The organism is Paenibacillus sp. 2KB_22 (assembly GCF_052115745.1).
Lineage (GTDB): Bacteria > Bacillota > Bacilli > Paenibacillales > Paenibacillaceae > Paenibacillus.
Window position 1 is genome coordinate 288,357 of record NZ_JBFRHG010000001.1, and the last position, 115,343, is coordinate 403,699.

Below are 115,343 nucleotides of genomic sequence, written 5' to 3' on the forward strand. Positions count from 1 at the left end.
ATATACCTTGTCTGTAACATGCTCGTTCATTTCATTCAGGCAATGTTCCAATTCCTGTTTCGCTGCCGGATCACTCATCCACTCACTGAGCAGACTGAATTTGTGGAAAGTGATTTCTTCCTTACCAAAGTCACAATGCAGACGTTCCGTAATTCGGAGATCTTTGGACGAGCTGCCAAGTGAAATTTGGAAAAATCCGGTCTCTGCCACCCAACGATTATACTTGGTGTTGTAGTATGAAAAGTCTCTCTCTTCCAGTTCAAAAGTAATCATGCGTTGTTCACCCGGCTCCAGTTCAACTTTAGTGAAAGCTTTTAATTCTTTCTCTGGACGGGTCCATGTGCACTCTTCATCGTGAACATACAGTTGAACAACTTCTTTCCCCTTGCGCTTACCGGTATTTTTCAATTGGAAAGACACAGTCACACCGGTAAGGGTCTGAGCCACTTCCAGATCCGTATACAAAAACGATGTGTAAGACAATCCGTGTCCAAACGGGAATTGAGGTACCAGTTCTTTCTGGTCATAATATCGATAACCTACGAAAAGGCCTTCGCGATAATACAGCTTGCCGTTCTCTCCGCGAATTCGCATATGTGAGGGGTTGTCCGACAGTTTGACAGGGAAGGTCTCAGACAACTTGCCCGATGGATTCGTCTGTCCGAATAATACATCTGCAATCACTTTACCCATGCCTTGACCCGACAACCATGAATGAATCACACCAGGAACATGTTGTACCCATGGACGCATCGCCAGTGCGGAGCCGCTGCTCGTCACAACAATGCACTTGGGCTGAACCGCCGCTACCGCGAGAATCAATTTTACCTGATGCTCGGGTAGATCAATGCCTTGCAAATCATGCATCTCCGATTCGGCATATTCCGGTTGGCCCACAAACAATACAGCAACATCGGAATTCATGGCTAATGAGACGCTTTCCTTAATTAGCTCATCATTGATAGAGTCATCCTCCGGGTACCCTTCTGCATATTTCATGGTCATGGCATCACCAGCCAGATTCTTTATCTCGTCCCATGGAATATCGACTTTTGTAGGTGTTACCTTCGCGCTGCCCGCTCCCTGAATTCTTGGTTTTTTGGCAAATCGTCCGATCACGGCAATCGACGAAATGGACTCCTTCCCTAGGGGAAGAATCGCGTTCTCATTTTTCAGAAGCACGATACTCTCGGCCGCCGCTTTACGTGCAAGTGCATGATAGTCCGAATCTGGAGATGATTCCAAATCTTTTTTCCCCGTTACCCGCTCAACCAGTTTCAAAATACGACCCACGCTTTGATCCAACTGTTCTTCGGACAGGCTTCCGTTCTGAACCGCTTCAATGATTGCTTTGGCATTGTAATGAGCGGGACCTGGCATCTCCAGATCAAGCCCGGCCTTCAGACCACGTATGCGATCATTGACAGCTGTCCAGTCGGATAGAACAACACCTTCATAACCCCACTCTTCTCTCAAAATGTCATGCAGCAAATGTTCGTTCTCACTCGTATAGGTTCCATTCAATAAATTATAGGAACACATGACCGTCCATGGGTCGGATTTCTTAATAATCCGTTCAAAGGCGCTCAGATAAATTTCGCGAAGCGTCCGCTCGTCGATTTCCGAACTGGTCACCATTTTCTCGAATTCCTGGTTGTTGCCTGCAAAGTGTTTGACAGAAGCGCCCACTCCTTCGCTTTGGATCCCGTTTATAAACGCTGCACCAAGTTCCCCCGTCAAGTATGGGTCTTCCGAATAGTATTCGAAGTTTCTTCCGCCAAGCGGCGTTCTTTTCATATTTACACCAGGTCCAAGCAGCAGCTCGACGTCCATCGTTTTCGATTCACGTCCCAGTGCCACACCGACTTCATGCAACAATTCCGTATTCCACGAAGAACCGATGGCTGAACCCGTAGGGTAACAGGTTGCAGGTACATTTTCCGTTGTAATACCCATTTCTTCATCACTGTTCGTTTTACGGATGCCGTTTGTCCCATCATACATATGAACTGGCGGAATGTTTAACCGCTCGATTCCTTTCGTCATCCACATATTCAATCCTGCGCAGAGTGAAGCTTTCTCTGCCAGAGTCAATGCCGACAATAATTCATTGATTGATTTATCCATATTACTCACCCTTCTGATATTAATTTTCTTCCTGTTCTTTCTTCAGTTCCTGTGCATCATACAGTTTGAAAAACGGAAACCAGACAATAAATACAATTACCAGGACAACCGCCAGCAAGATGAGCCCATTGAATCCAGACATAATGTAGGTGGACAGGCCGATCGGTGTATACCATAGCTGGAAGATCTGGCTTGGAATTCGTACCCAACCCCAGTCGAGAGCCAAGTACACAATGACCGGTGTGATAAGTGAGTTAATCCACATCGGCACCATGAGTAATGGATTAAAGGCAATCGGTGCTCCGTACACGACGGGTTCATTGATGTTGAACAAGGACGGGATAATAGTTGCCTTGCCGACAGATTTCAGCTTTTTCGAACGTGCCATCAGGAACCAAACAACTAACGGCAAGGTCGCTCCCATTCCTCCAATACCCAACCATCCGGAGAAAAAGGTTTCAAACGTGTTGATATTGACGGGATCTTGTCCCGCTGCGACAAGAGCTGCATTTTCTTCGATTGCAGGTATCCAGATCGCGTACCAGATCGGTGTCATAACCCACGGGCTTACGCCAAAGGAATACAGTACTACGCCGATAAAGTTGAACAATAAAAATCCGGTTAAACTTTGTCCTACGGCATTGATCGGCTCAAAAACGTTCACGATCAGCCCAAAAATATCAAAATGAAGCTGATATACAAGCACCCATCCTGTTGTTAATACCAGGGCGATCGGGACGAGAAAATCGAACCAATCCATAATGAATTCGGGAAGTGAAGACCCCTTTTTGAAGAACGAAAATTTGTTGCACAAGATCATGACAAGAGCGACGAATACACCTACCAGGAGTGCTGTAATCATCCCCGAAGGTCCGAATCGTTCAAGAATGAACTGAATGGTACCGTCTTCGTTTAGAGTTGGGTTAAGCAGCATGACGAACAGAGATATCCCCGTCATTCCCGCAAGCAACTTGATTTTGTGTCGTTCTCTTTTTTCCATCACGACATAAGGTGTCAAAAAAGCAATAAACAACCCCAGCAAACCAAAACTGAATGTCGTGATGGGTGTCAGGTCCGGCATTCCCGGAATGAAATCCTGCAAAATCGAAATTAATGTAATAATTGAACCGATGAAAATCATCGGAATGGCGACCATGATGGCTTCTTGAATCGAAGAAACCCAAATATTGTTCGTAAACGCCTCCAATCTTGGCGCAAACGAATCAGTCATCCATTTCATGAAACGCTTCATCCTAAACTCCCCCTGTCTTCCTCTATGCTGCTACAACCATAGTATATCGATTTATGTTAACGCTTTCTTGTTGGAACTTGCCGCATCATGGATCGTTTTTTGCCCAATCGATCGCTACAGTTCTAGCTTGCCAGCCTGAACAAGAAATAAACAACAAAAAACATCCCTTCAATACTGAAAGGATGTCTTAAAAGCACTTTTTTCTAATATTGTCTGTCCAAAATGAGTAACATCACGCCATGAGGAGGGAGCACCAATTCCTTGCGCCAACATTCATCCCTTATCATCTCTGTCTCCATCACCGGGCCGCTCCTCCCGTTTAAAAAGAAGATTTCTTCTTCCGTCAAGGAATAGGGCGATCCCATGCGGATCCACTCATCAAATACCGATCCATGCTCCCGGTCCAATTGATAACTGGTGCATTTATAAAGTCCCTCGAGATTGCTCAGGGTAAGTTCATAAGCTTTGCTGCCTTTTTCCTCAAATACGTCATAGCGGGTTGAGCTGGATAATTCCGACCAATCTCCACTTGCAAACAGCCGGTCTACATGCACATAGTTATAGAACAAAAACTGCATGCTTCCATCCCTTTTTCGGGTTGCGACATACCCGTCTCCCTTGACGAGCAGCTCATCCCCAAGCTTTTGCATAAGTTCAAATGCATAATAGCTGGGTTTCTTCAGCCCATCGCGGTTCATCAGGCCAAAACCTCCGTAGAAAGGAGAAGAGGGAACGATACTTTCTTCGAATACATCGGTAAAGGACCAGAAAGCCATCGCTTTCACGTCACCGAGCGTGTTCATGGTGTGGTAAATGACAAATGGAGCCATGAACATGGTATCGTGCAGCAAGTTTCGATCATACAGCGAAAAGTTCCACTCGGTGACATGAAGTTCAACATGAGCGTACGATGACGCATTCATTTTTTGATGCATAAGCTCAATACTCTCTTTATAAAAAGCAGGATGCATGATTTGGGTTAAACGATCATCTTCAACTTTGAGCTTGGGATACTCCGAATAGATGTGGAATGAAAAAAAGTCGAGAGCCACTTCCCGCTTGCTGCAATAAGACAAAAATTCCTCAGCCCAGGTATCGTTCCAGAGAGATCCGTAACCCATAGCTGGACCCCCTACCTTCAGTTCCGGCAAAATCGATTTGATGGCATGAACGGTCGATTCGTAAAACGCAAAGTATTCTTCCTTGCTTCCTGCCCAACAAACACCAGCCAGGTCGGGCTCGTTCCATACTTCGAAATACCACCGTCTCACTTCATCCGCCCCATAACGATTTAAACAATGGCGAACAAATTCGCCAACAAGCGCCTGCCACTTGGCAGGGGAGGATGGCGGGCTGATATTGCCCCTCCACCAAAACAGCGTTTCTTTGGATCTCGCCAGCTGGCTCGGCATAAAGCTTAATTCCACAAATGGCCGAACGCCCTGATCCAGCAGGAAATCATACAACTTGTCCACATAAGACCAGTTATAGAGGGGCATGCCCTGCTCGTTCTCGCTGTACACCATCATCTCGTCATTGAAGATGCCGTGAAACCGAATATTTTGAAAAGGTATTTTCCCTTTCAGCGCGGAGAACTGTTTTCGCCAATCTTCACGCAAACCCTCAATGGCTCTCCCTGCCGTCATGGTCATATTCCAGTGCTTTTCATAGACAGACGATGTCTGATCCGCACGAATTTCAATGCTAGTTTGGTCTGACAGATGTGTAGACGGTACAGGAAGCGTGTCATGATCGGCGTCTACCTTAGCATCCAGATATCGATACAGTGAGCCTATCGCATTCAACGTTTCCATCTCGTAATAATCTCCGCTTGAAGATTCCTGATACGTTTTGGGCTTGCGATTCACATTCAACTGATGGGGTTCCGGAGTACGCGAAGCTTCCCGATAGGAACCGGGCGTGCAGCCGTACTTTTCCTTGAAGTATTTGTTAAACAGCTTCACATTCGCAAATCCGCAATCCAGTGCGATCTCCGAAATATTTTTATCGTTTGCTGCCAGCTGAGCCTGAGCCTTCTCCAAACGAATGAGCGTCAAATACTTTTGGAAAGGTATCCCGATTTTGTCGGTAAAGAAGTGGGAGAAATAATGCAAACTTAAATGTTCGGAATCGGCCATATCCTGCAGCGTAATCTTCTCATTGTAGTGTAAATCAATACATGTGAGGACCCTGTTCAGTCTTTTATAGTCATAATCCCTGCTGCCGTTTTCCAATGCGGAATTTGTTCCACTGGAAAAATACCTCTGCAGGCAGCCGCATAACATCTGTAATCTGCCCATAGTGAAATTTTGATAACCCGGTGTTTTTTTGTTGATCTCCCATACCATCTGCGCAAGATATTGTTTAATGCTATGCAGCCAGGAAGCGTCCTGCTCCACATTTAAGGCAGAGTTACAGGAGATAAACGCATTATTGTTCATCAACTCAGGACCGAATTGCAGTGTCAATAACACGTTGTCCTGATTGGTTCGTTCGATCTTGTGGACTGACATACTGTTAACCACGATCACATCATCTTCATGCAGTGTATATTGCTGCTGATCCAGATACATGATGATTGAACCATGAAGAACATATACAACTTCCACTTCCTTATGCCAATGGAAATCAATATGCTTCACCGAGTTCACGAAGAGTTTCATAGGCAGATCGTCCTGATGTTGAATAAACTCGTATAGATAGCGAATTGTCCGCACCTTCCTTCATACCGCTTATTATAGGCACAGCATTTTGAAGATATCAACAAGCTGGGCAGTGCGGCTTCCGTTACATCAAGAGTGACAAGCTTTGTTTTTTGCAGAAAAAAGACAAACTATACTGGTGAGCGTAACTTTGTGCTGATAACACACGATGAACTGCTATACGTCCGCCTTGATTTACCTTCGAACTGAAGTTGAATTTGTTCAAGTTTGAGTATGTATCTCTCTCTGCATTTACCATTTCCCTTCAAAAATAACAAAAAAGCCGATCCATTAAGTTCAATGGATCGGCTCTTCTTTATAAATGTTCAAGCTACCTATTCAACCAGATGCCCTGCTATCTTACCAACCGCGGTTGGACATGCGCTCTTCTGGAGCCAACTTAGAAATTTCGATCCCTTTCATAGGGGCACCCAAGTTTTTGGATACTTCGGCAATCAGTTTGTAATCCGTGTAATGTGTTGTAGCTTCAACGATGGCACGAGCGAATTTCTCAGGGTTATCTGATTTGAAAATACCTGATCCTACAAACACACCATCTGCTCCAAGGTGCATCATTAGTGCTGCATCCGCCGGAGTAGCTACACCGCCTGCTGCAAAGTTAACGACAGGAAGTTTGCCATTTTCATGGATTTCGCGGAGTAACTCATAAGCTACACCCAGGTTTTTGGCTTCAGCATACAGCTCGTCCTTGGACATGTTTTGCACTTTGCGAAGCTGGCTGTTAATTAGGCGCATATGACGAACTGCCTCTACAATGTTGCCCGTTCCTGGCTCGCCTTTTGTACGAATCATTGATGCTCCCTCGCCAATACGGCGAAGAGCCTCTCCCAAATCTTTGGCTCCACATACAAATGGTACAGTGAACTCATGTTTATCAATATGGAACACTTCGTCTGCAGGCGTGAGAACTTCACTTTCATCGAGATAGTCCACACCCAGCGATTCAAGCACTTTGGCTTCTATGTAATGACCGATACGTGCTTTGGCCATAACTGGAATAGACACAACTTTCATAACTTCTTCAACGATCGTTGGATCTGCCATACGAGCTACACCGCCGGCTGCGCGAATATCAGAAGGTACCCGCTCAAGAGCCATAACTGCTGTTGCACCTGCCGCCTCAGCGATTTTAGCTTGCTCAGCGTTCATAACGTCCATGATGACGCCACCTTTTTGCATCTCAGCCATTCCTCTTTTTACACGATCTGTACCTGTTTGCATAATTGTAGTCCTCCTATTAACTTTTGGGTGATTTTCAATAAAGGCATCGCTCTAAACTATGATTTAGTATAGAATGAGAATGGTCATATAAAAAGATCCAATAATTTTGATTTTTATTGTACCACTTCAATTATAACTCTGGAGGGCATATGCAATTTCATGTAGCTTACAGTTCATACTTAAACCGAAAATATACCAAGATGAAGGCTCTTTATCATGCGATTCGTGATGCTATTCATGAAGGCAATCTAATATATGGTGAGAAGTTACCCTCGACCAGAGAGTTAGCTGCGACGTATCACATTTCCCGGGGAACCGTGAATCAAGTGTATGATACGTTGACTGCGCAAGGTTACATTCTTTCAGAGCATGGAAGAGGAACCTTTGTCGCGTATCAGTTGGATTTGAACAATGATGCGTCCACCGAGAAAACGTGTACCCATCACTTATCAGCCTGGGGGAATCGTATTCAGCAGTTGGGACAGCAGACGATTCAAAGAAATGCACACACCAATAGTTCCAGTATGGAGAGCGACGAAGTGATCGACTTTAGCAAATACCAACCTGATTTCTCCAAGTTTCCTTACGATGAATGGAATAATCGATTGTATGCAGAGATAAGGCAGCGTGAGCATCACTTAGAAACAACCTCAGCTATGGTGAGTTCAACAGGTGAGCCGAGATTGAGAGAAGCCATCGCTGCCTATCTTCGGAGAATGCGGGGAATTCAAGTCGATCCGGATCATATTGCCGTGACTGCAGGATCCATGCAAGCCATAGCTCTACTCACTCAATTACTTGCAGATCCGGGGGATTATGTAGTGACAGAGAGTCCTTGTTATGTGGGGATATCTCAAGCTATTTGGGCTGCAGGTGCAAAGTTGATTGAAGCCAATCTTGATGGTCAGGGAGTTGTACCCCAAGACTGGGAAGCTCGCATGTTGTTTGTCACGCCGTCACGACAATTTCCTACTGGCGAAATGCTCAGCCTTGAGCGCAGACAAACCTTGCTGGACTGGGCACATCGACATGATGCCATGATTGTCGAAGATGATTATGATAGTGAATTCCGATATCGGGGAATGCATGTTGAACCGCTAAAAACACTTGATAAAGCAGGTCGTGTTATCTACCTTGGCAGCTTCACAAAAACCTTACCTTTAGAAGTACGACTTGGGTATGTGGTTCTTCCCCCTACCTTGGCAGACACCTTTAGAAAGGCGCAGGCATTATACGAGCCAAGACCTGTCAACCTGATCGAACAACGGGCATTAGCTGCATTTATGACAAGCGGTCAATATGAGCGGCATCTGCGCAGGATGAATCGTCTGTACAGTCGTAAATTCCATCTCTTACTCAAACTGTTGAACCAGCAGCTCTCTACGTGGTTTGATTGGGTAGAGAATGAAGCAGGTCTGCACGTGTTTGGCTGGTGGCGAGGTAGTGTGACCACTTATGAGGCCTTTCGGGCATCGGCTAGGTTACAAGGTGTGGTATACTCAGAAGTCAACAGTTCAACATCTGATGGTACGAAGTATGGGATCTATTTATCTTTTGCACATTTGTCAGATGAACAATTACAGGAAGGCGTATCCAGATTAAAAAATGCCGTGATCACTCCATTGTGAAGTACATCGTCTCCAAAATGCAGTACAAGAAGATCATCATTCGGAAGAGGGGCGATCGTTATGAATTGGTTAAATGAACTCTATAAAGTAAATCAACGGGAACCGCAAAAGGAAATCGAAAGTTCTTTGGTTAACGCGATCTTCCGAATATATGACCGGTTCCCCCGAATCGGCCTTAGAGAGCGGATCGGACAGCAAGAAATGTCTCTCGATATCGCCGATGCTTATATCCATGGACATCATGCCATGATTGAAGCTGGTGTCGGAATCGGTAAGTCTTTTGCGTACCTGATACCAAGTCTGCTCACGAATCAAATGTCTCAGAAACCTGTCATTATAGCTACATCCTCCATTCAGCTTTCGGAACAGATACATAAAGATTTAAGGATCATTGGCAGTCGGTTGGGATTCTCAACGGTTCGTTCCGTTGTGGGGAAAGGCATGGGTCAGTATGCTTGCCGAAGCAGGGCAGCGGAATGGATCAGGTCTGATGATCCCAACGCCTCCGTGTCTCCTCTTGCCCAGAGCATATTAGATTATGAGATTGATGAGCGAGCTGATATTAAAGCTGGAGTAAGTGATGCCGAATGGTCCCACGTTTCCGTGAATGATTGCAAATTTGAACGTTGCCAGCATAAAAATGCATGTTTGTTTTATGATATGAGAGCAAAATTGAATGCAAAAGCTCACGAGATTGATTTTATTATCGTGAACCAGGATCTGCTCATACGGGATTTGATGAAGAAAAAAGAAGGAACGAAGAGCATCATCTCGGAACAGCCTGCTCTGATCGTCATTGATGAAGCGCATAATCTGGAAGCAAAAGTTCGAGACGCCAGAACTCTGGAGTTCACTTACCGGGGAATCTGCCGCGTTCTGGATACCACGGTGCAGCTACTCACGAAGCAGTCCGGGGATAAGGGGCTCTTTTCACAATCCAATTTTATTAAAAAATGTGCCCAGCATATATTCAAACAGGTAAATGTGGATCTGCTCCACCATGCCAAGCAGGATAACGACCGAATCAAAGTGTCGGAGATCAAAGGAATAGCGTTGAACCAAGCGTTGAGTAATCTGAAAGATTTCAGTCTACGCCTTTCCATTTTGACCTCCCGCCACGAGCGGGAAATAGATGATGCTTTTGAAGCCATCAACGGGCTCATTACACTCATCCATGTCTTGGCTGAAACAGAAGACAACTATCTCTTATGGGCGAGCAGTCCCCTAGGTGTAGCCACGATCAGCATCTGTCCCAAAGATATAAGCCAATTTCTGAAATACGCTTTATTTAATGACAAGGTGCCTGTAATCCTAACGTCGGCGACGTTGTGCCAAGGCGGAGATACACTGGAGGAACAATACTCATATTTGACACATTCCCTCGGTTACAGAGGGGAGTTCATGGATCGCAAATCCTCCCCTTTTGACTACACCAATCATGCCATGATGTACATCTCGAACAACGTTCCATATTACCACCATGACCAGCGTGCAAACTATATTGAAGCAGCTTATAAGGAATTGATTCAACTCTGTAATTTAACTCAGGGAAGAACGATCGTCCTTTTTTCGGCAAAAGAAGACATGAAGTACATTCACAAGAAATTGATTTCAAGGGGTAATGAAAATACATGGGCAGTCCATGTTCAAAAAGAGGGATCTTCCCAAGATAGTGTCATCGCCGAATTCAGAAAAAGCAAAGGAGTACTCCTGGGTACCGGTGTATTCTGGGAAGGTGTGAATATCGAGGGCTCTGACCTGTCACAGGTCATTATTTTCCGTCTGCCCTTCCCAGTTCCTTCAGACCCTGTTTATGAATATAAGGCATCCGTAACGGAGAATCCATTTATGGATGTGTTTGTACCGGATATGCTTCTCCGATTACGTCAAGGAACGGGACGTTTAATACGTAGTGAAACTGACCTTGGTATACTCAGCATACTTGATTCTCGTCTCAGCGCAGCGGCAAAAAAGAGTTACCGGGAACAAGTGTTGGAGACCTTGCCGTTCAAAAAAGTGACGGAGGATTTTGAGGTATTGGAGAAGTTTGTCCAAAATAAAGGGATACGACATGCGGATTAGAAGTGGTACAACCAAATGATACAAAACAGCTCAAAACACATGAGAAGGCCCTTCCGCTCATAAAGCGGAGGGCTAATTTCATGCTGTAAGATATATGCTAGAATATAATTCATAGATTTGAATTCCAAAGGAGGCATTACCATGGTTGAAAGACCAACTACAGAGGAGTATGCAGCTTATTATGAAGGGTACATCCAGCTTGTTCCTGATGGCAACATCATCGAAAGGCTGGAGCAGCAGGCCAACATCGTACAAAATTTGCTCTCTTCATTAACAGAGGAGCAAGCCAATTATCGTTATGCCGAAGGTAAATGGAGCGTGAAAGAGGTCATGGGCCACCTTTTGGATAACGAACGCATTATGAGCAGCCGATTGCTTCGTATCGCCAGAGGCGACAAAACGAATCATCCCGGTTACGATCAGGACGTGCTTATGCAGAGCGCCCCCTTCAATGCATATACCATGGCTGATTTGAATGAAGAATATGCCGTCACACGCCGCTCTACCATTCTGATGCTTCGTCGCCTCACACCGGAAGCTTGGCTCTGTAGAGGAATCGTCAATGATAATCCTGCTTCAGCTCGATCGATAGCATATGTTATGGCTGGACATGAGCTCCACCATTTATCCGTACTTCACGATCGCTATTCAATCGATTTGAAATTATAAAATTCATGCAAAAAGACTTTGAACCTACATTTTCGTAGGATCAAAGTCTTTTCTCATCAGTCGTTTTATCGTTCAAATTATCGTTCAAAATGAATCAGATGTGCTTCCTCTCGCAAAGATAACGTGGCATAATCCTTTAGAATGGGAATGTCCCCATTGAACTCAATGGGCAGTACCACATAGCTGGACTGAAAGTAGTCCGATCCGTTCCAGCGATCCGCAAAGTACAGGTACTCCTGCTCGGATCGCTTCAGTACAAACGCTGGCTGGGTTCGATACGTTGTTTCATCCCCAAAATCGCTGAGCATTCCCCATGGACCATCCATCGTATCAGCTATCGCGTACTTCCCTTGATTGGGTTCCCAACCGGTGCAAAATGAACTCAGCATATAATACTTTCCGTTCCGCTTGAATACGGCTGGCGCCTCCCGATACTCCCCCTGCCACAACGTTCCGACAAGACGTTCCACATTAAGATAATCTTCCTGTAGTCGATAGATATGAAGGTCCGCATTGTCTCTTGCAGCCGAAATAAAATATGCCGTCCCGTCATCGTCCTGAAAGAGTGTGCAGTCACGCGACATATACCCATAGGGATTAAAGCTGCCATGATAAACAAAATGGCTATCCGGATAATCCGAGGTGGCGATGGCGCATGCAGCATCGTTATAATTATCACCATTTTCATAGTGAACCCAAAGTACGAACTTCTTGGTCACCGCGTTGAACAGCACTTTAGGCCGTTCGAGATTTACCTTCCCTCCTTTGTCACTCATTAATCTCAGATTCGTCCGAACTCGAATGGATGCCACTGGAGTAGAGATCGTAATGATATGGTTCCTAAACTCCCAGTTGAATAGATCCTTGGAACGATAACAACTCACATATATATCGTCTCTTCGATCTTCGCCATACCAGTAATAATAATCGTCATGGAATAACATATGTCCACCATGGGCGTGGATCGGCTGACCGCTTGAATCATTCCAGATGCCACCATTGGTTAATTGATTAGTCACACTGTTACCTCTCTTCTCTTCTTTTGAGAACATCGTTAATTGGTGCCCGATCCAAATACCTTCACTTCCCACAGCCTTGGGGTGTACCAGTTGTTAGGGTTGTTATGGAGCGTCGCATTTAACATATTAATCCGTACGTACCTGGCGGTAGTGTTCGATAGAGCATCTGAGGTGAAGCCATAAGATGTATTATTGGTTCGATCCAACGCCACGGTCCAGTTTACATTATCCACGCTGGTCTCTATTTTATATTTGTAAAATCCTTCAGAGCCTTTTTGCATCCACCAAGAGATCTGCACATTACTCAATTGTTGAACGGAGCCAAGATCGACCTTCCACCAATGTGGCCAGGAACTGCCTGTGCCCACCCATTCAGTTTGATAGTTACCATCATTAGCATAACTTGCCGGGTTCGTTCCGGTAGCTGTTTGCGCTGTTGCCGGTTTACCTTGCGACAGCAGTTTTCCATTTTGGACTGGAACTATAGAATCATCGCTTGTGTTGTACAGGACTTGATCAAAATAATCATAAAATGCATAACCATCGGAGAACCACACGGGAAGCAATCGTTCCTCTGTTGTTCCATTTTGCGTACCTGCCCAGCCGAACATCCAGCGATACGCAACCATAACGACGTTGTCACCCGTGTTTGGCTTCACCCGCATAACGGAACCCGACTGCGCCGAGAAGGTTGACGTGTTACCAATCGTCCGTAATTCAGACCAATCTCCGTCTATGCTTGTTGCTGATGAATACAAAGGTATACTCGGGTACCAACCTGCCGCTTGGGAAGAGAACAAATAATAAATGCCATCTTTTTTTATCATTTTGGGCAGTTCCCTATGTTGATTTTGATAAATAACTGAAACTTGATGATCTACATCCAACCAATCGGAGGTTAACTTATATAAGATGGTGTCCGAATTATTATTGGCCGTAGAGATCAGATACGCCGAATCATCATCATCTTTGAAAATGGAGATATCCCGGGATTGCTTCCCTTCCGGCCGAAAGCTTTTGTGAAATGTAAAGTCTTCTCCAGGCGTGGCCGAAGCCACCGATACTCTGGCAAGCGTGTAGTCTGTACTGTTTTCATAGTGAGCCCAAAAAACAAATTTGTTCGTAGGCGCATGGTACAGGATGTTAATCCCTTCAAATTTAGAATTCGCCAGATCGGGATGATCCGTGTAGGAAAGGACCACTTTGTCGTTACCGTATGTGATGTCATCCGTTGACGTCTGTTGAATCATTTCGCCAAAACCGCCTGATGACTTTTGTACAAAGTTAAACCTATAGTAGGTATCCCCCACTTTAAGTTCATTCGGGAGCATCAGAGTGGATTGCGTTGTGTTATCAAAAGTTGTGAGGTTTTCTGGAAGACTGTAAGGGGTGTATTCTGGCGAGATCGCAGAGGTTAACAAGGAAGTCCCGCCATATGCCTTCACTTGATATTTGTACGTTTTACCCAAGTTGAGCTCGTAATCATCTGTCGTTATACCTGTTAAGGTCTGTATTAGCGTATATGGCGCATTGTTCTCGGATCTGTACAACTCGTATGCAGTCGCCCCCGATACAGGTGCCCAATGGATTTTGGCATTGGATACGTCGGATTCATTCTTCAATACAAACAGTGTTGCAGCAATCTTGGTCTCTTCACCAGCAGCAGCTTGAACGCTTTGAGCTGAGGAGGATAAATGAACTGTTAACAACATCAATGCAATAACAATAGCCATCCACGATTTACCTTTGATCATGTTTCATCATCTCCTTTGTTTAGGAAACCAACCTCCCTGTTGCCGGAAGGCTGGTCCAGGTGAAACTTGACTTTATTTCAAATTCATCAATGTCATGACATCTGTCTCGCTGGCTTGGTTGTACCAATCGTTAACTTCTTCTATAACCGTGTCTCCGCCTTTTTCGTGCCACTGTGTAACAAAGGTATCAAATGCCTCAAGCGGTTCATTGCCATATATAATTTTGGTGAAAGTCTCTTGTTCCATGGTGGTCAACTGTTCCCATACATTTTGCATCGTTGGTGTTGGTGGACCATTAAACGCATTGGGCAGCAAAACATCCTTGTTCTCATATGAAATTCGGTATCCGTCTTGGGTCGTTTGGTCCTTTGAAGCGCTTTGAATGAGGACACCTGTGTCGGCTTTAACTCCATTCGCCAGATCATAGTACGATTGGCCGGGACCATCAACACTCGGTGTATTTTTGGTGAATGCCATTTTCCCAACGCCTTGTATAGCCTCTAATGGCTTATTAAATTTCGTTGGATCAAAAGTCACTTCGTCGTTGACGATATCGTAATCGTATCCCTGAGCATAGCCGTATTTGAAATCTCCCGTGCTGAACGCTGCGTCGTACATTTTATCGTAGTACAGGAAGAAGGCTTCCATGTTCTGAAAATCCTTGTTAAACATGAACACACCATCGTTCAATTGGGCCGACTGATAGGTCTTATCACCGTTGACGCCTTGAATGGTCGGATAAGCACTAATTTTTGCACCCTCAACATTTTTCTCCACGTCCTTCACACTGTCGTACAGCCAAGGACGACCAATGATGATGCCGGCTTTCCCCTCCGTAAAATCGGACAGTGCGTCCCAAGCCCCTTGCGTGGCCAATTCTTTGTTCAAGTACCCTTTTGCATACCAGTCGCGTAACTTGGCAAGTGCCTCTTTGTTGCCAGCAGCCACAGATCCATAGGTGAGTTTGCCGTTATCGTTATGCCATTGCCTTGGAAGATTTTTACCCGTGTATGTGCTGAAAATCATGACCGGATCGCTGACCCAGCCCGTGTTGTAGGAATCTTTACCCGAAAATGTAAAGCCATATGTGTCTTTCTTGCCGTTCCCATCCGGGTCCTCATTGCTGAACGCCGCGATGACTTGCTCAAACTCCTCAATCGTTGTTGGCGCTTTCAAATTCAATTGGTCCAACCAGTCCTGACGGATCAACATGACTTCGCCTTCCGTCAGATTAGGCGCGATGGCCATCCCGTACACTTTGCCGTCCCTAACCACTGGATTGAAGGTGGTCGGGTATTGTTTGTATATTTCTTTAATCCGTTCAGGCATGTAAGTGGAGATGTCTTCCGTAATCTCCTTGACCTGCCCCGACTCGATCAGATCATTGACCAGCATGGTATCATAGACGGGCAGAACGTCTGGCAGTTTTTCCGAACCCGTCAACGCCAGCCGCAGCTTGGTATTATACTGGGAAGCATCCCCTCCCAGCAGGGTGGTTTGGATCTTGATGCCCAGATTTTGTTCACCCCAACGGGTCAAGACATTGTCATTCAAGGTCTCCCCATTGATATACTTTCCAGCATTTTCATCCTGTTGTTTGGCGATGGTGATCGTAAATGACGGATCATATTTTCCGTCTTTGAGTACCGATGCCGGTGCGGTCTCGGAAACACTCTCCCCTTGGCTACAGCCAGCCACAAGCATGGCCGAGAGCATAACCATACTCACCATTTTCCACAAATCATTTCTATTCTTCATGGATTCATGTCCCCTTTACTCTAACTCAATTTGTTTTCTATATAAGTTTAAATTGAATATTTACACTGGCACTCCGATGACAGAACAACCTTCCGATCGCTGTTATTCCCAGAATTTTTTGATTTACTTTTACAAAGGTAAAATTCTGGTAATAAAGGCGAACGCTCCGCTTCTTCAGGTTCTTTCTGTCCTCTACGTTCTCGTGTAAATGTTTAGTTGAATATATAGTGATCCATTTTCGTCATCCTAACTATTCTTTGACGGCTCCCAGTACGATTCCCTTCACGAAATAACGCTGCAAAAAAGGATAAACCAAAATGATCGGGAGCGTGCTGACAAAAATCTGAGCTGCCTTGATACTTTGCTCCGACATGGCTGCCACCTCGGACTGGCTCATCGCCATGTTCTGCATGTTGCTCTGCACGACAACGGTCTGTAGGAACGAAGCCAGCGGATACTTGCTCGCATCCGACATGTACAAAATCCCGTCAAACCAGGAGTTCCAGTGCCCCACCATAATGAACAAGGATACGGTCGCTATGCCAGGAAGGGATAATGGTAAATATATTTTGCTGAGGATGACGAAGAAGGACGCTCCATCAATGAAGGCTGCTTCTTCCAAGGCTTTCGGAATCGTTTTGAAAAAATTGACGAGAAGAATCAGGTTATAAGCACCGAAAGCACCCGGTAACACAAGCGCCCATATCGTATCCTTTAATCCGAGGGCTGTGATCAATATGTAAGAAGGTATCAATCCCCCCGAGAAGAGCATGGTAAAGATAAAAAACCACATGAGCACGTTGCGTCCTCGGAATTCCTTCGACAGGGCATATCCTGCACAGGTAAGGATAAACATGCTGATGCTCGTACCCAACACGGTTCGAGTAATGGATGTCAGCATGGCACCATTGAAATTGGAGTTGTTGAACGTTTTTACATAGGCATCCACGTTGAATCCGACTGGCCAAAATGACACCATATTCCCGCTAATGGCCGCTTTGCTGCTGAGCGATTGTGCCAATAGATGAAGCAGTGGTAGAAAACACGCCAGACCAGCCAGTATCATGAACGCGTAATTAAAATATGAGAATACTCTATAGCCTGTCGTCTTATGGTACATGATCCCTCTCCCTCCTTGTTAGAATATTTTGTAATTGGCATATTTATAGGCCAGCCTGTAGGAGACAACGATCAAAATTAAGCTGATTCCCGATTTGAATAGTCCGACAGCGGTCCCGAACCCGTATTGCCCGTTTAACAAGGATGAACGGTAGACATAGGTATCAATGATATCTCCTGTACTGTAGACAAGCGGGTTGTACAGATTGAATACTTGATCAAAGCCTGCGTCCAGAATATTGCCTAGACTCAGCGTAGAAATGACGATGATCATGGGCAACATGCTTGGCAAAGTGACGTATCGAATTTGCTGCCGGCGTGTGGCCCCGTCAATCTCTGCCGCTTCGTAATAAGAAGGATTGATCCCGGCAATGGTAGCCAGATAAACAATCATGCCGAAGCCAAAGCTCTTCCACACGTCGCTGATTACAACCGTGAATCGAAACAGATCAGGATCACCCAAGAAGTAAATGGGATCGTTTCCGAAAATTCGGGTCAAGATGTGATTGATTCCTCCGTCTAATCCGAGAATGTCGATCATCAATCCTGCCACAGTAACCCAGGACAAGAAATGCGGCAGATACACTAGTGTCTGTACACTTTTCTTAATGCCCATATTTCGGATCTCGCTCAGCAGAATGGCCATGACGATCGGAACGATAATGCCAACAATAATTTTGGAAACGGCGATAATTAGCGTATTCACGATCGCTTGTGTGGCTTCTTTGTACTGAAAAATTCGTTCGAAATTATCTAATCCGATCCACCGGGAACCTCCGATGCCAAGCCATGGTTTGTAGTCCTGAAATGCCATGAGCAAACCTACCATCGGGCCATAAGAAAAGATGCAGACAAACACAAAAGCGGGAATACACAGTACGTACAAAGGCCAGCTTTTCTTAAGTTCCTTTTTTAATGAAGATCGCTGGGGAATTTTTGCTTTTGTTTTTTTGAGGGATCTGGCGGGCACAGTTTCGTTAATGTTGCATACCTCCTCTATGATGGCTTTTTCGAAAGCGATCCTTGAAGATAAGCTTAACAAAAGCGCTTTCATTCCAAAATGCCAAAATTTCAAGATCATCACCCCGACCTGAAGCAATTTAAAACCGCTTTCATATATCGCCGATGCTGCCCTTCCGCTTTTCAAAGGTTTGGCTTATATTAAGGTTAATCCGATCTGGAGTTTGAACTGCTACGTTTGGTGATATGAAAGGAACCACATATGATCAGAAAAATGTATATGAAACGATTCATCTATTTCTTTGTTTTTTTTCTGTTGCTAACGTTGAGTTTGTTTTTCGTAATGAATCGATTGAGTTCCAAGACACTGGAAGAAAATCTGATTGGCGCTTCCAAAAACCAGCTTGATTATGTGAAAGGCATTCTTGACGGAGTTATGTACGAGGCAAATATGTATGGGGTTCAGTATGCAGCTGACAGTGATGTCCGGTTTTATCAGAGGCATGTTATCGAGCTGAGCAATTACGATTCCCAAATGAAGAAAAACGATATCGTTGATCGCTTGCGACAAACGCTTCTATCCAGTCGCTCCATCGAGTCCATTGGCATCTACTGGAAGTCTGAAGAAACGTTTCTGTCCACGAACAATACGCCGGAGGCAAGGCTTCCATTTAAGGAGGTTCATGGGCGGGGATGGCAAATCATCGGCAATAGCTTGTATTACTTTGCCCTCTATCCTTACATCCAAAAATCTGGACAAAATGAACCGACTCAGTACGTCGTTGGTGTAAAGCTGAATACCGATTATTTGAAAAATCTGCTGAAAAAGGCTGTAAACAATGACAGCTCGAACGCTCTATTTCTGTTTAACGCTGATCAGTTATGGAGTGAAAAAGAAGTCGATAATGAACTTTTGAAAGCGGTTACCGATATGGTTTCTCCACAGCCGGAGGTCACTTTAAAATATGATTATCACACCAATTCGGACGATTACTATGTTCTTTCCCGATATATTGAATCAATCGACGCCTACCTGATTACATATACACAGACGAATGATTTCCTGCAGCCGCTTGACCGCAATCGCAGAGTTTTCTTTGCCAGTATTTTAGCTGTTTTTACGCTTGGTTTGGTTGTGATCTTTACGTTTTACCGGAACTATTACCGTAATATCCGTTTGCTGGAGAGAAAGTTTTCACAGGTCGAACAAGGCAATCATAACACGCGTATTACCGAAAATACGGATAGAGAGTTTTACAGCCTGTTTAGAAGTTTTAATCATATGGTTACCGAGATCCAGGATCTGTTCGTATCCCTGAAGACCGAAACGGAACTCAGACGAAGTGCGGAACTTCAACAACTCCAGGCTCAGATCAATCCTCATTTTTTGTACAACAGTTTGTTTTTCATCATGTCGGTGGCCCAGTTTTCACCTGATTCGGTCATGCGCATGAGCAAACATCTAGCTGAATATTATCGTTATCTAACCAAGTTGGATCGGCATGAAGTCACGCTAGAAAGCGAGCTTCAGTTTGCGGAACATTTCCTGATTATTATGGCGCTCAGTAAAAAAATGGAGTACAGCATTAATCTTCCGCCAGAGCTGGCCTCCCTTTCCCTCATGCCGCTGATTATCCAGCCCGTGGTTGAAAATGCGATTCAACATGGAATTGAAGCACAACAAGGTGCCCATCGGGTGACGATTGATGTCAAACAGACAGAGGCTGCGATAACAATCAAGGTCTCCGATGATGGGAAAGGTCTTTCGCTGGATGATATCCGCAGCCTGGAGGCTCGGCTCGAGAGTGATACCCCGCCTGAAGGAATTAAAGGCGTAGGGCTCTGGAATGTAAATCAACGTCTGAAAAATACGTACGGCGAACTCAGCGGGTTACATTTTACCACCAATGATTGGGGTGGCTTGTCCGTCCTACTGTTCATTCGTATTCCCGAGGTGAAAGGAGAAATCTAATGCGTTTATTAATTGTGGATGACGGACATTATGTCGTGGAGTACATGAAGCACTTGCTCGATTGGAACACCTTCGGTATAGATCAGATCGAGACGATGACCAATTCGATTGAAGCAAGGGACATACTGACTCTAAACCACATCGATATTCTGATTACTGACATCCGAATGCCTGAAGTCTCTGGTATTGATCTGCTTCAACATATCCACCAACATGGCTTGTCAACCAAAGTGATCTTCCTCTCCGGTTACTCCGAGTTTGAATATGCACAACAAGGGATTCGCCTGGGTGCACTCGACTACCTGCTCAAACCTGTCGACAAAGATGATGTGGAGAAAGCCATGTCCAAGGCCATCACGCATATTACAAAGACACGGCCCGCTCAATCTATCGCATGGGAGAACTTCAATGGATTGGAGTTTCTGCTATCGCTGCTTGGTCATAACGAGACATTAAGTAAGGAGTATGAGGCTTATACAAAATTATTAGCGGGACGCCATTTTTTCTTTCTCAAGCTGAAGGGTTTCACACAAGAACATGAAAGCCTTATAAAATATGCTGTCGGAGACAAATTGGATCGTTTCGTATGGGCTGCTGGAACCCGACTGATTGCTTTTATTCCGGAAGAAGCTGCTGGAGAACTGACTATCAAACTGGAGCGATCGGTCGTCTCTCCTCCATTTTTGTTGACTGATCGAAATATGACCCGACAGATATTCTACAGGTTCTTCCTGAATGAGGATGTAAACTCAGAAGACTTCACTGGCATATTCAGCCATTCCCCATCATGCGGTGATTGGGAGTCAGCCGGAAATATCATTAAAAAATATGATCATATCCGTCTCCGAAAGCAAAAAATAATCTATCTCATGGAGACCATTCGATATGTATATCTGACGGATAAGGATCGTGATACCTCTGAGACCGTGGATTGGATATTTAACCACTTACAGCATCCTGATGAACTATCGTCAACTCTCATGGATCGGGTCAGTCGAATCCGAAACAACAAACAGATGTCCATTCAAACCATCATCGACAAAGTGCAAACGTATATCGAAGACCATCTGTCACATGGACTTAGCCTGGATGAACTGGGCAAAGTTGCACATCTCCATCCGGTCTACTTTTCCAAACTGTTTAAACAGGAGACGGGCGAAAATGTGTCAAACTACATTTCCAGGAAGAGGCTGGAGAAAGCTTCTCAACTGCTTCAAGATTCGGAACTCCGTGTCCACGATATCGCGCAAATGGTCGGTTACAAAAAAAATCAATATTTTATCCAGTTGTTCAAAGTGGAATACGGAGTTACGCCCTACCAGTACCGCAGAAATATGATCCATCAATGACTTTGGTTGAATAGGTTATTTAACTGATATGTTCAATACAGTACCGAAAAAGCCCAACATCCTACTCTTGTGATTACAGAGTGAGTTGGGCCTTTTTAGTACCTTTTAACCTTGAGTTAGGTCGAACATCTTATCAAAGCAATATGAATCTCTGTCATAGCCGTTATGTTCATAAAAAGCATGGGCATCGGTTCGCTTCATTCCACTACATAAAATAATACTTGATATTCCTCGTTCTTTGGCATAATTTTCAGTTTGTCTTAGTAGTTTTGTACCGATTCCCCTGTTTTGAACAGTTCTTTTAACAGCAAGACCTTGAATATGTAGATAACCTATTGGGACTCCTACAGATAGTGACTGTACCATAGTTACAAAACCGACGACATCATTATCTATTAGTGCGACAAATGTTTTGTAATTCCCGGCCTTATTCATATCTTCCATAGTCACTCGAAAGTTTGCAATATTAACATTGCTCATTCCAAGCACATCGTCCCATAAAAAAACAACTTCAGCATAATCATCAGATATAATTTCTCGTATTTTAATATTCATGCTAAACCCCCTCAAGATAAATTAATCGGACAATCTCCCCTATAACTATTGGTGATAAGGTTCTAGTCGCGGTCTGTAACGGCAAGTTATAAGGCCATCCTTTGTGGGGATGACCTATATTATAATCTTAATTTTTCCGTTGTCTTCTTCGTTAACCTCTGCATTTCGCTCATATAAAAGCGTTACTTTTTCTTCACGGGTATCCAGATCTCACCTGAAACATTCCCATGTCGTGCCATTCCATAATACATTTCGAAAGTAGGGCCCTCAACCTGTTCGTATTCAGATGTTGGAAACCACTCAGAATAGATTCGTTGCCATAATTTTTGCATATCACACTGCGGCTCTGGGAAAACCGCCCACGTTAATGGTGGGACAGTAAGTTTTGTGAATCTCTCCGGAATTTCAAGCCCCTTAGGTACATGATAACAGATCATGTATTTAAAAGATTCTTTCGTGTGATCATAAAGGGCGGCATGTAACATGGTATCACCAAAACGTCCCAGTAAGTCATTCATATGATCAACGCTGCCATCATCATCACATTTTATACGGAATTGAGGTACTTCAGCGAACGCTGTTTTCTGGTCTGCATTTATAATTCCATATACTCCAAACATCTCAAAAGAATCTCTTTGCTCAATACGGTAATTCATTTCGACATCCCCTTTTATTGAAATATGAAAGGACATTCGAGGATAGGCTTTTAGCGAAACGCCTGTATCGCGAGCAGATGTAGGCATAATACCATGAAGATTCTTAAAGGCCCGTGCAAACGCCTCTGGCGATTCATATCCATATTTCATAGCTACATCAATAACCTTTGTGCTTGTTGTCTGCAATTCAAATGCCGCCAATGTCAACCGTCGACGTCGAATGTACTCCGATAACGATACGCCAGTAATAAATGGAAACATTCTTTGAAAATGATAGGTAGAGCAAAAGGCTCGCTGTGCTATCTCATCAAATGAAATAGTGTCCGCTAGATTTGTTTCGATATATTCCATGGCGCCATTCATCCTATCCAACCAATCCATCGTACTCCCTCCCTTCAAGGTAATTTTATGGGAAATAAATAATGAATACCTTGCAATTTCTGCACGAAAAAGTCAGTTGAAAGCTTGCTCTTGTGGATTTCACCTAAAAAGATATCGTTATAACTTTGTACTGATTCACTTATTCTCTATGAGTGGTCCTTCTTAGAAACAAAACTTTAGTTTATTTATTAGCCACAATTGTAAATTCCCATGGTATATTCTCATTTTCCCAACCACGGTGCTCATCAAATTTCTTTATATTAAAGCCAGTAGTAATAACGGAATTTATTATTTCGCTAAGGGTATACAGCCTAATCGAAACATCTGGGAAGTCCTGTTGTTCATCTTGATCGAAATAATGTTTATATGCTACATCGCCATTATGTAATTCTTCGTCAAAGTAGTTTGCTTGGATTGAGTATTCGATTGGAGAATTAGAGGAAACGAGACATCTTCTTAAAGGATGAAAGTCACTCAGAACCATTACACCATCATCCTTAAGTAACGAGAACAGTAGCGACATGAATTTTTCAATGTCATTGAAATAGTGTAAAATTCCGCCTTCCAAATATAACATGTCAAAATGACCACCATACTTTTCTATATCTATATCATAAATATCAGTAACCACATATTGAATAGACACATTGGCGGCATCTGCCAGTTCTAGAGCATATTTTTTATTTTCCTCGGATATATCGAATACGGTTACATCTGCCCCTAACAATGCTATTGGGATTGCTTTTCTTCCGTTTGAACCACAAAGGTTAGCAATCCTTTTCCCGGCAATCTGTTCAAAATACGGCTTATGTTTTTTAAGCTGTGCAAGGGGATTAGCTAATATTTGTTGTGCTTTTTCCTTAGGAGAACCATCTCGTCTATTCCAAAATTCATATGCCCGATGTTCCCAAGCTGCCTTATTTTTAGTACTTTGTTCATTCATACGTAGTCAAATCTCCCTTCTATTATCCTGTTCAGAAACCTACCGAATTCCTTAGAATAAGAATATTCTCTTGAAGGAACGCATGATTTTTTTCAAGTCCTCTGTTTTTACACCAAACAACTGCGCTGAAAGCATCGTACATATCGTAAAATGGCAGTACTCTTTCCAGAGCCACCATAGGTCGAATCGATTGATAACCTTTAATGAACGGTATCTTTGTTCTCGGATTGACTTTCCAGATATATCGATTAACCTTTGTGAAATCTATTTCCGAGGAACCACTACGAGCACTCTCAAAATCAATAATGCCAGTAACTTCGTTACCATTCACCAATATATTACCTGGTCTAAAATCCATGTGAACAATGCATGGTCCGTCAGGATGCGGTAACGCAGAGAAAACTCCATCAAAGTGATGAACACATCTCTCATACAATTCTGAGTCAAGAATTTCTTGACAGGGCTCTTTCCACTTTTCAAAATTACTTCTAATATGTAATCTCCAATCATTTTGGTCAAGGAACTTAAAACCATCGGTTACATGATAACCATACCCAGGGGTTTTAACCTCATGGAGCATAGCATGATACACGCCAATCTGATAAGAAAGTTTCTCATCAATCTCTCCTGTACAAGGCATACCTTCAATTGCTGAAAGGAGCAATGCTCCAGTTGCACTTTCATCCCCATACCAAATGTCCAATACCTTTGGAACAGGTATTACACCCTTTAATTGTTCGAGGATCTGAAATTCACGGAATAGTTTATCCTTACTAAATGGGATTTTCACAAATACGTTTTCTCCACTGACAAGAGTAAGTTTGTATACATCAGAACTAAATGACTCTGGAACATCTTCAAAATGTAAGACATTTAACTTTAGTTTTTCTATAACTTTGAGAATGGTATTCATATATCGCCTCCTGTTTTGGAGAATACATGGATCAAGGCAGATTATTCTTATTCATCATTATTGTTCTTTTCGTTTGAAAAACATCTTGCCAAGCATAAGTCCCATAGCAGATGAAATGATCAGATATCCAAAGAACAAGAAAAGTAAATAAACACCATGAAGATCTGCGGGAATCTGTTTTACACCTTCAAACCAAACAAAACGAAAAGGATAAAAAATGACTACCCAAATGATCAGCAAAAAAAGAAGAAAATTAATTATTTTTAGCACAATAACGATCCTTTCAAGTCTGAGTGGAAAAAATTGAATGTACATGCTTCATTTTTCATTTCGCATTACCTTACCACTGCCCGCACTATAATAGTTAGCTTATGTATTGGAGTTGCTATGTTGAATCTATAAAAACTACTAAATCTTAATAGGAAACATAGGGACATTTCTTATTCTTCAGTGAGTATAACAAATAAAGGTAATATAAGCACTCAAAATTACCAGCAGGAATCGCTAAGGCATAAAGAAGCCTTTTCTTCTATCAGAACGGGCTTCTTTAGCGTTTCGCGATGACAATTTGTATGCTTACTGGACACTGGGTGCATTTTCATCCGTAGTTAAATTCGTTCTTTTCTTCTTTCTTGGCTGCCCATTCCAGGACAGATATGTCCAAATCCGGAGAACATACTCGACTGGCCCATGGCTAAATTTCTTAAGATATAGCGGACTGAGACACAATTGAACGCCGTAGACAACAAGCGCAATCATAGATCCGATAAACACGCCAGCACTTCCAAACAGTCCCAGGCCATATCCATAGAAAATTGTCGTACAGATTACGCTCTGCATCAGGTAATTCGTCAGTGAGAGACGTCCGACCGCCTCAAACCTGCCCATTAGGCTTGAACGACGTCTTCCCGCATACAACATTGCAAATGCGTATATGTATCCAAGTGAAAGTAACGCTCCTCCCAGTGTTCCCCCGATACCGATGCCCGGCCAACCTTCTGCACCGAATTGTGGCGCCAATACGCCGTATGCTTTGAGTATCAAGCCAATTGGAATCAATAACGAGGCACGGCGAAGATAGATACGTCGCATCGCCCGGGGATCGCTAAACGTCCCCATTCTGGCAGCATGCATGCCGAGCAGGAACATCGGTATCGTCATGAGTGGGGCTAACACCAGAGCTAAAAGGGCGTATGACACCTCCAACTCCCCACCGAATGGATCGCCATTATTGCTAAAATCTCTGATTTCCTGGTATGTGCCGCTACCGTATACATCCTGACTTTGAATGATGTAGTTCTCCATATGAATGGACTCAGCAGCCAGGGGGTTCATCGGATTGGATGCCGGGAGACCAAGTATCCCCGCTCCGATGAGTAGCAGTGACGCCCAAATAAGCAGCGTCTTGGGCTTCCGATTAAGGAACATGAGCAGGAAGAAACCGAGTACGCCATAAAACGTCAGGATATCCCCTTCCCACAGATAGATAATGTGCAGTAGTCCGATTCCAAACAGTAGGAGAAAACGGCGTGCCAGATGACACTTTGGTCGTAAATCTCGTGATTTTAAGCTTTCCGATAGCTTAATCATTCCGAAGCCAAACATAAATGCAAAAATCGGCATAAAACTTCCCACCACAGTAATCATCAGGAACGAAAGGAAAGCCTGGTCTGCTCCCCCGATTCCGAATAGTTGGGGTTTACTCTGGCCATATATTCCGTATTGGAAAGCCAGCATATTCGCCAGCACAATGCCGGCCAGACTGAATCCGCGCAGTCCATCAATGAATTGAACGCGCTGTTTGGATGTGCTCAATCAATCACCTCTGTCTATATCATAAAGATCAGATCCTAAATATACGTTAAATCCTTCCATAATTTCAACATAAATTAATAAGCAAACGTATATATTACGATCTGTTATAACGTACCAATAAAACAAAAAAAGTCGCTAAAATTTAGCGACTTCAGTTTGCACAAATTTATTGAGTAACAATAATTGGACCATTTTTAGTAAGAATAATCGTATGTTCAATTTGAGCTACATGGCTGTTTTTAGTAGCAAAGGTCCAGCCGTCTCCGGTCTGGAATACTTCTTCTTCTGAAGTTGAGACAAATGGCTCGAATGCAATAACCATGCCTTCTTTTAACAATTCATCATCCGATGGATCATTATAATTGTAGATGTGGTCAGGTGCTTCGTGTATTGCACGTCCAACACCATGTCCTGTAAGGTTTTTAATAACCGTTAATCCATGCTGTCTGGCCGTTTGGAATACCGCTTTCCCGATACCACTTTTTTTGGAGCCCGGTTTTGCTTTCTTAAGTCCTGCTTCGAATGCCAGTTTAACAACGTCGCATATTTTCGTTAACACTTCTTCACCTTCGCCTACGACAAACGAGATTCCCGTATCTGCAAAATAGCTGTTCTTGGAGCCAGACACATCAATATTCACGATGTCCCCTTCTTGAATAACCCGCTCTCCCGGAATACCATGTGCCACTTCTTCATTAACACTAATACAAGTAAATCCCGGGAAATTATATTCACTTTTTGGAGCAGACACTGCGCCAGCTTTCTCAAAAAGCTCTCCTGCCAAATCATCAAGTTCTTTAGTTGTTACGCCTGGGATGGTTTTTTGAACCAATTCATCTCTTATAGAGCCGACGATTTTGCCAATTTCCTTCAAACCATTAAAATCTTCTTCTGTTCTTGCGATCATTTTTTCTACCTCACTATCTTTATCATCAATTGATTAATCATATCCAAAGCTGCAAAGCTTCGCAACTTTTTTATCGACATTGGGCTGTAGTTGCTCACTTATCGGTTTCCCTGAACTTGTTGATTATGTCTGTCAGAACTTGAGTATCGCCACGGTTAGCGGCATCCAAATGTCATGATTCATCATTGTCACATAAATTCAGTTTTATAAGAGTGACTAGTCGGTGGAGTTCATCCAAACAGAAAAAAACGAAGGTAAATGCCTTCGTTTTTTCTATTATGCTTATTTGGAAAGTGACTGCGAAAAAAGCCTCCAGTGATCCTAAACGCCCTCTTTAAAAACGGAGCCATACGCTCATCTCACCAGCCTGGCGATTCCCCCACAAATAATATGGAATGGCCTTGAAACGTACAGCCTTTCTCTGCTTAATATAAGAACGGTACGGCATCCCATCTAGCCATGTATTGCTATCGTCAGTCACGAGACCGTCACCTTCTACAATGACACAACCACCTAGTAGATCTGGATCAGTATACTCGGTTAATTGTGGCCCCGCAGCCAACGCGATTGAAGTGAGCGGTGCTCCATTGTCTGCTTCTTCGATGCAATAAACGAGTGGGCCGCGTTGAATGGCTACTTTGCCAGCATCTGCCCGAATGGATGGGTGTGCAGCAATTAACTTTGACTCAATCGGAAGTAGCCACTCTACTGTATTTCCATCTGACCAACTGCGCTTTATTTTTGCGTACCCATTCTCAACATGAAAGTCTTTCCATTCACCATTTATTTTCAACACTGGCTGTTCCTCCTGGAACCAATTCGGTATACGCAGCGCAAGTTCAAACTCGACAGGTTCTCCTTTCTGAGGAAGCTGAACCGAGAATTCAACATGACCGTTCCAAGGCAGCTCAGAGCGTTGATGTAATGTTATTGTGGTGTCGGCAAGTTGGAAGGAAGCTTTGCTTCCGATATACAAATGAGTATAGATCGTTCTCTCATCTTCTGATAAATCGTATATATAATCATCTAACGAACTTATTAACCTTGCAACATTGGGAGGACAACAGGAGCAACCGAATCATTTTTGTCGGACGGGTTTGACGTGATGTTTCTCCGGATTATTCCGACTTGCTTCTGGCCATACCTCCAGTGGATTGACATAGAAGAAATGTTTCCCATCCTTAGACATGCTACCGAGAACATTGTTGTACAGCGCTCGCTCCATAACATCCGCATATTCACTCTTCGCTTCCAATTGAAGCATGCGGCGCGCCCAGAAAATCAAGCCAATGGAAGCGCAGGTCTCTGCGTATACGGAATCATTCGGAAGATCGTAGTCAAACGTAAAAGCTTCCCCGAGATGTGTCGAACCAATGCCGCCGGTAATGTACATTTGTTTGCCTGTTGTATTCGACCAGAGTCGTTCACAGGCCTCCCTCAGCCCGTCGTCACCTGTTAGTCTCGCAAGATCAGCCATCGCTGTGTACATGTAAACTGCCCGAACAGAGTGTCCAACCGCTACTTTTTGCTCACGAACAGGAAGATGAGATTGATACGTTTCCAGATTAGGCGTTCCATGGGACCAGATGTTTGTCCGGTTACCACGTTCCCACTCCTCGATAAAATAATTCGGCTGTGTGCCACGTTCATCTATGAAGAACCGACTAAGATTCAGATAACGCTCTTCACCTGTAATGGTATGCAGTTTGACCAATGCTAACTCAATTTCCTGATGCCCGCAGTAAGCTCTTATCTGTCCAGGCTTGGGTCCGAACATACGATCAATCAGATCAGCGAATCGGCAAGAGATGTCCAGTAATTTACGCTTGCCTGTCGCCTGATAATACGCAACTGCGGCTTCAATTAGATGACCTGCACAATATAGCTCATGCGCTTCGTAAAGATTGGTCCATTGTTTCCGAGGTTCCTGAATTGTGAAATAGGTATTCAGATAACCATTGTCATGTTGAGCTTGAGCGATCAATTCAATCGAATCATCGGCGATCTGCTCCAACCTCGGATCGGGGTGATGACGGAGCGAATAAGCAACGGCTTCCAACCACTTGTAGAGATCACTATCCTGAAATACCCATCCGCCAAACTCTCCTTGCTCCAAACCAGCAGCAATACGGAAATTTCGAATGGCATGACTAGGTTCAGCATCCTCCACCCTGTCGTTCAGAGCTTCCCATTGATAGGGAATGACTGTTTCTCGTACAAGATCGGAATATGTATTCCAGAATTGGTCTTGAATTACGATTTGCTTTTGTCCCATTATACACACCTCAAAATTATAAAATTTGACTCTTTATAAAGTCGAGTATATGCTTTTTCTTAAATTGAGAGTAGTAATGGAATGAGCTTTTTTCTATACCAAATGACACTAAAAAATGAGGTTAATTCATTGAATGAAGAATTCATTGTTGCGTTACAAACCCCGCCTCTTCCCTATTATTGGGAATCTGGTCGTTCAACGTTCCGTGTAGGTGACCGTCATCCTAATCGAAGAAATTTCGGCCTGTTTGATGTGCTGCTCGTGGTAGATGGAGAACTACATATCGGTGAGAACGGGACGGAATGGACACTTGCTACAGGTGATGCACTAGTATTACTGCCGGAAGGTGAGCATTACTCGTTCAGGCCCTGCGAACAGGAAGCAACGTTTTACTGGGTTCATTTTGAGCATGTGGACTGGCATCAAGGTCCCTTAATAGAAGAATCGGAAGCAGCCATTCTGTTATCGCCATTCGATAAGCCAAAGTCAATACGAATACCTAAGAAAACCACATTGCTAAACCCCCAGCTCGCATTTGATATGATGCAACAGCTTTTGGAACTGCCGGTAGGGGAGTCCTTTTGGGAGAAGCAGCAACTGCTCTTCAGTTTACTGGCTGTACTCGAAAATGGCATCTCTGACATGGCCAAAACGCCTGCTTCACGACTTGCCGAGAAAGTAGCTGTTTTCATACAGCAACACTATCAGGAAGAGATCACCAATGAAAAACTCTCGTCGGCATTACACTTCCACCCTAGCTACATTGTTCGCTGTATGAAAATGAAATTCGGTGTCACACCTGTTCATTACTTATTACAATTCAGGATGGAGCGTGCCAAGCAGCTGCTAGTTTCGACGGAGTGGTCAATAGATCGTATAGCTGCTGAAGTGGGTTTTAAATATTCCCCTTACTTTTCTACCTGCTTCAAGCGAATTGTTGGAGTACCTCCCCTCCAGTTTCGCAGGAAATATCTTAACTAGCTGTTCATGGAGACGCTTATTGCCCACTAAGCAACCCTTCGGCTACTCTTTGTATGGTTTAATGAGAAATCCAAATTAAATAATACAAAAGAAACCAATGAGAGAAGAGAAGTCTCCCATTGGTTCTTTGTGCATTAATTCCTCTAAGTTACTCTACCTTCTCCAAAAGTCCGATAATAAGTGTGATCGCCTCCGCCCGAGTAGCTGTCTGTGTCGGTGCAAAACGATTGCCGCCCACACCGCCTACCAGTCCGGCTTCTACAGCAGAAGCTACATACGAAACTGCCCATGCCGGAACATCCTTGGCATCTTTGAAGTTTAGTTTCGCATTAGAATCCGTAGCGATTCCGCCTGCACGTACGATCATGGCGACCATCTCTGATCGGTTTAGTGTTTTACCTGGTCCGAAAGAACCATTGGCGTAACCATTGACAATGCCCAAGGATGCAGCTGCTGCAATATAAGGTTTGGACCAAGATGGTATCTTGTTTTCATCCGTATATTGAACATTGTTGTTTACGTTATTCAGATTTAATGCGCGACCCAGCATTGTGATGAATTCGGCACGTGTAACCTTCTGATTCGGACGGAATGTATTATCGCCATAACCATTTACGAATCCAGCTGCAAGTGCCTTATCAATGGCAGATTTGGCCCAGTGCCCAGTCGTATCTTTCATTGCTGGTGGTGTATTTTCACTATTACTATTATGGTTTGATCCTGTCCCTGTCCCATTTCCGGGATTGTTTCCGTTGCCAGTACCGTCGTTGTCGGGACGGTTATCGGTTGCCGTACCTCCAGCATTTCCTGAGGAGTTATTCCCGCTGCTTGACCCATTACCTGGACCGGGGTTCGATGTGCCTGGATTAGATGTACCCGGATCTGGAATCGTAGTCTCTGTTTTCTTCATAATGCCAAACTGATCGATGATGAACGGAGTGGCCCCATTCACATTCTGATCAATTTCATACGTTATCGCTGTCAGTTTGCTACCATCTATTGTAATACCCACAAAGTTTTGAACCTGACTACGTTTTGGACGGCGGTTGTCACTTGGGTCCGGGCCATATTGTGCCGCATGATTTTCTTCCGCGCGCTCAAAAAGACTGTAGTAGGCCTCTCCAAGACTTGTGCTTTGATTTTTGTAATATACTTTTGGACCTGCTGTTGCCGGAATCAGATAGATCGTGCCATCAGGATTCACAGAGTACTCCATCTTCTGTCCATTTAGCATTTCCGTGATCATTGCTGGTTGACGTGAGTTCCCCTTCTGATCAATCGGTTTAGTACGTGCATAGATATGGTCATGCCCCTGAAGAACAAAATCAATGTCGAGTTCCGCCATGATCGGAGCAATCTTGGAGCGCACTCCATTCACTCCCATAATGTCAGAGTCTGTTGCATGATTAGATGTTGTGTATGGGCCTTTGTGAATATTGACGATGATCCATTCTGCTCCCTTTTTCTTGGCAGCCTGAACATCTTCCTTCAGCCACTTGACTTGCTCTAGAGAAAAGTTATCATACTCCGTTGAATCCTCATTGGAATTCAGTACAACAAAATGCGCATTGCTATAGTCGTACGAATAATAAGCTCCAGTTTCTGTTGCAGAATTCACCGGAGGCTGTACATTAAAATGATCAATAAAAGCATAGTTTTCGTCCTCATGATTCCCGGAGGAAGGCACAATGGTTGTATTTAACAGGCTTTGCTGTGAGTGTCCGAGCAGCCAGTTCCATTGTTCTTCTTTGACACCTTTATCAACAATATCACCGTTATGCACTACGAACTGAGCATCGGGTACTGTAGCCAGCGCTTTGGCCAACGTCTCGGAAGAAAGAATAGCCTCATCTTCTTCTTTCGCTTGCGTATCCGCCAGATCAATGAAGGTGAATTTGCCTTTTGTCGGTGCAGTACGGAACGTACCTGTAGCACTCCATACTTGCTTGGAAGCATCGCCTACACGGAAGAAATAGTTCGTATTTGCTTTCAAATCTGTCGCTTCTGCTTTGTGCATCAGCTCGGTTGCAGCATTGGCAGGCTGAGCAGAACGTCCTTCAAACCATTTGGCTTGTGTGAAATCAGGTGTTGCTGATGTTTTCTCCACGACTTGAAGGTCACTTTGCACTAGTTTATCCGATGTATACCATGTAAAACCTTTGCTCTTGGTCGGATCTCCATGGAACGTTACCGTTATTTTGTTGATCTGTTCTGGATCGGGAACCGTATTCGTTTCTTTGAGAATTCCGAATTGATCTACAATGAACGGCACTCCGTTATTGGTATGTTGGTCAACCTCATACGTTACAGCAGTAAGTTTGTCGCCATCGATTGTGAATGAAACAAAATTCTGAACCTGGCCTCTGGCTGCGCTTGTAGTATCACCATACTGCCTTGCATGATTCTCTTCAGCACGCTCGAACAAGCTGAAATATGCTTCACCTAGTTCTGGTTTTTGGTTCTTAAAATATACTTTTGCCCCTGCGGTAGCTGGAATCATATAGATCGTTCCATCAGGCTTCACTGCGTATTCGATACGCTGTCCGTTCAGAGTCTCAATAATTTTGGACACGTCTTCAGCCGTGCCATCGCTTTTTATGGGCTTTGTCCGTGCATAGATATGGTCATGTCCTTGAAGAACCAAATCGATACCCAGTTCATTCATCAACGGAGCAATTTTATTTCTTACACCGTTTGCACCGATAATGTCGCTGTCTGTGGCGTGATTGGATGTCGTATACGGCCCTTTATGAATGTTGACGATGATCCACTCTGCTCCGGCAGCTTTTGCCTCTTCCACATCCTGCTTCATCCATGCCACTTGCTCGTTGGAGAAGTTCGCGTATTCCGTGGAATTTTCGTTGGAGTTCAGTACGATAAAATGAGTTTTGCTGTAATCATAAGAATAGTAAGCACCTGTTACTGTTGCAGCATTGTCTGGTTGCTTCAGATTAAAGTGCTCGTAGAACGCATAATTCTTGTTCTCATGATTACCCGCGGATGGTGCAATGGTCGTGTTCATCAGACTGGATTGGGAGTGACCAAGCAACCAGTTCCATTCCTGCTCTGACGTTCCATTTTCTACAACATCCCCATTATGAACAACAAACGCAGCATCTGGAACCTGGGTCAACGCTTTGGAGAGCGTAGAGCCAGATAGAATAGCCTCATCCTCTTCCTTGGCTTGGGTATCCGTCAGGTCAATAAACGTAAAGGCTCCGTTAGTGGGAGCTGTTTTGAATGTGCCAACCTCACTCCAAACGCCCAGATCTTGATCTCCAACGCGAAAATAATAGGAGGTATCCGGAATCAGATCTGTTGCTTCCGCCTTATGCACCATCTCTCCCGGAGAGTTGGAAGCCACGGACGAGCGTCCGTTGAAGCTTTGGGCCTGATTGAAGTCAACAGCCGTTCCTTGGTTCGGCACCACTTGAACAGTACTATGTGTGGACGCAAGAGGTGTATACCAAGTGAAGCCTTTACTCGTTGTTGCATCACCATAGAAGGTAACTGTTACTTTACTGATATCCAGTGAAGGCGCTTCCGTCAACGCTTTAAGTTCCATATCAAAATACAAATCTGAGCTGCTGTCGCTTTGTTGATGAACTTCGACCGCAATTTCGTTGTTGCCATCGTGCAGGTAGGCTTTTAGCGGTTCGGTCAGATCTATGTCCTCATACATTACAGGCAAATCCTGACTTGATGTTGCTTTGGTCGAGTACTGAATGTCACCCTCAGGCATGCCAAAGCGACGTACTTCCACACCGTTTACATAGATAACTGCCCCATCATCAATCCCGAATGTACCGAGAATTTGTCCATAGCCATCAATTTCATCCTTATTAACGGTTAGGTTTGTTCTTAAATAGGTCGTGCGGGATTTTAACTTTTTATCTTCACCATAGCTCACTTCCGTTTTGAGAGGCCCGAAATAGGAAGTGCTTATACCGTTACCGTTATCCTTGTAGCCAAACGGGGCGGGTCCAAATTCCCATGATGAATCATCGTATGAAGTACGCCATTGCGATTCCAGATTCTGCCCTTGATCGAAGTATCTCCAATTGGCATTGCGTTCTAACAGAATGTCAGGGTCAGATAACGATGCGGCTTGAGCGGAATTTACTCCCCCAATACCCGCGAACCATCCGAATATCAAAGAAAGCGATAACAGGATGGGTAACATCTTTTTGTAGAAGTGACTGATCATAATTCTCTCCCTTGTCTGTTTAATAGATTGGCTTATGTAATTCCAAACAGAACTAGCATAACAAGACGAGGTCAAGGGTCCATTACCTGAATGTAAAACTTATGTAAAAAATTACATTTTACTAAGTTCATATAAGATTTAGTTGTTACAATTAGAGAGACATAATCAATCTATTTGTTTAGAACAATAATATATATTTCAAGGGTAATAAGCTTAACTGATCGAATTGGATTCTTACATAAAATAGATGAGTTGGGTAACACTACAAACAAATTCTCCAGTTTGGAGTGAAGCCTGTGAGGACATCCGCATCAACAATCAGTACCTCTGAAGTAATAATTGTAGTTATTAACTCAATCCTTGGTGCAGGAATACTAACGCTTCCTCGTACGATTAGCAAGGCGGTAAAAACACCAGATGTATGGATCTCCGTCATTCTGGCTGGCCTGGTCGTAACCATAATCAGCCTGCTTCTTGTAACTTTATGTCGTCGATTTCCCGGTAAAACCGTGTTCGAGTTTATTCCTGAGATCACAGGAAAATGGATTTCTTATCTATTAGGACTTTTAATTATCGTATATTTTATTGTTCTATGTTCATTCGAAGTCAGAGTGATGGCTGAAATTACAAGTATGTACATCCTTGAGCGTACCCCTAGTTGGGTCACCATTATGGTCAGTTTGTGGATTGGTATTTACATGCTAACGGGTGGTCTTAAGGTCATCATCCGTGTCTTTTCAATCGTTCTGCCCGTTACGCTGGTGTTGCTCGCGCTGGTGTTCCTTTTAAGTACTAAAATGTTTGATATCAATAATCTCAGACCCGTCCTGGGTGAGGGGATCATGCCTGTATTAAAGGGACTTAAGCCTTCATGTCTCTCTTACTCCGGATATGAAGTTTTGCTCATCGTCACAGCTTACATGACAGACGTAAAGTCAAGTAATAAGACTCCTATTTTCAGCATACTTATATGTACGATTATATATATGGTAACCATTGTGACAGTCGTGGGAAATTTATCATTATCGGGTGTTGAGACGCGGATGTGGCCAACGTTTGATATGGTTCGAAGTTTTGAAATTGAAGGATTTTTATTTGAGCGTTATGAATCGCTTTTCATCGTATTTTGGCTGATGCAAATTTTCGCAACCTATGCCTTTAAGCACTATTTTGCATCCATTGGTATTCGAGATTTGTTTCGTCTCAAAAATATTACCGGAATACAATTTGCGATGTTACCAGTGCTTTATTTGATTGCTTACTTGCCTAAAAACCTGGAGGAAACGTTAGCATTGGGTGATTTCCTCGGCAATATGTCCATTTTTTTATTTGGCTTGTTACCACTTCTGCTGCTGATTCTTAGCTTTGTTCGTAAAAAAGGCGGGAAGCAAGCTGCTAGTGGAGACCTTAAGGTTGGTTGAATGTTGAGTTGTTGCTCAGGAGCACCTTTCCGCTCTTCTGGCTCCAGTAGCATAATGCATTGCGTAATTAGTACAACAAAGCAAAAAAAGCCGCTAAAATAGCGACTTTCAATGGAAGCATATTTTTCATCATTTACATGCAGATAGCAATAGACTGATATCTATTATTTATTGAAAGTAACTTTCTCTGAACTGCCATCAAAAAAGATTGAAGTGTCCCTTGGCTTCGATTCCGCGATTTTACGACCGCCTCTGAAGGAATAAAGCACGCCAGCTTGTTTGCGAACGGCCTCGTATTCGTTCTCAGCTTCAAGTACGATGAAGTTAGCAGGTTTGCCTTCTTCAATACCGTATACATCCTCGATGTGTAATGTTCTTGCGCTGTTTTCGGTAATGAGGTCAATCGAATTCACGATTTGGTCGTAACCAAGTAACTGCGACGCATGAATCCCCATGTGCAGCACTTGCAGCATGTTGCCTGTACCCAGCGGATACCACGGATCGAAAATATCATCGTGACCAAAGCACACATTCAGACCCGCTTCCTGCAACTCTTTGACCCGAGTCAGTCCTCTTCTTTTTGGATACGTGTCGAAACGTCCCTGCAGGTGAATGTTGACTAGCGGATTGGAGACAAAATTCAAATCAGCCATCTTAAGCAGACGGAATAATTTGTACGTATAAGCGTCATTATACGACCCCATTGCTGTTGTGTGGCTTGCCGTTGTGCGTGAGCCCAGTCCACGTTCGTAGGCTTCCTTGGCAACGACTTCTACGAAACGAGATTGCTCGTCATCGATCTCATCGCAATGGATATCAATGAGCCGATCGTATTTTTCGGCCAGATCAAACGCAACTTTCATGGAATCAACGCCATATTCCCGGGTGAATTCGAAGTGTGGAATGCCACCGACCACGTCAACGCCCATTTTCAGTGACTCTTCCAGCAATTCTGCACCGTTGGGATAAGAGTGAATGCCTTCCTGTGGGAAAGCAACAAGCTGAATGTCCATATATGGAGCCATTTCTTCTTTGACTTCAAGCATCGCTTTAACTGCGATCAAGCTTGGATCGGTAACGTCCACATGAGTCCGTACATGTTGGATGCCCTGTGCCAATTGCCACTTTAATGCCGTTTTGGAACGTGTTTTGACATCCTCATGTGTCAAGAAAGCCTTGCGCTCTGACCAGCGCTGGATACCTTCGAACAGTGTTCCGCTGAGATTCCATTCCGGTTCACCTGCTGTGAGAGTTGTATCGAGATGAATATGAGGTTCAATGAATGGTGGCAGGACCAGCGATCCGTTGACATCGAGGATCTCTTCATTGTCGGTCACTTCCTGCGACTGTGTGATTCGTTCAAACTTCCCGTCTTTCACAACAATATTCCATAGTCCTTCTTTACCCCGCAATTTTGCGTTCTGTATAATCATTTGTTTTCCCCATTTCTTTGGATTCTTTGGCAGGAACAATTAACATCAAGACGATATAGGCTACTGCTGTACCAAGTAGTGCGTTCAGTGGTGTTACACCAGGAGCCAGTTGGGCGAATGCCACGCCGATGGCCCAGGCCACCATCGCTACCCAGTTTACATTTTTGAACGACATGTCAGCAAATGGCTTATAGTTTCTACGTTTCACAATGAAGTAATCTGCAATAATAATAGCTCCGATGGATGGTATCGCCGCGCCAAGTACGTTCAGGAAACTGACGAAGTTGTTGTACATCCACATGGCGAATACGGTACCGACGATGCCATTAACAACGACGAAGAATTTCTTTGAAATTTTGGTGATGTTGGCAAAACCAAGACCTGAAGCGTACAGTGCATTATCGTTGGTCGTCCAGATATTCAAGCCCAGAACGATGATCGCCGGGATGATCAATCCTTGCAGGAACATGACCTCCGAGATATCAGCCAGGTTATAGGCCATTGCGCCAACTGCTCCGAACAGAAACATAAGTGAGTTACCCAGGAAGAAAGCAATAACTGTTGCGGTAACTGCCTGTTTGGATGTCCGGGAGAACCGGGCAAAATCGGGTGTCAGTGTTCCGCCACTGATGAATGATCCGATACAGATCGTTAATGCGGCCGCCGCAGTAAGTGACTGTGTCGGCGTGTATTCAAGCAACCCCTGCAGACCTCCCAGCGTACCTGCACCTTCGAACATGGAGTATCCACCGAGAATGGCAATTGCAGGAACGGCGATATAACCGAGAATGACGAGTGACTTCATACCGAAGATGGCGGATGCCGTCATGGCAAGTCCAAACACGATGATCAACAGATACACGTTCCAATCCATGGCTTTGGCGACCGGAATTGCGAACATGGCTACGCCGACTCCGAACCATCCGACCTGTGTGAAGCCTAGCAGGAACGAAGGCAGATACGACCCTTTCGCACCAAATGCATATTTGGCAAGCAAATGTGTGGACAGGCCCGTTTTGGCAGCGATATGTGCCAGTGCCCCTGTATAGATACCGAGCACCAGATTACCTGCAAGCACGATGCCAATGAACTCCATGAACGTCAAGCTGACGCCCAACGTGCCTCCTGCCAGCATGCTTGCTGAGAAAAATGTAAAACCGAGCATGACGGATAACGTCTTCCAAAAATTGTTTCTTTGTCCTTTCGGCACCGCTTGCCATGAAAACTCTTGATCTTGTTTGCTCATCAGAATACCCCCAACGTAAAGTGTATCTGATACCAAAAAAAGCAGAAAAAAGAGGCTACTCGTCAAGTTATACACTGACAAGTAGCCTCTTTTTGCATCATAACCCGCGCGAAGACACAGAGCATCCCATGACGGGATATGCCCTGATTCTCGCGTGATTATGAAATCCGCTGCCCTTGCCAGCCTCTCTGGACTGAATTAAAGGTACCAGTATTCAATTACATCCTATTATTTTGGAAAAACCTGCAGTTGTCAATGTCATTATTATCCAACGTTTATTAATCCCTTATACAGCAAGCTGTTTTTTTGTAGCAATCACCTCTCAGCTTTCGCCCCACTGAATCCGTATAACAACTCATCATTCATGGCATACCTTGGATCCATATCAATTACGCTCCAGTTCACAGTTTGGTTATAAAATCCTGAAAGTCCGACTCTGTTTGCCAATACAACAAACAGGGATGTCCCACAAGTCATAAATATGACGGAGGACACCCCTAATCAATGTGATTTTGTTGTAATGAATCTGACACACGCTATTCGCTTTCATTGGCCTTGTTCCGATATCTACCGAATCACAGAGACGTTATTCTCTTGATAGTGTAAACATATGAATTTATTTTTGTGTACTTAACAGTTCTTCAAAAGCTTTTATATTCGTGTCAAAATCAGGAACGGTTTGTGTTTCTTCAGCAGATTTAACCAGTTTTACAACTAAATCATTATAAGGTGTCGCAATTCCGGTACCTTCTGCCTTGCTTGAAACCACCCCGTTAATATAATCAATCTCTGTTTTGCGGTTCTTCTCCAGATCTTGAAGCATGCTTGCTTTAAGCAGTCTGGAGGGTTCCATCACGTAACGTAATGTTTTCACCCGTTCAGGGATATCTTCTTCGCTATTCAGTTCGAGTGAGGCGATATCAAATCCATTCATTTTAACCAATGTGACCCCATTGGCGCGAGCAACTTTAATCGTCTCGTCCGCAATATGAGCTGCACTCACAATGCCAGCTTCATGATCGATGATGTCCCCATATTCCCCATTCAATGCAGCGGACAAACCACTGAATGCATTGTTGATCAGCAATTTGGACCATTTGGTTCCAACCAGGTTATCGGAAATATGTGTTCCACCTACAAGGTCCAACACCGATTTCACGCGTTGAATTCGTTCGGTGATCTCACCATTCAATTCACCAATCTGAAAAGCATACTGCTTAAATTGAGTGTACTCTGTTGTGAGACTTGATACACCTGGTTTAATAAACGTAGCGCCAAACTCAACGGAGCCTGCAATGACGCGTTTTTCACCAACAATGGACGCGACTTTTTCTTCCGGAATCCCGTTCTGCAAGGAACACACCATACTGTCTTCTTTCAAGAATGGAAGTAATTCCTGAAGAATCGAATCGTTATAGAGTTGTTTGGTCAAAAGTAAAACGAGGTCATATTGTCCTGATTTCTGATCAGGCGTAATTGCTTTTACATTTGCCTGAAACTCCGTAGTACCCGTCACTTTAGCACCCGTTTGATTTAAAGCTTCTACATGTTCCTGATATGCATCAATTAACTCAACGTTCATTCCGCCATCCGCAAGGTATGCGCCTACGATGGTTCCCAAAGATCCTGCTCCTACAATTGCAATTCTCATTTTATATGTCCTCCTTATTTCTCTTCTAGGTAGTTGTATACAGGTTGTGCAGCGTTCAAAGTTAAGTTGGTAAGGATATGAGAAGCGGACACAACTTCCAACACAGGCAGGTCTGCCAGAGGTGCCAATGCGTGTTCGAACAGTTGGAGCCGGGCAGGTCCTGTCCAGGCCTCTTTCACTTCGATGTCCGTAATCTGAGTTCGGATCAGATCACATATTCTTAAATTTCCGGTATAGTCCGTAGCAATCTTAATCATAAAATTAGGTCGGCATATTTCGCGTTTGGCGAGCTCCTTCTCCATCTCCACATGTTTATATCCCATGGTTGCCGTGGCTACACGCAGCGTTCCATAATCAAGTGTGCCGACAAGTGTATCTGAATCGGTATACAACTTGGGCGCACCCAGCTTTTTCGGATAGGCGGTGAGTTCCCGACCACTTGCAATCGCGGGGAAATTGTCTACATACATCGAATGCACATAATCGCCTTCCTCCCCATTGAATTGCACAGGGATAACTTGTCCAGCTTCCGTATAGGCACCCAGTCCAGATACATCCGGCATCCACATCACTTCGAATTTAACCAAAGGTTCAGTAATTTCCAAAGGCTCTGGCACGGCTGCCCGCAACGCTTTTGCATCGGTTCGGTAAATAATGTTCAAGTATTCACGATTCACGAATTTGTACGGTGGCATTGGGTATGCCGGAGCCGTTAGGGGTGTATTCAGATTTTTAGCTATGTTATTCACATCGATTTTCATCAAAGACACCTACCTTATAAATTTAGTTAAGTTTTTGCAATTTCAAATTTGATCTATATCTTATAAAAAAATTCTACATCAATATTTAAATTTAATATAATACATAATAAGTACTATATATATTTATCAAAATAAATAAGGAGTGTGATTCATTCAATGGAATTACTTCAGCTCAAATACTTTCAGACCGTTGCCTACACTGAACACATCTCCAAGGCAGCTGCTCAATTGAATATTGCTCAACCTTCCTTAAGCTTGACGATTAAACGACTTGAAGATGAACTGGGTACGCCTTTATTTCACAGGAGAGGACGAAATATTCAATTAAATGCCTCAGGTGAAATTCTATTGAAGCACGTGAACCGAATTTTTATTGAAATTGAAAATGCAGAGATGGAGATTACAGCGGAGGAACAGCAAATATCCAATACGATCAGGATCTCGATTACGAATACACGATTCCTCACGGGTCTCATTAGTGACTATATCAACGCTTTTCCTGATACCAAGCTCCATCAAGGCATAGCGACGCGTGCTGAGATTATTACAGGTTTGAAGAAAGGTGAGTTGAATCTGGGCATTACGGGACATCCGATTCAGGATGAGGAGATCGAGAGTGTTGTGCTTGTCGAGGAGGATATTGTTCTGGTTGTGCCAACAAATCATCCATACGTCGGAGAGACAAGTATCTCATTAAGTGTTGTTGCAAATGAGCCCTTTATTTCCCTTGCAGATAATAAGGAGTACAGCCGGTTTACAACGATGCTCTGTGAAAAAGCAGGCTTCTCCCCCAACCTTGCATTTGAAGTCGATTCTCATACCCTGCTCGAAATTATCAAACTTAATCAGGGTGTTGCATTACTTCCTATCTCCGTATGTAGAACGCTTGGGTTAAGTTATGTAAAAATTGCTGATGAATCAGCGATCTATCCAATCAGCCTCTCCTGGGTCAAACAAAAATGGTTATCTGTTTCTGTTGGAGAATTTCGTGATTTTATTACTTCGTACTATGAAGACCATGCTGGCTTGTTCAAAGTGGAATAGAAAATCTTCTTAAATTACAAATGACAAATGTTAAAAACAAAGACCACGTTAATCCTTTTGAAGGAACGACGTGGTCTTCTATCGATATCTGTTCCTAGCTGTACTGTAGTCTATCCTTGTACCAAACGTCCGGAATCATCTGACGTTCCAGTTCCAACAATTCATTAATGATCTGGTCCGCGTCACGGATGGAACTTACGAGCGGGTCAGTGAGCATCGCTCTTCTCAACTTCTCGTAGCTCTGTTCCAGCACAGCTTCAACCGTAAGCTCATGCGTATCCAGTACAAGTTCTTGCATCCCTCTGATCCCACGCGGCATCTCGCCTACATGGAGTGGTTTCGCGCCATCCATATCTACATCGCATAGTAGTTCCAGGAAGGAATCTGCATTCATATTGGTTACAGCACCTTGATTGAGTGTATTGATAAAGAACTTCTTGCCCAAGTTCCCCACCATATTTTCAATGATATCGGTCGCATGATCCGGGCCAAATGTGTTCATATAGTCTGCAATCGGTATAGTACCTGCAAGAAAGTCATCCACCTGCTGCCACATCTCATCATGCCGCTGATACCTGTCCTCTGTCTCCCAGATTGATAACGGAGGAATCGTGTCCTTTGTCTTGCCAAGACCTTGCCAATATCGAACGTATTCCTTCGTATGCGCCGTGCAAGTGGGAATGATTCCGAAAATATCATACAGTTCGTAGGTAATGGCATCGTTAAAAAGAGCTTTGGCCCCCCGATCACCGCCGTTGTTCTCCTCACCTGCCATCTTGCGCATGGCTTCTGCGATCGTGGGCATCACATTTTTTCCTTCATACTCGGCTTTGAGCAGCCAAGTGAAATGATTGACTCCAGCGATGCGGAAATCGAATTTTTGGTCAATCTCTTCGGTGAACTGACTGTTGTCTTCAATGATGCCAGCTCTTACGGCGTAATAAGCTTTTTTATGCGGCATATGATGACTATCGCACAGCGCAAACGACTTAAGCTTCGGTGCATAGCGATGTAATGCGATGCCATGAACGGTTGACGGGTTAATATAGTTGATCACCCAGGCCTCCGGACACAGTTCCTCGATGTCCTTGGCACATTCCATAATCACCGGCAGTTCCCGCATCGCGCGAAAGATCCCGCCCGGCCCAATGGTATCACCGGAACACATGCGAATCCCATACTTTAGAGAGACTTGGCAGTCGATACCACGATATTTCACCGATTGCTCCGCAAAGCTGAGTACAACGAAGTCGGCTCCTGGAAGTACCTCTCTACGGTCGACCGATCCCTCAATCTTTAAGGATACGTTGTTCTCCCTCGCGACCATCTCCGCCAGAGTTACCATTTTTGAGAGCCGCTCCTCGTCTGTATCGACCAGTGCCAGCGTTCCCTGATTCAAATAAGGGGAGTGAACCATCTGCCAGATGGATTGACGACCGAAAAAAAGGCTTCCTGCCCCAATAACGACTACTTTTGGATGCTGTGTGCTTGCAACATTCATTAATTAGCCCTCCTTGTAACGATATAAGTTCATTATAGGTGAGTGGGCGGGAATCGGAATGTGTGATAGTTTTCAAAAGATGTCATATCGTACGATCGTTAACAAGGACTAATTCCTTTGGTATGATAGGGAAAAATGAAGGATGTCATAAAGTAGAGAGGAATCGGCTGAATTCGATGCATGCAGGAACTGTAAATATGAGTATAATCGACGAGCTCTCGGAGTATATCACGCTTCGCATGAGCTCTTATCTGGAACAGACGCATGACAGTCATTGGATTGAACGCAAGTCACATTCTGATTACGATCTGTGGTTCATTACAGCAGGATCTGTCAAGATTACCATCGATGGAATCGAACATATGGCGGCCCCGGGTGACGTCGTGTTTTTTTATCCGGATATGCCCTACACTGCTTCCACGACCGGAGAGCTTTGCCGATTCATATACATGCACTTTGATTTCAGCATCGCTGAGCAAAAACGGATTCTCGGCGAGTTTCAACTTCCTGGCATCGTACCTGGTAACCTGATTCAAGAGGAATCAACGCTGTTCACCTCGTCCTATCGAAGGTTCAAGCAGAGTAGCGGCGCTTCCGGAAGTCCACTTTACATGAAAGCCGCTCTACTTCTCGTCATCGCCAAAATTTTCGAATTACATGGGCAAGGCTCCTATCAAGGTGAATTCTTGAAAGACCGAAAACCGAGGAAAATTGAAGCAAGCCTGGAGGTTCTGCAGAACGTATTCCCATACGTGGATGCGAATCTGCATCGTGCCATCCGAGTGAATGAACTTGCTGTTATTGCTGGCGTATCTGAGAAATATTTTATTTCTTTGTTCAAAAAAATTCTCGGTATCACACCGGGGCAGTACATCAATCAAATCAAAATGAATCGGGCCAGAGACTATCTGTACGAGAAAAAATATACGATTCAGCAAATTGCCGGATTTCTGGGCTATCCCGACCCCTTCACGTTCTCCAAAGCATTCAAAAAATTCTACAATGTGCCTCCTTCCAAATTCGAATAGTAATCGTAGACCAACAAAAGAGGCAACCGGTCTAAGCCGGCTGCCTCTTCACTTGGTAAATGATTGGATATTCAGGGTTAGTTTACGTATAGGTCCCTTCAGCGTTCCTCATATTCAAAGGGAGCCTCTGTGGAATATATCTCATGGAAGAATCCTTTGTAGGGTATATCTTCTTCCAAACATTTAATCAGATATAACAGAACCTCGTCATCCTCTTCCGGCTCCTCCCCTTCGCGCTGCGTCACCTCAAAATGATCCACAATATTCTCCAGAAGGTTGACTTGAATAAAGAAAGGCAGCTTCTCCAGCATCGCATCAGAAACCTGGGTTTCTGATCTGTATCCGGCGAGCACGGTTTGGAAATAATCATCCATGAACTGTTTACGTTTGTCCGCTTCAGGTTCGAATTGAACCCAACCGACTCCGTTGATCCACATACCTGCGAGGTCAAACATGTACCAGCCATAACAGGAATTGTCGAAATCATATACCGTGATTTGTCCCGTATCAAAATCGATCGAATAATTCCCGTCATTATAATCGAAATGGATCATGCCAAATGTCTCCTGGCTCGACCCCAATTCTTTTACCGCTTGGAGAAGTTCCGCCATTCTGCTCCTGAGCAGAGAGAATGATTTAGGGACCAACCTCTCGATATACTCCGTGTTATATTTGTCCAAAAAATGATGCCTGCCATGAACAGGTTCATAGCTTTTGGATAGCTGATGCATTTTCCCCAGAACTTTTCCGCTATTATAGTAGTATTCCGTAAGTGGGACCCCTTCACGATACTGATAATAGTTCTCTACCAGCAACTTCCCCTTCGCCTTGTTAAACAGGCATACAAAGAACGTATGCTCACCATAAGTGATCTCTTCCAGCAGGTGGCCATTCTTGGAACTCACTACATTCGAAACGCTGGCTCCATGATCAAATAAATACCGGACATACTCCAGTTCAGCAATGTAATCTTCCCGCTTTCGGTCATGCAAAAAAGACACCCGTAGAATTAGCGATTCACGCCCCTCTTGCTCGCAAGTGTAAACGACATTACGTCCACCCTCATGGGGCGGAATAAGCTGAATGTTGTAATCCTCCAGATGAAACAGCTCGGATACCCGCGCCAGTACATGGGTATTGCTAATGTTAACAGCTTCGTTAAAATTAATAATAATCTCCTCCAGTAAACATTGTTTGGACGGTTTCCCGCACTGCAATGTCCACAAAAGGAATCTCTGTAATGCAAATATCCTTCTGTGAACCTAAAGCACAATCACCTTGTTAGACATTGAATCCACTCCTTTTGTTTGAATATCGCAATTCTACATAATTATTCCTAATTTTACTAGTGCAAAATAAAGACCGCCCATATGGGCGGCGTGTAAGAATTTTTATGATTACAGGGTTTCTCCGTTTGTTTCAATAACTTGTTTGTACCAGTAGAAAGAATCCTTGCGTGTTCTTTCCAATGAACCGTGTCCTGCATTGTCCTGATCCACGTAAATAAATCCGTAACGTTTACCCATCTCTGAGGTTGAACAGCTAATGATATCTATAGGTCCCCAGCTCGTGAATCCCATCAATTCTACACCGTCAGCGACAGCTTCTTTCATCTGCTCAATGTGGCTACGCAAGTAATTGATGCGATAAGGGTCATGCACTGTTCCATCCTCTTTCAGTGTGTCGGTAGCACCCAACCCGTTCTCAACGATGAAGAGCGGCATCCGGTAACGATCATACAATCGGTTCAGCGCGACGCGAAGACCAATTGGATCGATAGGCCATCCCCATTCGGTAGCTTTCAGATGAGGGTTTTTGATCTGACTTACCAGCATACCCGAGTTGCTGTTGTCATTCGGGTCATATTTTCCGATATACGTCATGTAATAACTGAAAGCAATAAAGTCCACGGTATTTTCCCGAATAATGGCATCGTCGTCAGGAGCTTTAACCAGTTCAATCCCGTTTTCCTCAAAATATCTTTGCATGTAGGATGGGTATTCGCCTCGTGCCTGAACCTCTGGGTAGAACAGGTTCATCTGATCTTCCTTCATCGTCTGCAATACATCTTCCGGTTTGCTAGAAGCAGCATACGTTTCCAGACGACAGATCATGCAGCCAATCTGAGCATTTGGCATCTTCTCTTTACCACTTTTGACAGCCAGTGAGCTTGCTACAAATTGATGGTGAGTTGCCTGATAGGCTACCTGCTCCGGTGTCCCCTTAATTTTATCTTCCAGAATGCCGCCACCAGTATACAGACTTGTAAGCATCATATTCATTTCATTAAATGTAATCCAGTATTTTACTTTATCTTTGTAACGGTCAAACAGCGTGTTGGCAAATTTCAGATACAGATCGATCATCTCGCGGCTTTCCCAGCCGTTGTATTTACGGGTTAATTCTACGGGCATTTCGTAGTGTGAGATCGTTACGAGCGGTTCAATCCCGTATTTCAGCAGCTCGTCCAGTACGTTGTCATAGAATGCCAGACCAGCTTCATTAGGAACTTCCTCCTCTCCTGTCGGGAAGATACGTGTCCACGCGATGGAAAGTCGGAATACCTTGAATCCCATCTCTGCAAACAATGCGATGTCTTCTTGATAGCGATGATAGAAATCCACGCCATTCCGTTTGGGGAAATAAACGTCGGTGTTACCACTTAGATATTGTTCCAGTTGAACGGAATCCACGTCAAAAGTGAAATCTTTGCCGTTGCGTTCTTCATGAGGAATATAAGGTGCCATGTCTGAAGTAGATAGACCTTTGCCGTCCGCGTCAAATGCACCTTCGAGCTGATTGGCCGCGGTAGCTCCGCCCCATAAGAATCCTTCAGGAAATGAGTGTTTAATTGTTTTTGTCATGTTGTTTCTCTCCTTTTTTGTATGTGATATTCATGAAGCTGTTAGCGAACAGTGAGGAGAAGCAATTCATTCATTGGAATCACCCCCTTCACTTGAACCGGAACCACGTCAAGGTAATCCGGCGTATTGGTTACGATGACCGGTGTGAGCAGATTAACCCCAGCATCCCGAATGCCATCCATGTCGAACGACAATAGCAGATCACCCTTCTTTACCTCTTGTCCGGCAGTAACCTTCACGTCAAAAAATTTCCCTTTGAGCGATACACTGTTCATTCCAACGTGAATAAGAATTTCAATCCCATTTGTTGATGTTAACATTACGGCATGTTTGCTTTTGGCAACCAGGGTGACGATCCCGTCAAATGGGGCTGTTACGCGTCCTTCCTGCGGAAGAATGGCAATACCTTTCCCGGTCAGCTCCTCAGCAAAAGTTTTGTCCGGTAGTGCTGAGAGGGGCACGACTTCGCCAGTGAGCGGGCTGAATACTTCGCCTTTCTTCTCTTCAATGGAATGCACGGTTACAGCGCTTACCTCGTCATCCGTCAAAACAGTTGTTGTGGCTTGTTGCGGTTGGGATGGATGCTGGGAGGAACCGGATACCGCAGTATGCTGTGTATTCGGCTCATCCCACTTGAGCAACAACGTCAGTATGAAGGAAACAGTAAAGCTGATGCCGATGCCAATTAGGGCGTACCAGAAGTTAGCCATGCCTCCCTCCGGGCCGATGTATAACGGGAGGGCCAGCAGTCCCGGAACGGCAAAGCCAAAGCACTTCAGACCGACTGCAGTAATAAAACCGCCACCAGCTGCCCCACCGATTAGTGAAGCATAGAATGGTTTTTTCAACTTCAGTGTTACCCCGTACAGTGCTGGCTCCGTGATGCCGAGCAAGGCGGATATGCCACTGGATAAGGCTATGGATTTCATGGACTTGTCTTTCGTTTTGAGAAACACGGCTGCAACGGCACCCGCCTGACTCATATTGGTCACAAGGTTGATCGGCAGCAAAAGCACGTCATATCCGAGTTTGCTCAAGTTCTGCAAGGTACCCGGGAAGAACGCGTAGTGCATGCCTGTCATGACGATCAATGGCATTAATCCGCCAAGAACAATACCGGTTAATGGGCCTGAATGAGCAAAAAGCCAGGATGTGCCCATTTCCAGATAGATGCCGATGTAATTCCCGAGTGGCCCAATGGCAATGAGCAGAATTGGAACCGTGATGACCAATACAATCATCGAGGTGAATATCACCTTGACCGGGCCAGGAATGAATCGGTCTACCCAGCGATGGATGTAACTCAGAAGCCACACACCCAGAATGATTGGAATGACGGACTGCGTATAATTCACAATCGAGACGGGCAGTGATAGAAAACGTATCGGCTCCAGCTGATTTTCCAGATATGCATTCAAAATGGTTGGATACAACAACGTACCTGCAAGGGTCAGAGCAATGTATTCATTGACTTTGAACTTGCGAGCAGACGAGACAGCAAGCAGAAAAGGTAAAAAATAAAAGGCTGCATTCGCTACAGATGACAGAATCTGATACTCTCCACTTGTCTCCTGGATCACTCCGAGTGTAACAAGCAAAGCCAGAATACCCTTCAGCATACCGGTGCCTATGATGGCAGGCAGGATGGGAGTAAAGATACCTGAGATTGTATCCAGTACAGCATTAATGCCTTTGAAACGCGGACCACCTGCCTCAGGCTGCGATTTGCCCTCCTGTTTCAGCTGATCATCAATTTCTTCATACACTGCCGCGACCTTATTTCCGATGACGACTTGAAACTGATCACTCTGAAACTGGGCACCGAGCACACCGTCCAGCGCTCTGATCTGTTCGAGCTGAACGTTATTCTCCTCACGAACATTGAAGCGAAGACGTGTGATGCAATGCCAGGCTTGCGTTATGTTCCCTTGCCCTCCTGTTAAGTGAATGATTTTTTTCGACAACTCCCGATGATTCATGCTGCTTCCTCCTTTTTTGGGCGAAAAAAAACCAAATGTCAAACCGGCCCGCCGCAGGTAGCGGAGTCGGAAACATTTGGTGGTGCCTGATCGAATCAGTAACACTCCATATTCATAATCATGTGGTATAACTTAAGCTGGTTGTATTGAGATCACCCCGTGTCGGAACGAGATGTTACTCTCTCGATGTGAATCATGAGGTATACCATCTCATCGGGAGTAATCGCGAATCCGCGCTGCTGCTCCATCGCTTTTTTTATCTTAAGTGCACATTGGAAGCTGGACGGGTATCGTTCCGACAATACATCATACAGAAACTGCTGATCTTTGAAAGAGAGCACTTCCCTGTTCAATTGTCGAACGATGAAGTATCTGAGATGGGTAACGAATCGGGAAAAATCAGTGGTTTCCTGATCCAGTGCCATTCCAAAATGATCTGTCATGATACCCAGAATGTCATTAATCATTTGGGTTATTTTGATCGTTTGATTCATGCTGCCGGAATCAAACTGCGAATTCACAAAATGAAGAGCGATGGAGCTTGCCTCTGCCGATGGCAAACATACCTCAAAAGCTTCATTAATTCGTTCGACGGCGTATTCTCCGATACGATATTCCTCAGGATACAGGTGACGGATATCCCAGTGAAGCGGATTCTGCATGTCCACACCGCTTTTGTAACGATCCAGCGCAAAATGGATGTGATCAGCCAGGGTGAGCAGGATGGAATCGTTCAACTTTTTACCGATTTGGGACTGACCTTCTTCAATGATTTGATCGGTAACGTTGATGACTTGCAGCGGTATATCATTAAAAAATTGCTCCACTCGCTGGTATTTGTCATTCAAACCAATTCGAAAAGTTTTTTGAATTTGTTCCCTTGCAATAGGTTGCCCTTTTACTTTTTTGAAGCCAACCCCGGTCCCGATCACAATGACTTCGCAGCCTTCGGCATCTTCTGCCAGAGCGATGTTGTTGTTTAACGATTTTTTGAACCTCATGATGTTCTCACCCCCAATATGCAAAAAGCACCACCATGGTCCAGAGCACAAGTCAAACAAACTTGTGAAATCCAGACTGTGGTGGTGCCTGATCGAATCAGTGACACTCCTTATTTAGCTGTATCTTATACCACCCATGTAATCGTTGTCAATACCAATACTATGGAATTCACATGCATTTCGTCTATGTGTGCGTTGTCTTATTAAATTGACATAAAAGAAGGGATTTTATACATCAATAGGCGTAGATTCCCTTGCATCCTCGTAATAGTACCGAATTAAAATGTCCTGATCGTAGTTGCCAAATCCGTTGCCAAACAGGGTAAGTCCACCACGCCCGGGCACCCCTTCTTCCGGCCTTAATCCAAACGTCCAGTAGGTCGATGAATCGAGTTGCAGATCATGGATACGCACATCCGAGATACGCTGGCCATCCATAAACGTCCCTTCTCCGTTAATGCGCAGCACCTTCAGCACACCATACTGGTTAACGTCCAATTTCCACCACAGCGGTGTATGCTTGCCTTTCCGATCCCCAAAGTCCCCGGGGCTTGTCCATGTTCCCAGGTGTTTTCCATTAAGGGAGAAACGGATGTCGGAGGGCCAGTTTTCATTAACTTGAGGTGCTTCCGAACTGAGTTCGAGTGAAATCTCAATCTCCTGGAGATGCTGTTCTGTATTCAGATAATTAGGGACTTTATATTCCAAAAATCCGCGTGCGAACCAGAGTATACCCGCATTAACCCGATCTGGGTCCATAAAGCAGGCCGGTGTATCATATTGCCCAATCATCTGCGTTGTTGTTGCAATGCCACAGGTGGGCCAGGCTTCGTAATCCGTGTAATGACCAACTGGAATAGAGACTTCATGGTAAGGAGCATCAACGGGTGCAGGTGAGAGATTGATCGTCATAAATTCTTGCAGAATAAAGCAGTATTTATACGTTCCACCATTCTCCCGCTTCATGCGGCTGCCTACAATCCCGGCCTTTTGCAGCTTGCTCACATGGGTACTCACGATGGCCTTGCTCAGATACAACTCTTTGGCGAGCGCATTAATGTGCATTTCCCTGTTTTGCAATAATAAGCGAACGATATTTAGACGGGCCTCGCTTGCGAGGGCCTCGTAAATGATCAAGGACGAGGCATCCGTACCAAGCATCATGAACTTCACTTCCCTATCTCTTTAGATTTCTATATATTATCGATTTAGGATTCGTTATTTAGCGAACCCTGTAAAATAAACTTGCTCATTATAATAGCATTATGATACACATTAGATAACAAATCAATGAGTTGATTTTGCTTTTATGCGAACTGAACGTGAAATAAAGTCTCTTACTCACCTAAAATTAATAATATGGAGGTTTTCCCATTGCTTACATCCAAAATGCTTATCGATAAAGACTTTCAAATTGCTGAAGTAGATCCGCGTGTCTATGGTTCATTTATAGAACATCTGGGACGGGCCGTATATGGCGGTATTTATGATCCAGGTCATCCTACTGCGGATGCTCAAGGTTTCCGACAGGACGCCATTGAAGCGATCAAAGCGCTGAACGTCCCCATCGTTCGTTACCCAGGTGGTAATTTCGTATCCGGTTACAACTGGGAAGACGGTGTGGGCCCGGTAACCGAACGCAAACGCAGACTTGAACTCGCTTGGTGGACGATTGAAACGAATGCGGTAGGTACGAATGAATTTGCAGATTGGGCCAAACTGGTTGGAACCGAAGTGATGATGGCTGTAAATCTGGGTACTCGCGGCATTGATGCGGCCAGAAACCTGATTGAATACTGCAACCACCCATCCGGCACATACTGGAGTGATCTGCGTATCTCTCACGGTTACAAGGACCCGCATAAATTCAAAACCTGGTGTCTTGGCAACGAAATGGACGGCCCTTGGCAGATTGGTGCAATGACTGCATACGAATATGGCCGTATTGCCAATGAGACCGCCAAAGCGATGAAATGGGTAGACCCGGATATTGAGCTTGTGGCCTGCGGCAGTTCCAGCCGTGACATGAAGACATTTGCAGATTGGGAAGCAACTGTACTCGATCTCACCTATGAAAATGTAGACTACTTGTCCCTGCATCAGTATTACAATAACAACAAAGACAACACATATGACTTCCTGGCGACATCGCTGGATTTGGATCAATTTATTGATAGTGTGGCTTCGATCTGTGATTTTGTACAAGCCAAAAAACGCAGCAAAAAGAAATTGATGCTGTCCTTGGATGAATGGAATGTCTGGAAATCCATTGGCACAAGCCGTATGGAAGAACGCTGGCAGATTGCTCCTCCTGAATTTGAAGATATATACACGCATGAAGATGCACTAGCCGTGGGTTGTTACCTGATTACCATTCTCAAGCACGCCGACCGTGTAAAAATGGCTTGCCTTGCTCAGTTGATTAACACCATTGCACCAATCATGACGGAAAATAACGGAGCAATCTGGTTCCAGACGACGTATTTCCCGTTCATGCATGCATCCAACTTTGGTCGTGGTACAGTGTTGAGATCCATCACAACTTCACCTAAATATGATTCCAAAGACTTTACAGATGTACCTTATCTCGAAGCGATCAGTGTGCATGATGAAGAGAATGGCACGATCACGATCTTCGCGGTGAACAGACATCTGGATGAGCAACTGGAACTGAATGTGGATCTGCGTTCCTTCGGAGAAACCACATTTGTGGAGCATATCGTATTGGAGAACAATGACTTAAAAGCCACCAATACCAAAGAAAACCCACGTAACGTCCTTCCTCACAACGGCGGGCACACAACCGTAGATCAAGGTAAAGTGCAAGCTGTACTGAACAAAGCGTCGTGGAACGTCATTCGTCTTAAAACCAAACAGGCTTAATCAGAGCGGAATAACGTTTGATCCTCTTCTGCAAGATCAGCATTGTTTTTCGCCCCGCGTGCAGCTCCCTGCGCGCGGGGCGTCTTGCTGTATTTTAGGACACAACTTTGACAGTTCGCATATGTAACTAGTTTTACACACCCCGTACAGAGAAATTGTATGGGTGTATTTGTGTATTTAGGTGTATTTGTATTCTCTTCGTTTCTTTCTCGTATGCAGCATAAGCAAATAAGCCACCCTCCGCTTCAAATACGGAGAGCAGCTTGCAGTGAAGCATCGAATGGATAATATATGGGGCACATCACCCAGCACAGGAATAGTGCTTCGTTAATAAGTACAACGAAGGTCATGTTTTATTTTACCGCATTGTTGTTTACGGTGTTATCCCTCTTGGACTTCCGCTTCAGCTTCAGCCTGAGCTGCTTGGCTTGCTGGAGTCATCAGCCCTTGAACTGCCCCCATAAATGGCTGAATCTGCTTAATCATGCCATACCCCATTTTGACTACAGGTGTAAACCGCTGGATCATGCCAAACAACCGCATACCACCGCCTAACATACCTCCAATCGAGCCTGCACCACCAAGTCCGCCAAAGCCACCACCTAACAATGAACCTAACATAGGCATGAAAGATGATACCTGAGCTTGCCGGGACGTTGAACGAGACATCGAACGGGATCGTACCTGCGACTTACGAGTGCTGTTCGTCCGTTTACGGTTTCGTGAGGATACTGTTTTTCTTGTAGCCTCTGCTTTAGCTTTGGTTTTGCGAGTACTGCCTTCAGATGAGGGTGCTGTGACTGCGGCCTGAGTTAGCTTTCCGCCCCCGGTAATCACTACGCCTGCGTGGTTGACACCAGAGATGTAGCCAACGTACGTTTCGCCATTATGAAGAGTCACGTAGACTGGACGATCTTTGAGCCGTTTTGCCTTGACGTGTATTTCATTGGTCTTAACCATGGAATTCACCTCACTTGACTTGATCTACTTTAGTCTACGCAATGGGTGGACGACTTGCCTGTGCGAATAACACATCCGTGTGCCGAAGCAGGAAGATTCTATTATGGATAAATGTGCTACTACAGATTTCTTGTTTTTTCCTCAGATCTGCTCAATATACATCTCATTCAACATATAACCGATACGATATGTGTGATCTGCCAATTCAGATTTCACATATGATGCAATGTCACTCTTTTCGATATTGTACATGACCTCCATTTCTTTAGAAAAAAGAAGGTGTCCCTCATTAATTTTCTGCTGCAACGAGGGTATCTGTTTTGGTTTCAGATCAACACCCAACACCTGCTGAAGTGCTTGCACATATGTTTCAAGAGAACGTGCTCCGACAATTTTCATCCCTTGGTTCTCTTCATTTACAATGATAATGGATGGGAAACCTCTAACTCCCAAACTAGCAACACGCTCAAAGTCTTCCTCTAATAAATCTTGTGCAGATTGCTGTGCAGCCGCCTCAACCACTTCTTTTCCATTCAAACCCAGTTGATTGACGATATCCGTCAGCACATCATCTTCTCCAATATTTTGATTAAATGCAAACACGGCTTCACGCGCACGTCTTAAAAATTCATGCTCTTTACCAGGGTGTGTACTCTGAATGACCTTAAATACGCGAGATGGCGGATAGGAAGAAAGTATTGGATTATCGTGCCATAAGGAACCATCGATGGGCATACGTGAATGTTCACCCACTTCCCTCCAATGCCCTGCAACGTCCGAAGGCTTCTGAATTCCGTTAGCGCCATCCGAGAAACCATTCCAGTTAGCCAGTAGCCCACCCATTTTGATTTGCAACGTAAAATAATGACCGTATTCCTCAACCAACCGATGAAGCACCGGCTCTAGCGCCCAGCAGTGAGAGCAAATCGGATCTGTTGCGTAATAAATGGTTACCCTTTTCTCAACGTGATTCAGATTAATTTCTTGCATAGCCTCTTCTTCGCTCACACCACATATGCCTGTTTCCAGATCACACATCATAGATTCATTACTCACATTTATCCCGCCTTTATCTTTATGAATTGATTTCATTGTGTTAGTTTAATTATATTGTCTACAATCTTTTGAACAAGTACGATTCTTTTTCTGACTTAGTATCAAAAAGTATACTATTGGAGGGTATCAAGTGAAATACGAGTTTAATTTCGATCAGTTATGTCCAGCGACTTATGCATTTCAGGTCATTGGAGGCAAGTGGAATCTTCCGATCCTGGCGATCCTCAGTGAAAATGACTGTATGCGTTACAATGAATTAAAAAGAAGATTGCCTGGTATTACCGGAACGATGCTAACGAATTGTTTGAAGGATTTGATTCATTCCGGCATCGTGCATCGGGAGCAATATAACGAGGTACCACCGAGAGTGGAATATTCGCTCACCGAATCGGGCAAGGAATTGGTTCCTTTAATTGAATCCATGGTCATGTGGGGTCAGAAACATATGACACCAGGTGTGAAAGAACAAGATATATAACACCTCGCCTTGGCTGGCCTAGCCTTATGTAACCTCTTGGTCTAGATGGTCATATTTGAATCGATCAGTACACTTTGCTTAACGGCAAAAAAGGCTATTTCACTGGACCATCACGTCCTTTGAATAGCCTTTCCTTATGTAAATACAAGACTGCCGCTTGTTTATGAATCACTTCATATTCATTCTCGGCTTCAATGTGTTAGACACAACTAACCTTACAGTTCCTCATCTTCCTCATTTCCTAAATACATAACCGTTGGTTCTCCCCCAACCAATCTAAGAATCTGCTTTCGTAATTTTGAAGGAAATAAAGGTAGTTCGTTTATATTTTTAATTTCAAGCCATTTATATTCCACTTGATTTTCGTCACTCGGCAGAATAGAACTATCTTGGTCCATCAAACCTATGTACTCGCACAAAAAAACAAAATCTACACGATGAAGAGCTTCACCGTATACACCTTCAATAACGAATTCCAATGATAACGGTTCTACCTCTACTCCGATTTCTTCACCGACTTCACGCTTCACAGCATCGGTCAATGTCTCACCTGCATTCTGGCTCCCGCCCGGCAGGATATAGATCACTTCATCATGATCATCCTGCTTCATTGCAAGCATCCTTCCATCTTTGATGATCAATGCTTTTGCAGAATTTCGAATCTTTCTTTCCATTTTTAATCCCCCATATATGTCTGTATCAAGTTGTTAAAGGTTGATTCTATTTAACTTTACGATCTCCATGAAGAGTATTTTAACATATACATCTAAACAAATTCTGAACAATCATTTCAACTCACTCTTAGCGACTTGGATGAAAGCAGCGATGGATGGAGAAATCCATTTTTCTCGATGCCAGAGCATTTGCGCAGAAAAAGATACATCTGATAAATCCCACGGCAGAGCAACCACTTCCCCATCGCTCAACTCTTTCTTCAAAGCCATTTCAGGTAATAAAGCGATCCCTAGACCAGCCACAACACATTGTTTAATGGCTTCTACACTATGAAACTCCAGCTCTGTCAGAACATCTGCACCTTTCTTCGTTATGGATTGATCAAAATAAGTGCGATACGAACAGTTCTTTTCGGTCAGCAAAAAATGCTGTTTGTGGAAGTCATCAATGACCAACGCGGAACGCGATGCTAACATATGATCGGGAGAAACCACCATTTGAAAGGTCTCATCCTTTAAAAACTCTGAATGAAGGTCTTTGGAATCCATAGGCTCATCCAATACAAAAACGACATCGGCATACCCTTCTCTCAGACTCGATTTAAGCTCTTGCCCAGACAAGGGCCGAAACAATAACCGCACACCAGGATAATCCGCTCGGAAGCGTTTGAACAAGGCTGGAAGAAGATATGCACACAGCACTTCATCTGCTCCGATCACAACCGTCCCCGCCAATTCTCCGTGCTGACTGGATATGCACTTTGCTTCCTCTACATCGTTTAAGATTTTAGTGGCGTACGGCAAGAATTGTTGCCCAGCATCGGTTAATACAACCTTTTTACCTAATCGATCCAACAATTTCACGCCCAACTCTTCTTCCAGAGATTTGATTTGCATGGTTATGGTAGACGGGACATAACTCAATAATTCAGCAGTTTGACTAAAGCTGCAAGTCGATGCAAGTGTCCAAAAGGTTTTTAACTGGCGTATTTCCATGAATCAGGCACCTCCTTTGTTCAAAATAAATGAATGTTATATTCAATAACGTTTCGTTGAATTGATGATAGACGTATTGTAGAGTGAAATCAAGTTATTACTACTTTTATAAGGAGAATCAATCTATGAACGATTATGAAACATATAACCTTGGAGATACATTACTTCAATCGGGACAACAGCTCCCTCAAGCCTTTATCGCTTACAAGACCTATGGAAACCTAAATTCGGCAAAAGACAATGTTATTGTCGTCCCAACATGGTTTGCTGGACTTCACACTGATAATGAATGGTTAATCGGAGCGGACAGGGCGCTTGACCCCAGTCGGTATTTTATCATTGTGCCTAATATGTTAGGTAACGGATTATCGTCCTCTCCCAGCAATACTCCTGCCCCATTTGATAGAGAGAACTTTCCTCTCATCTCCATGTACGACAACGTGCGTGCCCAACATCAACTTATCACTCAAAAATTTGGTATCTCCAATATCAAACTTGTTGTGGGCTGGTCTTTGGGTGCTATGCAGGTTTTTCAATGGGGAACGAGTTATCCCGATATGGTCGAACGGATCGCCCCATTTGGCGGGACAGCAAAAAGTAGACCCCATACACAGTTGGTATTCGAAGCAATGATCGCGGCGTTACAGGCAGATTCCAATTTTAAAAATGGCCAATATGAGCGCCCTCCGGTTGCTGGTCTCGCTGCAATGGGGAGAGTTTATGCTCCATGGGGTTTTTCGCAGGCGTACTATTTGGAGAAATTGTATCAATCCGAAGGTTACGATTCTTTGAAATCTTATGTAGAAGATTACTGGGACAAGGTGTTTCTATCCTTTGATGCTAACGACTTAATCACCATGCTTCGTACAGGAATATATGGAGACATTAGTGATAATCCCGTAGATGACGGCAACTTCGAACAGGCTTTAAGCAAGATCACTGCTCCTGCACTCGTTATGCCAGGGTCCAGTGACTTGTTTTTCACTCCAGAAGACAGTGCGTATGATGTTCAACATATGCCGAATGCTGTTTTTCAGCCCATCAAGTCCAAGTGGGGACACTGCTTCGGGATTGGAGCTAACGAAGTGGATTCACTCGTTATCGATCGTCATCTAAAGCAATTTTTGGAGACATGAGTAAAAAAAGAAGGCGTATAAAGTAAAAAAAGTGCACAAAGCTTATTAAGCTTTTCTTCGCTACGACTCAAAAGTAAAAAAACGTATGGGTCCTGGTCAATAACCTTTATATCCCCTTTCCCCTTTCTCGTTTAGAATATTTTCAAGAAAGCGTTATTGAAATAGGACTGATAAGGGGGAAAAGAAATGAACAAGAAAACGAAAGCTTTACTCTTGTCTGTGTGCATGTCAACCTTATTACTCGCTGCCTGTAGCAGTGGAAGCGGTGCCGAGAAAGATCCAACTATGGACCCGGATTCCAACGAGGCTGGAACGACAACCATTCACACCGTAACATCAGAATACTCTTCTGCCAAATATCCAAAGGGCGAAGATATCACTAACAATGTGTGGATTAAGCGATACAAAGAGAAGTTCAATATCGATGTGAAAACAGACTGGGTCAGCGATGAATACGATACCAAATTGAATTTGGCTATTGCATCAAACGATCTTCCTGACGTATTCAGAGTTAATCCATCACAACTGAGACAGTTGGTCGAAGCAGATATGGTCATGGACCTCTCCGAAGTATTTGATCAACACGCTTCGGATCGACTCAAAGGTTATATGGAAGCCGATGCAGACAGTTACGAGTCCGGAAAAAAGGATGGTAAGCTGTATGGCATACCGCAGATGCACTGGGGATTAATTGAACAACCAGACTTCATCTGGATTCGGAACGACTGGAAAGAAGAATTAGGGCTCCAGGACCCGAAATCTGTGGAAGACATCAAGAATATCGCACTGAAATTCATGGAAAAGCATGGCGGTTATGGCATAGCAGTAGACCAATCGTTGGATTACCTCAACCTGCTCGCTATCGCATGGAATGCTCATCCGGATATGTGGATGGAGGATAACAGTGGACAACTCGTGTATGGCTCCGTGCAGCCTGAGATGAAGAATGCACTGGCTGAGTGGTCAGAATGGTACAAGCGAGGCATCATTGATCCGGAATTTGCAATCAAAGACTTCAACGCGATGAACGCGGACATTGTCGCCGGCAAAGTGGGAATTCAACCTTATTACCAATGGTGGGGTTATAATCCAGGTGTCGATACGGTATCCAACTTGGGTAAAGACGCTATCTTCTATCCTTATATCATTCCTACCGTCGATGGGAAGGAAGCCAAACAATCCATCTTTTTCGCCAACAACAATTATATTGTCATGAAGAAGGGATTCAAGAACCCCGAGAAAGTGATCCAGATTTTGAACGACTATGCTTATATCGTGGATGAAGGCAATGGCAAGGAATCTACAGAAACGCTATCTGCCCTACTGGATAACGATATTGCCCATGTTGTCGGTGCATTCCGTGTACTGAATCCGAATTCGGATTACGAGCAATTTGAGGCGGTGTCGGCTGCCCTTGAATCCAAGGATACCAGTGGACTTACGACTTCGGGTATGTGGCAGAAATATAATAACAGTGTTGAATTCATGGAGAACGCAACCCCAGGAGCAGTCGGTGATTATTTGCAACAAGGTGCTCCCAAAAATGCGTATGGACTTGCCAAAAAAGTACTCGACAGCGAAAACTATACGAAGACAGCCTTATGGGGTGTTACACCAGAGATTCTGTCAAGCTATGGAACAACCTTGGATGATATCCTGACGGAGGGCTTCACCAAGATCATTATGGGTAGCGAAAGTATCGATTATTTCGATGTGATTGTCCAGAATTGGCGTGCAGCCGGAGGCGATGATGCAACCCAGGCAGTCAATGAGGCATACGGGGCAAAATAATCTCGTTCATAAAGAGGGGATGAGGGTGATCTCACCCCTCTATTTGGTAGCGATTACATTTCCCGCACGATGAACGGAGGAATATGAATGTTGAGAAAATGGAAGCAGCAGAGTCCTTACCATCTCATGTTGATCCCAAGCCTGGTCTTGGTCTTCATCTTTAGTTACATTCCTTTCTACGGACTTATTATCGCGTTTCAGAAATACAATCCGGGACTCGGCTTCAACTCGCCATGGGTGGGATGGGATAATTTTACGCACGTATTTAATCAGCCGAACTTCGTAAGAACCATCTGGAATACACTGTACATGTCTGTCTTCAAGATTATCGGTGGGATAATCGTGCCCGTTATTTTCGCATTACTCCTTAACGAGGTACTGCACAGTGGAATCAAACGTACATTTCAAACACTTGTCTACATTCCGAACTTCCTCTCTTGGGTCATTATGGCCGGCATCATGCTGGATATCCTTAGCTCCGACGGCATTATCAATACGTTTTTAAGTATATTCGGGATTGCACCGATCTCCTTTCTTGGCACACCCTCTATATTTCCCTGGACGATGATTGTGAGTGACATATGGAAAGGCTTCGGGTTTGGCACGGTTGTTTATTTGGCAGCCCTGACCAGTATTGATCCAGGACTCTACGAGGCCGCAGTAATTGACGGCGCCAAACGCTGGAAGCAAACCATCTATATTACTTTGCCTCTCCTCATGCCAACGATCGTCTTAATGACTGTACTGTCGCTAGGAAATGTACTGAATGCAGGCTTTGACCAGATCTATAATCTCTACTCCCCTGTTGTCTATCAGACTGGTGATATTATTGATACCTATGTATATCGGTTGGGAATTCAACAGGCACAGTATTCGATTGGTACCGCTGTCGGGTTATTCAAATCCATCATTTCCAGTATTCTCGTTGCTGTCTCGTACATTCTGGCTTACAGAGTGGCTGGTTATCGTATCTTCTAAGAAGGGGGAACTCACATTATGATCCATGATAAAAGTATGAGCAGACGTATATTTCTTATCTTAAACTACACTATATTGCTTCTAATTTCTCTCCTATGTATCCTGCCGTTTATCAACCTGCTGGCTGTTTCATTCAGCAGCAGCTCGGCTGTATCTGCGGGGAGTGTTACGTTCTGGCCTGTGGAATTTACGACAAAAGCCTATGAATTTGCATTAACGGGAGGATCATTTTTCTCCTCTCTCTGGGTGGCCATCCAGCGAACCGTTATCGGAACGTTGGTGAATCTGGTTCTGATCGTACTCACGGCTTATCCCCTCTCCAAATCCAAACAAAAATTAATGGGACGTAATATCTATATGGGATTTTTCATCGTAACCATGTTATTCAGTGGAGGATTAATTCCAACCTATCTCGTGGTCGTCAAAATGGGACTAATTGATTCCATATGGTCTCTGATCCTGCCCGGGGCTCTCCCCGTATTCAGTATGATTATCCTCATGAATTTCATTAGGGGTTTGCCCGAGGAGATTGAAGAATCAGCCATTATCGATGGTGCTGGTCCAGTTCAGGTATTGCTTCGGATTCTGCTCCCACTTCTTAAGCCCGCTCTCGCAACAGTTGGTTTGTTCAGTATCGTTGCCCACTGGAATTCGTGGTTCGATGGCATTATCTATATGAACAATCCAGCCAATTATCCATTACAAAGCTACCTGCAGACCCTTCTGCAAAGTTTTGAGCAAATTATGCTGAAATCCGGCTCGGATTATACGCAGCTGTTATCCATGATGAACGCCAGAACGGGACGCGCAGCTCAAATGTTTTTGGGTGCCATTCCGATTTTACTCGTGTATCCGTTTTTACAGAAATATTTCACCAAAGGTTTGGTGCTAGGTAGCGTCAAGGGGTAAACCAAAGGGCTTGCAGTTCATCTGCAAGCCCTTTGGTTCTATCTAAACTTATGTTTATGATCGCTGTACCGCATTATGAGATGCATAATTGAAAGTATGAATGACTATTTGGCTTCTATGATGGCAGGCAACAGAATGGAGAACTTGGTACCTTCACCTACTTTACTCTCCACCTGTATTCCATAAGGTTTCCCAAAATGAAGTTGAATTCGCCGCTGCACATTATGCAATCCAATCCCATTTGTTCCCGTACCTGCACCGGACTTTTCTTCCATGAGGTTCTGCATCGTATGATGATCCATACCAACGCCATTATCGCAGATTTCAATGACAACTTCATCCATCCGCAGTTGAATCCGAATGGTGATGATTCCGTCTTCCTCTAGCTCGGCCAGGCCATGAAAAATTGCATTCTCCACAATGGGCTGCAGGATCATTTTGGGCATCCGATAATCCAACACTCTATCCTCAATTTCATATCTCATCTGAATACAATCATAGTACCTGACATTCTGGATCGTTACATAATTTGCTATATTATCGAGTTCCTCATGAATCGTTACGAGGGTTCCATCGGATTTTGTGGCATAGCGGAGCATCGAGATTAGGGCATCAGTCATATCCACGATTTTGTCAGCTTGTTGCATCGAGGCGATCCATTTCACCGACCCAAGGGTGTTATATAGAAAATGAGGCTTGATCTGGTCATGGAGCGCACGCATCTCGGCCTTGGCTTTTTCTATCTCTTCCTGCTGCATCCGTTCGACCAACCGCTTCAACTCGTGAGACATTCTGTTAAATCGAATGGATAAATGTCCTATCTCGTCTCTTGAGCCAATAGGTTCGACTTGTTCAAACTGTCCTTTCTCAACTAGAGCGATATTCCGTAGCAGTTTTTTAATGGGAGTTGTGATCACGTGAGATAGAAAGATCGATATGACGGCAGCAAAAAGAACAATGACTATGGCGAGCGTCACCAGATTACGTCCCAATATTTTGCCATCAGCAGTCAACTCATCCAAAGGCATATATAAGTAAGTTGTCCATTTTTGCTGACTGAGGGGACTGGTCACCACGACATTGAGTGATTCAGGTGGACGAACGTTGTCCCGGAACAATGTCCCGATTAATCGTTCGTTCACGTTATATACGATCTTGTCATCCTCATCAACGATCATGAATCTGGAGCGTAGCCCTTCCTGCAAGTTTCGATTGACAATTTCGATGAATTTGATATCAATGCTGACAACGATTACACCAAGCAGCTCTCCACTAGACACATCATGAATTTTGCGAGCGTGCGACACTGCCAGTATTTTATTCTCCAATTGCTCGTCGATTCGTGTTGTGAGAGTAATGGTTCGATCATCATCATGCATGAACTTTTTAAACCATAATTCGTTCGCTACTTTGAAGTTCGGATCAATGGGTTGATGTGGGCTGACAAAAAGGTCCTGTCCCCCGTTCATATTGTAGAGGTAGATGGAGAACACACGATCTTTCATCATAATATAATTCATCAGAATATTGTATGCGGCAATCTCATGTTGTTCATCACCCTCTCGCAGGAAATCCTGGATCGGAAAACTCCCTTCATGAGTCGCAGACAGATTGTCACTAAGGCCATTGCTGGCTAGCAACGTGATTTTCTCAATCTCCTTGAGGAATTCGTCAATGCGAATATTCGTTTGTTTGGCCAGATCGTTTAATAACGTTGTATAATTCTGTGCCAATAAACGCTCTGAGGAGTAATACGAATTGATTGTCATCACCAACACGGGAAGGATAATGACGGTCATGCAGATCACCATAATTTTGTACTTAATTTGGAAGGGCTGGACATGCTTCATATGCTGCACCTCTATTCACCGATTACATTCATCCCTGCTGTAATTCGCGATATTCCTCAGGAGTGACCCCTACCGATTTTTTGAAAATCTTACTGAAGTACGTGTAATTATGATAGCCCACCTTTTCTGCGATTTCATACACTCTCATTCCTCTGCTCAATAGATACGCCTTGGCATGTTCAATCCGAACTCGGGTCAAGTACGTGATAAAGTTCTCTCCTCGTTCCTGTTTGAACACGCGGCTGAGATACGACGGATTCACACTGATTTGGCTAGCGATACTTTGCAAGGAGATATCTTCCGCATAATACTTATCGATCAATTCAGTGGCGAGATCGGTGTAGGAGCTTTCCTGTTTGATTTGGGAATCGGTTTGGAAGTAATACGCAATATGAGCAAGCATATCTTGGTGGATATCCTCCCAATACTCCCCCTTTAGAACAATTTCATATGGCGATTTCTCTGTTAAAGAAGGTGCACCTCTTTCCGTAGCTCGGGATAGATGGGAGTGTATCGTTTCCATTACCATGATATATTGCTTGCGAATGCTATTCTCATCCGCTCGTAGTTGCTCCAGATTGGATCGGATTCCTTCAAGGAATTCCTCCGCTTTTTTATTGTCCTTGCTTACCCACAACTTCAACAAATCTCGTTCTTGTTGCGGGCTTAAAGCTCCCTTAACTTCATGTCGATCTGGAGATTGAAGCATATGCTCGTAATACAATACCTGGTTGCTACCTGTGAAGAAACCTTCTTGTAGAGCTATTTCCGCCTCTTGGCAGGCCTTTTTGATGTGAAGGAAGTCGGGAACCATTGTACTTACCCCAGCCGTGAGCGAAAGATTCATAAAATCCTTAATGGAAGACAGCAATTTATTACATAGTTTATTTAAGTCTGCGTGTACCGTTTGGCTCTCAGGAAGTACATTGACGATCACCCAATATTCAGAAGAACTTTCAACAAAAATCTCCTTCTCCCACTTCGATGGAATGATCTCTTCCATAATATTAAGAATCGAAAATCGGAGCAGCTTTTCCCCCTTCTCGACATATTTCCGCTTTGCATCCTCGTAATAGTTCACGATGAATTTGATGACGACGAGCTGGTCCGAATGTATACGAAAATGCAGTTCTTCTGCTTTGGAGACGATATCCTCCCCACTGATGAATCCGCTTACAACATCTTGGAAGAAACTATCCTTTAGATATCTTAGGCTCTTGGAATAATCCTGTGCTATAGAGGGTGTGTTGGTTGGGTGAACATGTTCACTTTGCAGTTTCTGTCCAACAGTGCTCAGGAGTTCAATAAGGGAGGATTCGGTGATCTCGCTTTTAATCAAATAATCTGAAGCACCAAGTTTTAGCGCCTCTTTCACATAATGAAATTCGTCAAAATTACTCAGGATGACATACTTACAGGTTTTCAGTACGCAGGAGGCCTCTTGTATAAGCTGCAACCCATCCATAATCGGCATCTTGATATCTGTAATAATCAGATCAGGCATCACTTCAAGCGCAAGGCTCAATGCCTCTTTTCCATTTCCCGCTTCACCAACAACATAGAAATTGTACTCTTCCCAATTCAGCATGGAACGAATTCCAACCCGCATGAGCAATTCATCATCTACGATCATCAGTTTATACATGCGTATCCCCCAACATGAACCATTTTTAGATATTTTACCATTAAACGAAAAATTGCGAAGGAGTCTCGCGAACCTTCTTGGATTGTAGAAATCATAAATATCACTTTTACAGAACGTATGTTCCTGTTATAATCAGATTAACGTATTTTGTGCAGTATATAATCTCTACCTGGAAAGGATACATATCATGAATTTATACAAATTTGAATTAACGGTGAATGGATATCTGTTACGCGTTCATTTTAGTGCATCAGAAGAAAGTGGACTGAAATGGTGCAAACGAATTGCTTCTGAATTCCAGAGCAACGTTGCTAATTTGGAGGTTAAAGTTGATATACATAAAAAGCAAAAACAAAAGCATGCACGGGAATATCACGGTAAACCGTATCTATATGATCGAACTTTGAGGAAAAAGCCACTTGCGAAGAAAAATAAGGCGTCTGAATCATCTGCTGTTATGTAAAGGTGTTTATAAGACGTTCTTAAAACAAAAAAAGCCGCAATCTATTTATGCGACTTTTTTAAGGGATATACTATTTTATAGTTCTCCAGTTTCTCTAGGTTTCCTTTCTCAGTGCCTCTACAATACTCGTTTGGTTTAATCGATACATCGGCCAAGCTGTAGCAACGAGTGTTGTTGCTATGGCACCTCCACTAGCAAGAACAATACTGGACCATGGAATGGCCCAACCTACGTCGACAGAACCTTTGAAGAGATAATGTATCCCATAGCTCAGTACTGTTCCGAGTATACTACCGTATACTGCAGCGTACACGCCGTATAAAACACCTTCTAATAAGATCATTTTCCCAACATTACGCTGTGTCATGCCGATCGCTTTGAGCACCGCAAATTCTTTGGTTCGTAGAATGAGATTGGTGCTGACGGTGTTCAGTATATTCAGGAACGCAATCAGGACAATGACACCAATAAATCCATATAAAAAGATCTTGGCGGTTGTCGCGTCGTTTTTAGCTTGGGCGAGTTGCTGCACCTTATCTGTGTAGCTGTAACCTGCATCTTTTTGGGGCAGGGATTTGAGATAGTCCGTGATCGGTTTGTTGGAAATATCGGTCTTGGCAAGAATAAAGATTCTGGAGTACGTATCGTTACCTGTAACCTTCTCTACGACTTCGGGCGTAGTGATGAATTCAAGCACTGCACTCTCATTATAGTTGCTCGACAACAAGCCTTGATCAACAATTCCAGTTACCGTCAGTGTTGTGTAACTACGACCCTTCTCGTCCGAGTCCAAGCTGCGTACTTGGATGTGATCCCCAACCTTGAATTGGGTTTGATCCATAACGATCTGTCTGCCATCCTCTTTTGTCATTCTTAATTTCTGATTGACGATAACGCCATTTTCCCGGTTCATCTTCTCTTTGTCGATCTTACCAGCCGTTAGTTTGGATTTCAAAGCATCGAGTCCGTTATCTCCGTAGGATTCGAGGTAATTATTGTCTGTCCGGTACCCCTCTCCCTCTTCAACAGAGTACATTCCCGGACGGAGTTCATTATACTTGGGATTCACTTTTTCTTTCGGAAACATAGCCATCACTTGATGATTGTAATACGGATAAGCATGTTCTACTGCCTCAAGCTTATCAATGTCAGAATATACGGAATCATCGATCCGTTTGGAAGGTCCTTCATAGATTACCGAGTAGGAGTAATCGATACCTGATTGCGATGTCTGCCCAAGCAAACCAGCTAGTCCACTAAAGACGATATATAAAATCATGCTGACCACTATAGAAAAAGCGGTGATGCGGAAGCGCTTTTTGTTCCTCCTGATGTTTCGACTAGCAAACTGCCCTTCGATACCTAACAGTTTTCCCAGCAGCTTTGATTTCCGGACAGATGTTACGTTCTCGACATTCAGGCTACCCGAGCTATGAACCGCCTCAAGTGGAGATACCTTCGCTGCCAGTCTCGCAGGTCCGATAGCCGACAGATAAACAGTCAATAATCCCAGTACCCCCGCTATGATCAGGATTGGAAGGGAAATGACCATTTGCATATCATTCAGAAATCCCAACGCCAAAAAGCTGATGTTGTAAAACAGAAGTTTCATAAAAACAGTTCCCATTAATAATCCAATAGGAATGGCAATTAGACTAAGTATTGTAGCCTCTTTGAGAACTAATTTACGTATTTGTGATGGGGTAGCACCAATGCACCGCAGCATTCCAAATTGTGAGGTCCGCTCCAGAACAGAAATATGAAACGTATTATAGATCACTGCACTCGTACAACCCATAATAATAATGATGATTGCTGCGAATGCATATAACAAACTATGGTTTACACCTTCATAGGTGCTTTTGCCATACAACTTAAGCAGTTCATTATTATACTCAATACGAATATTTTTATATTGAATATCCTTATCCAATGCTACGGCAGAGCCTTGATCCACTTGGTCTAGCTTCAATGAAGATATTATCGCTTCCGCCTTCGCCTGAATCTGATTCATCGATTTCATTTTGACATAAATAAAATAATTTTTACCCGTATCGATGTTTACATTATCTTCATACGTGATGGCTGGTACGATGAAGCTGGAAGACCACGAAGCGTTACTACCTGTCTTCATAAATCCCACAACGGTGAATTCTCTCTCTTTTTGCGGACGAAAGCCTTCATCCAGATCCCAGCCAAAATCACCCAGACCATGGACAGGTTTGATCTCCCCCGTTGATGCGACCGTTCGTTCTCCCAGACTCAGAGTAATTGAATCTCCAAGCTTTGGTTTGGTCGCAAAACGATCCAGGCTCCAGGTCGAAAGAATAATTTCATGCGAATTTTGGGGCAGCCTGCCCGAATCCAGCTGAACCTGAAGCATGTTCATCGCATCCGCATCATAACCTTTGAGATTCAAATAACGATAAGGTGCTGCAAACGGATTTTCTTGTTTTTCTTTCTCACTCGTTTTGCTGATGACCGAATAACCTTCTCTGCTAATGATCCCAGCACTCTCTACGGATGCATTATTGACGACTTTTGAGACTGCTTCTCCAGGTAATCCGTTAAAAGAAACATGGTAATCCCCGTACTCTTGAACGGTTTGCCGAACCACCTTGTCTCTGAAGCTAAGGCCTATGGTTCCTATGGCTGTAAGTAGAGTCACAGACAAAATAATGCCAACGATCGTTAGTATTGATCTTTTTTTCTGCCCTAGCAAATATTTTTGGGTAAGACTGGTATACCTATTCACGATCTTTCACCCCTATTTGCTGCAAGAGTGTACCATCTTTTATATTTACAACACGGTCCGCTCTCTGGGCCACATTTAAATCATGTGTGATCATAATCAAGGTTTGATTGTATTTTCTGACGGAGAAGGTAAGCAGATCCACAATCTCTTTACTGTTCTTGCTATCCAGATTGCCGGTTGGTTCATCTGCCAGAATAATCGATGGTTTATTGATCAATGCGCGTCCAATTGCAGTTCGCTGCTGTTGCCCGCCTGATAATTGGGACGGAAGGTGCTGCCTTCGATCGCTGAGTCCCAGCACGCTCAATAATTCCTCAAGATAACCCTCGTCCACATGTTTATTCTCAAGCAGCATAGGCAATTTAATATTTTCTTCAGCAGTTAACACCGGGATCAGATTGTACGATTGAAAAATAAAACCGATTTTGCGTCTTCTGAACACAGCCAATTCATTTTCACTTTGAGAATACAGGTCTATACCGTCAATAATGACTTGGCCACTTGACGGTTGATCCACTCCCCCGAGCAGATGCAGCAATGAGCTTTTGCCAGATCCGCTGGCGCCCACGATCGCAACGAATTCTCCTTGATTGACGGACAGATTAACATCTCTCAATGCTTCCACCCTAGACTCAGCACTTCCGTATATTTTACATAAATGTTCGGTCTTCAAAATTTCCACCCTGTTGTACCTCCAGTTGTATGATTAACATTGCTTGATTGTTATTATAGGTGTGGAAGCTTACGTTGAAGTGAAGAAGAAGCTTACATTTTCGTAAGCTTCTTCTTCAGTCTACTCTTTTTTGAAAAACGAAATTCTGAATGTCGTTCCTTCTTGAGGCACACTCTCCACCGTAATGATGCCGTTTTGTTCCTCAATGATTGATTTCGTCAAAGCCAGACCTATCCCTATACTGTTGGGCTTGTTATGATTCTTGCCTTTATAAAATCGCTTGAAAATGTGAGGTATATCATCGGGATGAATACCTTCGCCGTTGTCCTGAATAATGATTGTATCAAACAGTGCGTTTTCCTCCAAATGGATTTGAACCTCCCCCTCTGCTGGGGTGTGTTCCAGTGCATTTTTTATCAAATTCATGACAGCTTCCTTAAGCCATTCTTCATCTGCTTGCACAAACGCATTCTCACTTCCGAGAATGGTTATGTTTTGCCGCTTCTGGTCAGCTACCGTCCGGAGTGAATAGACAACGCTCTCTACCATCTGTCTAAGCTCGATCCTTTCTTTTCGAAATCCAATTGCTCCCGCTTCGACTCGTGCCAGCTTGAGCAGGCTGATGATGAGCCATTCCATTCGATCAAGCTGCTGGCGACTTCGTTCCAGAAACGTCATTCTCATTTCTTCTTTCATCCCGGGATCATTCAGCAGATTTTCATTGAACACAATCAGAGAAGCCAGGGGTGTTTTGAGCTGGTGGGAAATGTCGGATAACAGATTGCGCAGGAAGGTTTTTTCCTGCCGGAGTAACTCCAGGCTGTTGGTTAATCTCCCAGCCATTGCATTGAAGCTCCGGCCAAGCGAGCCGAAGTCTCCATCCTCTGTCTCAGGCAGTTTTTTATCGAATTGCTGTTCCACAACCTGCTCCGCCGCATGAGAAATGGTTCTGATTTTCACAAAAAATTTACGATACTCCCACAAAAGCAATACCATGAGTGGGATCAGGAACAACAATACTTGAACCGCTGTTTTCAAGGGTAATGCTCGTCCTGAAAGAGCCGGCTGCTCTTCTAAAGGCATGCCCTCCTGATAACCGTATTGTGCAAGGATACGTTGCCCCTCAGCGATTTCATCGGTCTGGGCTCCTTGGGTAACAAAGTGAATCACCTCATTCTCCAACTGGGGATCTTTCATCAACAGATGTCCGATCAGGGCGCTATTTTGATTCACGATGGTTGTATTGATGCTATCAACTTGATGCTGCATGTATAAAAACATCATAAACGACAAAAGAACTTGCAGAGCAAGTACTTTAATGACGAGAGATTTCCACTCTGGATTTCGCAGGACTTCGATCATGTTCATTTCCCTGTAACTTCCACGTTCCATTTATATCCGATCCCCCGAACGGTTACGATATACTGCGGTGCTGCAGGAATATCTTCGACTTTCTCTCTTAATCTGCGGATATGGACAGAGAGCGTATTATCATCAATGAAGTCACCCGAGAGATCCCAGAGATGATTCAGAATTGAACTTCTGCTGCATATCTGCTTCGGATGAGAGATCAACATCAATAGTAGTCGATATTCCAGTGCCGTCAGTGTAATTTCACTATTGTTTTTGAGTACAGTTCCTTCTAAAATACGCACCTGGATGTTATCGGATATCCATAAGCTTACTTCTTGTTTTCCCTTGTTGTTACGTCGTAATACGGCTTTAATTCGTGAAATAAGTTCTTTGGTTCGAACAGGCTTGGTTACATAGTCGTCTGCTCCGAGATCAAGCCCTGCGATCACGTTCGCTTCCTCATCCAAAGCCGTCAAAAAGATAATGGGCACTTGCGACGTTACCCGAATCTCACGGCATAGTTGATATCCCGATCCATCAGGCAAAGTGACATCCAACAAAATCAGATCGATCGACTTTGCCTGCAGTGCCTGTCTAGCTTCTTCCAAGCTACCCGCCACCACGACCTCATATCCTTCATTGGACAGTGTATACTGCATACCAAACACCAGATTTTCATCATCTTCGACGAGTAATAAGCGATTCATCGTACACCTCAGCTCATGCTATTTTGAATTTGCTTTTATTTCATTTTGATTATGGAGTTCCTGCGTCATTATACATCATTTGAGCCCATACACGTGAATGTTTGCCCACTTAATGATTATTTTCAATAGATAGACAAACAGACTAAAGAACGGTTCACTGATAATAACAGATAACATCAGTGACCATTCTTTAGCCTGTGTTGAAATACTTCTGACACCACGATCAGGACTGATCTTAGATTCTTACGCCCCGACGTCTCCAATCATTTGTCGTTCAATTTGTTTCATCTCATAAAAGTATCCTTTTTGCTCCATCAACTCGGAGAAAGAGCCCAATTCCACAATCTTACCTTGGTCCATGACCACAATCCGATCCATCTCTTCCAGTCCCGTCAGCCGATGGCAGATCAGGAGAAAAGTATCTTCGGCAGCTTGTGCAAGAAGATGCTGGAGCACATGTTTCTCTGTGACGTAATCCAGCGAAGAAGTTGGTTCGTCCAGCAGCCATAACCGTCCTTTGCGCAGCATGGCTCGTGCAAGAGCCAGCCGCTGTTTCTCGCCATCCGACAGGTTCTCTCCTTTTTCATATACCATGTCGGTCAATGATTTATTCGGCAGTTGCACTTTATCCAGCACATCCGACAATTGTTCATCCGAATGTTCTTCTCCGCTCAGAAGAAGGTTGTCCCGGATGGTTCCCCGGAAGAAATGGCTTTGCTGCAACACAACATTCGCGTTTTGCCAAATGCTCTCTTCATTTAATTCCTGAATGGGAACATCGTTTAACCAAATATCGCCAGACGTTGGTATACGCAGCTTGAGTAACAAATCGATAATCGTTGACTTGCCTGACCCGCTCGGCCCGACAATCGCTGTTTTGGAGCCTGCTGCAAGTTGCAGGGAGAGCTCCCTCAGCGCGGGTCTCCATTCCCCTTCATATTGGAAGTTAACACCGGATAGTTCAATAGAAACCGCCTGATCGGCTGACACTTCACCGCTTGGCTGTACAGGTAACACATCGGAGGTTGGCACCGTTTCCGCCAGTCGCTGAGCGGCGTGTTCGCTGTCCTGCTTATATAGAGGTAATATAGCCATTGCCGCAGCTTCTTCGAACACGGTCTGCGTGGCCAGGATCAGCATGGCGAGAAATACACTGGCAAACGCTCCATTCACAATTAAAAAGGCGCTCAGTGCCAGCACTCCCCATGTAACAAGATACGTCACAAAAACGTGCATAGATTGCCCGCACAGCAGGTGCGAAGCGGCTTGCTTCTGTTCCGTTGCCAATGCAGCGGAAGCTTGCTGAAGCTGTTGCTCACGCTGTTCCAATTGGCCGTAGACTTTCAAATCCCTGAAACCATACAATACTTCGGTTACTTCCGTGGACAGCAAAGCTCGTTGCTGGCGGACACGTCCGTGTATTTTTCGCTGTCCCAACAAGACAAGGCCTGGTACAACAAATGCCGTAATCAGCATGCCAAGTACTAACAAACACGCAATCCAGATTGAAAAGGCCGAAGTGAACAGCATGGTTGCCAAGAACACCATAACAACAATGATGGGTGGATATGCGACCCGTAAAAAGTAATTTTGCAAGCTTTCCACATCGCCCACGATCCGCGCAAGCAGATCCCCGCTTCGGTTTTTGTTCAGTATACCGGGCGTTACCGGGATCAGTTTGGCAAAAAAGGACGTCCGCAAACGGCTCAGCATGGAGAATGTTGCCCTGTGCGAATACAAGCGTTCTCCGTAGCGGCTTGCCGCTCGAAGGAAACCAAGCAGTTTCACCATGGAAGTGAGTACAATTAAGGTGTACAGAGGTGGCGCAAATACCGTTTGCGATATCATATACCCACTCGCGGAAAAGAGAGCTACACCTGCTATGCCGGCGATAAATCCGCCCAATATCGAAAGTAAGATATCTTTGCGCTCCTGAATCATCGCTTTTGACAAAATCGTCAGCTCGCTCATGCTAACCCTCCTTTCCGTTGTACATCTACCATCTCCGCATATTGAGGCAGGCGCGCCAGAAGCGCTTCATGATGTCCTGAATCCACCAACACCCCATTGTCCATAAACAAAATGTTGTCTGCATGTTGAATCGTATATAAACGGTGTGCCACCGTAATCATCGTTGCCGTTTTGGCTAATAACACAATAGATTGTTGCAGTACCCGCTCGGTGTGAAGATCCAGTCCAACTGTGGGTTCGTCGAACAAAATAACGGCTGGTCGCTTCAGAAAAGCTCGTGCCAAGGCAAGTCGCTGCTTTTCCCCACCAGATAGCCCCCGACCACCTTCACCAACAAATGTATCCAGTCCCTGCTCCAATTGTGCAACAACACCAGCAAGCCCTGCTTCCTCTGCCGCCTGCTCAATTTCAGCCCTGGATACGTTCCGACCCGCGCCAATCGCGATATTTTCGGCAAATGTACCTGCAAAAATATACGGATGCTGTGTAATGTAGCTAACACGCTCGAACCATGCAGCCTCATCATGTTGCAAAAGCTGGCTTCCGTTAACCAGAACCGCTCCCGAATCTGGTTTCAGCAAACCGGCAATGAGATGCAGCAGCGTGGTTTTACCTGATCCACTTTTGCCTACAATAGCAATCTGTTCTCCCGGTCCAATCGAGATTGGTCCTGTCTCAAGTCCAAAGGAATCAGGTGTGTACTGGAACCGGACATCCTTCAGTTCAATGGTTGGTGGCATTGTTATCAACTCGGCGCGAGTTGTACGTAACTTGTCCTGCTGAACCATTAGATCGTTTGTATCACCGATAGGTGTACCCTTTTCGACTTTCTCATCTACGGTTGGTAAACTTGCGCCACTTGTCTCCGCAAGCATCTGTTCCACCTTGCGAATCGCCCCCATACTGGTTCGCCCGCTGTGAAAAGCCGTTCCTGTATTCTTCAATAGACTGTAAAACTCAGGGACAAGCAGCAACACAAGAAAGGCCGTGTGGAAGGACATCGATTTGAAAACCAGTAACTGAATAGCCAGTTCAAGCGCGACAATACCAATGCTTAACATCACGATTGATTCCAGCATAAACGTATTTGTAAATGCAATTTTCAAAATGCCCATGGTAGCATCACGATACCCCAGACTGCTGCGTTCAATTTCCTGTTGCTGACGTTTAGCCCGTCCGAATATTTTTAACGTAACCAGCCCTTGAAGCGAATCCAGAAATGTTCCGGAAAACTCAGCCAGTTGCGCGTATTTTTCTTCTGATTTGTTCTTCGTCTGGAGCCCAACCAAGATCATGAACAGCGGGATAAACGGTGCCGTAAACAGCATAATCCAGCCTGTATTGGCGTGCTGCGTAAACGTAACGACGAGAATCAGAATCGGGATCATCGCAGCTTCCATCATACGCGGCATGTACTGACTAAAATAACTGTCGGCCTCATCCACAGCATCCAAAGCAACACTTACCTTTCCTCCCGTCTGTCCACGAAGGGTTGAAGGCATGGAAGCGCGGGTCAGGTTCTGCAACACAGATGCTCGCATATTCGTCTTGGCGCGTGCTGCTATATGCAAGCCCACTTTCCCATTACCATACGACAACAGTGAGCGTACAGCCATAACAACCAGTAATAGGCCGAGCAACAGCATCACTGATGAGAAGGAAGCTTTATCTACAAAGATTCGCTGGACTGCTTCAGCCACCAAGGTGGCCTGGCTTACAATAGCTACACCAAGGGCCAGAGAAATGATCGCAAGGAGCAGCCTGTTTGTTCGTTGTAAAGACATTTGCTGCGCGATCAGATTGGATTTGACTTTTCTCTTCACCGAAAGCTCCTCCTTTATTTTTTCCCTTTCACATAATCCGCATCAAACAGGAACAGTTTGAAGACCAGAATAAGAGAAGGAATTAACAGGCATAGCCCACCGATAAACACAACCACTAACGCAAAGCCCATAGCTGGCGGTGTTGCACTGCTCTGAATCGTGATGTATGGATCAAGAATATAAGGATACTGCCCAATGCCATAAGCGAAAAAGGCTGTGAAAAATTGCAGCATGATGAAAATAAAAGCTAATCCGTAACGGCGTCCGTTATATAACAGCCACATGGCAATCATGAAAAATGCAACGGATAGCGCCAGCAGCCACCATAAATCCATCATGTTTTGAAAATGACGCTCATTGTGTTGACCCAAATAGATAAATGCAGTCAGCGCGAGAATAATGGTCGGTGTGCTCCAGAACAAAGCATAGTTCCGCATCAGCTTCAATGCCGAATGATCCTCTGCCCGAGAAGCGTAAAATGTGAGAAATGACCCGCTAATGAACAATACCGACACGATGGCTAGACCAACGATGCTCCACGATAATGGATTCGTAAACAGCGCCCAGTAATCCAGAGAAACGGTATCCCCCTGCTTCAAAATAAAGCCACCTTCAGACAATGTCAGTGCCACAGACAACGATGCTGGAATAAGCAAACCTGTAGCTCCGTATAAAAACAGATATACGATGTTATTTTTGGAACCATAATTCTCAAAGGCGTAGAATGAACCACGAATGGCAAGCAAAATGACGGCAATACTTCCCGGAACAAGCAGCGCGGAGCCATAATAGTAAGCGGTATCCGGGAAAAATCCAACGATGCCAATATAGAAAAAGACAAAAAATACATTGGTGATCTCCCAGACCGGTGATAGATAACGGGAGATCAGACGATTAATCAGGTGATCCTGCTTCGTCAGGCGTGCATAAAAGGCGAAGAAACCTGCTCCAAAATCAATGGAAGCTACAATAAGATAGCCATACAAGAACAGCCAGAGTACGGATATACCAATTAATTCATAACTCATCAGGCCTGCCCCCCTTTCGTGGCTGATTGATCATGCTTCTCTTTCAACCATTTCTCCATCTCAAGCTCAGCAGGATTATTATTGAACAGACGTCTCAATACGAGAACACAGATGACGCCGAGCACGATGTATAGAAGCAAGAACACGAAAAATAAAATTCTTACACTTGGTGAAGAAGTAGCGGCCTCTTCCACTCGCATATAACCTCGGATGATCCATGGCTGCCGCCCGATCTCTGCATAGAACCAGCCCATCTCAACAGCCAGAAAAGCGAGCGGTGCACTGAGTGCAACCATACGAAGCATCCACTTGTTAAACTGATTACGTTTCTTCCAAAACACAAACACGAAGTACAAACTTGATATATCGAGTAGAGCAAAACCTATTCCAGCCATTAGATCAAACAAATAATGCACAAGTAATGGTGGATGTTCATCTGGTGGAAATTCGTTCAGCCCGGTTACCTCGGCGTTAAAGTCTCCAAAAGCAAGGAAGCTGAGCACTTTGGGCAAATGAAGTGCGCCTATAATTTCATGTTCAGCATTCAGCCATCCTAATAAAATCAAATCCGCTCCGCTTTCTGTCTCGAAATGCCACTCGGCAGCTGCGAGCTTCTCCGGCTGATGCTCAGCCAAAAACTTGGCAGATACATCTCCAGCTAAGGAATTTAATAAACTGAAGACCAGCACAACCGCCATCATGAGGTTCAAGCCTTTTTTGTGATAGGCCGACACCCCTTTTCTCAGCATCGCAAAGGCTGCTATTCCTGCTAACAAAGCAGCTCCTGTGAGATAAGCCGAGCTTAATACATGAAATACTTTGGAGAACGTGGCCGTATTCAGCATCGCTTGTACAGGATTCACTGCCAAGAATTGACCTGCTTCCATGACAAAACCTTCAGGCTGGTTCATGAATCCATTTACTGTCGTGATAAAAACAGCAGACATGCCTGCCCCGGCGACAATCGGAATGGTCAGCAACCAGTGGATATACGGATTTTTGAACCGATCCCACGTATAGAGGTAAATACCCAAGAAGATCGCTTCAAAAAAGAACGCGAATACTTCCATAAATAGTGGCAGTGCAATAACATTACCGGCCAATTTCATAAAATTCGGCCACACCAAGGCCAATTGCAGCGATATCGCTGTACCTGTCACCACACCAACTGCCACAGATATGACAAATCCTCTGGACCACCTCTTTGCCATAAGTATGTAATGGTGATCTTTCTTCCGAATGCCGATGAACTCTGCAATAGCAATCATCAAAGGTACACCGACACCAAGCGTTGCAAAAATAACGTGGAATCCGAGTGTCAAACCAGTCACCAGTCTGCTCCATAACACCGTATCAATAGCCATTCTTTATGTTGCCTCCTTTCAAACTCTGTTGATTTTTAGTGATAAACTCTTGCTTATGATCAGGTCTGCTACTCACTGGTTGCATTTAATATCAGTTTAGGACGTTCCTGTAGTTCGTGTGTTTAGGATAAGAGAAAAATTTCACAAAGTACGATACAACGATATCTTGCCACATGTACTTTGCGATTACTCCTGTTGATACCTGATATTAAATGCATAGAAAATGCTATGCGAGACCTATTAATCAAAATTATTATATCTTCATTTTTACCTAATTCAATCAAAGTCACGTCTTCTACCCTAAACGTTCAAGAAAGGATCAACTCTTTCTGACAACTTGGTGAAAAACAAAAAATACACCCAATGGAGCTATTGATTCATTGGGTGTAAACGTGGTATTGCAAGGTGGATTCACTATTTTATTTACTTGCTTACTTGCTCTGGAATCACCGCACCTGCCTCGCGACGTACGCTCATGATGATCAGTGATGCAGCTAATAGCGTAAGGATGATTCCAAGCATCTGAAATCCTGTCACATTGAATGTATCTCCCATAACAATACCAATCAATAACGATGATATGATGGTCCCCAGGTAGCGTGATGTATTAAAAATACCCGATGAAACACCTATCATTTCTTTGGGTGTGCTTTTGAACAGAGCTGCTTGCATGCCAACCGCGTTTAGACCGTTACTTATGCCAAATAAAGCTAAGGCAACAATGACAACAAAGATTGGAGAAGTTTCATTCATGAAAACGATGAATACAGAGCCAATGGTCATTAACCAAGCTGATACGATTAAAGCTGGCCGTGATCCCGATCTGTCAATCCAGCGCCCTGCGATCGGAGCAATAATGACTGAACATAACCCCAAAGCCAGCATGCTCATTCCTGTATGAACTTCGTTGAGATGACGTACCTGCTTCAAATACGTAGGAACTCCAAAAAAAAGTGCGTAAAACAGGATGTTTACCAGCATGTATTGCACATTCACCCAAGTCATCTCGGGATATATTGCAAACGTTCGCAGAGGGATGAATGGCTTGGCTGCTTTTAATTCATGCCGGATGAACATGACAAGTGTAATTAACCCGATCCCTCCTGTCAGCAGATGCCATGTAGAAATATTTTCTGTGGAATTTACTGACAGTAATCCGATGAGCAGAGTCACCAAAGCTACCGTAAACATCAGGATACCCGGTGCGTCAATTAACGCAAGCCATTGCCGAATGGCCATGTGCCCAGAGATAGACGGAGATTGCTTGTCCTTCGGGATTGTTTTCCAGGCGAACCAAAAGCTTGCCAAGACAAACGGAATATTAACGAAGAATATGCTGTGCCAGTCCCACCAATGAATCAAAACTCCACCAATAAAAGGTCCAATTGCAGCCGCTCCAGAAAGGAATATCGCCAAGGTGGACAAGGCGGAGGCTTGTTTTTCAGTCACGTTAATTCTGACAATCGCCATTCCGACGGCTACCATCATGCTTGTGCCAATCGATTGAACGATCCGGAATACGATGAGCCACGAAAAACTGGGAGACCATGGAGCTAGCATGGACGATACAAAAACAATAACAAGACCCATGAGGAAGATCTTCCTGCGGCCAAACAAATCACTACACTTGCCCATGACGGGTTGAGCAACAGCACTGGCAATGTAAAATGATAAAATGATCCACGAAATGGCTGTAAAACCAAGTTGGTACACTTGTTGTAGCCTGGAGATTGCCACAGAAATCATGGAGGAATTCAACGGATTCAACATAATTCCGAGTCCAACAGCCAACATCAATCCTTTATTTCGAACATTCATCGGTGCATCACTCCTTCTTCTGCTGTCATCTTACTAGAAAGTATTCATTTATTCCAACGCATTGTATGTTATGATTTGATGAACTTGAAGGAATGAAGGGATGTTGCATATGGAGCTTCTTCAACTAAAATATTTCCTGACGGTGGCCCGATGCGAACATGTTACGGAAGCTGCGGGAAAGCTGCATGTTACGCAATCCTCTCTGAGCAAAACGATACAACGATTAGAGGATGACCTGGGAGTCCCTTTATTTGATCGAATCGGGAGAAAGCTGCGACTTAACGATTTTGGAAGAACATTTCTTCGCCGAACTGAAAAAGCCTTATTTGAATTGGAACAGGGACAACGGGAAATAGGCGACCTCTCCAACAAAGATCAGGGTACATTGCAATTGGCAGTGACTACGGCCAGTACTTTGCCAGGTATACTACGAGAATTTCGCAAAAATCAACCGGACATTCAGTTCCATGTGCAAATGGTTTCGTTAGAGAACATGTCCAGACTTCTACATCGAGGCGAGGTGGACTTTTGTCTCTCCTCCCCTCCGATTGAAGGTGAAGATATTGAATGTCAGATACTATATGACGACCCGATCGTAGTTGCTGTTCCTATGGGTCATCGATATGCAGAACGAAGCAGCATTCAACTAGCCGAGCTTAAGGACGAATCGTTTGTTGGGGTAAAACAAGGCTATGGTGTTCGTGATATGGTGGATTCCATATGTCAATCCGTTGGTTTCCTACCGAAATATGTATATGAAGGTGACGAACCTGCACGATTAACAGCCCTTGTTGAAGCGGAGATCGGTCTTGCTTTTATACCTAGCACAGCCACAAACCCGCATGAGCGTATTAGATATCTTCAGGTAGAGGAACACAGACTCGTTCGGGAAATTGCTCTACTTTCGCACAAAAACAGATATATTTCCAAAGCCGCTTTAGAGTTTCGCAGCGTGGTTATAGACTTTTTCAGTGCTATGCCATGAGCATAAATTCAATCCAGAGGAGATGTCGTTTTGAAATTAAAAGCTGAAAAATTTGATCATATTTCAGAGACAGAACGATTAATAATCAGACCATTACAGAAAGACGATTATGAGAATTGGTTGAATGAATTTGAAAACCGCTTGCCCTCCCAGCACCGCCATGATAAAGGGAAAATGGATATGAGTGAATGTACACTGGATTGGTTTCATGATCTGGTGGATCGACACCAGGAGTTAGCGCGTACAGATGCGGTTTATGTATTTGGTGTCTTTAGAAAGGAAGATGGCACACATCTGGGTATGGTTGATATTGCTACGTTGGCGAGAGATGATTTTCAATGGGGAAGCTTCGGATATACGATCCATAATCAGTATTGGCGAAAAGGTTATGGCAAAGAAGCTGTGAATAAGGCTCTACATATTGCATTCGAACATTTGAAATTCCACCGTATAGAAGCCCATATCAATTTGGATAATACCCCTTCTGTGAAGTTAGCTGAAAGCGTTGGTATGGAGTTTGAATGTGTACGTAAAGGTTTCATACACGAAAATGATGAGTGGACCGATCATTTGCTGTATTACAAGAATTCTATTTAAAAGACTCCACCGATAATCCAAAGAGCGAACAAAGCACTTTCGTGCCCAGTTCGCTCTTCTTCATGCATCCGTATCGCTGTGGAACCTTACTCGCCCAAGCTGTTCCAGAAGGATTGAAACGCGCCTTTCTCAACTTCGAGAAATGCAGGAACATTACCGTAACGCACCAGACCTTCACCAAACAGAACCAGTGGAACCTGTGTTTTATCTTCCAAGGTGAGATAGATCATCTTGCGATCTTCTTTGCCGTAGAGGTTCTCTTCCAATTCCGGACTCGTTGCAATTGGTTTGGCAGCAGATAACGCAGAGATGAAGCTTTCCAGTGATTCATCCGCTGCTAACGGCTGAAACTGCTGCTTTCCGTTGTTCCAGCTATCAAACGTCTCCCATTGCGCCGAGGCAACGTTGCCATCGAGATGCAGCTTACCGATCAGGTCGGCACCCGTACCAATGGTGATCCCGTTGTTCTTGTCGAATAGTTGTGCATACACTTGACCATCGATCTCGGTGTAAGACATGATGCGGAAGTCCTTATCGTAGCCATTCACCGCATAGATGTCTGCTTCGCCAATGTTGGAAGCAAGCTCTGTGTATTTATCCTGACCACTCAGCTCATTGATGCCGCCAGTTGTTGTGCCAAGCTTCTCGCCACGCAGGTCGAGTGCATTTGCACCTTCAAGCAATGTTGGGGACTGTGTATATACGTTCCCTCCATATACAACCAGTTGCATCATATCTGCCATCGCGCCTTTCCCTTGTGAATCGGACAACTCCATCTTCGGAATCACAATCGGATCGAACGACGCGCCTGGAGTCACCTCTGCCACCTGAGGAGTTGGTTCGGCTGGTCCATTGAATTGCTGCCATACACTCGGCGCAGCCAATCCAATGCTGGCAGCGATAACAACACTTGCTGCAATGTATAATGGTTTGCGTTGACGTTTTGGCCCCTGATGTTGCGTGTTCAAGGATTGCTCTACCCGTTTTTTCATTTGTTCGTTTGTTTTCATATGATCCACCGCTTTCTTGTAGTTTTGTTTGAATTGTTCTTCGTTCATTACAGTTCCTCTCCTTCTAGCTCCAGTTTTAACAGCTGTCTTCCTCGTTTTAATCTCATTTTCACTGCTGATTCGCTAATCTCCAGGATCTCGCTGATTTCTCGGATTGCATAATCTTCGTAATAATACAGATGAACCACCGATCTATACTTGACGGGCAGTGACAATACAAGTTCAATCAGCGCGTGATCTTCAGGGTTGTCCGTTGTAAGAGGATCGACTCCCTCCAGTTTGACCTCCCGCTTGCGCCAGCCTCTGCCTAATAAGGATTTGCAATGATTGGTGATGACCCGAATCAACCATGCTTTCTGATGCTCTGCATCGTTGAATGTAGGGGCTTTTTCTATTAGTTTGATGAAGGTATCCTGAGTGGCTTCCTCCGCGTCTTCCCGTCTGCCGAGGTGCACCATGGCAATTCGGAACAGCGTATCCGCGTATGTCTCATAGACTTTCATCACATGATCGCCCAGCTGGGGCACTGATCGCTGCATGGTTGTTATGCCCTCCTTTATACCTCTAACACTCTTACGGACGGCATTTGGTCACATTTTGTTTTGGATTTTTTTTCGTTATGCCTTTCATTCCAATTAAAAAAAGAAAGCAGCCCCGTTTAGGAGTTGCTTTCTTCATGTTCATCAACAATTGTATATTTACCAACTAGAATTTTTTCTGTAAAAGCTCGATGTTATCTTCCAAGCTGCTATCCAGCTCTACGCCAACCTTCTGCAGTTTGTTTTGGTAATATGTCTTCACATCATCCCATTTATAGTACGGATAGGTCTTTGTTTCAATCGGGAACGCGATTTCTTCTTCATTTCTAAGCATCTTTACGAGTACATCCTTACCATTGGAATACAAGATCCATTGGATGTTTGCCCCCATCGGTGAGATGACCGAGCCATTCCAGTTTTGGGTCACATCTTGCGGTTGGTCGATACTCACATTAGCTCCGGCGATATCCAGGAATGAAGATAGTGGGATCATGGTTTCTGCGTGAGCAAAACGAAATATACCAGCCGTGTCTTTCTGCTGAATGGACTTTTCGGTAGAGACGATTAATTCTTTGACCAGGGGTGCTATGATATTCTGCGGCAGATCCGTTGACGTTAAGGATGGACCTTTTTCATAAAAGTCATTAATATTGTCAACGCTCTCGTACCACTTTAACTGATTGGTCGTAAAATACCGCCCGAATTCAAAGTCACCTTCTCCTTTAATATTCGAAGATATAATGTACAGCTCGTACAAATTAGAAGCTGCTTCGGTTGGGTTGCTGAGCTTCACTTTCCCTTTCTCATCCTTCAGTTCGAACTCTCCAGAATTCAATCTCTGATAAAAGTCTTCAGAGAAAAATTGCAAAAGGACCTCTTTTGCATAACGCGTTCCAGTGCTCTGTGTGACATAATCCTCGTATAACTTAACCCAGTCTCCATCTTCAACGTACTCGTTATACTTCGTAGCCAAGTCGTAGGGCCGTAGATAGGGGTCTTTCCCTTCTTCAAAGGCTGAAGCCAGAATGTCTACCTTGTTATCTCCCAAGCTTTCCTTTAATCCATCAATAAACTGATCTCTGCTCTGGGGCGTTCGATCTTTGAAGGTGGCCTGAGCGATTACTTTTTTATCTGATGTGAATAGTTCTTTGAAGTTCTGCCCGACTCTGCTTCCTATTCCTTTCAGCTCTTCTCCACCCGTAGTGGATAACAATCCATAATGGTCTTTTTCAACCTTCATCAGTTTGCCAATTTCCTTCTTCAGCTCTTTGCCCAGATTGGTAGCCTGCCCATCCTTCTCAGCGATGTCGAGCAGTTCAAAGAGCGTCTTGTCGTACTTGGCACCGGATAGATGTCTCGAACCGTGTCTACCTATGTAGTTAATAAATACGGGTTCAAATCCATTAGGAGCTTTTGTATAACTTGTTTCCTTAAAAGGGTATGGCGTTTTGGTACCGTGGTATCCCTGCTGACCGTTAATTTTTGCTCCAACAAATACCGATTGGGTATTGTTATCCCAGTCTACCTCTTGTCCCAATGCTTCCCCAATCGCTCTTGCCGGTACATAAGTGACCCCATTGTAGAGAAATGATTCACCTTCCATCTTTTGTCCGTTCACGACCACATTAGCCGATTGTTCAGCAACTTCGATCATGCGTTTGGAACCTGCACCATATACGTCAAACATACTCACAGACGTTAGCATGGTGAGTGATACGACTGAAATCCCGATTTTTTTGATCATCATATTGATTAGTCTTCTCCTTAATCCGCCTATATTGGTTTATTTTCGCTCATCACACTATAGGCGAGAAATGTCTGGTCTGTATCCATCCTTTGTTAATTGATTGTAAAAGAATACATATAAATATGGACGTAAACGTGCATAACGAAAAAGAGCCGCTCATTTCGCGACTCTATCTCTTCATAACAGCATGTGATTTATCCGCGGCACACGAATAAATCAGTTTTCCTCTGTTCCGTGTTAGTTATCAATGTGTCCTATATATTTTTATATCTACTCCTGACTCCGTTGGATGACCTTCTCCAACCAACGTTTCACTGTTCAAAAAAGATAAAGTCTTGCTATCCGTTATCATTTTGGGAGAAGTCCGAAATAAAGCAGTGTTCAGCGTTTTATCGATGTTTCCGTTGTTTTCGATATAAATTTTGCAGCTATCCCCTGTGTGATCTGTTCCCTGAAGCATGTATCTTGCCGATAGCGTATGCGGGTCACCATTCTTCCCGATAATCTGAGTATCCACTCCTCCATCCAGCACCATTCCCTCAAAATACTTTCCGGTTACACTACCTGTAAAAGTAATCATGACAACTGAATTACCTTCACTATTCTGTAAATCAAATGAGTTCTCGATGTTCACATGTACCGTAAATAATTCCTCTAATTTCACGCGTTCCCACCTCCATATGAATTCAATTATAGCTCTACTCACTTAAAAAAGATTTACATTTACAGATCTCCTTCGAATCATTTAAAATGGTTTACATACTGTAAAGGTTAACACGATGTTAATGAAGGGGCTTATGACAAGCATGAGTACATTACCAAAAGCAATTCGCTTTCCACTGTTCATTCTGATGTTAAATCTGTTTATCGCTTTATTGGGGCAAGGCATGCTCATCCCCATATTGCCGGAGTATTTGAAGCTTTTTCATGCGGGAGGCACCGTCGCCGGATTTCTCGTAGCGGCATTTGGTGCCGCTCAATTCTTCTTTTCACCTCTGGGAGGACAATTGTCCGATCGATTTGGACGCAAAAAGTTGATCATGGCGGGTATGTTTCTGTCCGTTGTTTCAGATATCATATTTGCGTTGTCGACAGCATTGCCGTTCCTCTATGTCGCACGATTTATCGGTGGAATCAGTCTCGGTTTGATGGTTCCTGCAAACCTTGCTTATGTCGCTGATATTACAACACCGAAGACTCGTGCGAAAGGCATGGGCTATTTCGGCGCAGCAATGAATTTGGGAATGGTTCTCGGACCTGGTATGGGTGGTCTCATCGCCGAGATGGGTATTCGCATGCCCTATTTCTTTGCGGCTGGTCTGGGACTGATTGCGGCATTGATGACGCTGCTGCTGCCTGAGACACTTCCCCCGGAGAAAAGAACCGTCTCCATCTCACTTCAAAAGGGAGATCACTTGGGTAAGAAAATCTGAAGTTCATTTAAAGTACCGTATTTTAAATACTTGATTGTGCTGCTTGTTATGACCTTTGGCCTCATGAGTTATGAGACCGTATTCGCGCTTTTTGCTGAACAGAAATATGGATTCAACGCTGCAACGATCTCCATTATTATTACTCTGGGTGCGATTATCGGGATTATTGTGCAAATCTGGCTTTTGGATTGGTTCGTACAGCGAATCGGTGAAGTTAAGCTAATCCGTCTTTCCTTAATCATTACGCCCATCGCTTTATTATTAATGTTAATTAAAGTAAACTTGGTCTTTCTGTTATTCGCCTCTGCGTTATTCTTTGCCTTCAATTCATTTTTGCGGCCTTCGGTGAGCACTTTAATATCCAAAAATGCAGGAGATCGGCAAGGTTATGCATCGGGTCTGAATACGACATTTTCCAGTCTTGGAACTGTGATTGGTCCGCTGATCGCAGGACTATTGTTTGACAAAAACATAAACTTCCCGTATATTTTTGGTGCAATTATGCTACTCGCTTCTCTCGGACTTACCTTGAACGCATTTCGTTCGAAGAAAGGACAACGGTATACAAGTGAATGAAAACTGGCATCAACAATTGGGAAATAAACATCGCGATGATTTGATTGCAGCAGGTAAGGAGCTCTTTTTGAAATATGGATTGCTCCAAGTGAAGATTAAGGATGTATGTACAAAAGCTGAACTTAGTAGAGTGACATTTTATAAACATTTTCAGTCTATGGATGAGCTTCTTTTAGTCATTCAGATGCAACTGATTGAACATTTAACGGATGAGGTTAGCCGTACATCAGTGAAGGACATGAACGGGCGAGAACAACTCACGGTGATGTTGAATGCATGGGTTGTTTATGCCCAGGATCATCCAGACTACATCCGGTTTATTCAATTATTTGATATCAACTATGAGATGTATGATTTTAATCCTGAATTAAGAGAAACATACGATCGATTCAACCAGAATGGGAAAGAAAATCATTTCCTGATGGGCGCTTTATCCCAAGGCGTTGTTGACGGCAGTATCAAGAATCCGTCCCCTCCGCTCGATCTGGCTCAGTTTATCTTCACAACGATGATGGCCATGCTCCAGCGTATGGTAACGATTCGTGCTGCTCATGATAATGCACTGGATATGCGGATGACGGAGCAATTTGTGAAGATGCTACTCCAATTTGTTTGTAGCGAAGAAATATCCGAGTGATGGCATGGTAGATGGATCGGTGAAATCAACGTTTAGTTTAAAATAAAAAGACGGATTCCGTATGCTGGGATCCGTCTTTTTTCTTCATTTTCTCTTCATTGATTGACCTTTAATCCGTTTGTACGGGCAACTGTCCTCCAGCTTTCAGTTGACCAAGCAAAACTTTGATCCCGGCAGACGTGTTTGGCTCCTGCTTTCCATACACTGCAAGCCCTGAGCGCACGTTCTGAAGATAGATCATCTCGTAAGGGTTACCAAGTGACAACAGCGTGTAACGCTGATTACTCTTGTTCATTGCATTGATCAAGGATTGATACTCGCTCCATCCGAACTGGCTGGCTACATTCCGGAATTGGTAAGAAGCAAGAATAACATAATTGGCTTTGCCAATCGCCTGGAGCGTTTCATTCATTTTGCCTTGTCCAACAAGTGCAATTTCGGTCTTTAACGACAGGTTATTAGCGGCTTGCAACAGTTGTTTTTCCAGCTGTTTCGCCTGTTCCTGCTCGGCTGCAACAATAACAACCCGGTCGCCTTGCTGAATCTGATCCGGAAGCCTACCTTCGCGGCTGCTGAGTACGGTGACCGCTCGCTCTGCGATTTTCTGCTCCACCGCTCGGTGCTCCTTCGATCCAATAATACCGTTAAGCTGAGTTAGCTTTTGCGCAAGAGTCTGGCTGCGTTCAAACAAACCATATTTCGCTTTCATCTCCAGGATTCGTTTCACAGATGCGTGTATGGTTTCATCCTTGATCGTTCCATTGTTCACCGCATTCACCAGCGTTTGATGGGCCGCTGCTGAATCTTTCGGCATTAGGATGATATCAACACCTGCGGAGACGGCGCGTTCTACCGATTGATTCTCCCCAAAATGCTCCGCAATGGCATTCATGGTGAAAGCATCGGAAATGATGAGACCTTCATATCCCAGCTCTCCGCGAAGAAGTCCTGTCAGTACTTTTTTCGATAAGGTGGCAGGAATCTGCACACGTTCACCGTCTTTGAGCGAAGTCACATGTTCGTTATCTATGGCAGGAAAAGCAATATGCGCGGTCATAATCATCTCTACACCATTTTTGATTGCAGCCTGAAATGGCTTTAATTCTACAGCATCCAGGCGCTCGCGATTATGAGTTAGTACCGGCATACCCAGATGGGAATCTACCTTCGTATCTCCGTGCCCAGGAAAATGCTTCACTGCCGCCATGACCCCGGATTGCTGCAAGCCCTGTATTGTTGCGAGACCAAGCCGCGTCACCAAATCTGGCTCCGAGCCAAACGAGCGTATACCAATGATGGGGTTATCTGGATTGCTGTTGATGTCCAGCACTGGCGCAAAGTTAATCTGAATTCCCAGTGCCTTCAGCTCCTCCCCCGTCAGCTGACCAGCCGCTTCGGCAAGCGCTGCATCTCCAGTTGCACCCAGCGCCATCTGACCTGGCAGATTCGTACCGCCTGGTATTCGCTTAATAACGCCTCCTTCTTGGTCGATACTAAGAAATAGAGGAATGTCACCTGCTTCTCTTTGCATATCATGTGTGAACGTTGTAAGCTGCCTCGCGTCAACAATATTTTTGTCAAAAAGAATAAGCCCGCCCAAATCTTGATCATGGATACTGCGTTTCAGCCCTTCATTAACGGTCGTCGTCGCTTTACCATTCCATTGCCGAATATCGGGCATAAGCATCTGACCAACTTGCTCGCTTACCGTCATATAGGATATCAGCTTATCCCAATCTTGCGCCCGAATGGCTGCTTCGCGTTCGAAGCGAATTACTCTCGCCATAAATACGGCATATTCAGCGCGCGTGACAGCTTGATTTGGACGGAAAGTGGCATCCGAATAACCACCGACCAAGCCGTTTGAACTCATAATAAGAATAGGCGCTACAGCCCAATGTTTTTCCGTATCGGTCCATTTTGCGGGATTCTTACCTTCTTCGAGTGAATATGCCCTTGTAAGGAAGGCCGCAGTCTCTGCGCGGCTAAGCGGTGCGTCCGGACGGAAGGTTCCGTTAGGGAAACCACTCGCAAGTCCATTTTTAGCAGCTATCATGATTTCTCGATGGAAAGGGTGTGTCGTTGGAACATCCGAATAGGTTGTGCCTTCCACTGCTCTCTGAAGCTGATCTGGATAAAGCTCCCGCACCATAAAAGTGACGGCTTGTGCCCGTGTCACAAGTGCATCAGGCTTGAAAATCCCATTGCCGTATCCAGCCACTGTTCCCCGTTTCGCCATATACGTGATGCCATCCTCTGCCCACTTTGAATGTTTTAAATCAACAAACGTTTCTTCCGCAGCTGCCGTCCCCACGCCTATAAGCATAGAGCCGAGAACAGCACCAATCATCGTCATCCATTTTACATGCATTTGTTTCACTCCTGTTGTTATTCTATGGATGAATAGACGCTAATACGGTATAGTTTGTTGCGTTTACATAATTCAATGAAATGATATGCAGCCCATGACTATCCCTTCACGCCACCAATTGTCATGCCCTGTACAAAGTATTTCTGCAAGAACGGATACACCATCAGAATAGGAACACTCGCAATAATGGTCATGGTCGCTCGAATTGATGTTGGCGTAACCGCCGTTGCGTTGCTCTCGGCAGACTGATAAGCATCACTTGCTGACGAAGTCGCTGAGGTCGTTGAAGTTTGCAGAATCTTCATTAATTCGTATTGCAACGTGCTTAATTCTTTATTGGAAGAGTTGTACAGGAATACATCGAACCAGGAATTCCATTGTCCCACGGCAACAAAGAGCGAAACGGTTGCCATTGCGGGAATCGTTAGCGGCAGGACAACGCGGATAAATGTCGTGAACTCCCCTGCCCCATCAATACGGGCTGACTCCAGAATGCCTTCTGGAAGACCTTCAATAAAGGAACGGATGACGATCATATTGAATACACCGATTACACTCGGAATGATATACACCCAGAAGGAACCAATCAATCCCAGGTCTCGAATCAGCAGATAACCGGGGATCAAGCCCCCGCTGAAGTACATGGTGAATACAAAAAACATCGTAACAAACTTGCGAAGCACAAATTCCTGACGACTAACTGTATACGCGAGCATGGCTGTGCAGAAGACGGACACCACGGTTCCAATGACCGTACGCAGGGCCGAGATCAGAGTTGCGTGATAGATATCGGATTCGCCAAAAATGTATTTGTAATTGTCCAGTGTCCATACACGAGGCCATAGATATATTCCACCCCGAATGGCATCATTGGCATTGTTGAAGGATACGGCAATCATATTAACAAAGGGATAGATCGTCACAATCATCAGACATACCATGAAGATCATGTTAATGGTGTCAAATGCTCGATCCCCGGTGCTGCTATTCCGCAAGCGGGATGTGTTTCCTTTTCGCATGGCATAGGCCTCCTTTTAGAATAGTCTGCTCTCTCCCATTTTTTTCGCTATATAGTTCGCGGAGAAAAGGAAGATGAAGCTGACCACAGTTTTGAAAATGCCTGCTGCTGTACCCAAGGAAAAGTTCCCCATCCCTAATCCATATTTCAGTACAAAGATGTCCAGATTCTCCGAATAGTCCATATTCATCCCGTTACCCAGCAGATATTGTGGTTCAAATCCGGATTCCAGAATACTTCCCATGTTCATGATCAACAAGATCACAATAACCGGTTTCAAGCCAGGCAGCGTGATATATAACATCCGTTTGAAGCGACTGGCTCCATCAATCTCGGCAGCCTCATATTGCGCCGGATCAATCGCCGTAATCGCTGCCAGATAGATAATAGTGTTCCAGCCGACATCCTTCCACACTTCGGTTGCCCCAAGAATACCCCAGAAGTATTCACCTTTTCCCATCCATAGTACCGGACTATCAATCAGGTGAAGCTTCATCAGCAGCAGATTGATAATTCCGTCTGGTGACAGGACGGTTAATACAATGCTGGAGGCAACAACCCACGAAATAAAGTGAGGCAGATAACTGACGGTTTGCACAAAGCGTTTAAATATGACATTTTTCAGCTCATTTAATAAGAGGGCCAGTGTGATCGCAGTCACAAATCCCAAGACCAGTTTGATGGAACTCATGACAAGCGTATTGCGCAGCACCCGGTAGAAGGTATTGTCTTCAAATAACGTACTAAAATGCTGCCAGCCTACCCACTGCTGATCCGAGAAGGATCTCGCCGGTTTGAAATTCTGAAAAGCCATGGTCCATCCCCATAACGGCAGGTACTTGAAGATAAAGGCCCAGATGACAAAGGGTATACACATCCAGGCAAGTGTTCGTTGTTGCACAAGACGTTTGAAGAATGAATGTGCTCTGGTTCCCTTCGGATTCGAGGCTGGCGGCATCGAGTTAAGGGAGACATTAGGTTTCTCCACGGTGAACCTGCTCCTTTCCTATGCTGTTCATCATGCGAGGAGAAAGCGGAGTTTATGCTCTTACGTTTTCTCCTGCGCATGTACAGTTTGTTTTAACGAGTTTGTTGAAATCGGTCTTATCGAACACGCACTTAAAGTGTTCGTATTACCATTTTCCTGCGACACGATCCTTCACAACTTTGGTAATCGTCGCTTCATAACCAGCTTTGTCCAATTTGTTCAATTCAGCCATGTAGGCATCCCACAGCTTATCAAAATTCGAAGGTGCTCCCAAGATCATTTCCGGTAAGTATTTACGTTGCAAATCATCCGATTTGGTCGTGAAGATCTGTTCAGGTGATCCTTGCTCCAATGCGATGGACCAGGCCGGGAACCAAGGCCGTTCCTCCGGTTTGTTAAATAATTCACTAAAGGTTTGAATACCGTAGGCTTCAAGGAATTTCTTGTCTCCCTCGGTGTAAGATGCCGCAGCTACTTCCGGCTGGTTGCCAGGACTATAAGCGTTACCATCAGTCAACGTAGATTCACCGCCATATCGCGGCCAGTCTGTCCCAAAGTAGGTGAACCCGTATTTACGGCTGAGCTCCAGATCATCATGAGCCTTGCGTTGATCTTCATTTGCATAATAGAATCTGCCCTTTTCATCCACACTGTACGTCTCATCCTTGATTCCCCATTGCACCAGAACCTGATTTTCTTCCTTCAGCAAATTATCGAAATACTTGATGATACGAACAGGGTCTTTGGCATTCACCGAGATACCTGTTGCATAGTTGTTGACGAAGCCGGGAGGATCAACATATTGATCCTTAATTCCTTCATCAAACACAATCGGAAGTGGTGCATAACGTTTCTCATCAATACCTGCCGAGAGCAGGTTTTTCGATGCGTCTCCAACCTGCCAGCCATAATTGAAGTATCCTAATACACGACCCGAAGTCAGCTTGGCCAAATACTGGTCTTTGTTCATCGTAAAGGATTCCGGATCAAGCATGCCTTGAGCATTGATCTCATTTAACTTCTGAATCCATTTTTTCTGAGCATCTGTTCCGGCGACGACTTTCGCTTCACGGGTAGTCATATCCACCATGACACTGCCATCATTCGGATAACCGGCAAGATGCATCGCTGGATTTTGCAGTGTGAAGAAGTTATTGGCCACACCCGCAAGTGACACAAATCCGATTGTCTCTGCACCGTCGACAGTTGGATGTTTTTCCTTATAATCCTGAATCAGATCAAAATATTCATCCAGTGTAGTAATCTTTGGATAGTCAAACTCCTTGAGCACAGAGCGCTGAATCCAGAAAGCTCCTCCGCCCACATTTGGACTACCTGAATACTCACCCTGATTAGCCGTATAAGGCAGCGCATAGATTTTTCCGTCTTCTGCATTTCTCATTTTATCGAAGTATGGTCCATATACCCTTTTGATATTAGGGCCATATTCCTCAATCAGATCATCCAGCGGAATATAGGCACCGGCATCCAGTAACTTGGACATCTCACCACTGGAGCTAATGACATCAGGATAGTCTCCACTCGCAATCATGACACCGGCTTTTGTAGCACTATCACCTACCAGATATTCCATCTTCCAGTCCACACCCGTCTGCTCTTGCAACGCTTTACCGATTGTTGTTTCGCTTGCCAGAGCATCCTTCTTGCCTGGAGAGAACATGTAATACGAGAACGTGACTGGACTGTTCTCATCATCACCTGTGGCTGAAGGTGATGATGACGAGTTGTTCTGACTGCACCCAGCCAGTAAAACTGTCAGTAATACAGCTAAACCTGCTGTTCTAAATTTTGGTTTTAACATGTGAATATCCCCCGTTCCGTGTGTTCTCTTATGGATTACACTCACCATTTGCCAGCTACACGATCCTTAACTGCCTGTGTTATCGTAGCTTCGTATGTTTTCTTGTCGAGTTGATTCAATTGACTCATATATTCATTCCATGTGTTCTCGAAAGTGGAAGGTGAATCCATAATCATTTTGGGTAAATATTTCTTCTGGAGATCTTCTGCCTTGGTGATGAAAATCTGTTCAGGAGAGCCCTGCTCCAATGCAATGGACCAAGCAGGAGACCAAGGACGCTCATCCGGTGTGCTGAATAGTTCTGTGAATGTCTCCACACCATATTTCTCTAACAACAGCTTGTCTCCGTCCGTGTAGCTAAAGGTAGCCACTTCTGGTTGATTGCCCGGTCCATAGGCGTTGCCATCCTCTAGCACGGAGTTATTACCGTAACGAGGCCAGCTGTAATTAAAATAGTCAAAGCCGAACTTACGACTTAATTCAGGATCTTCATGTGCCTTGCGTTGGTCATCATTTTTGAAATAAAAACGACCCTCATCATTCACACTATACGTATCGTCCTCAATACCCCATTGAACCAGAATCTGGTTTTCTTCCTTGAGCAAATTATCAAAATATTTAATAATTCGCACAGGATCTTTGGCATTTACGGTAATTCCGACACCATAGTTGTTCACAAAACCTGGCGGGTCCACATACTGGTCTTTGACACTGTCATCAAATACGATCGGTAGTGATACGTAACGTTTATCGTCAATACCAGCCTTCTTGAGGTTGTTCGTTGCGTCTCCAACCTGCCAGGAGTAACTGAAATATCCCAGCACCCGACCGGACGTCAACTTGGCGAGATACTGATCCTGGTTCATTGTGAAGGATTCGGGATCAAACATCCCCTGTGCGTTAACCTCGCTCAGCTTCTGAATCCATTGTTTCTGATAATCAGATCCGGCTACCAGTTTGGCTTCATGGCTCTGCATATCCACCATCACACTGCCATCGTTTGGATAACCTGCCAGATGCATGGCCGGATTTAGCAGGGTGAAGAAGCTGCCCGACTCACCCGCAAGTGTGGCGAAGCCGATGGTTTCTTTTCCATCGATCTGCGGATGCTTTTGCTTGTATTGCTCAATCAAGTCAAAATATTCGTCCAGTGTTTTGATCTTGGGGTAGTTGAACTCTTTTAACACAGCACGCTGAATATAAAAGCCGGTCTGGAAGTTAGGCTCTGACACATAACCGATGTTGGCAGTGTATGGCAAGAAATAGATCTTTCCATCCTCCTGTCTGAATTTGTCCATATAAGGCCCGTATACCCGCTTGATGTTAGGCCCGTATTGATCGATCAGTTCATCCAGCGGGATAAAGGATCCTGCATCCATCAACTTGGCCATTTCACCACTGGAGTCGATGATGTCGGGGTAATCCCCACTCGCAATCATTACACCTGCCTTGGTTGCACCGTCGCCGACCAGATATTCCATTTTCCAGTCAACGCCTGTTTGTTCCTGTAACGTCTTGCCAATGGTCGTGCTGCTTGCCAGAATGTCCTTCTTGCCACCGCCAAACGTGAAATATTTAAAGGTGACCGGGGTGTTGTCATTACTGTCAGGATAAGAGGCTTCCGGGCTGGCTTTATTACAACCTGCCAGGGTTACAGCCAGTAAAATGGCCAGACCTGTTATAATGTTTCTTTTTCTAAACATGTAGCAAATGCCCCCTTAAAGTATTGTTTGTGTCTTTAAGCCTTCTCAATATATCAAGATAGCGCTTTCAAAGTTACCCATAAAAGTGTACCTCCTACTTTAAAAAGTATATCCCTCGTAATTAGTCGCCTGGCATGGCTGATGGATTAAGTGGAAGCTTAATTTGGATATGCGTTCCTTCTCCTTCCCATGTCTGGATGGCGAATGTAAAGTGATTTTTATAACAAAGTTTTAAGCGACTAAACGCATTTTTCATGCCAACATGCTCTCCCATATCCGTGTTCTGATTCAGATAGCTCAGCAATTCTTCCAATTTAGCTTGTGACATCCCTATACCGTTATCCGTTAGTCTGATAAGGAGCTGGTCATTTTCTGTTGAAACGAAGAGTTGAATGATACCTACACCCGGAGATGACTCAATACCATGAATACTTGCATTCTCAACAAAGGGCAGGATCACCATCTTGGGCATTCGGTACATCAGTACCGCAGGATCTGCTTCAATGTTGTATTGAAGTTTTTCTCCGAAGCGGTATTTCTGGATTTGCAAAAAACTCTCGATGAGTTCCAATTCTTCCTTCACTGTCACATCATTCTGACTCCAACTGATCGACTTGCGAAACATCTTGGCCATGTTATGCACAATTTTGGCGGTCTCTTTCTCGCCCTTGATGAGGCTCCTCATCCGTACCGACTCCAGCGTATTAAACAAAAAATGAGGATTGATCTGACTATGGAGCGCATGAAGCTGTGCTTGCTGCTGCTTTAACTCCAGGTCTTTCTTTTGGATGTCAGCGAGATATACCTCATGAATCAGGTTATGGATCGTCTCGGTCATTCGATTGAATTCCATCGTAAGCTGACCGATCTCATCTCTTGCATCTTCAGGAGGAATCGTCTGAAAATTCTGTGTTTTTACTTTTTTCATATGTTTAAGAATCCGCACCAGTCTGACATGGATGGATCTGGACATGGCCGCGATGATAATAGATGGCAGGACAAAATTAATGCAAGCAAGCCAAACCACGAAGGAACGGGACTTCCGCACCTCCTTCAACACAATTTCTTCATCCATGACACCTTGCAGGGACCACCCTTCCAGATAGTTAATGCCTGTATACGTAAGTTCAAAGGGAATCATTTTATTCGGAAACTGGATCTCATTGTAACGTTTCCCTATCTGAGATTCGTCTGCTGTAGGATCATTTGAAAATTGGATGTGTCCACCCGGATCAAGAAGATACACTTTCCCATCAAATCCGCTATTATGAAAATACTGCTTGATCGTATCCATGTTCAGGTCAATTTTAAGTAACTGCTCTTTCCCCCCAGTGTCCAGATTGTCGAGCCGTTGAACCAGACTTAACATCTGATCCGCTGAGATCAGTGCTGGATAAGGAGCGGAGTATGCCTGAAATTGAACGTACCAGTCCGAGCTTCGGACCACGTCAGTTAAACGATCAATATAACCGGAAGATAGTATAGTAGAATTATCGGTATACACTTGATACCAGCGAATCCCCTGATTCAATTGACCGGAAAATTGCCCTTTTAGGTACGAATTATAAGCGTCAATGTACTCAAAATGACTTCGAAACGAACGCGAGATGGTGTCATTGAATACAGGATCCGTATATAACGAATAAGAGAGACCGACGCCCTGATCAATGGTTACACGCAAGTCGTTCTTCAGATTGTTCAAGGCCATGCCGGCATCACGAGTTTTCTGACTACGAATATTGGCGGATGTGACATTGTAGAACACCACATTGGTAACAACGATGGGAATAAACACGGACAGGACATACATCAGCAATAGTTTATCTCGAAGCTTCATGTAATTCAGGTTCCATCTTGGCATTGTGCACCTCGCTGTTCATTTCCCATAAGGAGATTGCGATACTCTGTAGGCGATAACTTAACGAGTTTCTCAAACTGTGTTACAAAATAATCCGCATTCTGAAATCCTACGCGTGCAGCGACCTCGTACATTCTCAGATCTGTCTGGCGCAGTAACTTCTTCGCCTCATGAATCCGCAGGTTCAGCAGATAGTCATTGAAGTATTGATTGTAGCTTTTGCGGAATAACCGCCCAAGATAAACGGGATTCATGTAGAAGAGTGCAGCAATGCTTTTGAGATTGATGTTCTCGGTATAATTTGCATCAATATATCGCTTGATCTTGCTGATATCCCCTTTGGACCGCTCCATCCGCAAATGAGACACATAATCCTCGGCTTCCTCCAGCGCCATGAGAAAAGCATTCTTCAGTAGTCTTAAATTCCAACCTTCATGACTTTGTTGTGCCAGCTCCTTTAGCTGCTTCAGACCTTCATCAGTACCACCCATTTCGTGGACCACAGCGAGAATACCCGTTATACAGCGCAATAGAGAACCTGAGACAGCCTGAGGAGAAAATCGATTCATATGAAACAATTTGAATTTCTCTTCTACAATGTTATGGTAAGTAGCCCTATCCCCCTCTTCCAGGCTCAAGATTAATTGATCCACCTTGTCCTGGTATACATTGAAAACAAACAACGGTTTGTCTTTGATCTCGGTATAGCGCACGACACCACCAGTTTCTGCATATTTATGCTTGGCTGCTTCTTTAGCCGCCATAAGGGATTGTGGGGCATCTCCAATTTCTTTGACGAGTGTTCCTGCGTAAAGACCGATATCCAGATTAAGCTTTTTGCTCAGTGTTATATGAATAGAATGCAGTTTATCCTGTAACGTCGAGCCACCTTGATCAGGTTTAGACCACAATATTAATAATGCAAACATGCCGTACTGTTGCTCACTGATGAACATTTTGCATAAGTTACTCTCGAGAGATTGTACTGCTTCACGTAGCTGTTCAATGGTAATTTTAATTTCATCTAATCCGGTCTGAAGTTCAATCAAAGTCATGAGCAGATTGGAGTTATCATTGATCCCGAGCATCTCGGCATATCGAGGTTCATCCTGCTTCTGTACATGACCTTTGATCAGATCCTCCAACATGATGTTACTGGCCTGCCCCTCGGCCATGAGGATATGTTTTCTTTTGTTGCAAATGAGATTAGCCGACTTCTGCAACGTCGCCGTCAATTCTTCATCATCAATAGGCTTCAGAATATAGTCATGAACCCCGTACCGGATTGCCTGCTGTGCATATTTGAAATCATGATAACCACTGATGATAATGAATACAGGTTCCAGATGTGGCATTTTCTCAACGGCACGTATCAGTTCCAGTCCATCCAGGATTGGCATACGGATATCTGTTATAATCACGTCTGGCTGCAGGCGTTCAATCAGATTCAGTGCCTCTACACCGTTCTCTGCCTCTCCGATAATCTCCATATCAAGATCAATCCAGCTTATGAGTTCATACAGCCCTTTTCGTACATACATCTCGTCATCTACCAGTAGTACTGTTAACATCCGTTTGTCCCCTTTCCTCCAACGAAAATAAACCGCCGGTAGCATGTCTCCCTATCGGCGGTATCTAATATGGTGACTGTTGTTAGTTATTGCAAAATTAATTCACACAGGTCGCGCATAATCCCAATAGTCGCCAACAAGGCCTTCGATGATCGATCCACTGGCCCATGGCATCAGGCAAAACCAGGTGCTGGCTGGTGTACCATCCGCATATTTTTCAGTGACCAGTCCTTCCGAATGACAGAAGCGTTCAGACATCCATCCTTTTTTGCCATAGCCGAATTCTTGATCATAACGATTATAGGTCTGACACCCCCACCCGATGGTATCCATCATACGTTGGCGAACATAATTGTCTTCCCGTTGTCCAACATAATACAACAGCTCATCCACTAGATTGCTTGACATGGGGTGAATATGCGGATTAGCTACTGAAGTAACACTTCCCCCGGAACTGGACCAGCCTAATGTACTGAGTGGCGGAATCTTAATAGGTGAGTTGTAACAAAATTTGAAGCTGAATTCATAACTGATCGCATCTCTCATATGATCCAGATACAGCTCGTCACCGGTCAATGCGTGCAGAAACCGAACAGCTTTGATGTACGCCAGAATGCCTTCCGAATCAACAGCTTTGTCCGCATCGAGCGGAGCGCCGTAACATTCCATGTGTTGCACATAGGTGTTGTAATAGTGGGCTTCACTGCGTCTGAGCTCTTCCAGAGAAGATTCATCATGGGTTAACCAACAGTAATATGCCTTGGCAGCAAGACACCAGACTCCACTAAAAGCATCATATTCAAGACCTGCTCCGGTCCGCTCTGACAAAATGGTGGGATATTCTCCATCCGTATTCTTCGTGCACTCCAGACGATCAAGTATTGGTTTGACGTAAGCAAGCCAATCATCGTGTCTCACATTTCGAATGCGCTTCTCATAATCGTAGCTTTTCAGAATGTAGAACATCGCTTGAGCTACAAGGTAAGAGGAATGTCCTGGGGTACGCATGCCGTCGAACCACCAGCCTTTAACACTCCATATCCCATCCTGATAGGCGTCATATGGAAGTCCGGATTTGGGATTCATGGCATTCTCGATAATATTGGTAATGCAGGATAATGCCTGCTGTCGCATGGGCTCATTATCCAATCGCAATGCAGCCATAAGCATTGGTGCAGCGATGGTCATACCATTTGTCCAACTGATTGAAATAATTTTGTTGTATCGGTAGCCACTGGTTTCAGCAGCATCTTCATATACAAATGTAGAATAATGACGATCCTCCGGAAGCCAGGCATACTCATAGATGGCATTGGACAAATCCGTTACCGTTGTCTGAATGTCACTTCCTTCTCTTGGTTTTTCGTGATACCTCTTATAGATTGTTTCCAGTGCTGGATTGATGCCCAGTTCTGATTCAGACTCGTAGTTATATAGTTCAAGTGTGAGCCCAACCGATTCACCTGCCGCAAGTTCAAAGCAATTTTCTCCAAGGGCAGCTCGCTCATGGACAAGTCTGGATTTGATAAATAACAACGGAGCATTCTCATATCCCAACGTATATCCGACCGTACCCTTTTCAATGGAACATGTGAATCCCCCATATTGCACAAAGTTTCCTTCCATTCCTGGATACCATTGCTGCTTCTGGTTTCCTGTATTGATCCAGTAGGGACTTGCGCTTAGACCAACAATCCGACCTTCATCATAGATAAGTGCAGCTGGATGAGACAGACGATCACTTCGGACCATCCACCAAGGTGATGAAGGACGAGAGGGCTTGCCCTCCCTTAGTCTGGGGAACTCATTTGGGACATTCTGGGGTGCTTCGCCCCGGTTGCGGCCATACATAAATGCAGGCAAAAAAAACCTCGGATTCTGTTTGTCCAACGGCATTTCCACATGAATAACCCCTGCCCAAGCATTCTGGCCCTCGTTGTAAATCTGAATGTCGGCTTGCCATGGGTTTTCTGCACTGCCGTTTCCGCTTGCTACTTTTACGTCAGCTTTGAGAGCGTGCTTATCCAATGCCGTGTACTCTACGGTGTCCTGCGCTCTACTTCTAGCCGTGAAAATCAGATCCATCTTTTCCTCCAATCTCGTTGTACACACTCGTGTGGAAACGCTTGCAATTATGTATCCTTCATGCTAGGATGGTTACATTTTATAGGTTCACGTCTGCAATTTCATTGCACAAACGGCTATATTTATTGCGCGAAACGACAAGGAGGTCATATATCTGATATGAATGAGACTTCAGAATACCTGTTTGATCCAATCCAGAATGAGCTGTTGTACCTTCATCGCACCACCACGTATAATATGGGAACGTTTTATCATCGACATAATGCATATGAACTCTACTTATTTCTACGTGGCAATGTAAACTTCTATATTGAGAACCGTTGTTACCATTTGCAACGTGGCGATCTGCTCGTTCTTAGCCCGGAGGAGATGCACCGTTCCTTTGCCTTGGACAAAAACGAATATGAGAGAATTACCATAAATCTGAAAAAGTCATATCTGAACCGCTTGTCTACTTCTAGCACCAACTTATCCGCATGTTTCGACTACCGTCCCAAGGGTAAGGGTAATATCGTACATCTTGAAGAGGAGGAGCTTCAACAAGTGCTGCAATTAGCTGGCGAGCTTGAACAGTGTCTCTCATCAAGTGATTATGGAGCGGATATTCTGGGGAATATTTTGATTACACAGCTACTTCTTCTAACGAATCTAACTTTTCAAAATACGGATTTTGTTGCAACGGATATTATGCCTGAACTAGTTCGAAACACGATGGGTTACATTGAATGTAATCTGACGAGGCAACTGACGCTCGAAGAATTGTCAGAGGCGATGTTCACGAATAGCAGCTATATTAGTCGACAATTCAAAAAGCATACCGGACTCACGATTCGAGCATACATTCTTAGTCGCCGTATAGAGCTGTCGAAATCTTATTTAATCGAAGGTTTAAGTATTACAGAGGCCTGTTATCAATCCGGTTTTGGAGATTACGCCAATTTTATTCGCAGCTTCACCAAGCAGGTCGGCACTTCACCTGGTAAATTTGTTAAATATGGAAGTCTTCTTTAAACATTGCATTGAGCAAGAACACGCCACCTCTTGCCTATATCTTATCTCAGCAAATAAAAAGAGCGAATACCGGCTATTTTGTCAGCCGGCATTCGCTCAGGTAATGGGTAACTTCTTATTTATTATTCCATTTATTCCCTTTTAATTCGATTATAGCATTGGGGCCAGGAAAGGTTAATTCTATCTTTTGGTCCAGATAGGATAAGGTAACTCTTGATTTTGCAATAGAGCGAATTCTGGTATTTAACAGACGACCATTTTCCCATTCCAGATCTAATTCAAATCCGCCACGAGCCCGAATACCACGAATATATCCTTTTGGCCAAGCTGCTGGCAAAGCAGGTAACAATCTGATTACTTCGTTATGGCTCTGGAGAAGCATCTCTGCTATCCCTGCAGTACATCCAAAGTTCCCATCAATTTGAAATGGAGGATGGTCACAAAACAGATTGGGTAACGTGGAGGAACGTAGAAGTTCCACGATGTTATCGTGTGCAAGTTCCGACTCCTCTAATCGTGCCCACATATTGAGAATCCACGCCCTGCTCCATCCTGTGTGTCCGCCACCGTGTTCCAGTCTTCTGTCGAGTGTTACACGAGCTGCCTTGGCCAGATCAGGCGTTGATTGCAACGTAATTTGCGTTCCAGGATGCAAAGCGAATAAATGGGAAATATGTCTGTGTCCAGGTTCCATTTCATCATAATCGTTACTCCACTCTTGGATCTGGCCATGTTTGCCAATGGAGGTCTCCGGTATTTTGGTTAAAGCACTACGGAGTTCTTCTCCGAATTCCTGATCTTCTTGCAATATCTGGGTACTTTCAATGCAACGCGTAAAGAGTTCTCTAATAATTTGATTGTCCATTGAAGCACCAAAACATAAAGCCCCCGACTCTCCATTATCTAATATATAGCGATTTTCCGGTGAGGACGAAGGACATATCACCCAATTGCCGGAAGGATCCTCTATTAGATAATCCAGAATAAACATAGCCGCATCTTTCATCGTGGAGTAAACCTTTTTGAGAAATTGAACATCCTTATTGTATTCGTAGTGGTCCCATAGATGTAATGAAAGCCATGCTCCTCCCATGGTCCAAAACGTCGATGTCATGCATACATCCTGCGGTGCAGCGTCTGCCCAGATATCCGAATTGTGATGAGCAACGAATCCCTTGCATCCGTACATGGTTCTAGCGGTTTCCTTTCCTCGAACTTGCAGTCGCTCTATAAAATCAAACAATGGTACGTGACATTCAGACAGATTGCAGCTCTCTGCAAGCCAGTAATTCATCTGTGCATTAATATTAATCGTATATTTGCTATCCCATACAGGAAGCATGTCTTTGTTCCATATCCCTTGGAGATTTGCCGGTAAAGAACCTGGACGGCTGCTTGAGATAAGCAGATAACGACCAAATTGAAAGTATAGACTTATCAGTTCCGGATCATGCTTACCAGCTCTAAGCCGTGCGAGGCGTTGATCGATTGGAAGTTCGGAACATATCACATCTTTATTTTCATCTTCGAGATGTATATCCATTTTTTTGAATAAGGATTGATAGTCCGAGACATGATTGGCGAGCAGTTCGCTGGATGGCTTGGTTGAAGCGGCCTCAATTCTTCGGAGGCACTCCACTTCAAGTTGTTCCTTGGGTACTCGGAAATCCGTGCAAGCCGAGATTAGAATAGTCGCTGAATTACCATCCTTCAGAGAAAGCTGACCGCTTGAATAATGAATCTGCCCCCCTTCAGATATAAGGCGGATCGCGCAACAAAATCGAATTCCTTCTTCTCCCCCACTTCTTCCCCGGATGATCACGTCATTCGTTCCACGCTTTTCGATCCGGTCCAGATTGGATTGGAACCCAACAGGATGTTTAAGACTACTGGACCAGTGTGTTGATTGCAGAACAGTTCCTCTGCCAAAAATAGTGGAGAAAGATAACTTTTCAGGTACGCTGGATTTGAGATGAACCACGAGTACTTGATCCGGGTAGCTGGCAAAATAATCACGGGTATAATTGGATTGATCTACGGTATAATTTACGCTTACCTTACCTTGTTCCAGATCGAGATGTCTGTGATATTCATTCGGTTCTTGTTCACTGTGATCCATAGCGATGTAGAAGTCCCCTAATGGCTCATAATGCCTTTGCCCGTCAGGTACACCTACCAGAGTATCCGCTGCGAGTTCTTCTGCTTCCCTAATCTTGCCATCAAAAATCAGGTTTCTGATCTGAGATAAAGAGTCAAGGGCTTGAGGATTATTCCGCTGCATCGGACCACCATACCACAGACTATCTTCATTAAGCTGAATTCTCTCGATCTGTGTTTTCCCAAAAATCATGCCTCCAAGAGTTCCATTTCCGATAGGCAATGCCTCTTCCCATGTTCTAGCAGGTTGATTAAACCAGATATTTTTGGTCTTCACGTTAAAACCTCCAACGAATAATAATTCCTCACATTTCTTCTCATGTTTAGTATGTTCCGTTTGTATGTTATTTCAGTGTACTGTAATCTCTTAGGCATTTAAATGAACAAAATTAACTTGAATTATCACAATCTTATCCCGGCATTAGAGGTGTTTAATGATAAATTTCGAAGCTGACGAATTTTTATTCTGGGCTAGGAAATTTAGCGATTGGCAATAAAAAAAGCCGCTATATCAGCAGCTCACCAGAGGGCCATACTCTGGTCCCTTTCAATGTTGTAGTGTCAACGTTAATTCTATGGTTTAATATTAGCTTGCTTACCATCAGGAGCCACCGAATTATCGCTCGTCCTCACACCCCTGCGCTTCTTGTAACCTTTAAATATAAAATACCCCACGATGATTAAGATGATCGGCATTCCGTACAGTAATAGAATATAGAAACTGAACAGCAAAAGTGCGATTATCGCACCATCTATTTCATTCAATCTGTGCACTCCTTTATATGTATCACTGGTTAATTGATTACTACATACTCGGTAACTACTCTCGCATTTTCCTATGTAAAAAATGTAATTCATATGGAAAAACATATTTTTTCTTATGTTAATTGTATAGACAAATAAAGTTGCTACTGCAGCAACTTTATTAAAATACATTTTTAGATTTCTTAAGCATTTTCAGGTTCATAAATCCCGTATCCGTTCTTGCCATTCTTTTTAATCTTGTACATGGCTCCATCCGCATGTCTCAGTAGTTCGGAAGGCTCCTGTCCGTGCTTGGGAAACAGGCTGATACCTATACTCATCGAAAGGTTGATGTAGTTTCCTGCAATTTTGAAATGGGTACTGAATGCAGCTTCCAATCTTTTGGCGATAATTTCAGCATCATGATCATCTTTCAGATGGCTTAAAATGATAAATTCATCCCCGCCAAGCCGTGCTACAGTATCCGCACTTGGAATCGATTCGCTTAATCGCTTCGCCATTTCCAGCAGCACTTGATCACCAACATGATGTCCATATGTATCATTCACTTGTTTAAACCCATCAGCATCCACAAACATAATCGCAAGTTTACTATTGTTTCTTTGTGCATTACTGATCGCCCAGGCAAGACGGTCATTATAAGCAAGACGATTAGGCAGACCCGTAAGTGGATCATGCAGAGACAGATGTTTGCTGATCTTCTCGGAGATTTTGATTTTGGCGTACTCCGTCTCCAGTTCTTTGATCAGATTTTTAAGTTTATATACACGGGTGTTCGTGTTTGTCATATCAGTAATCTGAATAAGCGCATAACTGCGATCTTCATGATAGAGCGGTTCAACATGCATATTTTGTCTGAATAATTGCCCATCCTCTCCGTCATTAGGAAGAATGAATGCCTTATGTAAAGCGCTTGAGCAAAATCTGCTTTGTCCATGATACAGCGCATTTTGCAAAATATTCAGATACATGTTCGACTTAAACCGTGGGCAGACCTCTAGCAGATTCAAGCCAATTACCTCTTCCGCATTCTTGCCCGTAATGCGTTCCAACCAGGCATTCCACACTACAACTTTCAAATGTCTGTCCACGATCATGATTCCCATATGTGCTTTGTTCAAAGCTTGTGAAATAAGATTATCCATTATCCGCCTCCAACAAAGCGTCCATTTTGGCAAGCAGGCTTGATATGGAGTTCATACTCAATGCTATGACAATGATCCCTGTCACATCCGTATCGGCAAGTAAAAACGAGGTATGTAAAACCAGGACATAGACTTCATTCTGAAGCAATATTTGTTGATCGGAATTGGTGACATAGATCAGTTCAATATCAGGCAGGACGTATTCCAGTTTGATCTCCAGGAAATTTCCGAATTCTCCAATAATGGCGTTAAGCAGAACATTGCTAACTTCCTTCAAAACGTCCAAATCCGTGTCCATTAGGTTCGGATCTTCCGTTATAACGCTCTCACCCAGTTCTCCAAGACAGATGTTGGCCAATACTTTAGCCTGCTCTACAGGAAACATCAGAAATGCTTTTCCCTGAAATTCATATCCAAACTGTAAAGAGGATCTGAACAGATGCCCTTCACTAAAGAAAATATTGTATCTTCGATCTCCAGGGTCCACATCGGATATGGAGATTAGTTCCACTTCCGGAATATTCAAAACTATACGCTTGTCTACAATCTCCGACAACATGTTAGCCGCTTGTCCCACGTAAACGTTCACAAGTTCAGTCAGCAAATCCTTCTGTAAATCATTCAGCATGATAGGCCGCCTGAATGAGTTGAATCATGGTCGTTGCCTTTTCCGCGGTTAACGGTTTATTCAAAAATCCAGAAATACCCAACAATTCGACTTCATCCCTAGTTGTCTTCTGAATATCTGCAGATAGAATAATAATTTTGACTTTGCTATCCGTTTCCCGAATCATTCGAAGCATTTCTTGTCCGTTCAGACCAGGCATCAGCAGGTCGGTGGTTATAAAATCAGGTTGAAACTCCTTAAATAGGTTGTAACCTTGCTCTCCATTGTTAGCAATCTGAATCTCGCATTCTGGAATATGGTCAACAATAAGCTTTGTAAGCAATTTCTGTACGAAAATGGAGTCTTCCACGATTAATACTTTCATTTTCTCTTCAGTCTCCTTGATAAAATGGTAAGAACTCGGGATGGTTAGGCGCTTTGGACAGTTCTTGATAGAGGGCATTCTCGCGCAGTGGCACCCTGAAAAGAGACTGACTGGTGAATCAAGTAAATATAAATTATAGTAACTTTAATTTAATTGTCAACAACATTGTTGAATAAGTTAAATTCGTGTGCAATTGACATACTGGGCCCTCCGTTAAAAAAACATGAAAAAACGGTCACCCTGGTGACCGTTTTTGATCGGTTATCTGGAACTGCATTAAGTTTACTCTTTTACCCCTCCAAGCTGCAAGCCATGAACGAAATACTTCTGCAAAAATGGATATACAACCAAGATCGGCAATGCGGCTACAATTGTAATGGCTGCCCGAATAGATACGGGTGTGACCATGTTGCGCGCGGCGCCAAGATCCGCTCCATTGGCAACAGCTGCGCTGCTGTTGGAATTCATCGAAGAAGATAATAGTTTCATCAACTCATATTGCAGAGTGCTCAGGTTTTGTTTGGAAGAAGCATACAGAAACGTATCGAACCAAGAATTCCATTGGCCGACTGCAATGAACAATGCTACAGTAGCCAGTACCGGTTGGCACAGTGGTAGAATAATGGATATGAACGTTCTGAAATCTCCAGCACCATCAATCTTGGCCGATTCGATTAGTCCCTCGGGTAGTGTCTGGATATAGGTACGAATAACAATCATATTAAAGGCACTGATCAGCCCAGGAATAATGTACACCAGAAAGTTGTTTAACAAATGCAAATCTTTCATTAGGAAGTAAGTTGGAATAAGACCTGCACTAAAATACATCGTAAGAACAACGATAATGGTAATGGGCTTTCGTAATATATAATCTTTTCGGCTTAGTGTGTAAGCCAGCATGGAGGTTAAGAATAGACTTAAGACTGTCCCCAAAACCGTTCTCGCCACAGATATACCAAAGGCGCTGAAGATGGTCCCTCCTGCAAATACTGCTCTGTAGTTTTGATCTGTCCATACCCGAGGCCACAGATAAATCCCACCCCGGATGGTGTCATTACCGGCATTGAATGATACGGCGAGTGTATTCACAAACGGATACAGGGTAACAATCGCGATGGCGATCATCAGTATACCATTTAACGTATGGAAGACAATCGGTTCAAGCCGAGATTTATTTATTCCCATCTCTAGTCCTCCTTATATTAATCGGTCTTCCCCGAGCCGTTTGGAAATAGAATTCGCCGCAAAGATCAGCGTAATACTAACCACTGTCTTGAATATTCCTGCTGCGGTAGCTAAAGAGTAATTTCCGATCTGTAGTCCGTATTTCAGGACAAATATATCTATCGTCTGTGACCAGTCGACAACCACACCATTACCTAACAGATACTGAACTTCGAATCCAGCTTCCAGAATCCAGCCCATATTCATGATCAGCAAAATGATAACAATGGATTTGATTCCGGGTAAGGTCACATACAGCATTTTCTTATATCGGTTCGCACCATCGATCTCTGCCGCTTCATAGAGCGAGGGATCGATAGACGTAATGGCCGCCAGATAAATAATGGCATTCCAGCCTACTTCTTTCCACACATGAGATGCGCCTACAATGCCCCAGAAATATTCCGGAACGCTAAGCCACATGATAGGTTCTTGAATGATGTTCAACTTCATGAGCACCACATTGACAATTCCGCCGTCTACAGACAGTGAACTTGCCACGATGCCTGTCACGATAATCCATGAGAGAAAGTGAGGCAAATAAGATATCGTTTGAATGGTTCGTTTATAGAACTTATGCTTGATCTCATTAAGTAAAATGGCAAATATAATGGCTGTCGCAAATCCGAGCACCATATTGATTACACTCATCGCAATGGTATTACGAAGCACGTTAAGAAATGCATCGTCAGTTAGCAAAAACTTGAAGTGTTTGAGCCCGACCCATTCCTGCTGGGTGAAACTCTTGGCAGGACTGTAATTCTGAAAGGCCATAACCCAGCCCCAAATGGGATAATACGAGAATACAAGAATGTACGCAACGATGGGTAATGACATGAACATCAGTTGTCTCTGTCCGCGCAACCGTTTTAACATTGGTGTTTTGACAACGGCTGTATGGGTAGTTTGCTCTGGTATGGCTCCAGGCGTGTTCGCCATCTTTCACTCCTCCTATTGGCTTGCAGCGACTTTATGCATGATACCCCGGAAGGTACTCGCCTGAGTAATTCCCTAGTAAATACCTTCCGAGCGAATCATTGCCGCATTTTTTTATTTAACAGACCAGTTCTCGATTCTCCATTTCAGTTGTTCATTAATTCGGTCTTCATAGGATTTAATATCGATTTTCTTGTAAGCGTCCACATATTCAGTCCAAATGTTATCGAATTCATTCGGTTTTGACATGATCGCTTTAGGCAAGAATTTCAATGAAGTGTCTGTCATTTGTTTGTTCGCTACCGCAGCATCAGAGCCTTCTTTCAGATCGACTTGCCATGCTGGATAGTACACTGGATTTTCTGGTGCAGGAGAGAAGAAGTCACTCCACGTTTTGAAGCCATATGCATCCAGAAGTTCTTTATCTTCCGGTTTGAGGTTGTCATAGAATTCCTCAGGTTGGTTGATCGCTCCAATGGCATTACCATCTTCAAATGTTCCTTCGAGTTTTGGTGCTGCAGCATAGAAACCTTCTGCTTTGTTAACCAGTCTCCATGCCGGATCATCCTGCTCTTTACGTTGCTCTGGTGTACGATAGAATCTTCCCTCTTCATTCACCTGATAGTCTACACCCTCTTCACCCCATGACAAGAGCTTCTGGTACTTCTCATCCATAAGCTTATCGAGGAATTTGATGAGTGCGACAGGGTCTTCGGCATCTTTACTGATACCAAAACCATTGTTCAAGTTAATGACCGGACGATCCAGATAGTGATCTGTGATACTTGTATCATAGACTAGCGGGAAGCCTACGTATGTCTGACCAATTTTGCCCTGTGCTACAAGTGGGTCTTCGCCGGCTTGGAAATTCCAGTGCTGGTCGAACATACTAAGCACACGTCCCGAAGAAATTTTGGCCAGATATTGATCATAGTTCTGAACAAAGGCTTCTTTATCCAGCAATCCTTCATTGTACAGATTGTTTAGTTCTTTATAGTAGCGTTTGGAGATATCTTTGTCGGCAAAAACGGTTGCCACTCCACTATCATCTACGACTACGCCCCCGTCATTGGGGTGACCCGTAAGATGTTCAGGTGGGTTAAGCAAAGGGAACGTCCGCCAGTCCGAAGCCAATGTCGTGAAACCAATCGTCGGTTGACCATCAATCGTTGGATTCTTGGCTGCGTAATCACGGATCAACTTCGTGAAATCATCCAACGTTTTAGGAGTCGGGTACCCGGCATCCTTCAGTATGGACTTTTGAATCCAGAATGCAGGACCAGAATAATAGTTACTAATGAACTCCCCTGTATACACTCCATAGTTAGGCAACCAGTAAATGTGTCCGTCACTGGAGTCTTTCATCCGGTTCCAGTCTTTACCGAAATGCTTCTTCAGATTAGGTGCATGCTCTTCAATGAGATCTTCGAGCGGAATAACCGCACCGGCTGATACCAATTTGGTATCTGCTGTGATCAAGTCAGGGAAATCACCACCGGCAATCATAACGCCGAGCTTCTGTTGAAGATCACCCACGAGAAACTCCATCTCAAGATTGACGCCGAGCTCATCCTGGATCTTCTTGTAGATCCGGTTATCTTTAGCTGGCGCCTGATTTGGCGTCCCGATAAAGGCGGTGATGTTCAGTACCTCTTTCCCATCCGGTGTAGTCGCTTTCTCATTGTCACCGCTGCATCCTGCAAGTGCCAAACTTAAAGCCAGAACGAGTGATACGGAACCCCAAAGCTTCTTTTTCTTAAGTCCCCCCATGTACTTGCCCTCCTTGGAAGTGGTATGTCTTACTGTTTTTAGTATGAAGAAATGTATGCGGTTACAAAATATATATATTTAAGGTCCACCCCCCTGTAATTGCAGGTCTTATTCAGGAGGGGTTCTTCTTTTTCAAAGATCAATTCGCATACTTTTGTCTGTATTCTAAAGGTTTCATGGCTGTACGTTTTTCGAAATGTCTGAGAAAATGCTGGTAACTGCGGTACCCTACCTGCTCTGCAATCGCACTTGATGTCTGATTCGTCTGCTGAAGGAGACGCTTCGCTTCTTCCATTCGCAGATCATGTACTACCTCGATTACACCTTTTCCGTACTTTCGCAAAAAGGACTGCCCTAAATGGACTGGATTCACGTAGAATCGCTCTGCGAGCTCCTGGATTGTAAATGTCTCTCTGTAATGCATCTGCACATATTCAGCAACCGTCGCCTGAATGCCTCCAAGTTGCCTTTCCCGGAAAATAGCCAGTTCTGACTTGCATTGCAAACAGAAATGTTCCAGATTGTTAGCAACCTTTTCTATATTTCGTTGGCCCTTCTCCAGAATTCCGCTTGCCAATTCGTTCATTAGAGCATTAGGTTCTCCTCCTAATTCTCTACACAGGGACAGTCCGCGGAATATAATGTGTGTAGAGAAAATATGTACAATCTCTGGCACAGCCTTCATCTGTATAAACAGTTCAAAGGCACTACGAATGGAACTCGAGAGTTCCTCGACAGAACCGTTTTCTAGCAATTCGCTAATATGGTCCACCTCTGATAGCGTTTCCGGATCAAACTGCCAATTCTCCAGCTGAATTTCTTCAGCAAACAAAAGGCGCTTTTGATTAAAAAACAAATAACGCCCAACCTCCTGAGCGGAGCGGAAGGATTCAGATAAAAGCTCCACTTTGTTGACCGTTAAACCAACCGCGATATGAATATCTTCGCAGCCGTTATTTTGCATGTTGTTCATCAAATGCTGGGCAAAAGCTTTAATTGCTTCAGATGTCCCATCTCTATCATTCGCTTGTTCCCCCCATACCAGTCCCAATGAGTCTCTTGTTCTGTCTATCACATAACAACAAGTTGTTACGTCAGCCGTTTGTTCGGCTACGGAACAGGCTTCCTGAATATCTCCCTGAAAAGCTATCCGCAGGTATGCCCAATGGGACTTGTTCAAACGAGGAAGGATTTCCGACATCTCCTGCTCCGATATATTCTGCTTATCCTTAATCAGTGCGGACAAAAACGCTTTGATCCTTTGCTCGTTTGCATGTTCCCGAATACGCTCCTGGTTTTCACGCTCCTGCAACTGCATACGGAGACGGACCAACATGTCCTCTGCTTCTATACTGTCAACGGGTTTGGTTAAATAGTTGGAGACACCTAATCGAATAGCTTGCCTCGCATAATTAAAGTCACTGTATCCACTCGTGATGACAAACAGCACAGATTCATGTTCCAATCGTCGTGCTTCTTCCACAAGTTCCAGCCCATTCATGACAGGCATACGAATGTCTGTCACCACGAGATCAGGTTGATCTTCTTGTATCATACGAATGGCTTCCTCACCATTGGCACACACGCCTTTGATTTCAAATCCATGCTTTTCCCAATTGATCAGAAGCTGTAACCCTTCAATGGCATACGGTTCATCATCGACTAACAATACTTTATACATGAGAGATTACCTCCTATTTCCTCTGTTCCAGCCTGGAGATCGGTATATGGTATCCTGCAATGGTTTCCTCTCCTGGTACACTGCTTAGATCGAATATCGCATTTCCTTCATAAAAGAGTTCTAACCTGCGGTAGACATTGCGGAGTCCAACATGCTCGCCGTTCCTGGGTCTTTCAGAACGAATATCTCTCAAAAGCTCCGTTAGTCTCCCTGCATCCATACCGATTCCATTATCGATCACCTGAATAACCAGTTCAGAAGCGTTGCGTCTCGCCGTTATCTTGATCTGTCTTCCATTTTTTCGCGCCTGCAAGCCATGTTTGCATGCATTTTCAACGAGCGGTTGAATACTCATGCGGGGAATGAGCAACGAAGCAGCATCAGGATCAACCTCGAAGGTATAATCAAAAAGCTCCCCGAAGCGAAACTTCTCAATCTGGAGATAAAGATTCGTAAATTGCAGTTCTTCTTGTAAGGGAATCAGATTGTCCGAATGACTGAGCAACTGTCTCATCAGCATGGACAGACTTTTAATAATCTCAATGACTTCCGTATATCCATTCTTCGTACTAACGACCAGCAAGGCATTCAATGTGTTAAATAAAAAATGGGGATTCATCTGACTCTGGAGCATGGACAATTCGGTCCTTACTTGATCCAACTCCAAATCTTTTTGACGGATTTCCAGTTTATATACATCATTAATCAGCGTATGAATTTTACCAATCATGATGTTAAATGTACGAATAAGCCCGCCGATTTCGTCGCGGCCTTCCTGAATTTCAATCAGATCGAATCGTTCATTGCGAACCTTCTCCATATGTCTGGATAGCTTGCGAATCCGATAGTGATAGGAACGCAAAATAATGTAGATCAACACAGAGGGGACTACAATACTTATTGCCAGTAACCCCAGAATGGATTTGAAAGCTTCTTGCAACAGGTGGTCAAGGTGACGCGTATCGGCAACTCCAATCAATTTCCAACCCTTAAGGTACGCTAGATTCCCCAATGACTTCTCGAGCGTATAAGCAGAATTGCCAGATTCCTTGGCTGTTGAATTGTTATCCGGGTTGGATAAGTCGGTTTCGCTGAATTCCCCACTTGAAACGACAGTTCGATTGTTGCTATCGACCAGACGCAGCTGAAGACTGTCTGATTCACGATTTAAAATGCTATACACCCGGCTAAGTTCCAGATCAATCTTGGAATACTTGTTGTAATTGGCAAAGGAAGTATAGGTATCCATTTTGCCAATCACACTGATCCTTCTTCCCGCGTTAAATCCAGACGGCTCAACATAATCAACGACAAGAATGCCTCCACTGGTGGATTTCAGCTGTTTCAATCCAGGAAGTACATTCTTGTCTTTCATCACGATATAGTGACTGCCCGTCTGAATGGTATCGTTATCCGTATAGATACGCACCTCCAGAATATTCGCTGACATATACCTTGTTAATTTATCTCGCAGAAATGCATGGTACACGTTGTAATAATCGACGGGGGAAGGATAGGTCCGATCCAAAGCCTCGTAGAGCGAATCGTCTGCTGCAATAATTCGGCTCAGAGCAACGCTCTCATCAATCATACCAAGCAGTTCCCCCGCTGCCCTGTCGATGGATTTGCGCAGATTTTCCTGTTCTCTAATCTTGATATCCGCAGAGGTTCGTTGATAGAAGAAGATATTAATCGTTATTACAGGAAGGAGAATACTAAGTACATAAATAAGCAGAAATTTGGATCGGAGAGGAATATCATTAACCTTACGGAACATCCAGAATTTATGACGCATATGATCACCCTTGGTTTTTGTTTTTATAGACGGATGGAAGCTCCCCTGTATGCGCTCTGAATTTTTGGGTGAAATATTCAGCATCATGATATCCCAGACTGAATGCAATTTCAGTGATCTTCATATTGGTGCGTCGCAGGAGTTTACGGGCTTCCTCAACTCGAAGCTTGTGCACATAGTCAATGAAACTGACTCCCATCTCCCGCTTGAACTGTTGACCCAGGTAGGCAGAATTCACGTGAATACGATTAGCTACATCTTGTAATTTAATTTTGCTTCGATAGTGTTGCTTCAATTCATTCACTGCTTCTGCAACAAGCCCTCCTGTACGCGACTTTTGCTTCAATTCAGACTGGGAAAGTTGCTCGGACAGTCGAACACACAGGTCTTGTAATGTGCCAGAAGTCCAACTCGCAGCCTC

86 protein-coding genes and 1 pseudogene (2 of these 87 cut by a window edge) are annotated in these 115,343 nt (G+C 44.1%); 22 read left to right on the top strand and 65 right to left on the bottom strand.

The window, feature by feature from the left end:
* The 4 genes from AB4111_RS01215 to pdxS form a co-directional block, all read right to left on the bottom strand.
* Window positions 1–2,127, bottom strand: partial view of a beta-glucosidase gene (locus tag AB4111_RS01215; RefSeq protein WP_442029762.1) — the 5' portion only. It extends 147 nt beyond the left edge of the window; only the first 2,127 of its 2,274 coding nucleotides appear in the window; it begins with the start codon at window positions 2,125–2,127; the stop codon falls past the left edge of the window.
* A gap of 19 nt (window positions 2,128–2,146) precedes the next feature.
* Window positions 2,147–3,379 (bottom strand): PTS sugar transporter subunit IIC, encoded by a 1,233-nt coding sequence (locus tag AB4111_RS01220; protein WP_442029764.1) that lies wholly within the window; start codon window positions 3,377–3,379, stop codon window positions 2,147–2,149.
* Window positions 3,380–3,582: 203 nt separating this feature from the next.
* Window positions 3,583–6,042, bottom strand: coding sequence for a GH39 family glycosyl hydrolase (locus AB4111_RS01225; protein ID WP_442029766.1), 2,460 nt, complete (start codon window positions 6,040–6,042; stop codon window positions 3,583–3,585).
* Window positions 6,043–6,441: 399 nt separating this feature from the next.
* A complete protein-coding gene (gene pdxS / locus AB4111_RS01230; RefSeq protein ID WP_253442583.1) occupies window positions 6,442–7,326 on the bottom strand; it encodes a pyridoxal 5'-phosphate synthase lyase subunit PdxS in 885 nt (294 codons plus the stop codon).
* Between the two features lie 146 nt (window positions 7,327–7,472).
* Between pdxS and pdxR the strand changes: the two genes are divergently transcribed.
* The 3 genes from pdxR to AB4111_RS01245 all read left to right on the top strand — a co-directional run bounded on the left by pdxR (window position 7,473) and on the right by AB4111_RS01245 (window position 11,702).
* Window positions 7,473–8,951: a MocR-like pyridoxine biosynthesis transcription factor PdxR gene (pdxR, locus tag AB4111_RS01235; protein WP_442029768.1), complete on the top strand. Its 1,479-nt coding sequence runs from the start codon at window positions 7,473–7,475 to the stop codon at window positions 8,949–8,951.
* 60 nt (window positions 8,952–9,011) lie between these two features.
* Window positions 9,012–11,033: an ATP-dependent DNA helicase gene (locus AB4111_RS01240; protein ID WP_442029770.1), complete on the top strand. Its 2,022-nt coding sequence runs from the start codon at window positions 9,012–9,014 to the stop codon at window positions 11,031–11,033.
* A gap of 141 nt (window positions 11,034–11,174) precedes the next feature.
* Window positions 11,175–11,702 (top strand): DinB family protein, encoded by a 528-nt coding sequence (locus tag AB4111_RS01245; protein WP_442029772.1) that lies wholly within the window; start codon window positions 11,175–11,177, stop codon window positions 11,700–11,702.
* A gap of 77 nt (window positions 11,703–11,779) precedes the next feature.
* Here AB4111_RS01245 and AB4111_RS01250 read toward each other — a convergent pair whose 3' ends face one another.
* From AB4111_RS01250 to AB4111_RS01270, 5 genes are all read right to left on the bottom strand, one after another.
* The gene (locus AB4111_RS01250; RefSeq protein WP_442029774.1) at window positions 11,780–12,721 is read right to left on the bottom strand and encodes a family 43 glycosylhydrolase; all 942 of its coding nucleotides are present in this window, start codon (window positions 12,719–12,721) and stop codon (window positions 11,780–11,782) included.
* Window positions 12,722–12,756: 35 nt separating this feature from the next.
* Window positions 12,757–14,475 carry a discoidin domain-containing protein gene (locus AB4111_RS01255; RefSeq protein ID WP_442029776.1) on the bottom strand — a complete coding sequence of 573 codons (1,719 nt, stop codon included), beginning with the start codon at window positions 14,473–14,475 and terminating at the stop codon, window positions 12,757–12,759.
* A gap of 72 nt (window positions 14,476–14,547) precedes the next feature.
* Window positions 14,548–16,233, bottom strand: a complete 1,686-nt coding sequence (locus AB4111_RS01260; RefSeq protein ID WP_442029778.1) for a hypothetical protein — start codon at window positions 16,231–16,233, stop codon at window positions 14,548–14,550.
* A 250-nt stretch (window positions 16,234–16,483) separates the two neighbouring features.
* Window positions 16,484–17,353, bottom strand: coding sequence for a carbohydrate ABC transporter permease (locus AB4111_RS01265; RefSeq protein ID WP_442029780.1), 870 nt, complete (start codon window positions 17,351–17,353; stop codon window positions 16,484–16,486).
* An 18-nt stretch (window positions 17,354–17,371) separates the two neighbouring features.
* Window positions 17,372–18,166 carry an ABC transporter permease gene (locus AB4111_RS01270; RefSeq protein ID WP_253435891.1) on the bottom strand — a complete coding sequence of 265 codons (795 nt, stop codon included), beginning with the start codon at window positions 18,164–18,166 and terminating at the stop codon, window positions 17,372–17,374.
* Window positions 18,167–18,574: 408 nt separating this feature from the next.
* Between AB4111_RS01270 and AB4111_RS01275 the strand changes: the two genes are divergently transcribed.
* Together AB4111_RS01275 and AB4111_RS01280 are read left to right on the top strand one after the other, a co-directional pair.
* Window positions 18,575–20,284, top strand: a complete 1,710-nt coding sequence (locus AB4111_RS01275; protein ID WP_442029783.1) for a sensor histidine kinase — start codon at window positions 18,575–18,577, stop codon at window positions 20,282–20,284.
* The gene (locus tag AB4111_RS01280) at window positions 20,284–21,633 is read left to right on the top strand and encodes a response regulator transcription factor (protein WP_442029785.1); all 1,350 of its coding nucleotides are present in this window, start codon (window positions 20,284–20,286) and stop codon (window positions 21,631–21,633) included. Before AB4111_RS01275 ends, AB4111_RS01280 begins: the two co-directional genes overlap by 1 nt.
* 105 nt (window positions 21,634–21,738) lie before the next feature.
* On the opposite strand, the gene AB4111_RS01285 is transcribed toward AB4111_RS01280, so the two are convergent.
* The 7 genes and pseudogenes from AB4111_RS01285 to AB4111_RS01315 all read right to left on the bottom strand — a co-directional run bounded on the left by AB4111_RS01285 (window position 21,739) and on the right by AB4111_RS01315 (window position 30,078).
* Window positions 21,739–22,188 carry a GNAT family N-acetyltransferase gene (locus AB4111_RS01285; RefSeq protein ID WP_442029787.1) on the bottom strand — a complete coding sequence of 150 codons (450 nt, stop codon included), beginning with the start codon at window positions 22,186–22,188 and terminating at the stop codon, window positions 21,739–21,741.
* Window positions 22,189–22,370: 182 nt separating this feature from the next.
* Entirely contained in the window at window positions 22,371–23,225 is an 855-nt protein-coding gene (locus AB4111_RS01290) for an AraC family transcriptional regulator (protein ID WP_442029789.1), read from the bottom strand.
* Between the two features lie 181 nt (window positions 23,226–23,406).
* On the bottom strand, window positions 23,407–24,168 hold the full coding sequence (locus tag AB4111_RS01295; RefSeq protein WP_442029791.1) for a class I SAM-dependent methyltransferase: 762 nt from the start codon (window positions 24,166–24,168) through the stop codon (window positions 23,407–23,409).
* 31 nt (window positions 24,169–24,199) lie between these two features.
* A complete protein-coding gene (locus tag AB4111_RS01300) occupies window positions 24,200–25,081 on the bottom strand; it encodes a phosphotransferase family protein (RefSeq protein WP_442029793.1) in 882 nt (293 codons plus the stop codon).
* A gap of 576 nt (window positions 25,082–25,657) precedes the next feature.
* Window positions 25,658–26,896, bottom strand: coding sequence for a DUF418 domain-containing protein (locus tag AB4111_RS01305; RefSeq protein ID WP_442029795.1), 1,239 nt, complete (start codon window positions 26,894–26,896; stop codon window positions 25,658–25,660).
* A 166-nt stretch (window positions 26,897–27,062) separates the two neighbouring features.
* Entirely contained in the window at window positions 27,063–27,803 is a 741-nt protein-coding gene (map, locus tag AB4111_RS01310) for a type I methionyl aminopeptidase (protein WP_442029797.1), read from the bottom strand.
* 334 nt (window positions 27,804–28,137) lie between these two features.
* Window positions 28,138–30,078, bottom strand: a pseudogene (locus AB4111_RS01315) (glycoside hydrolase family 127 protein).
* 129 nt (window positions 30,079–30,207) lie between these two features.
* Between AB4111_RS01315 and AB4111_RS01320 the strand changes: the two are divergent.
* The gene (locus AB4111_RS01320; RefSeq protein ID WP_442029799.1) at window positions 30,208–31,059 is read left to right on the top strand and encodes a helix-turn-helix domain-containing protein; all 852 of its coding nucleotides are present in this window, start codon (window positions 30,208–30,210) and stop codon (window positions 31,057–31,059) included.
* Window positions 31,060–31,207: 148 nt separating this feature from the next.
* Here the strand turns inward: AB4111_RS01320 and AB4111_RS01325 are convergent, their stop codons facing one another.
* Complete coding sequence (locus tag AB4111_RS01325; RefSeq protein ID WP_442029801.1) at window positions 31,208–35,266, bottom strand: S-layer homology domain-containing protein; 4,059 nt, start codon at window positions 35,264–35,266, stop codon at window positions 31,208–31,210.
* Window positions 35,267–35,562: 296 nt separating this feature from the next.
* Here AB4111_RS01325 and AB4111_RS01330 point away from each other — a divergent pair, with 296 nt between their 5' ends.
* Complete coding sequence (locus AB4111_RS01330) at window positions 35,563–36,687, top strand: GerAB/ArcD/ProY family transporter (protein ID WP_442029803.1); 1,125 nt, start codon at window positions 35,563–35,565, stop codon at window positions 36,685–36,687.
* A 164-nt stretch (window positions 36,688–36,851) separates the two neighbouring features.
* Here AB4111_RS01330 and AB4111_RS01335 read toward each other — a convergent pair whose 3' ends face one another.
* The 4 genes from AB4111_RS01335 to AB4111_RS01350 all read right to left on the bottom strand — a co-directional run bounded on the left by AB4111_RS01335 (window position 36,852) and on the right by AB4111_RS01350 (window position 41,778).
* Window positions 36,852–38,120, bottom strand: coding sequence for a cytosine deaminase (locus AB4111_RS01335; RefSeq protein WP_442029805.1), 1,269 nt, complete (start codon window positions 38,118–38,120; stop codon window positions 36,852–36,854).
* A complete protein-coding gene (gene codB, locus AB4111_RS01340) occupies window positions 38,089–39,366 on the bottom strand; it encodes a cytosine permease (protein ID WP_442029807.1) in 1,278 nt (425 codons plus the stop codon). The genes AB4111_RS01335 and codB overlap by 32 nt, the downstream gene beginning before the upstream one ends.
* 616 nt (window positions 39,367–39,982) lie before the next feature.
* Window positions 39,983–41,017, bottom strand: a complete 1,035-nt coding sequence (locus tag AB4111_RS01345) for a ketopantoate reductase family protein (RefSeq protein ID WP_442029809.1) — start codon at window positions 41,015–41,017, stop codon at window positions 39,983–39,985.
* A 14-nt stretch (window positions 41,018–41,031) separates the two neighbouring features.
* The gene (locus AB4111_RS01350) at window positions 41,032–41,778 is read right to left on the bottom strand and encodes an acetoacetate decarboxylase (RefSeq protein ID WP_442029811.1); all 747 of its coding nucleotides are present in this window, start codon (window positions 41,776–41,778) and stop codon (window positions 41,032–41,034) included.
* A gap of 156 nt (window positions 41,779–41,934) precedes the next feature.
* On the opposite strand from AB4111_RS01350, the gene AB4111_RS01355 reads away from it, so the two are divergent.
* Window positions 41,935–42,822 (top strand): LysR family transcriptional regulator, encoded by an 888-nt coding sequence (locus AB4111_RS01355; RefSeq protein ID WP_442029813.1) that lies wholly within the window; start codon window positions 41,935–41,937, stop codon window positions 42,820–42,822.
* A gap of 94 nt (window positions 42,823–42,916) precedes the next feature.
* Here AB4111_RS01355 and AB4111_RS01360 read toward each other — a convergent pair whose 3' ends face one another.
* Window positions 42,917–44,323, bottom strand: a complete 1,407-nt coding sequence (locus AB4111_RS01360; RefSeq protein WP_442029815.1) for a family 4 glycosyl hydrolase — start codon at window positions 44,321–44,323, stop codon at window positions 42,917–42,919.
* 176 nt (window positions 44,324–44,499) lie between these two features.
* On the opposite strand from AB4111_RS01360, the gene AB4111_RS01365 reads away from it, so the two are divergent.
* Entirely contained in the window at window positions 44,500–45,351 is an 852-nt protein-coding gene (locus AB4111_RS01365) for an AraC family transcriptional regulator (protein ID WP_442029817.1), read from the top strand.
* A 98-nt stretch (window positions 45,352–45,449) separates the two neighbouring features.
* On the opposite strand, the gene AB4111_RS01370 is transcribed toward AB4111_RS01365, so the two are convergent.
* The 5 genes from AB4111_RS01370 to AB4111_RS01390 all read right to left on the bottom strand — a co-directional run bounded on the left by AB4111_RS01370 (window position 45,450) and on the right by AB4111_RS01390 (window position 52,359).
* The gene (locus tag AB4111_RS01370) at window positions 45,450–46,577 is read right to left on the bottom strand and encodes a phosphotransferase enzyme family protein (protein ID WP_442029819.1); all 1,128 of its coding nucleotides are present in this window, start codon (window positions 46,575–46,577) and stop codon (window positions 45,450–45,452) included.
* Between the two features lie 171 nt (window positions 46,578–46,748).
* Window positions 46,749–48,215: a glycoside hydrolase family 1 protein gene (locus AB4111_RS01375; protein WP_442029821.1), complete on the bottom strand. Its 1,467-nt coding sequence runs from the start codon at window positions 48,213–48,215 to the stop codon at window positions 46,749–46,751.
* Window positions 48,216–48,256: 41 nt separating this feature from the next.
* Entirely contained in the window at window positions 48,257–50,194 is a 1,938-nt protein-coding gene (locus tag AB4111_RS01380) for a beta-glucoside-specific PTS transporter subunit IIABC (RefSeq protein ID WP_442029823.1), read from the bottom strand.
* A 152-nt stretch (window positions 50,195–50,346) separates the two neighbouring features.
* The gene (licT, locus tag AB4111_RS01385) at window positions 50,347–51,195 is read right to left on the bottom strand and encodes a BglG family transcription antiterminator LicT (RefSeq protein ID WP_442029825.1); all 849 of its coding nucleotides are present in this window, start codon (window positions 51,193–51,195) and stop codon (window positions 50,347–50,349) included.
* Between the two features lie 228 nt (window positions 51,196–51,423).
* Window positions 51,424–52,359: an ArsR/SmtB family transcription factor gene (locus AB4111_RS01390; RefSeq protein ID WP_442029827.1), complete on the bottom strand. Its 936-nt coding sequence runs from the start codon at window positions 52,357–52,359 to the stop codon at window positions 51,424–51,426.
* A gap of 195 nt (window positions 52,360–52,554) precedes the next feature.
* On the opposite strand from AB4111_RS01390, the gene arfA reads away from it, so the two are divergent.
* A complete protein-coding gene (gene arfA / locus AB4111_RS01395) occupies window positions 52,555–54,078 on the top strand; it encodes an arabinosylfuranosidase ArfA (protein ID WP_442029829.1) in 1,524 nt (507 codons plus the stop codon).
* 381 nt (window positions 54,079–54,459) lie between these two features.
* On the opposite strand, the gene AB4111_RS01400 is transcribed toward arfA, so the two are convergent.
* The gene (locus AB4111_RS01400) at window positions 54,460–55,038 is read right to left on the bottom strand and encodes a hypothetical protein (RefSeq protein WP_442029831.1); all 579 of its coding nucleotides are present in this window, start codon (window positions 55,036–55,038) and stop codon (window positions 54,460–54,462) included.
* A 141-nt stretch (window positions 55,039–55,179) separates the two neighbouring features.
* Complete coding sequence (locus AB4111_RS01405; RefSeq protein WP_442029833.1) at window positions 55,180–56,094, bottom strand: DsbA family oxidoreductase; 915 nt, start codon at window positions 56,092–56,094, stop codon at window positions 55,180–55,182.
* Between the two features lie 130 nt (window positions 56,095–56,224).
* On the opposite strand from AB4111_RS01405, the gene AB4111_RS01410 reads away from it, so the two are divergent.
* On the top strand, window positions 56,225–56,572 hold the full coding sequence (locus AB4111_RS01410) for a winged helix-turn-helix transcriptional regulator (protein ID WP_442029835.1): 348 nt from the start codon (window positions 56,225–56,227) through the stop codon (window positions 56,570–56,572).
* A gap of 215 nt (window positions 56,573–56,787) precedes the next feature.
* Here the strand turns inward: AB4111_RS01410 and AB4111_RS01415 are convergent, their stop codons facing one another.
* The gene (locus AB4111_RS01415) at window positions 56,788–57,246 is read right to left on the bottom strand and encodes an NUDIX domain-containing protein (protein WP_442029837.1); all 459 of its coding nucleotides are present in this window, start codon (window positions 57,244–57,246) and stop codon (window positions 56,788–56,790) included.
* A gap of 111 nt (window positions 57,247–57,357) precedes the next feature.
* Complete coding sequence (locus tag AB4111_RS01420; protein ID WP_442029839.1) at window positions 57,358–58,242, bottom strand: LysR family transcriptional regulator; 885 nt, start codon at window positions 58,240–58,242, stop codon at window positions 57,358–57,360.
* A gap of 125 nt (window positions 58,243–58,367) precedes the next feature.
* Here AB4111_RS01420 and AB4111_RS01425 point away from each other — a divergent pair, with 125 nt between their 5' ends.
* From AB4111_RS01425 to AB4111_RS01440, 4 genes are all read left to right on the top strand, one after another.
* On the top strand, window positions 58,368–59,378 hold the full coding sequence (locus AB4111_RS01425) for an alpha/beta fold hydrolase (RefSeq protein ID WP_442029841.1): 1,011 nt from the start codon (window positions 58,368–58,370) through the stop codon (window positions 59,376–59,378).
* Window positions 59,379–59,564: 186 nt separating this feature from the next.
* Window positions 59,565–61,169 (top strand): hypothetical protein, encoded by a 1,605-nt coding sequence (locus AB4111_RS01430; protein ID WP_442029843.1) that lies wholly within the window; start codon window positions 59,565–59,567, stop codon window positions 61,167–61,169.
* An 87-nt stretch (window positions 61,170–61,256) separates the two neighbouring features.
* Window positions 61,257–62,147, top strand: coding sequence for an ABC transporter permease (locus AB4111_RS01435; RefSeq protein WP_442029845.1), 891 nt, complete (start codon window positions 61,257–61,259; stop codon window positions 62,145–62,147).
* An 18-nt stretch (window positions 62,148–62,165) separates the two neighbouring features.
* Window positions 62,166–63,056 (top strand): carbohydrate ABC transporter permease, encoded by an 891-nt coding sequence (locus AB4111_RS01440; protein ID WP_442029847.1) that lies wholly within the window; start codon window positions 62,166–62,168, stop codon window positions 63,054–63,056.
* Between the two features lie 104 nt (window positions 63,057–63,160).
* Here the strand turns inward: AB4111_RS01440 and AB4111_RS01445 are convergent, their stop codons facing one another.
* Window positions 63,161–64,906: a cache domain-containing sensor histidine kinase gene (locus AB4111_RS01445; protein ID WP_442029849.1), complete on the bottom strand. Its 1,746-nt coding sequence runs from the start codon at window positions 64,904–64,906 to the stop codon at window positions 63,161–63,163.
* Between the two features lie 28 nt (window positions 64,907–64,934).
* Window positions 64,935–66,551 (bottom strand): helix-turn-helix domain-containing protein, encoded by a 1,617-nt coding sequence (locus AB4111_RS01450; RefSeq protein ID WP_442029851.1) that lies wholly within the window; start codon window positions 66,549–66,551, stop codon window positions 64,935–64,937.
* Between the two features lie 187 nt (window positions 66,552–66,738).
* On the opposite strand from AB4111_RS01450, the gene AB4111_RS01455 reads away from it, so the two are divergent.
* The gene (locus AB4111_RS01455) at window positions 66,739–67,014 is read left to right on the top strand and encodes a hypothetical protein (RefSeq protein WP_253435758.1); all 276 of its coding nucleotides are present in this window, start codon (window positions 66,739–66,741) and stop codon (window positions 67,012–67,014) included.
* A 94-nt stretch (window positions 67,015–67,108) separates the two neighbouring features.
* Here the strand turns inward: AB4111_RS01455 and AB4111_RS01460 are convergent, their stop codons facing one another.
* The 9 genes from AB4111_RS01460 to AB4111_RS01500 all read right to left on the bottom strand — a co-directional run bounded on the left by AB4111_RS01460 (window position 67,109) and on the right by AB4111_RS01500 (window position 80,506).
* On the bottom strand, window positions 67,109–69,769 hold the full coding sequence (locus tag AB4111_RS01460; protein WP_442029854.1) for an ABC transporter permease: 2,661 nt from the start codon (window positions 69,767–69,769) through the stop codon (window positions 67,109–67,111).
* Window positions 69,762–70,451, bottom strand: a complete 690-nt coding sequence (locus AB4111_RS01465) for an ABC transporter ATP-binding protein (protein WP_253435751.1) — start codon at window positions 70,449–70,451, stop codon at window positions 69,762–69,764. The genes AB4111_RS01460 and AB4111_RS01465 overlap by 8 nt, the downstream gene beginning before the upstream one ends.
* Before the next feature lie 111 nt (window positions 70,452–70,562).
* Window positions 70,563–71,834: an ATP-binding protein gene (locus AB4111_RS01470; RefSeq protein ID WP_442029857.1), complete on the bottom strand. Its 1,272-nt coding sequence runs from the start codon at window positions 71,832–71,834 to the stop codon at window positions 70,563–70,565.
* A complete protein-coding gene (locus AB4111_RS01475; RefSeq protein ID WP_442029859.1) occupies window positions 71,807–72,502 on the bottom strand; it encodes a response regulator transcription factor in 696 nt (231 codons plus the stop codon). Before AB4111_RS01475 ends, AB4111_RS01470 begins: the two co-directional genes overlap by 28 nt.
* Window positions 72,503–72,745: 243 nt before the next feature.
* Window positions 72,746–74,473, bottom strand: a complete 1,728-nt coding sequence (gene cydC / locus AB4111_RS01480) for a thiol reductant ABC exporter subunit CydC (RefSeq protein WP_442029861.1) — start codon at window positions 74,471–74,473, stop codon at window positions 72,746–72,748.
* A complete protein-coding gene (gene cydD, locus AB4111_RS01485; RefSeq protein WP_442031550.1) occupies window positions 74,470–76,257 on the bottom strand; it encodes a thiol reductant ABC exporter subunit CydD in 1,788 nt (595 codons plus the stop codon). Before cydD ends, cydC begins: the two co-directional genes overlap by 4 nt.
* Window positions 76,258–76,310: 53 nt before the next feature.
* The gene (locus tag AB4111_RS01490) at window positions 76,311–77,324 is read right to left on the bottom strand and encodes a cytochrome d ubiquinol oxidase subunit II (RefSeq protein ID WP_442029863.1); all 1,014 of its coding nucleotides are present in this window, start codon (window positions 77,322–77,324) and stop codon (window positions 76,311–76,313) included.
* A complete protein-coding gene (locus AB4111_RS01495) occupies window positions 77,324–78,688 on the bottom strand; it encodes a cytochrome ubiquinol oxidase subunit I (protein ID WP_442029865.1) in 1,365 nt (454 codons plus the stop codon). Before AB4111_RS01495 ends, AB4111_RS01490 begins: the two co-directional genes overlap by 1 nt.
* A 423-nt stretch (window positions 78,689–79,111) precedes the next feature.
* Entirely contained in the window at window positions 79,112–80,506 is a 1,395-nt protein-coding gene (locus tag AB4111_RS01500) for an MFS transporter (protein ID WP_442029867.1), read from the bottom strand.
* 109 nt (window positions 80,507–80,615) lie between these two features.
* Here AB4111_RS01500 and AB4111_RS01505 point away from each other — a divergent pair, with 109 nt between their 5' ends.
* Both AB4111_RS01505 and AB4111_RS01510 read left to right on the top strand, forming a co-directional pair.
* Window positions 80,616–81,491, top strand: coding sequence for a LysR family transcriptional regulator (locus AB4111_RS01505; protein WP_442029869.1), 876 nt, complete (start codon window positions 80,616–80,618; stop codon window positions 81,489–81,491).
* A gap of 30 nt (window positions 81,492–81,521) precedes the next feature.
* Complete coding sequence (locus AB4111_RS01510; RefSeq protein ID WP_442029871.1) at window positions 81,522–82,088, top strand: GNAT family N-acetyltransferase; 567 nt, start codon at window positions 81,522–81,524, stop codon at window positions 82,086–82,088.
* Between the two features lie 86 nt (window positions 82,089–82,174).
* Here the strand turns inward: AB4111_RS01510 and AB4111_RS01515 are convergent, their stop codons facing one another.
* The 4 genes from AB4111_RS01515 to AB4111_RS01530 form a co-directional block, all read right to left on the bottom strand.
* Window positions 82,175–83,146 carry a hypothetical protein gene (locus AB4111_RS01515; RefSeq protein WP_442029873.1) on the bottom strand — a complete coding sequence of 324 codons (972 nt, stop codon included), beginning with the start codon at window positions 83,144–83,146 and terminating at the stop codon, window positions 82,175–82,177.
* On the bottom strand, window positions 83,146–83,637 hold the full coding sequence (locus AB4111_RS01520; protein ID WP_105598749.1) for an RNA polymerase sigma factor: 492 nt from the start codon (window positions 83,635–83,637) through the stop codon (window positions 83,146–83,148). Before AB4111_RS01520 ends, AB4111_RS01515 begins: the two co-directional genes overlap by 1 nt.
* A gap of 166 nt (window positions 83,638–83,803) precedes the next feature.
* The gene (locus AB4111_RS01525) at window positions 83,804–85,384 is read right to left on the bottom strand and encodes a copper amine oxidase N-terminal domain-containing protein (protein ID WP_442029875.1); all 1,581 of its coding nucleotides are present in this window, start codon (window positions 85,382–85,384) and stop codon (window positions 83,804–83,806) included.
* A 244-nt stretch (window positions 85,385–85,628) separates the two neighbouring features.
* Complete coding sequence (locus AB4111_RS01530) at window positions 85,629–86,048, bottom strand: DUF3237 family protein (protein WP_442029877.1); 420 nt, start codon at window positions 86,046–86,048, stop codon at window positions 85,629–85,631.
* A 142-nt stretch (window positions 86,049–86,190) separates the two neighbouring features.
* Between AB4111_RS01530 and AB4111_RS01535 the strand changes: the two genes are divergently transcribed.
* From AB4111_RS01535 to AB4111_RS01545, 3 genes are read left to right on the top strand one after another with little or no spacing between them, the layout of a single operon-like run.
* A complete protein-coding gene (locus AB4111_RS01535; protein ID WP_442029879.1) occupies window positions 86,191–86,817 on the top strand; it encodes an MFS transporter in 627 nt (208 codons plus the stop codon).
* A gap of 36 nt (window positions 86,818–86,853) precedes the next feature.
* Window positions 86,854–87,393 carry an MFS transporter gene (locus AB4111_RS01540; RefSeq protein ID WP_442029881.1) on the top strand — a complete coding sequence of 180 codons (540 nt, stop codon included), beginning with the start codon at window positions 86,854–86,856 and terminating at the stop codon, window positions 87,391–87,393.
* Window positions 87,386–88,030 (top strand): TetR/AcrR family transcriptional regulator, encoded by a 645-nt coding sequence (locus AB4111_RS01545; RefSeq protein WP_442029883.1) that lies wholly within the window; start codon window positions 87,386–87,388, stop codon window positions 88,028–88,030. Before AB4111_RS01540 ends, AB4111_RS01545 begins: the two co-directional genes overlap by 8 nt.
* A 109-nt stretch (window positions 88,031–88,139) precedes the next feature.
* Here the strand turns inward: AB4111_RS01545 and AB4111_RS01550 are convergent, their stop codons facing one another.
* The 8 genes from AB4111_RS01550 to AB4111_RS01585 all read right to left on the bottom strand — a co-directional run bounded on the left by AB4111_RS01550 (window position 88,140) and on the right by AB4111_RS01585 (window position 101,446).
* The gene (locus AB4111_RS01550) at window positions 88,140–90,401 is read right to left on the bottom strand and encodes a glycoside hydrolase family 3 N-terminal domain-containing protein (protein ID WP_442029885.1); all 2,262 of its coding nucleotides are present in this window, start codon (window positions 90,399–90,401) and stop codon (window positions 88,140–88,142) included.
* 98 nt (window positions 90,402–90,499) lie between these two features.
* Complete coding sequence (locus tag AB4111_RS01555) at window positions 90,500–91,420, bottom strand: carbohydrate ABC transporter permease (protein ID WP_442029887.1); 921 nt, start codon at window positions 91,418–91,420, stop codon at window positions 90,500–90,502.
* A 15-nt stretch (window positions 91,421–91,435) separates the two neighbouring features.
* Window positions 91,436–92,377 (bottom strand): ABC transporter permease, encoded by a 942-nt coding sequence (locus AB4111_RS01560; protein ID WP_197997708.1) that lies wholly within the window; start codon window positions 92,375–92,377, stop codon window positions 91,436–91,438.
* A 175-nt stretch (window positions 92,378–92,552) separates the two neighbouring features.
* On the bottom strand, window positions 92,553–94,229 hold the full coding sequence (locus AB4111_RS01565; RefSeq protein WP_442029889.1) for an ABC transporter substrate-binding protein: 1,677 nt from the start codon (window positions 94,227–94,229) through the stop codon (window positions 92,553–92,555).
* 41 nt (window positions 94,230–94,270) lie between these two features.
* Entirely contained in the window at window positions 94,271–95,932 is a 1,662-nt protein-coding gene (locus AB4111_RS01570) for an ABC transporter substrate-binding protein (protein WP_442029891.1), read from the bottom strand.
* 121 nt (window positions 95,933–96,053) lie between these two features.
* Window positions 96,054–97,793 (bottom strand): sensor histidine kinase, encoded by a 1,740-nt coding sequence (locus AB4111_RS01575; RefSeq protein WP_442029893.1) that lies wholly within the window; start codon window positions 97,791–97,793, stop codon window positions 96,054–96,056.
* On the bottom strand, window positions 97,775–99,361 hold the full coding sequence (locus AB4111_RS01580; protein ID WP_442029895.1) for a response regulator transcription factor: 1,587 nt from the start codon (window positions 99,359–99,361) through the stop codon (window positions 97,775–97,777). Before AB4111_RS01580 ends, AB4111_RS01575 begins: the two co-directional genes overlap by 19 nt.
* A gap of 102 nt (window positions 99,362–99,463) precedes the next feature.
* A complete protein-coding gene (locus AB4111_RS01585) occupies window positions 99,464–101,446 on the bottom strand; it encodes a hypothetical protein (protein ID WP_442029897.1) in 1,983 nt (660 codons plus the stop codon).
* A 159-nt stretch (window positions 101,447–101,605) separates the two neighbouring features.
* Between AB4111_RS01585 and AB4111_RS01590 the strand changes: the two genes are divergently transcribed.
* Complete coding sequence (locus AB4111_RS01590; RefSeq protein ID WP_210108153.1) at window positions 101,606–102,457, top strand: AraC family transcriptional regulator; 852 nt, start codon at window positions 101,606–101,608, stop codon at window positions 102,455–102,457.
* Between the two features lie 115 nt (window positions 102,458–102,572).
* Here AB4111_RS01590 and AB4111_RS01595 read toward each other — a convergent pair whose 3' ends face one another.
* The 11 genes from AB4111_RS01595 to AB4111_RS01645 all read right to left on the bottom strand — a co-directional run.
* Window positions 102,573–104,891 (bottom strand): glycoside hydrolase family 95 protein, encoded by a 2,319-nt coding sequence (locus AB4111_RS01595; protein WP_442029902.1) that lies wholly within the window; start codon window positions 104,889–104,891, stop codon window positions 102,573–102,575.
* Window positions 104,892–105,187: 296 nt separating this feature from the next.
* Entirely contained in the window at window positions 105,188–105,379 is a 192-nt protein-coding gene (locus tag AB4111_RS01600; protein WP_442029904.1) for a hypothetical protein, read from the bottom strand.
* 182 nt (window positions 105,380–105,561) lie between these two features.
* Entirely contained in the window at window positions 105,562–106,524 is a 963-nt protein-coding gene (locus tag AB4111_RS01605) for a diguanylate cyclase domain-containing protein (protein ID WP_442029906.1), read from the bottom strand.
* A complete protein-coding gene (locus AB4111_RS01610) occupies window positions 106,517–107,152 on the bottom strand; it encodes a chemotaxis protein CheC (protein ID WP_442029908.1) in 636 nt (211 codons plus the stop codon). The genes AB4111_RS01605 and AB4111_RS01610 overlap by 8 nt, the downstream gene beginning before the upstream one ends.
* A complete protein-coding gene (locus tag AB4111_RS01615; protein ID WP_442029910.1) occupies window positions 107,142–107,516 on the bottom strand; it encodes a response regulator transcription factor in 375 nt (124 codons plus the stop codon). The genes AB4111_RS01610 and AB4111_RS01615 overlap by 11 nt, the downstream gene beginning before the upstream one ends.
* Before the next feature lie 282 nt (window positions 107,517–107,798).
* Window positions 107,799–108,701: a carbohydrate ABC transporter permease gene (locus AB4111_RS01620; RefSeq protein ID WP_253435691.1), complete on the bottom strand. Its 903-nt coding sequence runs from the start codon at window positions 108,699–108,701 to the stop codon at window positions 107,799–107,801.
* Between the two features lie 12 nt (window positions 108,702–108,713).
* Window positions 108,714–109,616, bottom strand: coding sequence for an ABC transporter permease (locus AB4111_RS01625; protein WP_253442575.1), 903 nt, complete (start codon window positions 109,614–109,616; stop codon window positions 108,714–108,716).
* A gap of 174 nt (window positions 109,617–109,790) precedes the next feature.
* A complete protein-coding gene (locus AB4111_RS01630) occupies window positions 109,791–111,446 on the bottom strand; it encodes a sugar ABC transporter substrate-binding protein (RefSeq protein WP_442029912.1) in 1,656 nt (551 codons plus the stop codon).
* A gap of 139 nt (window positions 111,447–111,585) precedes the next feature.
* A complete protein-coding gene (locus AB4111_RS01635) occupies window positions 111,586–113,127 on the bottom strand; it encodes a response regulator transcription factor (protein WP_442029914.1) in 1,542 nt (513 codons plus the stop codon).
* A 13-nt stretch (window positions 113,128–113,140) separates the two neighbouring features.
* Window positions 113,141–114,922, bottom strand: a complete 1,782-nt coding sequence (locus AB4111_RS01640; protein ID WP_442029916.1) for a sensor histidine kinase — start codon at window positions 114,920–114,922, stop codon at window positions 113,141–113,143.
* Between the two features lie 4 nt (window positions 114,923–114,926).
* A protein-coding gene (locus AB4111_RS01645) for a response regulator transcription factor (protein WP_442029918.1) crosses the window boundary here: on the bottom strand, window positions 114,927–115,343 show its end. It continues 699 nt past the right edge of the window; 417 of the gene's 1,116 nt are visible here — the last part of the coding sequence; the start codon falls outside the window, past its right edge — the gene reads right to left on this strand; it ends in the stop codon at window positions 114,927–114,929.

What these genes read in the sequence shown, in the direction of transcription:
- AB4111_RS01220 (WP_442029764.1), bottom strand. Translation starts at nt 3,379, where the DNA reads ATGAAGCGTTTCATGAAATGGATGACTGATTCGTTTGCGCCAAGATTG.
- AB4111_RS01225 (WP_442029766.1), bottom strand. Translation starts at nt 6,042, where the DNA reads ATGAAACTCTTCGTGAACTCGGTGAAGCATATTGATTTCCATTGGCAT.
- pdxR (WP_442029768.1), top strand. Translation starts at nt 7,473, where the DNA reads ATGCAATTTCATGTAGCTTACAGTTCATACTTAAACCGAAAATATACC.
- AB4111_RS01240 (WP_442029770.1), top strand. Translation starts at nt 9,012, where the DNA reads ATGAATTGGTTAAATGAACTCTATAAAGTAAATCAACGGGAACCGCAA.
- AB4111_RS01245 (WP_442029772.1), top strand. Translation starts at nt 11,175, where the DNA reads ATGGTTGAAAGACCAACTACAGAGGAGTATGCAGCTTATTATGAAGGG.
- AB4111_RS01255 (WP_442029776.1), bottom strand. Translation starts at nt 14,475, where the DNA reads ATGATCAAAGGTAAATCGTGGATGGCTATTGTTATTGCATTGATGTTG.
- AB4111_RS01260 (WP_442029778.1), bottom strand. Translation starts at nt 16,233, where the DNA reads ATGAAGAATAGAAATGATTTGTGGAAAATGGTGAGTATGGTTATGCTC.
- AB4111_RS01265 (WP_442029780.1), bottom strand. Translation starts at nt 17,353, where the DNA reads ATGTACCATAAGACGACAGGCTATAGAGTATTCTCATATTTTAATTAC.
- AB4111_RS01270 (WP_253435891.1), bottom strand. Translation starts at nt 18,166, where the DNA reads ATGGCATTTCAGGACTACAAACCATGGCTTGGCATCGGAGGTTCCCGG.
- AB4111_RS01275 (WP_442029783.1), top strand. Translation starts at nt 18,575, where the DNA reads ATGATCAGAAAAATGTATATGAAACGATTCATCTATTTCTTTGTTTTT.
- AB4111_RS01280 (WP_442029785.1), top strand. Translation starts at nt 20,284, where the DNA reads ATGCGTTTATTAATTGTGGATGACGGACATTATGTCGTGGAGTACATG.
- AB4111_RS01285 (WP_442029787.1), bottom strand. Translation starts at nt 22,188, where the DNA reads ATGAATATTAAAATACGAGAAATTATATCTGATGATTATGCTGAAGTT.
- AB4111_RS01290 (WP_442029789.1), bottom strand. Translation starts at nt 23,225, where the DNA reads ATGGATTGGTTGGATAGGATGAATGGCGCCATGGAATATATCGAAACA.
- AB4111_RS01295 (WP_442029791.1), bottom strand. Translation starts at nt 24,168, where the DNA reads ATGAATGAACAAAGTACTAAAAATAAGGCAGCTTGGGAACATCGGGCA.
- AB4111_RS01300 (WP_442029793.1), bottom strand. Translation starts at nt 25,081, where the DNA reads ATGAATACCATTCTCAAAGTTATAGAAAAACTAAAGTTAAATGTCTTA.
- map (WP_442029797.1), bottom strand. Translation starts at nt 27,803, where the DNA reads ATGATCGCAAGAACAGAAGAAGATTTTAATGGTTTGAAGGAAATTGGC.
- AB4111_RS01325 (WP_442029801.1), bottom strand. Translation starts at nt 35,266, where the DNA reads ATGATCAGTCACTTCTACAAAAAGATGTTACCCATCCTGTTATCGCTT.
- AB4111_RS01335 (WP_442029805.1), bottom strand. Translation starts at nt 38,120, where the DNA reads ATGATTATACAGAACGCAAAATTGCGGGGTAAAGAAGGACTATGGAAT.
- codB (WP_442029807.1), bottom strand. Translation starts at nt 39,366, where the DNA reads ATGAGCAAACAAGATCAAGAGTTTTCATGGCAAGCGGTGCCGAAAGGA.
- AB4111_RS01345 (WP_442029809.1), bottom strand. Translation starts at nt 41,017, where the DNA reads ATGAGAATTGCAATTGTAGGAGCAGGATCTTTGGGAACCATCGTAGGC.
- AB4111_RS01350 (WP_442029811.1), bottom strand. Translation starts at nt 41,778, where the DNA reads ATGAAAATCGATGTGAATAACATAGCTAAAAATCTGAATACACCCCTA.
- AB4111_RS01355 (WP_442029813.1), top strand. Translation starts at nt 41,935, where the DNA reads ATGGAATTACTTCAGCTCAAATACTTTCAGACCGTTGCCTACACTGAA.
- AB4111_RS01360 (WP_442029815.1), bottom strand. Translation starts at nt 44,323, where the DNA reads ATGAATGTTGCAAGCACACAGCATCCAAAAGTAGTCGTTATTGGGGCA.
- AB4111_RS01365 (WP_442029817.1), top strand. Translation starts at nt 44,500, where the DNA reads ATGCATGCAGGAACTGTAAATATGAGTATAATCGACGAGCTCTCGGAG.
- AB4111_RS01375 (WP_442029821.1), bottom strand. Translation starts at nt 48,215, where the DNA reads ATGACAAAAACAATTAAACACTCATTTCCTGAAGGATTCTTATGGGGC.
- AB4111_RS01380 (WP_442029823.1), bottom strand. Translation starts at nt 50,194, where the DNA reads ATGAATCATCGGGAGTTGTCGAAAAAAATCATTCACTTAACAGGAGGG.
- licT (WP_442029825.1), bottom strand. Translation starts at nt 51,195, where the DNA reads ATGAGGTTCAAAAAATCGTTAAACAACAACATCGCTCTGGCAGAAGAT.
- AB4111_RS01390 (WP_442029827.1), bottom strand. Translation starts at nt 52,359, where the DNA reads ATGATGCTTGGTACGGATGCCTCGTCCTTGATCATTTACGAGGCCCTC.
- arfA (WP_442029829.1), top strand. Translation starts at nt 52,555, where the DNA reads ATGGAGGTTTTCCCATTGCTTACATCCAAAATGCTTATCGATAAAGAC.
- AB4111_RS01400 (WP_442029831.1), bottom strand. Translation starts at nt 55,038, where the DNA reads ATGGTTAAGACCAATGAAATACACGTCAAGGCAAAACGGCTCAAAGAT.
- AB4111_RS01415 (WP_442029837.1), bottom strand. Translation starts at nt 57,246, where the DNA reads ATGGAAAGAAAGATTCGAAATTCTGCAAAAGCATTGATCATCAAAGAT.
- AB4111_RS01420 (WP_442029839.1), bottom strand. Translation starts at nt 58,242, where the DNA reads ATGGAAATACGCCAGTTAAAAACCTTTTGGACACTTGCATCGACTTGC.
- AB4111_RS01425 (WP_442029841.1), top strand. Translation starts at nt 58,368, where the DNA reads ATGAACGATTATGAAACATATAACCTTGGAGATACATTACTTCAATCG.
- AB4111_RS01430 (WP_442029843.1), top strand. Translation starts at nt 59,565, where the DNA reads ATGAACAAGAAAACGAAAGCTTTACTCTTGTCTGTGTGCATGTCAACC.
- AB4111_RS01435 (WP_442029845.1), top strand. Translation starts at nt 61,257, where the DNA reads ATGTTGAGAAAATGGAAGCAGCAGAGTCCTTACCATCTCATGTTGATC.
- AB4111_RS01440 (WP_442029847.1), top strand. Translation starts at nt 62,166, where the DNA reads ATGATCCATGATAAAAGTATGAGCAGACGTATATTTCTTATCTTAAAC.
- AB4111_RS01445 (WP_442029849.1), bottom strand. Translation starts at nt 64,906, where the DNA reads ATGAAGCATGTCCAGCCCTTCCAAATTAAGTACAAAATTATGGTGATC.
- AB4111_RS01450 (WP_442029851.1), bottom strand. Translation starts at nt 66,551, where the DNA reads ATGTATAAACTGATGATCGTAGATGATGAATTGCTCATGCGGGTTGGA.
- AB4111_RS01455 (WP_253435758.1), top strand. Translation starts at nt 66,739, where the DNA reads ATGAATTTATACAAATTTGAATTAACGGTGAATGGATATCTGTTACGC.
- AB4111_RS01470 (WP_442029857.1), bottom strand. Translation starts at nt 71,834, where the DNA reads ATGGAACGTGGAAGTTACAGGGAAATGAACATGATCGAAGTCCTGCGA.
- AB4111_RS01475 (WP_442029859.1), bottom strand. Translation starts at nt 72,502, where the DNA reads ATGAATCGCTTATTACTCGTCGAAGATGATGAAAATCTGGTGTTTGGT.
- cydC (WP_442029861.1), bottom strand. Translation starts at nt 74,473, where the DNA reads ATGAGCGAGCTGACGATTTTGTCAAAAGCGATGATTCAGGAGCGCAAA.
- cydD (WP_442031550.1), bottom strand. Translation starts at nt 76,257, where the DNA reads ATGTCTTTACAACGAACAAACAGGCTGCTCCTTGCGATCATTTCTCTG.
- AB4111_RS01490 (WP_442029863.1), bottom strand. Translation starts at nt 77,324, where the DNA reads ATGAGTTATGAATTAATTGGTATATCCGTACTCTGGCTGTTCTTGTAT.
- AB4111_RS01495 (WP_442029865.1), bottom strand. Translation starts at nt 78,688, where the DNA reads ATGGCTATTGATACGGTGTTATGGAGCAGACTGGTGACTGGTTTGACA.
- AB4111_RS01500 (WP_442029867.1), bottom strand. Translation starts at nt 80,506, where the DNA reads ATGAATGTTCGAAATAAAGGATTGATGTTGGCTGTTGGACTCGGAATT.
- AB4111_RS01505 (WP_442029869.1), top strand. Translation starts at nt 80,616, where the DNA reads ATGGAGCTTCTTCAACTAAAATATTTCCTGACGGTGGCCCGATGCGAA.
- AB4111_RS01515 (WP_442029873.1), bottom strand. Translation starts at nt 83,146, where the DNA reads ATGAACGAAGAACAATTCAAACAAAACTACAAGAAAGCGGTGGATCAT.
- AB4111_RS01520 (WP_105598749.1), bottom strand. Translation starts at nt 83,637, where the DNA reads ATGCAGCGATCAGTGCCCCAGCTGGGCGATCATGTGATGAAAGTCTAT.
- AB4111_RS01525 (WP_442029875.1), bottom strand. Translation starts at nt 85,384, where the DNA reads ATGATGATCAAAAAAATCGGGATTTCAGTCGTATCACTCACCATGCTA.
- AB4111_RS01535 (WP_442029879.1), top strand. Translation starts at nt 86,191, where the DNA reads ATGAGTACATTACCAAAAGCAATTCGCTTTCCACTGTTCATTCTGATG.
- AB4111_RS01550 (WP_442029885.1), bottom strand. Translation starts at nt 90,401, where the DNA reads ATGCATGTAAAATGGATGACGATGATTGGTGCTGTTCTCGGCTCTATG.
- AB4111_RS01555 (WP_442029887.1), bottom strand. Translation starts at nt 91,420, where the DNA reads ATGCGAAAAGGAAACACATCCCGCTTGCGGAATAGCAGCACCGGGGAT.
- AB4111_RS01560 (WP_197997708.1), bottom strand. Translation starts at nt 92,377, where the DNA reads ATGCCGCCAGCCTCGAATCCGAAGGGAACCAGAGCACATTCATTCTTC.
- AB4111_RS01565 (WP_442029889.1), bottom strand. Translation starts at nt 94,229, where the DNA reads ATGTTAAAACCAAAATTTAGAACAGCAGGTTTAGCTGTATTACTGACA.
- AB4111_RS01570 (WP_442029891.1), bottom strand. Translation starts at nt 95,932, where the DNA reads ATGTTTAGAAAAAGAAACATTATAACAGGTCTGGCCATTTTACTGGCT.
- AB4111_RS01575 (WP_442029893.1), bottom strand. Translation starts at nt 97,793, where the DNA reads ATGCCAAGATGGAACCTGAATTACATGAAGCTTCGAGATAAACTATTG.
- AB4111_RS01580 (WP_442029895.1), bottom strand. Translation starts at nt 99,361, where the DNA reads ATGTTAACAGTACTACTGGTAGATGACGAGATGTATGTACGAAAAGGG.
- AB4111_RS01585 (WP_442029897.1), bottom strand. Translation starts at nt 101,446, where the DNA reads ATGGATCTGATTTTCACGGCTAGAAGTAGAGCGCAGGACACCGTAGAG.
- AB4111_RS01590 (WP_210108153.1), top strand. Translation starts at nt 101,606, where the DNA reads ATGAATGAGACTTCAGAATACCTGTTTGATCCAATCCAGAATGAGCTG.
- AB4111_RS01605 (WP_442029906.1), bottom strand. Translation starts at nt 106,524, where the DNA reads ATGGATAATCTTATTTCACAAGCTTTGAACAAAGCACATATGGGAATC.
- AB4111_RS01610 (WP_442029908.1), bottom strand. Translation starts at nt 107,152, where the DNA reads ATGCTGAATGATTTACAGAAGGATTTGCTGACTGAACTTGTGAACGTT.
- AB4111_RS01615 (WP_442029910.1), bottom strand. Translation starts at nt 107,516, where the DNA reads ATGAAAGTATTAATCGTGGAAGACTCCATTTTCGTACAGAAATTGCTT.
- AB4111_RS01620 (WP_253435691.1), bottom strand. Translation starts at nt 108,701, where the DNA reads ATGGGAATAAATAAATCTCGGCTTGAACCGATTGTCTTCCATACGTTA.
- AB4111_RS01625 (WP_253442575.1), bottom strand. Translation starts at nt 109,616, where the DNA reads ATGTTAAAACGGTTGCGCGGACAGAGACAACTGATGTTCATGTCATTA.
- AB4111_RS01630 (WP_442029912.1), bottom strand. Translation starts at nt 111,446, where the DNA reads ATGGGGGGACTTAAGAAAAAGAAGCTTTGGGGTTCCGTATCACTCGTT.
- AB4111_RS01635 (WP_442029914.1), bottom strand. Translation starts at nt 113,127, where the DNA reads ATGTATAAAGTATTGTTAGTCGATGATGAACCGTATGCCATTGAAGGG.
- AB4111_RS01640 (WP_442029916.1), bottom strand. Translation starts at nt 114,922, where the DNA reads ATGCGTCATAAATTCTGGATGTTCCGTAAGGTTAATGATATTCCTCTC.